The organism is Streptomyces sp. NBC_00984, from assembly GCF_045162475.1.
In the GTDB taxonomy this organism is placed as follows: Bacteria; Actinomycetota; Actinomycetes; order Streptomycetales; family Streptomycetaceae; genus Streptomyces.
Window position 1 is genome coordinate 2,291,619 of sequence record NZ_CP108734.1, and the last position, 115,343, is coordinate 2,406,961.

93 protein-coding genes and 1 riboswitch (1 of these 94 only partly in view) are annotated in these 115,343 nt (G+C 70.5%); of the genes, 31 read left to right on the forward strand and 62 right to left on the reverse strand.

The window, feature by feature from the left end:
- From OG520_RS09815 to OG520_RS09825, 3 genes are all read right to left on the reverse strand, one after another.
- Nucleotides 1–626, reverse strand: partial view of a M23 family metallopeptidase gene (locus tag OG520_RS09815; protein ID WP_406012914.1) — the 5' portion only. Its footprint begins 196 nt before the window's first position; 626 of the gene's 822 nt are visible here — the first part of the coding sequence; the start codon lies at nt 624–626; the stop codon falls past the left edge of the window.
- 12 nt (nt 627–638) lie between these two features.
- A riboswitch (cyclic di-AMP (ydaO/yuaA leader) is annotated at nt 639–806 on the reverse strand.
- 385 nt (nt 807–1,191) lie between these two features.
- Nucleotides 1,192–2,574 carry a M16 family metallopeptidase gene (locus OG520_RS09820; protein WP_385551048.1) on the reverse strand — a complete coding sequence of 461 codons (1,383 nt, stop codon included), beginning with the start codon at nt 2,572–2,574 and terminating at the stop codon, nt 1,192–1,194.
- Nucleotides 2,575–2,600: 26 nt separating this feature from the next.
- Nucleotides 2,601–3,974, reverse strand: a complete 1,374-nt coding sequence (locus OG520_RS09825) for a M16 family metallopeptidase (RefSeq protein WP_406012915.1) — start codon at nt 3,972–3,974, stop codon at nt 2,601–2,603.
- A gap of 270 nt (nt 3,975–4,244) precedes the next feature.
- Here OG520_RS09825 and OG520_RS09830 point away from each other — a divergent pair, with 270 nt between their 5' ends.
- The gene (locus OG520_RS09830; RefSeq protein ID WP_406012916.1) at nt 4,245–6,695 is read left to right on the forward strand and encodes a DNA topoisomerase (ATP-hydrolyzing) subunit A; all 2,451 of its coding nucleotides are present in this window, start codon (nt 4,245–4,247) and stop codon (nt 6,693–6,695) included.
- Between the two features lie 30 nt (nt 6,696–6,725).
- Here the strand turns inward: OG520_RS09830 and OG520_RS09835 are convergent, their stop codons facing one another.
- Nucleotides 6,726–7,841: a CobW family GTP-binding protein gene (locus OG520_RS09835; RefSeq protein WP_399330448.1), complete on the reverse strand. Its 1,116-nt coding sequence runs from the start codon at nt 7,839–7,841 to the stop codon at nt 6,726–6,728.
- Between the two features lie 21 nt (nt 7,842–7,862).
- Nucleotides 7,863–9,023 carry a citrate synthase/methylcitrate synthase gene (locus OG520_RS09840; protein WP_406012917.1) on the reverse strand — a complete coding sequence of 387 codons (1,161 nt, stop codon included), beginning with the start codon at nt 9,021–9,023 and terminating at the stop codon, nt 7,863–7,865.
- 109 nt (nt 9,024–9,132) lie between these two features.
- Here OG520_RS09840 and OG520_RS09845 point away from each other — a divergent pair, with 109 nt between their 5' ends.
- From OG520_RS09845 to OG520_RS09855, 3 genes are all read left to right on the forward strand, one after another.
- Entirely contained in the window at nt 9,133–10,449 is a 1,317-nt protein-coding gene (locus OG520_RS09845) for a citrate/2-methylcitrate synthase (protein WP_406012918.1), read from the forward strand.
- A gap of 122 nt (nt 10,450–10,571) precedes the next feature.
- Complete coding sequence (locus tag OG520_RS09850) at nt 10,572–12,293, forward strand: ATP-binding protein (protein ID WP_406012919.1); 1,722 nt, start codon at nt 10,572–10,574, stop codon at nt 12,291–12,293.
- Nucleotides 12,290–12,973, forward strand: coding sequence for a response regulator (locus tag OG520_RS09855; protein ID WP_399330440.1), 684 nt, complete (start codon nt 12,290–12,292; stop codon nt 12,971–12,973). Before OG520_RS09850 ends, OG520_RS09855 begins: the two co-directional genes overlap by 4 nt.
- A gap of 33 nt (nt 12,974–13,006) precedes the next feature.
- On the opposite strand, the gene OG520_RS09860 is transcribed toward OG520_RS09855, so the two are convergent.
- The 6 genes from OG520_RS09860 to OG520_RS09885 all read right to left on the reverse strand — a co-directional run bounded on the left by OG520_RS09860 (nt 13,007) and on the right by OG520_RS09885 (nt 19,771).
- Nucleotides 13,007–14,599 (reverse strand): cation acetate symporter, encoded by a 1,593-nt coding sequence (locus OG520_RS09860; protein ID WP_406012920.1) that lies wholly within the window; start codon nt 14,597–14,599, stop codon nt 13,007–13,009.
- Complete coding sequence (locus OG520_RS09865; RefSeq protein WP_406016453.1) at nt 14,596–15,039, reverse strand: DUF485 domain-containing protein; 444 nt, start codon at nt 15,037–15,039, stop codon at nt 14,596–14,598. The genes OG520_RS09860 and OG520_RS09865 overlap by 4 nt, the downstream gene beginning before the upstream one ends.
- Nucleotides 15,040–15,169: 130 nt before the next feature.
- Nucleotides 15,170–15,847, reverse strand: coding sequence for a response regulator (locus tag OG520_RS09870; protein ID WP_399330436.1), 678 nt, complete (start codon nt 15,845–15,847; stop codon nt 15,170–15,172).
- Nucleotides 15,844–17,007 (reverse strand): sensor histidine kinase, encoded by a 1,164-nt coding sequence (locus tag OG520_RS09875; RefSeq protein WP_406012921.1) that lies wholly within the window; start codon nt 17,005–17,007, stop codon nt 15,844–15,846. Before OG520_RS09875 ends, OG520_RS09870 begins: the two co-directional genes overlap by 4 nt.
- Nucleotides 17,004–17,522 carry a DUF1453 domain-containing protein gene (locus OG520_RS09880; protein WP_406012922.1) on the reverse strand — a complete coding sequence of 173 codons (519 nt, stop codon included), beginning with the start codon at nt 17,520–17,522 and terminating at the stop codon, nt 17,004–17,006. The genes OG520_RS09875 and OG520_RS09880 overlap by 4 nt, the downstream gene beginning before the upstream one ends.
- Before the next feature lie 128 nt (nt 17,523–17,650).
- Nucleotides 17,651–19,771 (reverse strand): type IIA DNA topoisomerase subunit B, encoded by a 2,121-nt coding sequence (locus OG520_RS09885; RefSeq protein ID WP_389981181.1) that lies wholly within the window; start codon nt 19,769–19,771, stop codon nt 17,651–17,653.
- 435 nt (nt 19,772–20,206) lie between these two features.
- Between OG520_RS09885 and OG520_RS09890 the strand changes: the two genes are divergently transcribed.
- A complete protein-coding gene (locus tag OG520_RS09890; RefSeq protein ID WP_024489001.1) occupies nt 20,207–20,440 on the forward strand; it encodes a hypothetical protein in 234 nt (77 codons plus the stop codon).
- A gap of 102 nt (nt 20,441–20,542) precedes the next feature.
- On the opposite strand, the gene OG520_RS09895 is transcribed toward OG520_RS09890, so the two are convergent.
- The 6 genes from OG520_RS09895 to OG520_RS09920 all read right to left on the reverse strand — a co-directional run bounded on the left by OG520_RS09895 (nt 20,543) and on the right by OG520_RS09920 (nt 28,755).
- A complete protein-coding gene (locus OG520_RS09895; RefSeq protein ID WP_406012923.1) occupies nt 20,543–21,373 on the reverse strand; it encodes a S1 family peptidase in 831 nt (276 codons plus the stop codon).
- A gap of 133 nt (nt 21,374–21,506) precedes the next feature.
- Complete coding sequence (locus tag OG520_RS09900) at nt 21,507–23,054, reverse strand: RNA polymerase sigma factor (protein ID WP_406012924.1); 1,548 nt, start codon at nt 23,052–23,054, stop codon at nt 21,507–21,509.
- 324 nt (nt 23,055–23,378) lie between these two features.
- Nucleotides 23,379–24,266 (reverse strand): FadR/GntR family transcriptional regulator, encoded by an 888-nt coding sequence (locus OG520_RS09905; RefSeq protein WP_389981187.1) that lies wholly within the window; start codon nt 24,264–24,266, stop codon nt 23,379–23,381.
- Between the two features lie 124 nt (nt 24,267–24,390).
- A complete protein-coding gene (locus OG520_RS09910) occupies nt 24,391–26,277 on the reverse strand; it encodes an ATP-binding cassette domain-containing protein (protein ID WP_406012925.1) in 1,887 nt (628 codons plus the stop codon).
- Between the two features lie 112 nt (nt 26,278–26,389).
- Entirely contained in the window at nt 26,390–27,154 is a 765-nt protein-coding gene (locus tag OG520_RS09915; RefSeq protein ID WP_406012926.1) for an NUDIX domain-containing protein, read from the reverse strand.
- Between the two features lie 302 nt (nt 27,155–27,456).
- Complete coding sequence (locus OG520_RS09920; RefSeq protein WP_406012927.1) at nt 27,457–28,755, reverse strand: DUF4192 domain-containing protein; 1,299 nt, start codon at nt 28,753–28,755, stop codon at nt 27,457–27,459.
- A 111-nt stretch (nt 28,756–28,866) separates the two neighbouring features.
- Here OG520_RS09920 and OG520_RS09925 point away from each other — a divergent pair, with 111 nt between their 5' ends.
- Entirely contained in the window at nt 28,867–29,091 is a 225-nt protein-coding gene (locus tag OG520_RS09925) for a hypothetical protein (RefSeq protein WP_406012928.1), read from the forward strand.
- A 266-nt stretch (nt 29,092–29,357) separates the two neighbouring features.
- On the opposite strand, the gene OG520_RS09930 is transcribed toward OG520_RS09925, so the two are convergent.
- The gene (locus OG520_RS09930) at nt 29,358–31,517 is read right to left on the reverse strand and encodes a RecQ family ATP-dependent DNA helicase (RefSeq protein ID WP_406012929.1); all 2,160 of its coding nucleotides are present in this window, start codon (nt 31,515–31,517) and stop codon (nt 29,358–29,360) included.
- 379 nt (nt 31,518–31,896) lie between these two features.
- On the opposite strand from OG520_RS09930, the gene OG520_RS09935 reads away from it, so the two are divergent.
- Nucleotides 31,897–32,526 (forward strand): hypothetical protein, encoded by a 630-nt coding sequence (locus OG520_RS09935; protein ID WP_399330415.1) that lies wholly within the window; start codon nt 31,897–31,899, stop codon nt 32,524–32,526.
- A 67-nt stretch (nt 32,527–32,593) separates the two neighbouring features.
- Here OG520_RS09935 and OG520_RS09940 read toward each other — a convergent pair whose 3' ends face one another.
- The 6 genes from OG520_RS09940 to OG520_RS09965 all read right to left on the reverse strand — a co-directional run bounded on the left by OG520_RS09940 (nt 32,594) and on the right by OG520_RS09965 (nt 39,263).
- A complete protein-coding gene (locus OG520_RS09940; RefSeq protein WP_406012930.1) occupies nt 32,594–33,208 on the reverse strand; it encodes a hypothetical protein in 615 nt (204 codons plus the stop codon).
- Between the two features lie 60 nt (nt 33,209–33,268).
- Nucleotides 33,269–33,979 (reverse strand): ribonuclease HII, encoded by a 711-nt coding sequence (locus OG520_RS09945; RefSeq protein WP_406012931.1) that lies wholly within the window; start codon nt 33,977–33,979, stop codon nt 33,269–33,271.
- A 111-nt stretch (nt 33,980–34,090) separates the two neighbouring features.
- On the reverse strand, nt 34,091–35,821 hold the full coding sequence (locus OG520_RS09950) for a DUF4153 domain-containing protein (protein WP_406012932.1): 1,731 nt from the start codon (nt 35,819–35,821) through the stop codon (nt 34,091–34,093).
- Nucleotides 35,822–36,052: 231 nt separating this feature from the next.
- Nucleotides 36,053–36,955, reverse strand: coding sequence for an ADP-ribosylglycohydrolase family protein (locus tag OG520_RS09955; protein WP_399330411.1), 903 nt, complete (start codon nt 36,953–36,955; stop codon nt 36,053–36,055).
- A 12-nt stretch (nt 36,956–36,967) separates the two neighbouring features.
- Nucleotides 36,968–37,627, reverse strand: a complete 660-nt coding sequence (locus tag OG520_RS09960) for a histidine phosphatase family protein (RefSeq protein ID WP_406012933.1) — start codon at nt 37,625–37,627, stop codon at nt 36,968–36,970.
- Between the two features lie 25 nt (nt 37,628–37,652).
- The gene (locus tag OG520_RS09965; RefSeq protein ID WP_406012934.1) at nt 37,653–39,263 is read right to left on the reverse strand and encodes an ABC-F family ATP-binding cassette domain-containing protein; all 1,611 of its coding nucleotides are present in this window, start codon (nt 39,261–39,263) and stop codon (nt 37,653–37,655) included.
- Between the two features lie 83 nt (nt 39,264–39,346).
- Here OG520_RS09965 and OG520_RS09970 point away from each other — a divergent pair, with 83 nt between their 5' ends.
- Nucleotides 39,347–40,006 carry a TetR/AcrR family transcriptional regulator C-terminal ligand-binding domain-containing protein gene (locus OG520_RS09970; RefSeq protein WP_399330405.1) on the forward strand — a complete coding sequence of 220 codons (660 nt, stop codon included), beginning with the start codon at nt 39,347–39,349 and terminating at the stop codon, nt 40,004–40,006.
- A 59-nt stretch (nt 40,007–40,065) separates the two neighbouring features.
- Here the strand turns inward: OG520_RS09970 and OG520_RS09975 are convergent, their stop codons facing one another.
- Nucleotides 40,066–40,671 carry a YdbC family protein gene (locus OG520_RS09975; protein ID WP_406012935.1) on the reverse strand — a complete coding sequence of 202 codons (606 nt, stop codon included), beginning with the start codon at nt 40,669–40,671 and terminating at the stop codon, nt 40,066–40,068.
- A gap of 68 nt (nt 40,672–40,739) precedes the next feature.
- On the opposite strand from OG520_RS09975, the gene OG520_RS09980 reads away from it, so the two are divergent.
- Nucleotides 40,740–41,717: a DUF1152 domain-containing protein gene (locus OG520_RS09980; protein ID WP_406012936.1), complete on the forward strand. Its 978-nt coding sequence runs from the start codon at nt 40,740–40,742 to the stop codon at nt 41,715–41,717.
- Nucleotides 41,718–41,879: 162 nt separating this feature from the next.
- Nucleotides 41,880–42,416, forward strand: a complete 537-nt coding sequence (locus OG520_RS09985) for a TerD family protein (RefSeq protein WP_406012937.1) — start codon at nt 41,880–41,882, stop codon at nt 42,414–42,416.
- Nucleotides 42,417–42,545: 129 nt separating this feature from the next.
- Here the strand turns inward: OG520_RS09985 and OG520_RS09990 are convergent, their stop codons facing one another.
- The 5 genes from OG520_RS09990 to nrdR form a co-directional block, all read right to left on the reverse strand.
- A complete protein-coding gene (locus tag OG520_RS09990) occupies nt 42,546–44,942 on the reverse strand; it encodes an ATP-binding cassette domain-containing protein (protein ID WP_406012938.1) in 2,397 nt (798 codons plus the stop codon).
- 139 nt (nt 44,943–45,081) lie between these two features.
- A complete protein-coding gene (locus tag OG520_RS09995) occupies nt 45,082–45,492 on the reverse strand; it encodes a VOC family protein (protein WP_389981217.1) in 411 nt (136 codons plus the stop codon).
- Between the two features lie 10 nt (nt 45,493–45,502).
- Nucleotides 45,503–45,946 (reverse strand): helix-turn-helix transcriptional regulator, encoded by a 444-nt coding sequence (locus OG520_RS10000; RefSeq protein ID WP_266427680.1) that lies wholly within the window; start codon nt 45,944–45,946, stop codon nt 45,503–45,505.
- A gap of 159 nt (nt 45,947–46,105) precedes the next feature.
- Nucleotides 46,106–49,000: a vitamin B12-dependent ribonucleotide reductase gene (locus OG520_RS10005; RefSeq protein WP_266427678.1), complete on the reverse strand. Its 2,895-nt coding sequence runs from the start codon at nt 48,998–49,000 to the stop codon at nt 46,106–46,108.
- A 160-nt stretch (nt 49,001–49,160) separates the two neighbouring features.
- Nucleotides 49,161–49,673, reverse strand: coding sequence for a transcriptional regulator NrdR (gene nrdR, locus OG520_RS10010; protein ID WP_093898913.1), 513 nt, complete (start codon nt 49,671–49,673; stop codon nt 49,161–49,163).
- A 521-nt stretch (nt 49,674–50,194) separates the two neighbouring features.
- On the opposite strand from nrdR, the gene lexA reads away from it, so the two are divergent.
- On the forward strand, nt 50,195–50,989 hold the full coding sequence (lexA, locus tag OG520_RS10015) for a transcriptional repressor LexA (protein ID WP_072488421.1): 795 nt from the start codon (nt 50,195–50,197) through the stop codon (nt 50,987–50,989).
- A gap of 82 nt (nt 50,990–51,071) precedes the next feature.
- On the opposite strand, the gene OG520_RS10020 is transcribed toward lexA, so the two are convergent.
- From OG520_RS10020 to OG520_RS10040, 5 genes are read right to left on the reverse strand one after another with little or no spacing between them, the layout of a single operon-like run.
- Complete coding sequence (locus OG520_RS10020; RefSeq protein ID WP_406012939.1) at nt 51,072–53,042, reverse strand: ATP-dependent DNA helicase; 1,971 nt, start codon at nt 53,040–53,042, stop codon at nt 51,072–51,074.
- A 38-nt stretch (nt 53,043–53,080) separates the two neighbouring features.
- A complete protein-coding gene (locus OG520_RS10025; RefSeq protein WP_406012940.1) occupies nt 53,081–54,994 on the reverse strand; it encodes an IucA/IucC family protein in 1,914 nt (637 codons plus the stop codon).
- A 60-nt stretch (nt 54,995–55,054) separates the two neighbouring features.
- Complete coding sequence (locus OG520_RS10030; protein ID WP_406012941.1) at nt 55,055–55,828, reverse strand: GNAT family N-acetyltransferase; 774 nt, start codon at nt 55,826–55,828, stop codon at nt 55,055–55,057.
- A 44-nt stretch (nt 55,829–55,872) separates the two neighbouring features.
- Complete coding sequence (locus OG520_RS10035; protein WP_406012942.1) at nt 55,873–57,762, reverse strand: IucA/IucC family protein; 1,890 nt, start codon at nt 57,760–57,762, stop codon at nt 55,873–55,875.
- A gap of 29 nt (nt 57,763–57,791) precedes the next feature.
- The gene (locus OG520_RS10040) at nt 57,792–59,171 is read right to left on the reverse strand and encodes a diaminobutyrate--2-oxoglutarate transaminase family protein (RefSeq protein ID WP_406012943.1); all 1,380 of its coding nucleotides are present in this window, start codon (nt 59,169–59,171) and stop codon (nt 57,792–57,794) included.
- Nucleotides 59,172–59,499: 328 nt separating this feature from the next.
- Here OG520_RS10040 and OG520_RS10045 point away from each other — a divergent pair, with 328 nt between their 5' ends.
- Both OG520_RS10045 and OG520_RS10050 read left to right on the forward strand, forming a co-directional pair.
- Nucleotides 59,500–60,720, forward strand: coding sequence for a trypsin-like serine peptidase (locus OG520_RS10045; protein ID WP_406012944.1), 1,221 nt, complete (start codon nt 59,500–59,502; stop codon nt 60,718–60,720).
- 262 nt (nt 60,721–60,982) lie between these two features.
- The gene (locus OG520_RS10050; protein WP_406012945.1) at nt 60,983–62,152 is read left to right on the forward strand and encodes a trypsin-like serine peptidase; all 1,170 of its coding nucleotides are present in this window, start codon (nt 60,983–60,985) and stop codon (nt 62,150–62,152) included.
- A gap of 87 nt (nt 62,153–62,239) precedes the next feature.
- Here the strand turns inward: OG520_RS10050 and hflX are convergent, their stop codons facing one another.
- The 6 genes from hflX to miaA all read right to left on the reverse strand — a co-directional run bounded on the left by hflX (nt 62,240) and on the right by miaA (nt 70,217).
- On the reverse strand, nt 62,240–63,760 hold the full coding sequence (hflX, locus tag OG520_RS10055; protein WP_385328724.1) for a GTPase HflX: 1,521 nt from the start codon (nt 63,758–63,760) through the stop codon (nt 62,240–62,242).
- Nucleotides 63,761–63,903: 143 nt separating this feature from the next.
- Nucleotides 63,904–65,358: a M1 family metallopeptidase gene (locus tag OG520_RS10060; RefSeq protein WP_406012946.1), complete on the reverse strand. Its 1,455-nt coding sequence runs from the start codon at nt 65,356–65,358 to the stop codon at nt 63,904–63,906.
- A gap of 96 nt (nt 65,359–65,454) precedes the next feature.
- Nucleotides 65,455–67,620 carry a RelA/SpoT family protein gene (locus tag OG520_RS10065; RefSeq protein WP_406012947.1) on the reverse strand — a complete coding sequence of 722 codons (2,166 nt, stop codon included), beginning with the start codon at nt 67,618–67,620 and terminating at the stop codon, nt 65,455–65,457.
- Between the two features lie 140 nt (nt 67,621–67,760).
- Nucleotides 67,761–68,633: a diaminopimelate epimerase gene (gene dapF / locus OG520_RS10070; protein WP_406012948.1), complete on the reverse strand. Its 873-nt coding sequence runs from the start codon at nt 68,631–68,633 to the stop codon at nt 67,761–67,763.
- A gap of 100 nt (nt 68,634–68,733) precedes the next feature.
- Nucleotides 68,734–69,171: a hypothetical protein gene (locus OG520_RS10075; protein ID WP_406012949.1), complete on the reverse strand. Its 438-nt coding sequence runs from the start codon at nt 69,169–69,171 to the stop codon at nt 68,734–68,736.
- 107 nt (nt 69,172–69,278) lie between these two features.
- A complete protein-coding gene (gene miaA, locus OG520_RS10080) occupies nt 69,279–70,217 on the reverse strand; it encodes a tRNA (adenosine(37)-N6)-dimethylallyltransferase MiaA (protein ID WP_385328728.1) in 939 nt (312 codons plus the stop codon).
- Nucleotides 70,218–70,426: 209 nt separating this feature from the next.
- On the opposite strand from miaA, the gene OG520_RS10085 reads away from it, so the two are divergent.
- Nucleotides 70,427–70,705, forward strand: a complete 279-nt coding sequence (locus OG520_RS10085) for an antitoxin (RefSeq protein ID WP_399330371.1) — start codon at nt 70,427–70,429, stop codon at nt 70,703–70,705.
- Between the two features lie 84 nt (nt 70,706–70,789).
- Here OG520_RS10085 and OG520_RS10090 read toward each other — a convergent pair whose 3' ends face one another.
- The 3 genes from OG520_RS10090 to zwf all read right to left on the reverse strand — a co-directional run bounded on the left by OG520_RS10090 (nt 70,790) and on the right by zwf (nt 74,755).
- Nucleotides 70,790–71,503, reverse strand: a complete 714-nt coding sequence (locus OG520_RS10090) for a class III extradiol dioxygenase subunit B-like domain-containing protein (protein ID WP_406012950.1) — start codon at nt 71,501–71,503, stop codon at nt 70,790–70,792.
- A 60-nt stretch (nt 71,504–71,563) separates the two neighbouring features.
- Nucleotides 71,564–73,093 (reverse strand): tRNA (N6-isopentenyl adenosine(37)-C2)-methylthiotransferase MiaB, encoded by a 1,530-nt coding sequence (gene miaB / locus OG520_RS10095; protein WP_406012951.1) that lies wholly within the window; start codon nt 73,091–73,093, stop codon nt 71,564–71,566.
- 237 nt (nt 73,094–73,330) lie between these two features.
- Nucleotides 73,331–74,755: a glucose-6-phosphate dehydrogenase gene (zwf, locus tag OG520_RS10100; RefSeq protein ID WP_399330365.1), complete on the reverse strand. Its 1,425-nt coding sequence runs from the start codon at nt 74,753–74,755 to the stop codon at nt 73,331–73,333.
- A gap of 108 nt (nt 74,756–74,863) precedes the next feature.
- On the opposite strand from zwf, the gene OG520_RS10105 reads away from it, so the two are divergent.
- Nucleotides 74,864–75,106 (forward strand): hypothetical protein, encoded by a 243-nt coding sequence (locus OG520_RS10105; RefSeq protein WP_406012952.1) that lies wholly within the window; start codon nt 74,864–74,866, stop codon nt 75,104–75,106.
- 290 nt (nt 75,107–75,396) lie between these two features.
- Nucleotides 75,397–76,395, forward strand: coding sequence for a TAXI family TRAP transporter solute-binding subunit (locus OG520_RS10110; RefSeq protein WP_406012953.1), 999 nt, complete (start codon nt 75,397–75,399; stop codon nt 76,393–76,395).
- Between the two features lie 24 nt (nt 76,396–76,419).
- On the opposite strand, the gene OG520_RS10115 is transcribed toward OG520_RS10110, so the two are convergent.
- Nucleotides 76,420–77,814, reverse strand: coding sequence for an ATP-binding protein (locus OG520_RS10115; RefSeq protein ID WP_406012954.1), 1,395 nt, complete (start codon nt 77,812–77,814; stop codon nt 76,420–76,422).
- Between the two features lie 15 nt (nt 77,815–77,829).
- Nucleotides 77,830–78,522: a response regulator transcription factor gene (locus OG520_RS10120; protein ID WP_406012955.1), complete on the reverse strand. Its 693-nt coding sequence runs from the start codon at nt 78,520–78,522 to the stop codon at nt 77,830–77,832.
- Nucleotides 78,523–78,901: 379 nt separating this feature from the next.
- Between OG520_RS10120 and OG520_RS10125 the strand changes: the two genes are divergently transcribed.
- From OG520_RS10125 to OG520_RS10160, 8 genes are all read left to right on the forward strand, one after another.
- On the forward strand, nt 78,902–79,687 hold the full coding sequence (locus OG520_RS10125; RefSeq protein WP_342281856.1) for an amino acid ABC transporter ATP-binding protein: 786 nt from the start codon (nt 78,902–78,904) through the stop codon (nt 79,685–79,687).
- A 69-nt stretch (nt 79,688–79,756) separates the two neighbouring features.
- A complete protein-coding gene (locus OG520_RS10130) occupies nt 79,757–80,602 on the forward strand; it encodes a glutamate ABC transporter substrate-binding protein (RefSeq protein ID WP_399330355.1) in 846 nt (281 codons plus the stop codon).
- A 75-nt stretch (nt 80,603–80,677) separates the two neighbouring features.
- Complete coding sequence (locus OG520_RS10135) at nt 80,678–81,343, forward strand: amino acid ABC transporter permease (protein ID WP_406012956.1); 666 nt, start codon at nt 80,678–80,680, stop codon at nt 81,341–81,343.
- On the forward strand, nt 81,340–82,239 hold the full coding sequence (locus OG520_RS10140; protein WP_399330351.1) for an amino acid ABC transporter permease: 900 nt from the start codon (nt 81,340–81,342) through the stop codon (nt 82,237–82,239). Before OG520_RS10135 ends, OG520_RS10140 begins: the two co-directional genes overlap by 4 nt.
- A 229-nt stretch (nt 82,240–82,468) precedes the next feature.
- Nucleotides 82,469–84,082 carry an FAD-dependent monooxygenase gene (locus OG520_RS10145; RefSeq protein WP_266427611.1) on the forward strand — a complete coding sequence of 538 codons (1,614 nt, stop codon included), beginning with the start codon at nt 82,469–82,471 and terminating at the stop codon, nt 84,080–84,082.
- Between the two features lie 47 nt (nt 84,083–84,129).
- The gene (locus tag OG520_RS10150; RefSeq protein WP_317852217.1) at nt 84,130–84,201 is read left to right on the forward strand and encodes a putative leader peptide; all 72 of its coding nucleotides are present in this window, start codon (nt 84,130–84,132) and stop codon (nt 84,199–84,201) included.
- Between the two features lie 73 nt (nt 84,202–84,274).
- Nucleotides 84,275–84,850 (forward strand): cysteine dioxygenase, encoded by a 576-nt coding sequence (locus OG520_RS10155; RefSeq protein WP_406012957.1) that lies wholly within the window; start codon nt 84,275–84,277, stop codon nt 84,848–84,850.
- Nucleotides 84,847–85,254: a rhodanese-like domain-containing protein gene (locus OG520_RS10160; protein WP_399330347.1), complete on the forward strand. Its 408-nt coding sequence runs from the start codon at nt 84,847–84,849 to the stop codon at nt 85,252–85,254. The genes OG520_RS10155 and OG520_RS10160 overlap by 4 nt, the downstream gene beginning before the upstream one ends.
- A gap of 154 nt (nt 85,255–85,408) precedes the next feature.
- Here OG520_RS10160 and OG520_RS10165 read toward each other — a convergent pair whose 3' ends face one another.
- Nucleotides 85,409–88,015, reverse strand: coding sequence for an FtsX-like permease family protein (locus tag OG520_RS10165; protein ID WP_406012958.1), 2,607 nt, complete (start codon nt 88,013–88,015; stop codon nt 85,409–85,411).
- 312 nt (nt 88,016–88,327) lie between these two features.
- Here OG520_RS10165 and OG520_RS10170 point away from each other — a divergent pair, with 312 nt between their 5' ends.
- Entirely contained in the window at nt 88,328–88,990 is a 663-nt protein-coding gene (locus OG520_RS10170; RefSeq protein ID WP_406012959.1) for a hypothetical protein, read from the forward strand.
- A gap of 177 nt (nt 88,991–89,167) precedes the next feature.
- Here the strand turns inward: OG520_RS10170 and recX are convergent, their stop codons facing one another.
- From recX to OG520_RS10190, 4 genes are all read right to left on the reverse strand, one after another.
- Nucleotides 89,168–89,899 (reverse strand): recombination regulator RecX, encoded by a 732-nt coding sequence (recX, locus tag OG520_RS10175; RefSeq protein ID WP_406012960.1) that lies wholly within the window; start codon nt 89,897–89,899, stop codon nt 89,168–89,170.
- Between the two features lie 3 nt (nt 89,900–89,902).
- On the reverse strand, nt 89,903–91,030 hold the full coding sequence (gene recA / locus OG520_RS10180) for a recombinase RecA (protein ID WP_406012961.1): 1,128 nt from the start codon (nt 91,028–91,030) through the stop codon (nt 89,903–89,905).
- Nucleotides 91,031–91,439: 409 nt separating this feature from the next.
- On the reverse strand, nt 91,440–92,612 hold the full coding sequence (locus OG520_RS10185) for an AI-2E family transporter (protein ID WP_399330597.1): 1,173 nt from the start codon (nt 92,610–92,612) through the stop codon (nt 91,440–91,442).
- A 262-nt stretch (nt 92,613–92,874) separates the two neighbouring features.
- On the reverse strand, nt 92,875–93,069 hold the full coding sequence (locus OG520_RS10190) for a DUF3046 domain-containing protein (RefSeq protein WP_114247022.1): 195 nt from the start codon (nt 93,067–93,069) through the stop codon (nt 92,875–92,877).
- 79 nt (nt 93,070–93,148) lie between these two features.
- Here OG520_RS10190 and OG520_RS10195 point away from each other — a divergent pair, with 79 nt between their 5' ends.
- On the forward strand, nt 93,149–94,063 hold the full coding sequence (locus OG520_RS10195; RefSeq protein WP_406012962.1) for a hypothetical protein: 915 nt from the start codon (nt 93,149–93,151) through the stop codon (nt 94,061–94,063).
- Between the two features lie 29 nt (nt 94,064–94,092).
- On the opposite strand, the gene OG520_RS10200 is transcribed toward OG520_RS10195, so the two are convergent.
- Complete coding sequence (locus OG520_RS10200) at nt 94,093–95,370, reverse strand: PucR family transcriptional regulator (protein WP_406012963.1); 1,278 nt, start codon at nt 95,368–95,370, stop codon at nt 94,093–94,095.
- A 151-nt stretch (nt 95,371–95,521) separates the two neighbouring features.
- Between OG520_RS10200 and OG520_RS10205 the strand changes: the two genes are divergently transcribed.
- Together OG520_RS10205 and OG520_RS10210 are read left to right on the forward strand one after the other, a co-directional pair.
- Nucleotides 95,522–96,919 carry an alkyl sulfatase dimerization domain-containing protein gene (locus tag OG520_RS10205; protein ID WP_406012964.1) on the forward strand — a complete coding sequence of 466 codons (1,398 nt, stop codon included), beginning with the start codon at nt 95,522–95,524 and terminating at the stop codon, nt 96,917–96,919.
- Nucleotides 96,920–96,921: 2 nt separating this feature from the next.
- On the forward strand, nt 96,922–98,268 hold the full coding sequence (locus OG520_RS10210; protein WP_406016454.1) for an MFS transporter: 1,347 nt from the start codon (nt 96,922–96,924) through the stop codon (nt 98,266–98,268).
- 179 nt (nt 98,269–98,447) lie between these two features.
- On the opposite strand, the gene OG520_RS10215 is transcribed toward OG520_RS10210, so the two are convergent.
- From OG520_RS10215 to OG520_RS10225, 3 genes are read right to left on the reverse strand one after another with little or no spacing between them, the layout of a single operon-like run.
- A complete protein-coding gene (locus OG520_RS10215; RefSeq protein ID WP_406012965.1) occupies nt 98,448–98,753 on the reverse strand; it encodes an AzlD domain-containing protein in 306 nt (101 codons plus the stop codon).
- On the reverse strand, nt 98,750–99,553 hold the full coding sequence (locus OG520_RS10220; RefSeq protein WP_406012966.1) for an AzlC family ABC transporter permease: 804 nt from the start codon (nt 99,551–99,553) through the stop codon (nt 98,750–98,752). The genes OG520_RS10215 and OG520_RS10220 overlap by 4 nt, the downstream gene beginning before the upstream one ends.
- Before the next feature lie 10 nt (nt 99,554–99,563).
- Entirely contained in the window at nt 99,564–100,433 is an 870-nt protein-coding gene (locus OG520_RS10225) for an AraC family transcriptional regulator (protein WP_406012967.1), read from the reverse strand.
- Between the two features lie 81 nt (nt 100,434–100,514).
- Between OG520_RS10225 and OG520_RS10230 the strand changes: the two genes are divergently transcribed.
- The 3 genes from OG520_RS10230 (at nt 100,515) to OG520_RS10240 (ending at nt 106,885) form a co-directional block, all read left to right on the forward strand.
- Nucleotides 100,515–105,182 carry a DEAD/DEAH box helicase gene (locus tag OG520_RS10230; protein WP_406012968.1) on the forward strand — a complete coding sequence of 1,556 codons (4,668 nt, stop codon included), beginning with the start codon at nt 100,515–100,517 and terminating at the stop codon, nt 105,180–105,182.
- A 95-nt stretch (nt 105,183–105,277) separates the two neighbouring features.
- Complete coding sequence (locus OG520_RS10235; protein ID WP_399330324.1) at nt 105,278–106,084, forward strand: DNA-formamidopyrimidine glycosylase family protein; 807 nt, start codon at nt 105,278–105,280, stop codon at nt 106,082–106,084.
- A 36-nt stretch (nt 106,085–106,120) separates the two neighbouring features.
- On the forward strand, nt 106,121–106,885 hold the full coding sequence (locus tag OG520_RS10240) for an SDR family NAD(P)-dependent oxidoreductase (RefSeq protein WP_406012969.1): 765 nt from the start codon (nt 106,121–106,123) through the stop codon (nt 106,883–106,885).
- Between the two features lie 696 nt (nt 106,886–107,581).
- On the opposite strand, the gene OG520_RS10245 is transcribed toward OG520_RS10240, so the two are convergent.
- The 7 genes from OG520_RS10245 to OG520_RS10275 form a co-directional block, all read right to left on the reverse strand.
- A complete protein-coding gene (locus OG520_RS10245; protein ID WP_389985548.1) occupies nt 107,582–107,776 on the reverse strand; it encodes a CsbD family protein in 195 nt (64 codons plus the stop codon).
- Nucleotides 107,777–108,031: 255 nt separating this feature from the next.
- The gene (locus OG520_RS10250; RefSeq protein ID WP_399330320.1) at nt 108,032–108,415 is read right to left on the reverse strand and encodes a helix-turn-helix domain-containing protein; all 384 of its coding nucleotides are present in this window, start codon (nt 108,413–108,415) and stop codon (nt 108,032–108,034) included.
- A gap of 109 nt (nt 108,416–108,524) precedes the next feature.
- A complete protein-coding gene (locus tag OG520_RS10255; protein ID WP_399330318.1) occupies nt 108,525–109,034 on the reverse strand; it encodes a CinA family protein in 510 nt (169 codons plus the stop codon).
- Nucleotides 109,031–109,747, reverse strand: coding sequence for a CDP-diacylglycerol--glycerol-3-phosphate 3-phosphatidyltransferase (gene pgsA / locus OG520_RS10260; protein ID WP_406012970.1), 717 nt, complete (start codon nt 109,745–109,747; stop codon nt 109,031–109,033). The genes OG520_RS10255 and pgsA overlap by 4 nt, the downstream gene beginning before the upstream one ends.
- A complete protein-coding gene (gene rimO, locus OG520_RS10265) occupies nt 109,744–111,219 on the reverse strand; it encodes a 30S ribosomal protein S12 methylthiotransferase RimO (RefSeq protein WP_406012971.1) in 1,476 nt (491 codons plus the stop codon). Before rimO ends, pgsA begins: the two co-directional genes overlap by 4 nt.
- 147 nt (nt 111,220–111,366) lie before the next feature.
- Nucleotides 111,367–112,167 (reverse strand): helix-turn-helix domain-containing protein, encoded by an 801-nt coding sequence (locus tag OG520_RS10270; RefSeq protein WP_385542659.1) that lies wholly within the window; start codon nt 112,165–112,167, stop codon nt 111,367–111,369.
- A gap of 204 nt (nt 112,168–112,371) precedes the next feature.
- The gene (locus tag OG520_RS10275; protein ID WP_406012972.1) at nt 112,372–115,140 is read right to left on the reverse strand and encodes a DNA translocase FtsK; all 2,769 of its coding nucleotides are present in this window, start codon (nt 115,138–115,140) and stop codon (nt 112,372–112,374) included.
- Nucleotides 115,141–115,343: the final 203 nt, after the last annotated feature.

Here is a 115,343-nt window from a genome sequence, read left to right on the forward strand (position 1 = left end):
TACGTGCCGTCCGTCATCCGGAGCACGATGTTGTTGCCGTACGCGCCGCCCCAGCCGGCCTCGACGACCGTACCGGCACCGACGGCGACGACGGAGCTGCCGGACGCGGCGTGGAAGTCGATGCCCGAGTGGCTGCCGGAGGACCAGAGCGAGCCGCTGGACTTGTAACCGGTGGTGACGTACGAACCGGCGACCGGGAGCTGGAAGGAGCCCAGCCGGGTGCGCTCGGCGGACCGGGCGGCGCGCGCCTTCTCGGCACGGGCCTCGGCGGCGCGCTTCGCGTCGGCCTTGGCCTTCGCCTCGGCCTTCTTCTTGGCCTCGGCCTTCCGCTGGGCCTCGGCCTTCCGCTGGGCCTCCGCCTTCGCCTTCGCCGCGACGTCGGCCTGGTGCTGCTGCGCGTCGGCCTGGGCGTCGATCCGGCCGGCGAGGGTCTTCTCGATGGCGATGACCTGGTTGAGGCCGGTGTCGCTCGCGGAGAGGGCCTCGGAGTCGGCGGCGAGGGCCGGAGCGGCCATGCCGCCGATGACGCCGGTGGTGGCCAGAGCCGCGACGCCGACGACCTTCGCGCTCCTGCGCGTCAGTCGGCTCGGGGCACGGTGCTTCCCGGTGGCACGGGTGAACGCCATGAAGTGGCTGATCCTTTCCTTCCTTCTCGCCTACCGGGTTAGCTGACGGGTTCGGAGCAGGAAGGTCTCCTACGGACGCCCCGGCCCCATCGAGGCTCAGGCTTCCGATTCACCCCAGGGACTACGTGGGTCCCCGGCTCCCCAGGCTCGCGCCTGACGGGGACTCGGCGATGACTGTCCGGTACGTCGCGGATGCGGCATACGAGTGACGGACAGTCGAGCCGACGCTAAGCGGGGTCGCTTTCATTCACCAAACGGACAGGACGTTTTGTAGCGCATCCCACAGGGCAGACAGGCAACCTCTCCACCAGAACGGACAAAAGGGAAGACTCCGGCGAGAACTTGCTCGCCGGGGTCTTCCCTCTGTCTCGATATGTGGCGATATACCGGATAGCCGGACTGGCCGTCCGACAGGGCGGCCACGGCGGGGCGGCCGACCAGGCAGGACGGCCACGGCGGGGCAGCCGATCCGGCAGCCGGTGCCCGCCGGGTCGGCCGTCAGCCGGGTCGGCCGTCAGCCGGGTCGGCCGTCAGCCGGGTCGGCCGTCAGCCGGGCGGGCGATCGTCAGCCGGTGACCACCGACACTTCTCCGATGCCCAGAGCCCGGACGGGCTCCTCGATCCGTGCCGCGTCGCCGACGAGGATCGTGACCAGCCGGTCACCCGGGAAGGCGTTGACGACCGCCGCGGTCGCCTCGACCGTGCCGGTCTCCGCGAGCCGGGCATACAGCTGCGCCTGGTAGTCGTCGGGGAGGTGCTGCTCCACCTGGTCGGCGAGGGTACCCGCGACGGAGGCCGCCGTCTCGAACTTCAGGGGTGCGACACCCACGAGGTTCTGCACGGCCGTTTCGCGCTCCTCGTCGGTCAGGCCCTCGGCCGCCAGCGTCCGCAGGACCGTCCACAGGTCCTTGAGCGCCGGTTCGGTGGACTCCGTGTCCACCGAGCCGCTGATGGCCAGCATCGCGGCGCCGGTCGCGCCCGAGGCGGAGTCCGGGGCCGACGACCGCAGCACCTGGGCGAAGGCCCGTACGCCGTACGTGTAGCCCTTCTCCTCGCGCAGCACACGGTCGAGACGGGAAGTGAGCGTGCCACCCAGGCAGTACGTACCGAGCACCTGGGCCGGCCACACGCTGTCGTGCCGGTCGGCGCCGATCCGGCCGATCAGCAGCTGCGTCTGCACCGCGCCCGGACGGTCGACGATCACCACCCGCCCGGTGTCGTCGGCGGTGATCGGCGGGGCGGGACGGGGCTCGGCGGCCTCTCCCGACCAGTCGCCGAGGGTGTCGGCGAGCAGGGCGTCCAGGTCGATGCCGGTGAGGTCGCCCACGACCACGGCGGTCGCCGCGGACGGCCGGACGTGGGCGTCGAAGAAGGCACGCACGGCCGCCGAGTCGATCCGCTCCACCGTCTCCTCGGTGCCCTGGCGCGGGCGCGACATGCGCGCCGCGGCCGGGAAGAGCTCCTTGGAGAGCTGCTTGGCGGCGCGCCGGGCCGGGTTGGCCTGCTCGTGCGGGATCTCGTCGAGCCGGTTGCGTACCAGCCGCTCGATCTCGCTGTCGGCGAAGGCGGGCGCCCGCAGCGCCTCGGCGACCAGCGCGAGCGCCTTGGCCAGCCGGGAGGCCGGGACCTCCAGGGAGACCCGGAGGCCGGGGTGGTCGGCGTGCGCGTCGAGGGTGGCGCCGCAGCGCTCCAGCTCGGCGGCGAACTCCTCCGCGGTGTGCTTGTCGGTGCCCTCCGACAGCGCCCGCGACATGATCGTGGCCACACCGTCGAGGCCCTCGGGCTCGGCGTCCAGCGGGGCGTCGAGGAAGATCTCGACCGCCACGACCTGCTGACCGGGGCGGTGGCAGCGCAGCACCGTGAGGCCGTTGGGCAGGGCGCCGCGCTCCGGCGCGGGGAAGGCCCAGGGGCGGGCGACGCCGGGGGCCGGCTGCGGGTGGTACTGCATCGAAACTCCAGTCGCGGCAGCGTCGGTCACTTGTCCGCTCCTTCGTGCGCGTCGGCGTCGGTCTCGTCGGTGTCCGCTGCGTCCGCGGGCTCGGCCGATTCGACCGGCTCGTAGACCAGCACCGCGCGGTTGTCGGGGCGCAGCTGGGCCTTGGCGGCCGCCTGGACCTCCTCCGCGGTGACGTCGAGCACCCGCTGCACGGCGGTCAGGGCGAGCTGCGGGTCGCCGAACAGCACGGCGAACCGGCACAGTTCGTCGGCGCGGCCGGCGACCGTGCCGAGCCGGTCCAGCCACTCACGCTCCAACTGGGCCTGCGCGCGCTCCATTTCCTCGGCCGTGGGGCCCTCGGCGGCGAACCGGGCGAGCTCCTCGTCGACCGCGGCCTCGATCTGCGGCACCTCGACGCCGCCGGACGTCTTGACGTCCAGCCAGCCGAGCGACGGCGCACCGGCCAGCCGCAGCAGCCCGAACCCGGCCGCCACGGCCGTACGGTCACGGCGGACCAGGCGGTTGTGCAGCCGCGACGACTCGCCGCCGCCGAGCACGGTCAACGCGAGGTCCGCCGCGTCGCACTCGCGGGTGCCGTCGTGCGGCAGCCGGTAGGCGGCCATCAGCGCCCGCGCCGGAACCTCCTCGTGCACCTCCTCGCGCAGCTGCTCGCCGATGATCCCGGGGAGCGCGCCGTCGCGCGGCGGCTGCTTGCCGTCGTGGGACGGGATGGAGCCGAAGTACTTCTCGATCCAGGCCAGGGTCTGCTCGGGGTCGATGTCGCCGACGACCGAGAGCACCGCGTTGTTGGGCGCGTAGTACGTACGGAAGAAGGTGCGGGCGTCATCGAGGGTCGCGGCGTCCAGATCGGCCATCGAGCCGATCGGGGTGTGGTGGTACGGGTGGCCCTCGGGGTAGGCCAGCGCCGTGAGCTTCTCGAACGCCGTGCCGTACGGGACGTTGTCGTAGCGCTGGCGGCGCTCGTTCTTGACGACGTCGCGCTGGTTCTCCATGGACTCTTCGTCGAGCGCAGCGAGCAGCGAGCCCATGCGGTCGGCCTCGAGCCACAGGGCCAGCTCAAGCTGGTGCGTGGGCATGGTCTCGAAGTAGTTGGTGCGCTCGAAGCTGGTGGTCCCGTTGAGCGAACCGCCGGCCCCCTGCACCAGCTCGAAGTGGCCGTTCCCCTTGACCTGGCCGGATCCCTGGAACATCAGGTGCTCGAAGAGGTGAGCCAGACCGGTGCGCCCCTCGACCTCGTGGCGCGAACCGACGTCGTACCAGAGGCAGACCGCGGCGACCGGGGTCAGATGGTCCTCGGAGAGCACCACGCGCAGGCCGTTGGCCAGGCGGTGCTCGGTCGCTGTCAAGCCGCCGGAGCCGGCCTGAGCGGTGGCCGTGTGACCCATGGGCATGTACGTCCCTTCGATCGCGATACTGGATTTCCTGCGAGACCTGCCACTTTAAGCAAGCGCACGGACCCCTGGCGAAGTTCCCATACCGCGGAAGTTCGCGTGAAAGAGGGGCGCATCCCCCGCGCGACGGGTCGAAAAACCGACCCGACCGGGGCCTGGGACGCCTCTTGGGACGGGTCGAGGTCGGCGATGTCAGTGCGGCGGTCCACAATGGTCCGCGTCAGAACCTGAGGTTGCCCGAACAGAATCCGTGAAGGAGTCGCAGCAGCGATGGCCCGCCGCAGCACGAAGACCCCGCCGCCGGACGACTTCGAGGAGAAGATCCTCGACATCGACGTCGTCGACGAAATGCAGGGCTCCTTCCTCGAGTACGCGTACTCGGTGATCTACTCACGGGCCCTGCCCGACGCCCGTGACGGCATGAAGCCGGTGCACCGCCGCATCGTCTACCAGATGAACGAGATGGGCCTGCGCCCCGATCGCGGCTTCGTGAAGTGTGCCCGCGTCGTCGGCGAGGTCATGGGTAAGTTGCACCCGCACGGGGACGCGTCGATCTACGACGCGCTGGTCCGTCTGGCGCAGCCGTTCTCGATGCGGCTCCCCCTGGTCGACGGCCACGGCAACTTCGGCTCGCTCGGAAACGACGACCCGCCGGCCGCCATGCGGTACACCGAATGCCGGATGGCCGACGCGACGTCACTGATGACGGAGTCGATCGACGAGGACACCGTCGCTTTCCAGTCGAATTACGACGGCCAGGAGACGGAGCCGACCGTTCTCCCCGCCGCGTACCCGAACCTCCTGGTCAACGGGTCGTCCGGGATCGCGGTCGGTATGGCGACCAACATGCCGCCGCACAACCTGGGCGAGGTCATCGCCGCCGCCCGCCATCTGATCAAGCATCCGGGCGCCGACCTGGAGACCCTGATGCGGTTCGTGCCGGGTCCCGATCTGCCCACCGGTGGCCGGATCGTGGGCCTGGGCGGCATCAAGGACGCGTACGCCCGCGGGCGCGGCACGTTCAAGATCCGTGCGACCGTCTCGGTGGAGAATGTGACGGCCCGCCGCAAGGGCCTGGTCGTCACCGAACTTCCCTTCTCCGTCGGCCCGGAGAAGGTGATCGCCAAGATCAAGGATCTGGTCTCGTCGAAGAAGCTCCAGGGCATCGCGGACGTGAAGGACCTGACCGACCGCGAGCACGGCCTGCGCCTGGTCATCGAGGTGAAGAACGGCTTCGTGCCGGAAGCCGTTCTGGAGCAGCTCTACAAACTGACGCCGATGGAGGAGTCCTTCGGCATCAACAACGTGGCGCTGGTCGACGGACAGCCGCTCACGCTGGGGCTCAAGGAGCTCCTGGAGGTCTATCTCGACCACCGCTTCGACGTGGTGCGCCGGCGCAGCGAGTTCCGCCGCGGCAAGCGCCGCGACCGGCTGCACCTGGTCGAGGGCCTGCTCGTCGCGCTGATCGACATCGACGAGGTCATCCGGATCATCCGGTCCAGTGACAATTCGGCGCAGGCGAAGGAGCGGCTCATCGAGCACTTCTCGCTGAGCGAGACCCAGACCCAGTACATCCTGGACACCCCGCTGCGTCGGCTGACCCGGTTCGACCGGATCGAGCTGGAGAGCGAGCGGGACCGGCTCAACAGCGAGATCGACGAGCTGACCGCCATCCTCGAATCGGACACCGAGCTGCGCAGGCTCGTCTCCACCGAACTGGCCGCGGTCGCCAAGAAGTTCGGCACCGACCGGCGTACGGTGCTGCTGGAGTCGGCCGGTTCGCAGGTCGCCTCGGTGCCGCTGGAGGTCGCGGACGACCCGTGCCGGGTGCTGCTGTCCTCGACCGGTCTGCTGGCCCGTACCGCCAACGACGAGCCGATCGTTCTCGCCGAGGACGCCAAGCGTTCCAAGCACGATGTGATCGTGTCGGCCGTGCCGGCGACGGCCCGTGGCGACGTGGGCGTGGTGACGTCGACCGGCCGGCTGCTGCGGCTCTCGGTGATCGATCTGCCTCAGCTGCCGGACACCCACGCGGCGCCCAGTCTTTCGGGCGGGGCGATGGTCGCCGAATTCCTCACCCTGGAGAACGACGAATCCGTCATCTGCCTCACCACGCTCGACGAGGCCTCCCCCGGCCTGGCGATCGGCACCCTTCAGGGAGTCGTCAAGCGGGTGGTGCCGGACTACCCGGCCAACAAGGACGAGCTGGAGGTCATCGCCCTCAAGGACGGTGACCGGATCGTCGGCGGCGCCGAGCTGCGGACCGGCGAGGAGGATCTGGTCTTCATCACGTCCGACGCGCAGCTGCTGCGCTACCCGGCGGCGCAGGTGCGGCCGCAGGGCCGGCCCGCCGGTGGCATGGCAGGGGTCAAGCTCACGGCGGACGCCGAGGTGATCTCGTTCACCGCGGTGGATCCGGCGGCGGACGCGGTGGTGTTCACGGTCGCGGGCTCGCACGGCACGCTGGACGACTCGGTGCTGACCTGCAAGCTCACCCCGTTCGACCAGTACCCGCGCAAGGGCCGGGCCACCGGTGGTGTGCGTTGTCAGCGGTTCCTCAAGGGGGAGGACGTCCTGGTGTTCGGCTGGGCGGGCGAGACGCCTGCCCGCGCCGCGCAGCAGAACGGCACGCCGAGCGAGCTGCCCGAGCCCGACCCCCGGCGCGACGGTTCGGGGACGCCGCTGGCCAAGCCGGTCGCGGTGATCGCCGGCCCGGTGTAGCAGGCCGGCCGGACGACGCGTGGCGCAGCGCTACGCGTCGTCGCCGGGCCTTTGTACGTACCGCAGGACGCCCCACATGCTTCGTTCATGTGCGGCGTCCTGCGTCGCGTCCGGGCCCGGCGCGGCGCTCTCCCGGCAGGCGGCCAGCTCCTTGTGCAGGGCCTCCGGGGCGATGCCCGAGCCGATCAGCACCAGCTGGGTCCGGCGCGGTTCGTCGCGCTTCCAGGGCTGCGGGTCGAACCGCAGGAACCTGCCGACCGCATGCAGGGCGTACTTGTTCGCCCGGTCGCCCACGCCGAAGTCGACGAACCCCTTGATCCGGTAGAGGCCCTGCGGCCGGGAGTCGAGAAACTCCATCAGGCGGCGGGGGTTCATGGGGACGTCCGCGACGAAGGACACGCTGTCGTACGCGGCGTGGAGGTGGTGCGCATGCCCGGCGCCGCCCTCTTCCCCGTCCCGCTCCGCCAGGAGCAGATCCTCGAAGGTGAGCTGACGCACCTTCTCCTCGCTGTCCGGCCGCAGCGCCGGGTCGAAGAGCAGCTCGGGGTCGACACGTCCGTACGTGGCGCAGATGACGGCTGCCGCGCCGCCGGCGGGTGCGCCTGCCGCGGCGACGGCGCCCCGGATGCGGGTCTGTTCCTCGCTCCCGACCCGGTCGGTCTTGTTCAGCACGACGAGGTCGGCGACGGCGAGGTGGCGGTCGATCTCCGGGTGGCGCTCCCGGGTGGCGTCGAACTCGGCGGCGTCGACGACCTCCACCAGTCCCCCGTACACGATGTGCGGATTGTCGCTGGCCAGGAGCATGCGCACGAGTTCCTGCGGCTCGGCCAGTCCGCTGGCCTCGATGACGATCACGTCGAGACGGGCGGCGGGCCCGGTCAGCGTCTCCAGGAAGGTGTCGAGTTCGCTCGCGTCGACCGCGCAGCACAGGCAGCCGTTGCCCAGCGAGACCGTGGAGCCGACCTGTCCCGAGACCGTCATGGCGTCGATCTCGATGGCGCCGAAGTCGTTGACGATCACGCCGATCCGGTTCCCCGCACGGTTGCGGAGGAGGTGGTTGAGCAGCGTCGTCTTGCCCGATCCCAGGAACCCCGCAAGGACGATGACCGGGATCTGCTGCTTGCGGGGCGGGGACGACGGGTTCAACGGGGACCTCTCTCGGGGACCTCAGGGCATGGGGACCGGCTGCGGCGGGGGCGTCCCGACGTAACGGGCCGCCGGGCGGATGATCTTCGAGTCCTCCGCCTGCTCCAGGATATTGGCGCTCCAGCCGACCACCCTCGCCGCGCAGAAGGTCGGTGTGAACATCTCGCGTGGCAGCCCGCACAGCTCCATGACGACCCCGGCGTAGAACTCCACGCTGGTGTGCAATTCCCGGCCCGGCTTGAGCTCGGCGAGGATCGCCTCGACCTGGCGCTCGACCTCGACGGCGAAGTCGACGAGCGGGCCGCCGAAGCCCTGGGCGATGCCCCGCAGCATCCGTGAGCGGGGGTCCTCGGTGCGGTAGACGGGGTGTCCGAAGCCCATGATCCGTTCGCCGGCGAGCACTCGTTCGCGGATCCAGCCGTCGATGCGGTCGGGGGTGCCGATGGCGTCCAGGGTGTCGAGCGCCCGGCTGGGCGCTCCGCCGTGCAGCGGTCCGGAGAGCGCGCCGACGGCCGCCACCAGGCAGGCCGCCATGTCGGCGCCCGTGGAGGCGACGACGCGGGCGGTGAACGTCGAGGCGTTGAAGCCGTGGTCGATGGTGGAGATCAGGTACTGCTCCACGGCCCTGACCCGCGCGGCGTCCGGAACGGAGCCGGTGAGCATGTAGAGGTAGTTGGCCGCATGGGGCAGGTCGTCGCGCGGCTCGACCGGTTCGAGCCCCTGACCGAGCCGGTGCAGGGCGGTGAGCACGGTGGGGACGGCGGCGCAGGCGGCCAGTGCGTCGGCGCGGCGCCGGTCGGCGGCGATGTCGTACACCGGCCGGAAGCCGGCGGAGGCGCCGAGGAGCGAGAGGGCGGTGCGCAGACCGGCCAGGGGCCCGGAGACGGCTCCCGCCCGCGCTATGGCGGGCAGCGCCTCGCGCACCTCGGCGGGCAGCCGGCGCAGGGAGGCGGTACGGGCGGCGAATTCGGCACGGGCCGCGGCGTCGGGCAGCGCGCCCTCGGACATCAGGTACCAGACGTCCTCGAAGCTGCGGGTCCGTGCCAGTTCGATCGCCGAGTACTGCCGGTAGTGGTAGAAGCCCTCGTGTCCTCGGACGTCCCCGAGGGCCGTGTCCGTGACGACGACGCCTGCGAGGCCTCGGGGTACGTCGAGCGGGGTTCCGCTGGTCATGGTCGGCATCTCTTCCTCCGTGAGCGTCCCGGCGGGTCTCATTGATATTGATTTCGACCATCTATGATTGATTCAATCCCGTCAACATTGATTGAATCAATATGGATACGGTTGCGACATGAAGGATCAAGCAACGCCCGGCGACGGTCCGGAGGCGACGGCTCCGCGGCGGCTCAGCACCCGGGAGGCGGCCGAGCGTCTCGGGGTGAAGCCCGAGACGGTGTACGCGTACGTCAGTCGTGGCCAGCTGAGCAGCAGGCGCGCTCCGGGCGGACGCGGCAGCACGTTCGACGCCGCGGAGGTCGACGCGCTGGTCCGGCGCACGGGCCGCAAGGCCCCCTCCCCCGCCACCGGTGATCTGGTCTTCCGTACCGGCATCACGCTGATCGAGGGCGACCGCTACTACTTCCGTGGCGTCGACGCGACCGAGCTGGCCCGGCGGTACGCCTACGAGGAAGTCGCCGAGTGGCTCTGGACCGGCGAGCTGCGGCCCGGCGTCCGCTTCACGGCACCGGCCGAGGCGCTGGCCGCGGCGCGCCGGGCGGTCGGCGCGCTGCCCGCGCACAGCGGCTCGACGGACCGGTTGCGCGTGGCGGTGGTCGCCGCGGCGACCGCCGATCCGCTCCGCTTCGACCTCTCGCGCGAGGCGGTGCTCGCCGCCGCGCGGAGCCTGGTTCCGACCCTGGTCGGTGCACTGCCCCTGGCCGCGGACACACCGTCGGCGGCCGAGGGAACCGAGGGACCCCCGGACCCGGGCGGCCCCGGACTGGCCCGGCAGCTGTGGTCGAAGCTCACCCCGCGGCCGGCCGACGAGCCGTCGGTCGCAGCGCTGGACGCCGCACTCGCCCTGCTGATCGACCACGACCTCGCGGCGTCGACACTGGCCGCCAGGGTCGCCGCATCCGCCCACGCCCATCCGTACGCGGTGGTCTCGGCGGGCCTCGGAGTCCTGGAGGGCCCGCTGCACGGGGCGGCGAGCGGGCTGGCACACCGGATGCTGGCCGAGGTCCTGGAGCGGGGGTCCGCGGCCCCGGTGGTCGCGGACCATCTCCGCACCGGACGCAGGGTGCCCGGACTCGGCCACCGTCTCTACACCTCCGAGGACCCGCGGGCGCGGGCGCTGTTCGCCCTGCTCGGCCGGGTGCCGGAGGCGGCCGGGGCGCTCGCCGCGGCACGCGACGTGGTCACCACGATGGCCCGGCACTCTCCTCTGCACGCCAATGTCGACCTGGCGCTCGCCGTGCTCTCGGTCTCCTGCGGCATGTCGGCGGAGGCCGGCGAGACGGTGTTCGCGGTGTCCCGCACGGCCGGCTGGATCGCCCATGCCCTGGAGGAGTACGGGGAGCGGCCCCTGCGAATGCGTCCCAGCGGCGAGTACGGCGGCCCTCGTCCGCCTCAGCCGCTGCCCGCCGCCACGGGTGGACCGCCGCGATAGACGGTTGTGGTGCGGCGCGATGCACGGCTGCCGTCCGGGCAGGGCCCGGCCTGGCCTGCTCAAGCGCCCGGCCGCGCGAGGGGATTTCGGAAAGCACCGGAATGCCCTTTACCGTTCATACGATGAGCGCCCCACCGCCCACCGCCAGGAGAGCACGCCGGCTCGGCTGGCCCCAGCGGGTCTTCTCCCAGGTCCTGCTGATGCAGCTGGCCATCGCGACCGGCGTCACCGTGCTCGCCACCGGCCTCTTCCTGGCACCGCTCAGTGCCCAGCTCGACGACCAGGCGATGCGCCGTGCCCTGGCCATCGCGCAGAGCACGGCGGCCCAGCCGGGGCTCACCGAGGAGCTGCTCGCCACGGACCCGTCGCCCACCGGACCCGTGCAGTCCGCGGCCGAGCGGGTCAGGCGTGCCACCGGCGCCGAGTACGTCGTCGTCATGGACCGGCGCGGGGTGCGCTGGTCGCACACCGACGCCGACGAGATCGGCAAGGTCGTCTCCACCGACCCGAGCGACGCGCTCGCGGGCCGGAACGTCATGGAGATCGACAGCGGGACGCTCGGCCGCTCGGCCCGCGGGAAGGTCCCGCTGCGCGACGAGGCGCAGCACATCGTGGGCGCCGTCTCCGTCGGGATCGCGTACGACAGTGTCCGCGCCCGGCTCCTCGCCGCGATCCCCGGGCTGTTCGCCTACGCGGGCGGTGCGCTCGCCGTCGGGGCGCTGGCCGCCTATCTGATCTCCCGGCGCCTCCAGCGGCAGACCCACGACCTCGCGTTCTCCGACATCTCCGCGCTGCTGACGGAGCGCGAGGCGATGCTGCACGGCATCAGGGAGGGGGTCGTCGCACTCGACCGGACGGGCAGGATACGGCTGCTGAACGACGAGGCGCAGCGGCTCCTCGGCCTCGGCCCCGACGCAGCGGGCCGCCCGCTGGACACCGTCCTCGGCGCGGGACGGACGGCCGATGTGCTGGCGGGCCGGGTGCTCGGCGACGATCTGCTGACGGTGCAGGGCGCCCGGGTCCTCCTCGCCAACCGGATGCCGACCGACGACGGCGGCGCCGTCGCCACCCTCCGCGACCGCACCGAACTCGAACACCTCGGCCGCGAACTCGACTCGACGCGCGGCCTGATCGACGCGTTGCGGGCCCAGGACCACGAGCACGCCAACCGGATGCACACGCTCCTGGGGCTGCTGGAACTGGACATGCACGAGGACGCCATGGAGTACGTCACCGAGATCGTGGGCGTCCACCGGGCGACCGCCGAGCAGGTCACCGAGAAGGTGCACGATCCGCTGCTGGCCGCGCTCCTGGTCGGCAAGGCGACCGTGGCGGCGGAGCGCGGTGTCGCGCTGCGCATGGCCCCGGGGACGCTGCTACCGGACCGGCTGGTGGACCCTCGCGGGCTGGTCACGGTCGTCGGCAACCTCGTGGACAACGCACTGGACGCGGCTGCCGGAGCGGACGGTGCCCTGGTCGAGGTGGGCCTGCGCGCCGAGGGCCGTACGGTGGTGCTGCGGGTCCGTGACAGCGGCCCCGGAGTTCCGCTCGGGCAGCGCGAATCGATCTTCACGGAGGGCTGGTCGACGAAGGAGGTCCCGGCGCACGGCAAGCGCGGCCTGGGCCTCGCCCTGGTGCGACGGCTGGCGGAACGGCAGGGTGGCGGCGTCACCGTCGACGGGGCCGTGGACGGCGGCGCCGAGTTCACCGTCGTACTGCCGGAGGCCCTTGCGGACCCGGATCTGACGAAACCGGAAGTGACTGGGTCCGAAGTGGCCCGGTCCGAAGTGGCTGGACCGGAAATGACCGAATCGAATACCGGCACCGCGGGAGAAACTCAGTGATCGAGGTCCTGGTGGTGGACGACGACATCCGGGTCGCGAAGGTCAACGCGGCCTACGTCTCCAGGGTGCCGGGTTTCCGGGTGACCGCCCAGGCGCACTCCGCCGCCGAAGCCCTCGCCACGATCGAGAGCCGACGCGTGGACCTGGTGCTGCTGGACCACTACATGCCCGACCGCAACGGTCTGGCCATGGTGCGGGAGCTGCGCACGCTCGGCCACCACACCGACGTGATCATGGTGACGGCGGCGCGCGATGTCGCCACCGTGCAGGAGGCCATGCGGCACGGTGCCCTGCAGTACCTGGTGAAGCCGTTCGCGTACTCGGGGCTGCGCACCAAGCTGGAGGCATACGCGGCGCTGCGCCACACGCTGGAACGCGGCGGCGAGGCCGAGCAGGACGAGGTGGACCGACTCTTCGGCGCCCTGTGGGCAGCGGGCGAGCCCGATCTGCCCAAGGGGCACTCGCCGACCACGGCGGAACTGGTCAGGCAGGCGCTCCGGAGCGCGGACGGGCCGCTCTCCGCGCAGGAGATCGCGGAGAGCGCCGGCATGAGCAGGCAGACCGCCCAGCGCTATCTGAAGCTGCTGGAAAGGACCGGCAGGGTGCGGCTGACACTGCGGTACGGCGAGACGGGCCGCCCGGAGCACCGCTACACCTGGTCCACCGGCGGGCAGGCCTGACCGGTCCCGTCCGTACGGTGCGGGGGCACCGGACTACACCGCACCCGCCCCGGTCAGTGCGCGGACCTCGGTCTCCGCGTGCTTGGCCTCGTCCGGCGGATCGGTGGAGGTGACCGTTCCGACCCAGCCGGCCAGGAAGCCCAGGGGGATGGAGACCAGCCCGGGGTTCTCCAGCGGGAAGAGCTGGAAGTCGACGCCCGGGAAGAGCGAGGCGGGGCTGCCGGAAACGACCGGGGAGAGCAGCACGAGCAGCACTGCGGGAATCAGCCCGCCGTAGACGGACCAGACCGCTCCCCGGGTGGTGAAGTTCCGCCAGAACAGGGAGTACAGGAGCACCGGAAGGTTGGCCGAGGCGGCGACGGCGAAGGCGAGCCCCACCAGGAACGCCACGTTCAGGTCCTGGGCGACCAGACCGAGTCCGATGGCGGCCACCCCGATCGCTGCCGCGGCCACCCTGGCCACGGCGACCTCGCTGTACTGCTTGGAGCCGGGGCGCCTGAGCGAGGCGTAGAGGTCATGGGCCACGGAGGCGGACGAGGCGAGCGTGATACCCGCGACGACGGCGAGAATGGTCGCGAAGGCGACTGCGGCCACCACGGCGAACAGGATCGTTCCGCCGGTGGACCCCTCGCCGCCGCCGAGCACCAGGGCCAGCAGCGGAACCGCCGTGTTCCCCGCGGGATTCGACGCCCGTACCTCGGCCGAGCCGACCAGGGCGGCCGCCCCGAATCCGAGCGCAATGGTCATCAGGTAGAAGCTGCCGATGAGCCCGATCGACCAGACGACCGAACAGCGGGCCGCACGGGCGGTGGGCACGGTGTAGAACCGCGACAGGATGTGCGGCAACCCGGCCGTACCGAGCACCAGGGCCAGCCCCAGGCTGATGAAGTCGATGCGCGCGGTCCATGTACCGCCGTACCGGAGACCCGGCGCGAGGAACCGGTTGCCGTGGCCACTCCGTTCGGCGGCGGAGTTGAGCAGGGCGTTGAAGTCGCCGTGGAAGCGGATCAGCACGAGAACGGTGAGCACGACTGCTCCCGCCATCAGGAGAACGGCCTTGACGATCTGGATCCAGGTGGTGGCGCGCATCCCGCCGAGCGACACGTAGATCACCATGAGCGCCCCGACGCCGATGACGGTCCAGGAGCGGGCGGCGCCGCTCGTTCCACCGAGAAGCAGCGCGACCAGACTGCCCGCGCCCACCATCTGTGCCACCAGATAGAGCACGGAGACGGTGACGGACGAAGTGCCCGCCGCGATCCGGACCGGGCGCTCCGCCATCCGCGCCGCCACCACATCGGCGAGCGTGAACCGGCCGCAGTTGCGCACCAGTTCGGCGACCAGCAGCAGGACGACCAGCCAGGCGACGAGGAAGCCGACCGAATAGAGCATGCCGTCGTAGCCGAAGAGGGCGATCAGACCGGAGATGCCGAGGAACGACGCGGCCGACATGTAGTCGCCCGCGATGGCGAAACCGTTCTCCATGGGGGAGAACAGACGGCCGCCCGCGTAGAACTCCTCAGCCGAGCCACGGCGGTTACGGCTCACCCAGGTGGTGATGGCGAGCGTCACTGCGATGAAGGCGCTGAACAGCAGGAGCGCCAGCGTCTGGTGGTTCCCGTTCAAAGCCCGGCCCCCCGCGTCATCTCCTGTGTCTCCCACCGCAGCTCGAGTGCGGCCCGGTCCCTGCGCAGCCGTGCGTGGCGCGCGTACGCCCCGGTGAGAAGGAAGGTCGTGAGGAACTGCCCGAGCCCCGCGACCATCGCGACATTGACCGCCCCCGCCACCGGGCGGGCCATCAGTCCGGGCGCGGTGATCGCGGCGACGACGTAGACGAGGTACCAGACGAGGAAGGCGATGCTGGCGGGGATGACGAACCGCCGGTACCGGCGTCGCACCTCCTGGAACGCCCCGCTGCGCTGCACCTCCAGATAGATGTCGGCCGCACTGTGGCCGCGCCGCGGATCCGGGGGCCCTGGTGGTCCCGTGGGAGCGAAACTCCCCGTACCGTCCAGCTCGCCCCATCCGGAGGCCAGCGCGTCGTACCACGGGTCGTCGAGTCGCATCGCTGCGGCCTCACGCCCTGCTTCCTTCTCCACGAACAACTCCCCTTGTCCACGGACCACTTCGGCCGTGTACCCAAGAATGGGCAGATCGGGAAGATCCCGGGCACTTCATTCGCCGGTCTTCACCTCTTCAGGTGACAGTCGATCCGGGCGGCTGTGCGAGGCCCCGAACGTACGCATAGCGAACGGCCTGTGCCCGGTCACGCACTCCGGCCTTGGCGAAGAGATTGTTGATGTGGCTCTTCACGGTGGCCTGCGAAATGTGCAGCCTGCGGGCGATCTCCAGATTGGACAGGCCTTCCGCGATCAGTACCAGCACTTCCAGTTCACGTGGCGTCAGGCCGTCGGGCAGCTGTTGCTCGGCCACCGGCGCCGGCAGCGGCGGGCTCGTGGTCACGCGCTCCAGCAGACGGCGCTGCACGCTCGGCGAGAGGCCGGCTTCTCCGGACAGCACGGCCTGGATGGCCCGCACGATCTCTTCGCCCCCGGCGTCCTTGGTGAGATAGCCGCGGGCTCCGGCCTGCAGTGCGGGGAAGAGCGAGTCGTCGTCCGCGAATGTCGTGAGCACCACCACCTGGGTCCCTGGATGGTCCTTGCGGATCCGCCGTGTCGCCTCCGCCCCGTCGCACCGGGGCATCCGCAGATCCATCAGCACGACATCGGGGGCCAGTTCGGCCACGAGCGCCACGGCCTCCTCACCGTCCTTCGCCGCTCCGACCACCTCGATTCCGGGCAGCAGCCCCAGCAGCATCACGATCCCTTCACGCACCACCGACTGGTCGTCGGCAACCACGACCCGCGCGTTCACGCGGGCACCCGCAGACTCACCACGAAACCCTCCTCACCGGGGCCGGCCTCCAGCGTCCCGCCCATCAGCTCGGCCCGTTCCCTCATCCCCAGCAGACCGTATCCGGAGCCGCTGCCGGACAGCTCGTCCTCGGGTCTGTGTCCACCCGAATCCCTGACCTCCAGGGCGACTTCGTCCGGCAGATACTCCAGCCGCACGAGAACCCTGGCCCCCGGTGCGTGCTTGCGCACATTGGTCAGGGCCTCCTGCGCCACCCTCCGGACCGTCTGCGACGCCTCGGCGGTCAGCGTCCGCCGCTCCCCCGCCACGCTGACCTGCGCCGGTTCGGCAGCCACCAGCTGCTGCAGGAAGTCCTCCACCGGAGAGACCTCGCCCCGGAGCGCGGAGAGAGCCTGGCGGGTCTCCGCGAGCCCCTCACGCGCCATGGAACGCGCAGCCACGACCCGCTCCAGCACCCGGTCCCGGAACTCCCCCGCCGGCTCCCGCTCGATCAGCAGCCGCGCCGCCTCCAGATGCACCAGCTGAGCCGAGAGGCTGTGGGCGAGGACGTCGTGAATCTCCCGCGCGATCCTGGCCCGCTCGTCCAGCGCGGCCGTCTCGGCCTCCGCCTCGCGGGCCGCCCGCTCCTGCACGAGGAGCCTCTGGGCACTGCCCCGTGCCTCGGCATCCAGTCGGAGCACATAGCCCGCCAGTGAGAGACCCGCTGTGGACATGGCGGTGGAGAGCCAGCCATCGGTGTTGACGACGGCGTACGCGCCGAGGGCGACGGCCGTCGCCGGGAGGCCTGCCGTGAGCGGCAACCGCTCCAGTGCGGTGACCGCGCAGCCGCACCACAGGATCAGCGCGGGCAGATCGGCACCGGCCTGTTGCGCCCCGAACGCCGTCAGCATCAACAGCGCCAGCAGTCCGAGCGACGGCCACAGCCGGTGCTCCAGGCTGGTCCGGAAGAACGCCCATGCGGCGAACGCGCAGCCCAGCACGCCCACCAGCCCGAGCACGATCTCCCAGGGCCCGAACTGTCCGCCGCTGAATGTGCCCCAGAGCATGGCGGTGAGCAGCCCCACCCGGACGGACCAGGTGATCACCGATCGCGGACGGGTGCGGCTCGTGCCTGACAGGGCTTCCCAGGTAGGCCAGCTGGTCCAGGTCGTACGCGTCACACGCGGTCCTTCCACGCCGACCGCCCCATCATCCCGCCGACGGAGCCACCGTACGCCGGACCCATCTGCCGTGCCCGCCACATCAGCACACCACCGCGCGCCGCCAGCGTCACCGCGAGGGCCGACAGAAGGGCCGCGGTGCCCTGGTGTATACCCATCAGCGCGGCAGCCCCGTAAAGGGCCGCCCGCAGCGCCAGTCCCCCGGTCCAGACGAAGACGGTGGCCCTGGTGCCCTTGCTCCAGAGCGAGCCGTCCGACTCGCGCCACAGGCGGGTGGTCCAGCCCCAGCCGGCGCCCGTCACGAGCCCCACCGCCAGCTCCACGCCCAGGACCGCCATGGACAGCGCCGTGTGACGCGGATCCACCAGTCCGGACTCGCGCACCGACAGGACGAGGAGAACGCCCGGCAGGACCCACCAGCGCCGGTCGTCCGTGATCTGCCGTGCCGAGCACTGGCGCACGACGACGACGGCGATCACTGCGCCGATCACCAGAACATTGACGAGCCCTGACATGGCAGCCTCCGATGTGCGGGAAGGTTGAACGCCTTCGACGCTACGGAAACGGCCGGGTCAGGGCATCGGCTCAGGGGTTGATCGCAGGTGGAGAAGCCGTCTCCACCCACGGGTGGAGACGGCTTCTCTCAGACGTCGATGCGCGAGCGGTCCAGGGTGGCGGCAGAGCTCGTGATGAACTCCTTGCGCGGCGCCACCTCATTGCCCATCAGCAGATCGAAGACCTGCTCGGACGCTTCCAGATCGCCGATGTTGATCCTCCGCAGGGTACGGTGGCGCGGATCCATCGTGGTCTCGGCCAACTGGTCGGCATCCATCTCGCCCAGGCCCTTGTAGCGCTGGATCGAGTCCTTGTACCGGACGTTCTTCCGCTGGAGCTCCAGCAGCCGCTGGCGCAGCTCGTTGTCCGAGTACGTGTAGATGTACTTGTCCTGGCCCTTCTTCGGCTGGACCAGCTCGATCCGGTGAAGCGGAGGCACCGCGGCGAAGACCCGTCCCGCCTCGACCATGGGTCGCATGTACCGCTGGAACAGCGTCAGCAGCAAGATGCGGATGTGCGCGCCATCGACATCGGCGTCCACCAGCAGGACGATCTTCCCGTAGCGAGCGGCGTCGATGTCGAAGGTCCGTCCGGACCCGGCTCCTATGACCTGGATAATCGCGCCGCACTCGGCGTTCTTCAGCATGTCCGAGACGGACGCCTTCTGGACGTTGAGGATCTTGCCCCGGATCGGCAGCAGTGCCTGGAACTCACTGTTCCGGGCGAGCTTCGCCGTACCGAGCGCGGAGTCGCCCTCGACGATGAAGAGTTCACTGCGGTCCACGTCGTCGCTGCGGCAGTCGGCGAGCTTCGCAGGGAGCGAGGAGGACTCCAACGCCGTCTTGCGACGCTGAGCGTCCTTGTGCTGGCGGGCCGCGATGCGGGTCCGCGCGGCCGCGACGGCCTTGTCCAGAACCGCCCTGGCCTGGGCCTTCGCGTCGCGCTTCGTCGAGGTCAGGAATGCCTTGAGCTCCTTGGCCACGACGTTGGCGACGATCCGGTTGGCCGCCGAGGTGCCAAGCACCTCCTTGGTCTGGCCCTCGAACTGCGGCTCGGCCAGCCGCACGGTGACCACCGCGGTGAGGCCTTCCAGCGCGTCGTCCTTGACGATGTCGTCCTCGGCGACGCGGAGCAGCTTGGCCGAGCGCAACGCCTCGTTGACCGTCTTGGTCACGGAGCGTTCGAATCCGGTCACATGCGTGCCACCCTTGGGGGTGGCGATGATGTTGACGAAGGACTTGAGGTTGGTGTCGTATCCGGTGCCCCAGCGCAGGGCGATGTCGACCACGAGCTCACGCGTGACCTCGGTCGCCGTCATGTGGCCGCGCTCGTCCAGGACCGGCACGGTCTCCTTGAAGGTGCCCTGCCCGGTCAGGCGCAGGACGTCGCAGACCGCCTTGTCCTGGGCGAGGTACTCGCAGAATTCGCTGATCCCGCCGTCGAAGCGGAAGGTCTCCTCGGTCTTGCCCTCGCCGTCGAGCCCGCGTTCGTCACGGACGACGATCGTGAGGCCGGGGACAAGAAAAGCAGTCTGCCGTGCCCGCTGATGGAGCGTCTCCAGGTTGAGCTTGGCGTCCTTGAGGAAGATCTGCCGGTCGGCCCAGTAGCGCACCCTGGTGCCGGTGCGCGCCTTCGGGACCCGCTTGCCCTTGAGCAGGCCGTTGGCCGGGTCGAACGGGCTGTCCGGCCCCTGCTCGGTGAAGATCCCCGGGACCCCGCGCCGGAAGCTGATCGAGTGCGTCGCGCTGTTGCGGTCGACCTCGACGTCGAGCCGGGCGGAGAGCGCGTTGACGACGGAGGCGCCGACGCCGTGCAGGCCGCCCGACGCGGCGTACGAGCCGCCGCCGAACTTTCCGCCGGCGTGCAGCTTGGTCATCACGACCTCGACGCCGGACAGGCCCGTCTTGGGCTCGACGTCGACGGGGATGCCCCGACCGTTGTCCCGGACCTCCACGGAGTTGTCGTCGTGGAGGATGACCTCGATGTGATCGCAGTAACCGCCCAGGGCCTCATCGACGGAGTTGTCGATGATCTCCCAGAGGCAGTGCATGAGGCCGCGGCTGTCGGTGGACCCGATGTACATCCCGGGGCGCTTGCGAACCGCTTCGAGCCCCTCGAGTACGAGCAGATGCCGCGCGGTGTAGTTGGAACCGTCTCGGTCTGCTCCGGTCAGCAGCGCAGTGGACGGCACGGACGTATCGGCGGTCACGCGGTTCGCTCCTCGCTGAATTTCATTTGGGGCCCAGTGGGTAACGGGCTCGGCTTCGGTCGCCGCTGAGAGGGTACCGAGGCCTGGTAGAGCGGTTGTAACGCCACCCTTCGACAACCCTCACACTAGTCCAGCCTCGCATACACGTTCGATCCCTCGTAGGAGTGACGCGAACATCACGTTCCCTTCCAGGCATGAACCATTTAGGCTCCGGGCACGTCCTCATGAACGAACCGGCAAGCCAGCCGGGAGGATCCCACCAAGACAAGCAACGCGAAACCGTAGCGCTACGCAATACGGCACATTCGCCGCCAACCGGCAACAAACAACCATCTCGAGAAGAAGTTTCGAAGAAAAGCCACGAGCGGGAACGTTTTCGGCCTGGTTGGATGTTGACCCTGGTACGACAGCTCGTCGAGCTAGAGAAGAGGCGACGTGACTACTGTTCTGACCCCCGCGAGCCCGCTGACCGCAGCAGACCGCTGTGACCGTTGCGGCGCCCAGGCATATCTGCGCGTCGTCCTGATCAGCGGCGGTGAACTGCTCTTCTGCGCCCACCACGGTCGCAAGTTCGAGCCGGAACTCAAGAAGATCGCCGCGGAAATACAGGATGAGACGGACCGGCTCACGGCTGTACAGGCCCAAGCCGCCGAAGAGGAACAACACTGACACCTCGCATCCACGACGAGCACGGGCCAGGTCCCGGACCGGCCGACGGGCGGCTCCCCGAAAGGGGAGCCGCCTGTTCTCGTACCTGCGCGGTGATGTCGTTCAGTCGACTTTCGGCATCCAGCCGATCGCGGCGGAAATCCGTGTGTACACGCCGGGGCTCCCCGCCCGAGCACAGCCGTTCCCCCAGGACACCAGCCCGATGAGCCGCCCACGGGCCACCAGCGGCCCGCCGCTGTCGCCCTGGCATGCGTCGTACCCGCCCAGGAGTTCGCCCGCGCAGAGCATCGCTGAGGCGTCATACGTGCCGTTCCTGCCACCCGGGTAGGCCTGCGCGCACGCCGTGTCCGGCAGAACGCTCACTTTCGCGGACCGCAGCGACGACGCGTAGTCGCTGTTGCCCGTCGTGTCACCCCACCCGTAGACGTCCGCCTCGGTGCCCGGTACGTACGCCGTGTCACCGGATCCGGCCATCGGGATCGCACTCTTCCCGGGGAGCGCGTCGGCGAGGGTGAGCACGGCCAGGTCCCCCGCGTTCGTGGCGGGGTCGAACTCGGGATTGGTCCACGTCCCCTTCACCCGTATCTCCTGACCTCCGGTCCCGAGCAGGGCGTCGCGGCCCGCGATGATCCGCAGATCGCGCACGCTGCCGACATCCATGCCGAGCGCCTCCCGGCTCAGACAGTGCGCAGCGGTCAGCACCTTCTTCGGCGCCACCACGACACCACCGCAGAACTGGCCGGCGCGCGCCGCTCCGAACCGGTCGCGGCTGGACAGTGCCACAACCCAGGGGCTGTCCTTGACATGTGCGGGCTGACCACCGATGACGATGCCGTCCTCGGCCGCCCGGGCGGAAGATCCGAGCGGTATCAGGGCTGTGGCGGCGACCAGGGCGAACGCCCCGGTCAGGGCGCGGAAGACGGTACGGGACATGCGCACTCCTGACTCTGTGGTGAACCAATCCCACCCAGAGTCATCCCGCCCGTCGCCGACCGCACGCGTTGATAGGCCGAGGGCCCGGCTCCCCCACGGGGATCCGGGCCCTCGGCCCGTGTACTCCTGCGACCTAGTCGAGGTAGTCGCGCAGCACCTGCGAACGCGACGGGTGACGCAGCTTCGACATGGTCTTCGACTCGATCTGACGGATGCGCTCACGCGTCACGCCGTAGACCTTGCCGATCTCGTCCAGGGTCTTCGGCTGGCCGTCGGTGAGCCCGAAGCGCATCGAGACCACGCCCGCCTCACGCTCGGAGAGCGTGTCGAGCACCGAGTGCAGCTGCTCCTGGAGGAGCGTGAAGCTGACCGCGTCGGCCGGGACGACCGCCTCGGAGTCCTCGATCAGGTCACCGAACTCGCTGTCCCCGTCCTCACCCAGCGGGGTGTGGAGGGAGATCGGCTCACGACCGTACTTCTGGACCTCGATGACCTTCTCGGGGGTCATGTCGAGTTCCTTGGCCAGCTCCTCCGGCGTGGGCTCACGACCCAGGTCCTGGAGCATCTGGCGCTGCACACGGGCGAGCTTGTTGATGACCTCGACCATGTGCACCGGGATACGGATGGTGCGGGCCTGGTCGGCCATGGCGCGGGTGATTGCCTGACGGATCCACCAGGTGGCGTACGTGGAGAACTTGTAGCCCTTGGTGTAGTCAAATTTCTCGACCGCGCGGATCAGACCGAGGTTGCCTTCCTGGATGAGGTCCAGGAAGAGCATGCCGCGGCCCGTGTAGCGCTTGGCCAGCGACACCACGAGACGGAGGTTGGCCTCCAGCAGGTGGTTCTTGGCGCGGCGGCCGTCCTCGGCGATGATCTCCAGCTCGCGCTTGAGCTTCGGAGCGAGCTTGTCGGAGTTCGCCAGCTTGTCCTCGGCGAACAGACCGGCCTCGATCCGCTTGGCGAGCTCGACCTCCTGCTCGGCATTGAGGAGGGGAACCTTGCCGATCTGCTTCAGGTAGTCCTTGACCGGGTCGGCGGTGGCGCCGGCGACGGCGACCTGCTGCGCAGGTGCGTCGTCCTCGTCGTCGTCGGAGAGGACGAAGCCCTTGTTCTCGCCCTCGCCCTCCTCTTCCTCGCCCTTGCCGGCCTTTACTTCCTCGGCCGCCTCGTCGCCGTCGAGGAGCTCGTCGTCCTGCTTTCCGGACTTCTTCGTTGCTGTCTTCTTGGCCACCGTCTTCTTCACGGCGGTCTTCTTGGCAGCCGTCTTCTTGGCTGCTGCCTTCTTCGCAGGGCCGGCCGCGGCAGCGTCGTCAGCCACCACGTCCACGGTCTCTGCCGACGGGGCGGCAGTGGCCGCGACCGTCCTGGTCACGGTTGTCTTGGCCGCGACAGTCTTGGTGGCGGTGCGCTTGACCGGGCTCTTTGCTGCGACGCTCTTGCGGGCACGTTTGGACGGCTCCGCGGCACTGACCATCAGCGTCACACCCTCTTCCTCGAGGATCTGGTTGAGGCTGCGCAGAACATTCTTCCACTGGGTTGGCGGAATCTGGTCAGCCTCGAAGGCCCGACGCACGTCATCGCCGGCGATCTGCCCATCAGCCTTTCCCCGCTCGATGAGCGCCATCACAGACTCGGACTCGGCGATCTCCGGCGGGAGCGTACGGGATGTGCTGGCCGACACGAACAACCTCTCGGAACGATGGAAACGGCTTCCGGCCCGGCCCGAAAAGGGCTTGAGCCGACGACCACCGGGCTGGGAATGTACCGGCGGCGCGGGTTTGGCCTCAGAACTGCACAGCGCACTGAATGGCTGCTGTATTCCTTCCGCGGCGGTCACCTCTTAAGTCATCGCACTGTTTCGAGGAGTGTTACGCCCAATCCGCGTGGCCCGAGTCACACCTCATTTGCGATGAACGCGACCAAGGGCGCAAAAACCCCGCAAACTGCGCCGCCGGACCGTGGCGGCCCGGCGACACGCGGTTCACACGCCCCAGCCGTGCTGTGCTCAGTGCTCGCGGGGCGCGGGCACCACACGCTCCACCTCGGGGTGGACGACGAGCAGTTGACGCATGGCCGCTTCGGCGCCCGCCGCATCACCGGACGCGAGGGCATCGACGATCCGGGCGTGGTGGCCGAGGGATGCCTCACTGGGGCGGTCACAGCCCGTGACCGGGCCGCCCGAGACCTGCAGCGCCGCGGAAACGATGCCGGAGAGGTGCTCCAGCATGCGATTGCCCGCCGCCTGGATGAGCAGGGAGTGGAACTCCGCATCGGCCCGGGAGCAGGTGATCGCATCCCCCTGCCCGACCGCGTGCCCCATGATCTCCACCATGTCACCGAGACGCTGCTGGATGTCCTCGCGGCCATGGCCCGCAGCGAGGCGCGCGGCGAGAGGCTCGATCGTCCACCGGAGCTCCCCGAGCTCGCGACGCTGGTCCTCGCGCTGAGGACCGAAGGCACGCCATTCGATGATGTCGGGATCCAGCAGGTTCCAGTCGCTGACGGGGCGGACCCGGGTGCCGACATTGGGCCGGGCGCTGACCAGGCCTTTGGCCTCGAGAACACGCAGTGATTCGCGTACTACGGTGCGGGAGACCTCGAAACGCTGACCAATCTCCTCCGGCACCAGAGGACGGTCGGCGCCCAGGTCACCGGAAACGATCATCTGACCCAGCTGCTGAACGAGTTGGCCGTGGAGGCCGCGGCCCCGGCTGGCCGAGCCCCGTCGGCTCACCCGGCCGAGGTCGACGTCGGGGCCGTCCCAGGAACGAAGAGCGGCACGCTCGCCGGCCGGCGCCTCCGCGTACGGGTAGCGATCGAGTTCACCCGGGCCGGCGAGGCCGGAATCGGCGGAGCGGGCGGCGGTCATCATGGTGTGCGCAAGGGTACTCACGCATCCTTTGTCGGCGCAGCTCACCCGGCTCTTGAGGTCTTTGGTGAAAAGCACACGAAAGGGTGATCGGCACCCGCCCCCCAATTGACGCTTTACTGGTATAAACCGGGCATCTTCGTGGAGGTTACGAGGCCTGACCCGATCCGGCGGCACTCTGAGACCGCCAGCGAGCCCTGCCATGAAGGCTGGTGAACAGATAGGCGAAGACCAGGGCCGAGAGCGACAACACCAATGCGGCCCCCACCGGATGTGCCAGGACGCCCACGACGACTGCCACCCATCGGTCCGTCTCATGCGGCCAGCGCGGCCACATCAGCTCGCGGAATCGGGCCGTAAGTCCGGCGACCGGACGGGATCCCGGCACCATCAGCACCTTCTGGACAAGCGGTACGACAAGTACAGGAACGGCAAGCACCGCGGCGACGCCGGCCGTCGTCACCCTGAAGACTCCGGCGGCCAAGAGGCCCGCCCAGGCACAGCCCACGGTCAGCGCCACCCAACTCGCACCGAGGGAAACCGGATTCGGCGGGACATGGACCCAACTGTGGCCGTACACGAGGCGAAGGGTTTCGGCGGAGACCAGTGCGACGGCCAGAGCGAGCACCACGGCGACGCCCGCGGACACCACCAGTTTGGCCAGAAGCAGCCCCAGGCGGCGGGGGACGGTGCCTCGACCCGCGGCAAGCGCGGGGTAGCGGAATTCGTCACCGAACGAGAGGGCGCCGAGCAGCCCGGCCCCGACCGCCGCGGGCGGCAGCGGCAGCAGCGACGGCCAGGCCGCCAGCACTTTCGGCAACGGAGCATGGCCGGTGCGGGCGAGGAGCACGGATAGTCCGACGGAGACGACCAGGACAGCGGTCATGATCAAGGTTGTTGTTCTGACGCCGAGCAGACGGCGCAGTTCGTAGCGCAGCGGATGAAGCGGACCACGGGCCGGGCGACGCCGGATGGGTGGTGCCGGATCCGGACCCGACGCCTTCGCGACCGGTCGCGGATCGCGTGAGCCTGCGCCGCCATCAGGCCTTGCGAGGGCTGCGCGATTTGCTGGATCTCCGGGATTCGCTGGATCTGCCGGGTCTGCGCGTTCCGTGGAGCCCGCGGGCTCTGCGGGGCTCGTGCCGCCCCGGGGCACGATGGAGCCGGGATCGTCGATCTCGTCGGCCAGTTGGTGCACCGGGAGCCCGTGGCGGAACGCAGTGTCACCGATTTCCGCGCAGGTGGAGCCGTACACGGCGAGGCGGCCACCGGCTTCGGTGACCACCTCGACCGAGCGCCGGGACGCTCGGGCCTCTCGGCTGACGACCGCCGCGAGGCGGGCCGCGTGCGGGGTCCGGACCGCGACCCGGGGGCGGAGGCGGGTCCGCGAGAAGTCCCCGGCGTCCTGGTCGGCGACAAGGCGGCCTCCGTCGACGACGACCACATGGTCGGCGGCCCGCGCGGCCTCCTTGGGGTCCGTCGTGGTGTACAGAACGGTCCCGCCCCGGGCCGCATGGGCCTGCAACAGCCCGTGCAGCCAACAACCCTCGCGCGGAGTGAGGCCTTCCGCCGGATCGTCGAGGACGAGCGTATGCGGATCACCAAGCAGTGCTGAGGCGAGGGCGAGGCGTCGGTCCATGCCGAGCGAGAGCGTGCCGATGCGCTGGTCCCCGAGTCCGGCAAGACCTACGAGCTCGAGCAGTTCATCGGCCCGCGTTGCAGGTACACCCGCAGCGGCGCAGAGCATCCGGAGCTGACCGCGAGCGGTACGGGCGGGGTGACCCGGCACGTCCCCGAGCAGCACGCCCACCTCACTCGCGGGGTGCGGGATCCGGTGCATCGGTCTGCCCCGGAAGTAGGTGACCCCCCGCCCCGGGTCGAGCTCGAGCATGAGGCGGAGAGCTGAGGTCTTGCCCGAGCCGGGGGCGCCCAGAAGCGCGGTGACGCGGCCGGGCCGGGCTTCGAAGGTGAGATCGTCCACGGCGGCCGGAATGCCGCGGCGGGGGGTGCTGGTGAGTCCGATGGCCTGGAGCATCGCTTCTCTCGCGGAAGGTGAGACCGCTCGGCGGCAGGGCGGGTACCGCAGAAAGATAACGCGACATATCCGACTTTTCGCGCAGCACCAATCCTGTGGGCGTTCCGCGAGGTCAGACTTCCGGCCTCAGCATCGGAGGGTTGAGCACGGTGGCCGCACCGGCCCGGAAGAGCTGGGCCGGGCGTCCGCCCTGGCGAGTGGTCGTCCCGCCGGTGGGCATCAGGAAGCCGGGGGTGCCCGTCACCTTGCGATGGAAGTTCCGCGGGTCGAGGACCACCCCCCACACCGCCTCGTACACCCTCCGGAGCTCGCCGACCGTGAACGCCGGCGGGCAGAAGGCGGTGGCCAGGGAGGAGTATTCGATCTTGGAGCGGGCGCGTTCGACACCGTCGGCAAGGATCTGTGCATGGTCGAAGGCCAGCGGGGCCTGGTTCTCGCCCTCGTGCCCGAAGCTCCCCTCCGCTCCGAGCAGATCGTCGACAGGTGCCCATCGTGCGCTGTTCGCATCGCCGCCCGCCCGTGGGGCCGGCAGATCGGGGGCCAGGGCGAGATGGGCGACGCTGACGACTCGCATCCGGGGGTCACGAGCGGGGTCGCCGTAGGTGGCGAGCTGTTCGAGGTGGGCGCCGTTCCCGATCGCCGGAGCTGCCGGGTCCTGGGCGCACAGGCCGGTCTCCTCGACGAGTTCGCGCGCTGCTGCGGCTCCGAGATCCTCATCGGCTCTGACGAACCCGCCGGGCAGTGCCCATCGTCCCTGGAACGGTGGCTCACCACGGCGTACCACCAGCGCGCAGAGCGCGTGGCGGCGCACCGTGAGCACGACCAGGTCGACGGTGACAGCGAAGGGCGGGAAGGTCGACGGGTCGTAGGGCGGCATGCGGTGATCATAGTCGTCTGCCTGACGATAAACACTCCCTTCGCGGTGCTCTTCGAGGCGCTCTTCGTCGTCCTTCCGCATGTCGTGTCTCCCGCCCTCCCCATGCCATCTCTCCCGTCATCGTGATCTCCGTCCGTCATGGCGCGTCCTGGCAGAACGCCAGAACGCTTGTCATCACGGCACCGTCGTCTCCGGCAGCCTCCGGTGCGACGTCGCGTTCCGCACACCGGCGGCGGAGGTCCGGTCGAGGACCTCGATACACGGAGGTGCCGCGAGGTGCCGCGGGCGACGGGGCATACGGGTCAGCCCTCGCCACCGGATACGCGCCGGGTGGGGGTCGCTCGCCCGGACCGACGCCGGATGGCCGCCGATTCGGGACGGGCGGAGCCGGACGGGGCCTTCTTCCGGCGGGTGGCGGCCGGCCGCGCCGCGCGGGGTCGCGCGCTCCGGTCCGTCCGCCGCCGGTGCCGCCCCGTTCGCGCACTGCGCTCCCCGCGCAGGCATCGGCGCAGGGTCTCCGGGTCGAGGCCCTGGTTGCACGCCTCGTGAAGAAGCTGGGCAAAGGTGTACGCGGGATCCATCCGCAGGGCGAGGCCCAAAGCGACTCGCGCGCCCGGTTCATCGCCCGTCGACCACGAGACCCATCCAGCCAGGGTCAGTGGCGCCGCGGCATGCTCCTCGTACGGTGCCACGCACCGACGGGACAGTGCGCGCCAGAGCCGCAACGCCGAATCGGCTTCCGGACCTTCCATCCATTCCGCGGCCCTGTCGCGGGTTTCCCGGTCCTGCAGGCCGAGAATCACTGCGGCTGCCTCGTCATGGCTGATCAGCCGGTCGTCATCGATGTCCGAGGCGGAGGGCGCCGCCACCGGGGCCTCCCTGAGACGTTTCATGAGCTGCCGGGCAAGGCCCAGGGTCTCCCGGGCCACCTCCTCGCGTCCCGCTTCGTCGAGGAGCCTGGGCATCAACTCGGCACCCGCAGAGTCGAGTGCGCGTTGCTGGCCTGCCGCCGCCGAGGTCTCCAGCGGTACGAGCCTCGCCTCCATCTCCCGCAACGATCCGCGTACTTGGATGCCCGCGTAGGCGGCAGCGGCGGCCATCACCGAAGTGCCCGGCATGGCCATCCGGTTCCCCTCCGTCGGGCAGCAGCGCTCGTCCGGACAGCAGTAGGACCAGTACCGGCCGTCAGAGATACAGAGCGCTTCGAGCACCGGTACGTCCAGCGTGCCGCAGGCAGTACGCAGACGCTGGGCGAGAGGCCGCAGCCGCTCCATGATCTGGCTGCCGGACTCGCCCTCGGCGGGATCCTGGCAGAGGAAGATGACGATCGCGTCGGGGCGCTCCCCACGCCGCTCGCTCCCCTTGATCAAGCACTCGGCAAGCTGCTCGGCGACGGGCGCCCATTCCTGGGGCGACTGCGGGATGCCGAGCCTGAGCCGGCCGCCGAAGCGGCCCCTGCCGCCGTGCAGAGCGACCATGATCACGCTGTCGTTCGGATGGAACCCCATGAGATAGGGGAGGGCATCGGCGAGCTCGGCAGGTCCTCGCAGGGTGATCTGCTGCTCATCGGCCGGACCGGTGGATTCGTGGTGCTGGTTCATGGCATGACCGTCCCGCGGGCAGCCGGATTCCGCGACCCCTGTGGATAACTTTGTCCACAGGGGGGCGGAGTCGTTCGCCATGTGTCGTAGCCGTCTGGTTGCATGGGAGCCATGACCTTCGTCGACAAGCACCTGGCCGTCGACCGGCCCGAGGCCACGAACCTGCTGCGGCGGGCGGCTGAACTGGCCCGCGAGGCCGAGGAGCTGCCACTGCGCGCGGCGAGCCTGTCCCGGCGCGCCGTCGCGCCGGGACACAGCAGGAATTCCGGGCCGCCACCTCCTCGCCCGGGGCCGGCGATCGCTCCCGGGAGTACGGCATCGCACGCAACGGGCTGAGCGGCACGGCATCGGCGCCGCCCGGAGTCGGCATCCGATCCGGGAATCCGGTAGTCGGTCGGAGAACTGCCGGTGCCTCACCGGCCACTACGTCGGACGACGATTCGGTCCGCCCGTCTCCCTGACGTCGTCCACTTCCCGTACGCCTGCTTCGGGCGCGCCCGGTGACGCCGCGTCGCAACCGGGCCGCTCGCCCTCTACGAACAACCGCACCCCGTCCACGCCAAAGGCGCGAGTAGGCCACCGTGGCACGGCCACGGAAGATCTCAGCCCGCCGCGGCCAGGACCAGGGGAAGTACCTGTTCGCTGCCTGCCTGCCGGAGCAGGCGGGCAGCGACGGCGAGGGTCCAGCCGGAGTCGGTGCAGTCGTCCACGAGCAGGACGGGGCCAGGGGTGCGGGCCAGGGAGGCGGCCAGCTCCCCGGGGACGGCGAACGCGCCGGAGAGCGCCCTGAGGCGTTGGGCCGAATTGCTGCGGCGTGCCGTGTGCGCACCGCTCGGCCCGGTGTACGTGAGGGTGCCGAGGAAGGGAAGACGGCCGATGGCCGCGATTCCCTGGGCGAGGGAAGCGACCAGTTGCGGGCGGCTCAGGGACGGTACGGCGACGACTCCCACCGGCCGGGCGGAGGCGTCCGGGACGTTCGGCGCCCAGCCGCCCGAGGAGCGCGCCCAGTCGGCGAGGACCGCCACCGCGGCCTGCAGGACGTCGTCCGGGACCGGCCCATCGGGCGTGTTCTCGGCCAGCAGCGGGCGCAGCCGGTTGCCCCAGCCGATGTCCGAGAGCCGCCCCAGGGCACGCCCGGTGGAGCACTGCTCCCTGGCCGGGATACGGCCCTTGAGGTCGATGCCCAGTGCGGGCATCCCCGTGGGCCACATGCGGCGCGGCTCGACCTCCACCCCCGGGCGGTCCAGCTCCTTCGCCGCGCCCGTCAAGGTCTCAGCCGAAACGGCTGTATCGGCCCAGGCCCCCGCGCAGTTGTCGCAACGGCCGCACGGGGCCGCTCCCTCGTCGTCCAGCTGCCGGCGCAGGAACTCCATCCGGCACTGGGACGTGCTCGCGTAATCGCGCATGGCCTGCTGCTCGGCTGCCCGCTGCCGCGCCACCCACGCGTAGCGTTCGGCCTCGTACACCCACTCGGCCCCCGTGGCCGTCCAGCCACCCTTCACCCGCTTGACCGCGCCGTCGACATCCAGCACCTTCAGCATCGACTCCAGACGGGTGCGCCGAAGATCCACCGCCGCTTCCAGGGCCGGCACGGACAGGGGGCGTCCCGCAGCCGCGAGGGCCGAGAGGGTCTGCCGGACCTGCGCCTCGGGCGGGAAGGCGGTATCGGCGAAGTAGCGCCAGATGGCCTCGTCCTCCTTGCCCGGCAGCAGCAGCACATCGGCGTGGGCCACCCCGCGCCCCGCACGCCCCACCTGCTGGTAGTAGGCGATCGGCGAGGACGGCGAGCCGAGATGGACCACGAACCCCAGGTCCGGCTTGTCGAAGCCCATGCCCAGGGCCGAAGTCGCGACCAGGGCCTTGACCCGGTTCTCCTGCAGGTCGACCTCGGCCTGCAGCCGGTCGGCGTTCTCTGTCCTTCCGGTGTACGAGGCGACGCGGAAGCCGCGCTGCCGCAGAAAGGCGGTGGCCTCCTCGGCCGCGGCGACGGTGAGCGTGTAGATGATCCCGGAGCCCGGCAGCTCGTCCAGATGCTCGGCGAGCCAGGCCAGCCGGTGCGGGGCGTCCGGTAGCTGGACGACGCCCAGCCGCAGGCTCTCCCGATCGAGCGGGCCGCGCAGCACCAGGGCTTCACCGGCACCGGTACCCAGCTGATCGGCCACGTCCGCGGTGACCCGCGCGTTCGCGGTCGCGGTGGTGGCCAGCACCGGCACGCCGGGAGCGAGCTCGGCGAGCATCGACCGCAACCGGCGGTAGTCGGGCCGGAAGTCATGCCCCCAGTCGGAGATGCAGTGCGCCTCGTCCACCACCAGCAGACCGGTGGTGGCCGCGAGCTTGGGCAGCACCTGATCACGGAAATCAACAGAGTTGAGACGTTCCGGACTTACGAGGAGAACGTCCGTGTCGCCGCGCTCGACCTCCTCATAGATGGTGTCCCACTCCTCCGGGTTGGCCGAGTTGATGGTGCGCGCCCGGATACCGGCCCGCGCCGCCGACTCGACCTGGTTACGCATCAGCGCCAGCAGCGGCGAGACGATCACCGTGGGCCCGGAGCCACGGCGGCGCAGCAGCGCGGTGGCGACGAAGTACACCGCCGACTTGCCCCACCCCGTGCGCTGCACCACCAGCGCACGCCTGCGCTCCTCCACCAGAGCCGCCACCGCCTGCCACTGGTCCTCCCGCAGCCGCGCCGAACCCCCCGGGTCGCCGACGAGCTCGGCGAGGATGGCATCGGCTTCGGCGCGGAGCTCCAGGTTGTCCATGCCTCCATGCAACCCGATGGCACCGACAATCCGCGAATCCACCCCACATGACACCCGGATGATCTCCCGGGCGCCCGCCGGACGCCGAGCGTGGCAGCGGGGCTGTCGCCGGGGCGGGGGCGGAGTGGGTGTTTCCGCTGGTCCTCGCCATTCAGGCGTGACGGGAGGCGTCATCCGGGCATGGCGTGGGCAGGGATATCAGAGTCATTCCGGCTGATTCCCGTCACCTGTGCCAATTGCTCGTTGCCGCCTGCCGATACGCCAGGAAGAATTGGACTCGCTCCCCGCACAGTCCCTTTCGCGGCCCGGAAGGGCTGTGCCGCGGTGCGCCCTCACTCGACCCTGCCCGCACCATGGGCGCGTATGCGAAGGGAGGATCGTGACCTTCGGATTCGCTCCGTCCGCAGCCACTTCGATGTCGGCGTCCGCCGACTCCGCCAACCGTCTTGCCAGGATGCTCGAACCGGCCGAGTGGGCCGAAGCGGGCATACCGTTGCTGCGCAGTCCCCGCGAGGTCGTCAGCGGCCTGCACGCCCGGCACAGGCCGACCCCGACGACCGCTGTGGTCGCCGTACTCGACCATGAGGAACGCCTCACGGCCAGCGCTTCGTTCGCCCGCCGCTCCTCGGCCGCGGACGGCTGGGAGTTCCGCAACGCGCTGCTGGCGCACCTGCGCCGGGTCATCCCGCACGATCTTCGCCGCCGCACGCCCGTCCGTACCGCAGTGCTCCTCTACTGCCGTGAGGGCGACGAGCGTTGGACAGAGGAGGACGGGGCGTGGATGTGGGGTCTGCGGGACGCCTGCACGCTGCACGGCCTGCGGTGCGGCGCGTACATCACGCTGACCCAGGCCGGTTGGCAGGTGCTGGGCGAGGGCCGTGGCGGGCGCCGCCCCAGCTCCACCTTGCAGCCGTCCGCTCTCGCCGACACCTCGCTCGGCCGGGATCCGGCTCCGCTGCGCACCGGTGGCGGTACGGCGCAGGCGCTGCGGCGCACCGCGGCCCGATGACCCGTGGCCGCGGGCCCGGCCGCCCTGTCGGGCAGCCGGGCCACCGCGGCCCGGTGTGTCCCGCGGATCAGACTCCGACGCCGAGCACCGTGTTGATCCGCTGCGGCTCCCCGCACACGATCAGCAGTGCTCCGGCACGTTCCTGCGCTCCGGTCAGCGCGCCGTCGACGGCGTCACCGCCGTTGACGGCGACGATCACCACCGGACGCGTCTTCACCCGGTCCGCGGCTGCGGCACCGGCGAAGAAGACATCGTCACCGGCCTCGTGCTGCGCCCAGTAGGCGGCTTCTCCGAAGGAGAGTTCGTGCGCGGCCCACGGGTGCTGCTCGCCGGTGGTGAGCACCAGGATGTCGCCCGGTGCGCGGCCGGAGTCGAGCAGCAGATCCACGGCTTCGTCGGCGGCGTCGAGTGCGCCGTCCGCCGAGGCGGGGATCAGCTGGATCTGCGGTGCGGAACGATTCTCCGGCCGGTCCGTCCGGGGACGGTCGGAGGTGGGGTGCGGGCGCTGCGCCGGGGGCGCGGGCCTCGCGGGGCCGGGCCCGGGACGACCGGGACGCGGCGTGGCCGCTGAACGCGGACCGGGTACAGGACGGGGGGTCGACGCGGTGCGGCCTGCGGCCGGAGTGACGCGGGGACCCTGGGCGCTCTCGTGAATCTGAGGCTCCTCGGGGATGAGAGGCATGGGTGGTTGTCTATCAAACGCCGACGCACAGGGCGTCGGCGGGTGGGTACATGTGCGCGATCAGAAGTCGAAGCCGAGCTGGCCCCCGCTTTCCAGTGCAGCCGCCTCGGCGGAGAAGCGGACCTTCTTGAGGTGCTGCCACCTGGGCAGCGCGTCGAGATAGGACCACGAAAGCCGGTGATGGGGTGTCGGCCCCCACTCCTCCAGCGCGGCCCTGTGTACAGGCGACGGGTAACCGGCGTTGGCCCCGAAGGCGAAGTCGGCGTACTCGCCGGAATCCGCGCCCAGTTCGGCCATCATCGCGTCCCGGCGGACCTTCGCGATCACCGAGGCGGCCGCGACTGCGATACAGGACTGATCGCCCTTGATCACGGTGCGGACCCGCCAGGGCTGTCCCAGATAGTCGTGCTTGCCGTCGAGGATCACCGCGTCCGGCCGCACCGGCAGGGCTTCGAGGGCGCGTACGGCGGCGAGACGCAACGCAGCCGTCATCCCGAGCTCGTCGACCTCCTGCGGAGAGGCATCGCCGAGACCGAACGCGGTGACCCAGCGCTCCAGCAAAGGCGCCAGCTCCGCACGGCGCTTGGGGCTGATCAGCTTGGAGTCGGTGAGTCCGGCGGGAGGTCTGCGGAGGCCGGTGACGGCCGCACACACGGTGACCGGTCCCGCCCACGCTCCGCGTCCGACCTCGTCGACACCGGCGACGGTCTTGGCACCAGTGGTAGCGCGCAGCGAGCGCTCGACGGTGTGCGTGGGTGGTTCGTACGGCATGGCGCCTGTCAGCGTACGCCGATGGGGGCGCCGACAACACCCCGGGGCGCCTGTCGGCCTTCCCGGACTCGTTCTTGGCCCCGCGCTCCGTACGCACCCGGCTCGGACCGGTCAGTACGGGTCGTACGGATCGCTCTCGTCGCCGCCGCGATCACTGCCCCCGACACCCGTACGCGATCCGTCGCAGGACTGCGTCGGATCGTCCGGACTCCGCTTCCTCAGGATGTCCCGGGCCCGTGCCTCGCCCCAGCTGGTGGCGTACCAGGGAGCGTCGTCGGAACGCAGCGACCGTTCGATGTCCCTGAGGGCGCAGGAGCGCAGCGGCTCGGGCAGTGTGTCCAGGGCCGGTACGGCGTCGGCCGAGAGGTCCCGGAGGTAGGCGATGTCGATCGAATGATCGTCGCGGTACCGCTGGACGTTCTGCTCCGCGATCAGCCCGTCCGGCGAGATCACTCCGAACGCGAGGACGCCGACGGCCGCGCTCGCGGCGACGGCACGCGGCAGCAGGCGGGCACCGAACACTCCGGCGGCCATGATCAGGACGAGCACCACGCCCAGCCAGAGTTCCACCGCGGCCACGGATATCCGCAGCCGGGTCAGACCGTAGGCGTCGACGTAGAGGTCCATCCGCCGCAATGCGGAGGCCACGACGATCAGGGTGAGCAGGCACAGCACGCCGAGCACGGTTCGGACGAGAGTGCGGTCGCGCCCCCGCCCGCGAGGGGCCCAGCGCAGGGCGAGTGCGATCACCAGCAACGTGAGCAGGGTGGCCCAGAGAAGCTGCCAGAAGCCCTGTCGGGCGTACTCGGAGTAGCTGAGATCGGTCTCGGCCATCACCTTGTCGTATCCGCCGAGCAGCACGGTGAGCTGGACGGCGATGAAGACGGCGAACAGCATGTTCAGCACGATGAGCGGCAGGGCCCACTCCAGTCGCCCGCGTGCCTTTCCCCGACGGACGGTGATGCCGTCCCAGCGCACCGGAGCGGCTGCGGCGTAAGCGGCGGCGAGCGCACCGACCAGGCCGACCACGAAGAGGAGGAACCGCCACGGGCTGCTGCTGACCGACACGTCCGGCATCAGGCTGCCGAGCACGTCGGCGAAGGCGGCATCGGCGCTCGCGAACAGCGCCCCGAACACGATGAGCAGGACGACCGCCACCGCGACGCTGCGGAGAACGGCCCCCAACCGCCTGCGGGAACCCGTCATCCGCGCCCGCACGCCCCGCCCGCCCCAGGCGAGGCCGTCGGCGATGGAGCTGAACAGGCCCAGCGACCCCAGGAACACCCCGAGCCAGCTGCGACTGCCGTGCAGGGCGAGCGAGCCGAGCGCGACAGCCGACACGACGGCCAGGAAGACGGGCCATCCGGCGTCCCGAAGGGCCGGGACGGCGAGGAGCGCCAGTCCGCCGACCGCCCAGAAGGCCGTCCACGGGCGGAGGCGACGGCCGGCGGTCCGCGCGGCGAAGAAGGCCCCGAGCGTCGCGGGGACCGCGACGATCAGCGCGTTCAGGCCGAGACCGTCGCCCAGCAGCAGGGCACTCAGCATCGCCGTGGCAATGACGCAACAGAGCGTCACGCCGCGGATGGCGGCGGGCTCGGCCGGGCGCAATGTCGACAGCGCGGAGGGCTGGGGGCTGCTCGGCCGCCAGGGGTTGGGCGGATGCTGTTGCCCGCCCTGTTGTGCGTATCCCGGCACTTTCGGCGGCTCGGAAGCGGTGCCACGGGGCTCCGGCAGCGGAGCCTTCGACAACGCTGCCTGCTCGGACGTTCCGGCCTGCCCCGACGGGTCGGACGGCTCGGGGGCTTCGGCCGGCCGGGGCGTTTCTGACGTGTGATCGGACATGGGACCCCTCCCCCACCGAGGTCCGCGCACACCGCCCGCAGGGCAGTGGCTGGGGCACCCCGGCGTCTCATTTTCGACGCACGCCCGCCCGGATGATCATCGACGGCGCCGTGGCCGAGAGATTAGCTTCCCCTCACTGATCCTCGCCGTGCGAGGAGAAGCTGTGGCAGTACCGTGACAGTCGGGGTCCCGGCCGGTGCTCCGTTCGTCGGCGGTGCGGTTGGTGCCGCCCTACCGAGGGAGCCAGCCCGGCAGCTCCTCCGTCCGTGCCGTCCAGTCGGCCGGCGGTGCGCCTGCCTTGCTCGCTGCGACGACCCCGCCGGCGATCGCGCAGGTGGTGTCGACGTCTCCGCCGGCCTGGGCGGTCACCCAGAAGGTCTGCTCGAAATCGCCGAGATTCCGCGCCGCCGACCAGAGGGCGAACGGAACGGTGTCGTGTGCGCTGGTACGCCGGCCGTTGCCGAGGACCGCCGCGACCGTACCGGCGTCGTCGTAGTCGAGCATGTCGCGTGCCCGTCGCAGTCCGGCACCGACGGCGCTGCGCGGCACGAGCGCGATGACGCCGTCGAGCAGGTCCGCCGGGGTGGGCGGCCCGGCCGTCGCCGCCGCCAGTGCGGCAGCCGCCGCGACGGCCATCGCGCCCACGACCGCCTCGCGGTGCTGGTGCGTGGTGTACGAGGAGATCTCGGCCTGGTGTGTGGCCTGCTCCGGGTCGTCCGCGTACCAGGCACCGAGTGGGGCGATGCGCATCGCCGAGCCGTTGCCCCAGGAGCCCTGGCCGTTGAACAGGGCCGACGCCAGCTCCCGCCAGTCAGCGCCTTCGCGGACCAGCCTGAGCAGGCGGTTCACAGCGGGGCCGTATCCCCGGTCGAAGTCATGGTGGTCGGCGAAGGAGCGGGCGAGCGCGTCCTGGTCGATCCGTTCGTGCTCCAACAGCACGGCCAGCACCGAACACGCCATCTCGGTGTCGTCCGTCCACTGCCAGGAACCCGGTGGAAGTGCGCGCTGTTTCAGGAGCGGATAGTTGACGGGCACAAAGAACTGGGAGCCCAGTGCGTCTCCCACGGAGAGCCCGCGCAGGCTGGCAAGGGCACGTTCGAAACGTTGGCCGGAGGCAGAGTCAGCGGTTGTCATCGCCCCTCCACTCTATCCGGTGATGCCGTACGGCTCTGGGGTACGCCAGCGCTCGAACGGCCGGTCAAGGGTGTAGCGCCCGTCCTCTCCGAGTATCAGCGCCCTGGTCTCCCCGTTGCCCGGATTGGACAGCGACTCGAACTCGGCAACCGACCAGTGGAACCAGCGCATGCAGAACAAACGCATGGTCAGTCCGTGCGTGACCAGCAGAACGTTCTTCGGATGGTCGGGCGCCTCGAAACTCCGGTACAGGCTCTCCAGGAAGGCCCCGACCCTGTCGTACACATCGGCTCCGGACTCCCCCTGCGCGAAGCGGTAGAAGAAGTGGCCGTACGCGTCCCGGTACGCCTTCTGCAGCCGCACGTCGTCGCGGTCCTGCCAGTTTCCCCAGTCCTGCTCCCGCAGCCGCGGCTCCTCCCTCACCCGCACCCGCTCCAGGTCCAGGCCGAGAGATCTGAATGTCTCGTGGGTACGGCGGTAGGGCGAGACGTACACGCTGACCCGCTCGCCGTCGAACAACGCGCGCAGCCGCGCTCCCGCCTCCCTGGCCTGTCTCAGCCCTGTCGAGGTGAGCCTCAGCGCATGGTCCGGCTCACGTTCGTACACCGTGTCGTCGGCGTTGCCCTCGGACTCCCCGTGCCGGACGAGGACAATGCGTTGCGGTCGTGCCATGTACCGACCCTAGATCGACCTTGGCTCATTCGAGCAGTTGTCCGGAATCCATCCGCCGGATGTCGCCGTCGAAGCGGCTGCGCAGCAGCCGGTCGTGCGAGACCACGACCAGCGCACCCGGCCAGTGGGCCAGCGCTTCCTCCAGCTCCTGCACGAGTCCGAGGGCCAGGTGGTTGGCTGGTTCGTCGAGCAGCAGCAGATCCGCGGGCCGGGCCAGGAGACGGGCGAGGGCGAGCCGTCTGCGCTGCCCCGCCGAAAGCGATCCGACCGGCACCCGGAGGTCCCGGGAGCGGAACAGCCCGTACGAGAGCAGCAGTTCCGCCTGCTCGTCATCGGTGAGCGGCAGTCCGCGGCCGAATGCCGTGAGCACGGACTCCGCCGGGCGGTGCGCCGGTATCTCCTGCGCGAGGTAGCCGATCCCGCCCCGCCGGACCACGCGGCCCGCGTCCGGTTCGAGCAAGCCCGCCATGACTCGGAGCAGGGTGGACTTCCCCGCCCCGTTTCCGCCGTGGATCAGCAGTCTGCCGGCCGCCGCCACGGAGAGCCGGTCGACCGCGAGTCTGCCACCGACCCGTATGTCCGTCAGGGAGACCAGCTTCCCCTCGGCCGCGCCGGCCGTGGGCAGGGCGGCGAAGCGCAGGGGGTCCGGCGGCCTGGGGACGGGCCGTGCCCTCAGCCGTTCCAGTCGCTTGCGTGCGTTGCGGACCCGGCCGGACACGGAGGCCTGGACCCGGCCCGCAGCCCGGTCGTACGCCATTTTGTTGTTGTCCTTGATGGCGCGGCCGGTGGCGACGCCATGGGCGGTGGTCGCCGCGTACTCCTCCAGTTGCCCGGTTTCCTCGCACCACTGGGCGTAGGACTGCTCCCAGCGTTGCCGTGCGGCATGCTGCTCGGCCAGGAATCCCGCGTAGCCACCGCCGTGGCGCACGACCGTCCGCCGGTCGGTGTCGACCTCCAGCACCGCGGTGGCGACCTGCTCCAGGAAGATCCGGTCGTGGGACACGGCGATCACCGTGCCGGGATGGGACCGCAACGCACCCTCCAGCCAGTCGAGCGCGGTTCCGTCCAGGTGGTTGGTGGGTTCGTCGAGCAGCATCACCTCGGGGCACGCCGCGATCAGGCAGGCAAGACCCAGTCTCGCCTGCTCGCCGCCGGAGAGGCTGCCCAGCTTTCTGGCCGGTCCCGTGTGCGCGAGACCGAGGCCGTGCATCGCCTTGTCGACGCGTGCGTCCGCTTCGTATCCCCCGCGCGACTCGAACTCGGTGAGAAGGTCTCCGTAGGCGGCGAGCGCGGCATCGTCGGCCCCAGCGAGGTCCGCCTCGGCCACCCGCAACTCCCGCTCCACCGCGCGCAGTTCCGCCAGCGCGTCGTCGATCGCGTCCTGGACCGTGCTTTCGGGCGGCAGCCGCGGGGTCTGGGGCAACAGACCGGTGCCGCGGTCGGCGACCGCGAACACGCTCCCGGAATCGGGCTGTTCGAGCCCCGCGAGGAGCCGGAGCAGGGTCGTCTTCCCCGCGCCGTTCTCCCCCACGATCCCGATGCGTTCACCCGGGCGCACGGTCAGCGAGACATCGTCGAGCAACAGCCTGTCCCCACGGGACATGGTCACGCCGCGCAGCGAGATCTGTGTGGACAAGGACACCTCCGAGCTAACGCAATCGTTGTCGCATTAAGACGAGTGTGGCACACTGGGACTCACTAATGCAACTGGAGTAGCAATTGACTGGACAGCGAGCCACCCAGGAGACCGGCCTGCCGACGCCCCCGCTCGCCCCCGGCACCAGCCGTCCGGGCGGCAGAACCGCCCGTACCCGCGCGGCGGTCCGTGATGCCGTCCTCACCGGCCTGGTGGAGCACGGCTACCCGGGCCTCACCGTCGAGTACGTCGCCGAGCACTCCGGCATCCACAAGACGACCCTCTACCGCCGCTGGGAAAACCTCGAAGGGCTCGTCGTGGACGCCCTGGACCTCGCCGGGGAGGACAGCTGGACCCCGCCCGACACCGGAAGCCTGGAAGGAGATCTGCGCGCTCTGGCGCAGACGACGGCCGCTTCCTTCGAGGACCCCGCCGCAGCGGCCGCACCGACCGCGTTCGTCGCCGCGGCCTTCCAGTCCGAGCGTGCCGCGGACGCGCTGAACGCCTTCTACGCGCAGCGGTTCGCCCGCTGCGAGGTCATCGTCGCGCGCGCCGTCTCCCGGCACGAGCTGGACCGGCGCACGGACGCGGGAGCGCTCGTCAGGGCCGTGATCTCGCCCCTGTTCCTCAGACTGTTCATCACCCGCGAGCCCGTCGACGGGACACTGGCCGACCAGTCCGCCGACGCGGCTCTGGCAGCCGCCCGCGCCGGAGTCTTCAACTCCCCTGCCGAATCCACCTGATGGGCCGCCCGGAGCGCCCCCGGCTCATCGCCTGGGCCGTACCCGTCCGGCCGTACCGGTCACACCGTCCACGACGGCTCCAACCGCACGACGTCTCCCGCCAGCTCCGCCACGTCGTCCTCGGTCTGCGCCCGTTGCGACAGCCGCTCGATGCTCCCCGCCCGGTACTTGCCGCGCTCGGCGCTCGACTGCCACATCGACAACACGAGGAACTCCTGCCCCGGCGCCTCCCCGAACACCCCCCGCAGCATGCCGGGCGAACCGGCCATCGCCGGATTCCACACCCTCTCCTGCATCAACGCGAAGTGTTCCACCCGGTCCTCGCGCACCTTGCTGTGCGCCACCCGGACCACATCCGCATCGGTGAAGCGCGGCTCGAAGCCCGTCTTCACATCGAAGCGGTGCTCGAAGAGCTTGACCTGGAGACCGCTGTACGTACCGGACTGCGCGGCAGCCAGGCCGTCGTGCGCGCGCGCCATGAACGAGTCGTAGAAGACGCGGTTCTCCCAGAAGGTGAAGACGTGCGCCACGTCCGGACGCCCTCGGCTCCACCCACCGCCCTGTCCCCTGAACCCGGGCTCGCCCAGCAGCCCCGCCCACTTCCGCTGCCCCCGCTCAAAACCTCGACGGTCCACCACGGTGCAACGAATCCACTTGACCAGCACCGCGCCATCGTACGGTGCCGGGCGTGTCACGGGTCACGCTCGGGCAGAGTAGGCCCTAAGTGACCGCCATGAAACGCAGAATGGCCTCCACGGTCTCGCTGCACACCAACCCCCTGTTCACCCGGCTCGAATCCGCGGAACGTGTCCTCGTCGCAGGGGCCGGCGGCGGCTTCGACATCTACGCGGGACTCCCCATCGCGCTCTCCCTGTTCCACCAGGGCAAGCACGTACAGCTCGCCAATCTGTCGTTCAGCGCTCTCGAAGGGCTGCCCCTCGATTCCTGGCTCGCGCCGGACGTCGCCGCCATCACCCCCGAAACGGCCCTCCACCAGGCGTACTTCCCGGAACGGACACTCGCCCAGTGGCTCGATCTGCACGGCTATCCGCACACGGTCCACGCCTTCTCCCGGGTGGGCGTACAACCGCTGCGCGCTGCCTACCGGGCATTGATCGAGAAGTACGACATCGACGCGGTGGTCCTGGTCGACGGCGGTACGGACATCCTGATGCGCGGCGACGAATCCGGCCTCGGCACACCGGAGGAGGATCTGACCAGCGTCGCCGCGCTCGCCGCGATCGACGTACCGGAACGCCTCGTCGTGTCCATCGGCTTCGGCATCGACGCGTATCACGGGGTGAGCCACGGCCTCGTACTGGAGAACATCGCCGCACTCGAACGCGACGGTTCCTGTCTCGGCGCGTTCTCCGTATCCCGTACGACGCGTGAGGGCGCGCTCTTCGTCGACGCCGTGGCACACGCCCAGCACCACACGCCCGACCACCCCAGCATCGTGAACGGGTCGATCGCCGCCGCCGTCCAGGGGGACTTCGGGGACGTCAGGTTCACCTCGCGCACCCGTGGCAGCGAGCTGTTCATCAACCCTCTGATGACGCTCTGCTTCGCCTTCGAGCTGGACGGCGTGGCTCGCAACTGCCTCTATCTCGACCGCATCGAGCACACCCATCTCATCCGTCAGGTCAGCAGCGCCATCAAGCTCTTCCGGGACGAGGTCCGGCAGCGACCGCCGCGCCGCATACCCCACTGAACCGAAGCGGCCACGAGGCCACGGAGCCGTGCGGCCGCGGGACACCGATGGCCCGATTCCATCGCCGAAATCCAAGCCGGTTGGATCCACGGTCGGTTACAGACATGATCGGGTGATGTGAACGGCCCGACGGCCCAGCGGAAAGCCAGGGAGGCAAGTCCGATGAGCACGCCCAACAAGGACATAGACAAGGTCGAAGTCAGACTCAAATGGGATCCCAGCCCTCATGGCGCACCGGCCCATGACCTCGACATCATCGCGGCGACCTACCTCGCCGAGGCGCCGTACGGCAGCCCCGCGTACCTCGTGCACTTCGACAGCCGCTCGCCGGACGGCACCATCACCCTCAACCGCGACAGCAGGACCGGCCAGGGCCTCGGCTTCGACGAGGAGATGACTCTGGAACTGAGCCGGTTGTCGACCGCGTACACCCGGGTCGTCGTCGGGGTCGCCATCCAGCAGCGCGACGGCCGCAGGACGTTCGCCGAGATAGCGAACACCGCTGTTCAGGTCCGGGAGGGCTACACGAACCTGGCGGAGGACGACTTCTCGGCGGTCGGCGCGGCCACTGCGGCAACCGTGGCCGAGTTCGTCCGGGGCGCCTCCGGGGCCTGGGAGTTCCACGGTACGGTCCGGGGCTTCGACGGCGACCCCGATTCGTTCGCCGCGACGATGGGAAGCCGTACGCCCGGCATGTGACTGGCACGTCGCGGCACGCGGCCCCGGCCCGGACCGCGGAGCCGCGGCACGGCGGACACGACGAAGGGGACCGGCCCGCGGTCGGTCCCCTTCGGGTCGGCCTGCGGCGGAGGATCGCGCAGGCCCGGGTCAGGCCCCGACGTACTCCGCGAGGTGCTCGCCGGTGAGGGTGGAGCGGGCGGCGACGAGGTCGGCGGGGGTGCCCTCGAAGACGATCCTGCCGCCGTCGTGACCGGCGCCCGGACCCAGGTCGATGATCCAGTCGGCATGCGCCATGACCGCCTGGTGGTGCTCGACGACGATGACCGACTTGCCGGAGTCGACGAGCCGGTCCAGCAGGCCCAGCAGTTGCTCGACATCGGCGAGGTGGAGTCCGGTGGTCGGCTCGTCGAGGACGTACACACCGCCCTTCTCGGCCATGTGCGTCGCCAGCTTGAGCCGCTGCCGCTCGCCGCCGGACAGCGTGGTGAGCGGCTGGCCGAGGCTGAGGTAGCCGAGCCCGACGTCGGCGAGCCGCTCCAGGATCTTGTGCGCGGCCGGTGTGCGCGCCTCGCCGGCGCCGAAGAACTCCTCGGCCTCGGTCACCGACATCGCGAGCACCTCGCTGATGTCGCGGCCGCCGAGGTGGTAGTCGAGCACCGATGCCTCGAACCGCTTCCCCTCGCACTCCTCGCAGGTGGTGGCGACGCCGGCCATCATCGCCAGATCGGTGTAGATGACGCCGGCTCCGTTGCACGTCGGGCAGGCGCCCTCGGAGTTGGGGCTGAACAGCGCCGGCTTCACGCCGTTGGCCTTCGCGAACGCCTTGCGGATCGGGTCGAGCAGTCCGGTGTACGTCGCCGGATTGCTCCGTCGCGACCCGCGGATGGCCCCTTGGTCGACCGAGACCACGTCCGCGCCCGCGGGGATCGACCCGTGCACGAGCGAGCTCTTGCCGGACCCCGCGACACCGGTGACGACGGTCAGCACGCCGAGCGGGACGTCGACGTCGACGCCCTGCAGGTTGTGTGCCGTCGCGCCGCGGATCTCCAGCGCCCCGGTGGGCTCGCGCACCGTCTCCTTGACGACCGCCCGGTCGTCGAGATGGCGGCCGGTGACGGTGCCGCCGGCCCGCAGCCCCTCGACGGTGCCCTCGAAGCAGACGGCGCCGCCCGTCGTACCCGCGCCGGGGCCGAGGTCGACGACATGGTCGGCGATGGCGATCGTCTGCGGCTTGTGCTCCACGACGAGCACCGTGTTGCCCTTGTCCCGCAGCCGCAGCAGCAGGTCGTTCATCCGCTGGATGTCATGGGGGTGCAGACCGATGGTGGGCTCGTCGAAGACATAGGTGACGTCGGTGAGCGAGGAGCCGAGGTGGCGGATCATCTTGACGCGCTGCGCCTCGCCGCCCGACAGCGTGCCCGACGGCCGGTCGAGCGAGAGGTAGCCGAGACCGATCTCCACGAACGAGTCGAGGGTCCGCTGCAGCGCGGCGAGCAGCGGAGCCACCGACGGATCGTCGAGGCCGCGCACCCACTCGGCCAGGTCGCTGATCTGCATCGCACAGGCGTCGGCGATGCTCAGCTTGTTGATCTTCGACGAGCGGGCTTCCTCGCTCAGTCGGCTGCCGTCGCACTCGGGGCAGGTGGTGAAGGTGACCGCCCGCTCCACGAACTCCCGGATGTGCGGCTGCAACGCCTCCTTGTCCTTGGACAGGAACGACTTCTGGATCTTGGGAATCAGCCCCTCGTAGGTGAGGTTGACACCCTCGACCTTCACCTTGGTCGGCTCCCGGTAGAGGAAGTCCTGCATCTCCTTCTTGGTGAACTTGCGGATCGGCTTGTCCGGGTCCAGGAGGCCGGACTCGGCGTAGACGCGCACGGTCCAGAAGCTGTCCGACTTCCAGCCGGGGATGGTGAACGCGCCCTCGGCGATCGACTTGGAGTCGTCGTAGAGCTGGGTGAGGTCGATGTCGGAGACCGTGCCCCGGCCTTCGCAGCGGGTACACATGCCGCCGGTGCGGGTGAAGGTCCGCTTGACGGTCTTGGTCCGGTCGGCACCGCGGTCGACCTTGAACGCACCGCTCGCCTGGACCGAGGCGACGTTGAAGGAGAACGCCTGGGGCGAGCCGATGTGCGGCTTGCCCAGCCGGCTGAAGAGAATGCGCAGCATCGCGTTGGCGTCGGTGGCGGTGCCGACCGTGGAGCGGGGATCGGCACCGAGGCGCTGCTGGTCGACGGTGATCACGGTCGTCAGGCCGTCGAGTACGTCTACCTCGGGCCGCGCGAGGGTCGGCATGAAACCCTGCACGAAGGCACTGTACGTCTCGTTGATCAGCCGCTGCGACTCCGCGGCGATGGTGCCGAACACCAGCGAGCTCTTGCCCGAACCGGAGACGCCGGTGAACACCGTCAGCCGGCGCTTCGGGATCTCGATGCTGACGTCCTTGAGGTTGTTCACGCGCGCGCCGTGCACACGGATCAGGTCGTGGCTGTCGGCAGTGTGCGGCGCAGACGACCGCGTGTCCGTCCTCTTGGCCATGCTCATCGTGTCTCCATCTGTTGGGCGGAGCCGCCTTCGCGGTCCCCGTCGCCGTCTGCGTCGCCCGGCTCGGCATCTCGGGCGCCGAACGGTACGTCCGGTTCTGCTTCGTCGGTGCGGCTCGTGGCCGCGGTCGCCGGACGGTTCAGCGCACCTCGTTGATGCGGATGAGATTGCCGGCGGGATCGCGGAAGGCGCAGTCGCGAATCCCGTACGGCTGCTCGGTCGGCTCCTGGACGACTTCGGCACCGCCGGCCTGGAGGCGGTCGAAGGTGCCGTCGAGGTCGGCGGTGGCCAGGGTGATGATGGCGTAGGTGCCCTTGGCCATCATCTCGGTGATGGTGCGCCGCTCCTCCTCCGTGACGCCGGGATCCGCGGCCGGCGGATGCAGGACGATGGACGTGCCGGGCCGGCCGGCGGGGCCGACCGTGATCCAGCGCAGCCCGCCGAACCCGACGTCGTTGCGGATCTCGAAGCCCAGGATGTCGCGGTAGAAGGCCAGAGAGGCGTCCGGGTCCTCGTGCGGAAGGAAGCTCGAGTGAATCGTGATGTCCATGGCCGTCACGCTAATCCTGGCCCTGTGACCGCGCTTCTCGATTCCTGATCGGTCTGGTCACCTGTTTCGCCACGCACGACGGCATCCCCACCGTGGCGCGCGCGGCCTCGCGCCGGTAGGCGCTGGGCGGCATGCCCACCAGCTCGGTGAAGCGGGTACTGAAGGTGCCCAGCGAGGAGCAACCGACCGTGAAACAGACCTCGGTGACGCTGAGATCACCACGCCGCAACAGCGCCATCGCCCGCTCGATGCGCCGCGTCATCAGGTATCCGTACGGCGACTCGCCGTACGCCAGCCGGAACGCGCGGCTCAGGTGCCCTGCCGACATGTGCACACCACGGGCGAGCGCCTCGACATCCAGTGGCTGCGCGAACTCCCGGTCGATCCGGTCACGGACACGACGCAACCGCGCAAGGTCGCGCAGGCGCTGAGCCTCATCGGGTCTGCTGGTCACCTGCGAGATCGTGCCACACCGCGAGGGACGTCGCGCGCCGGCCCGGGACCGTACGACCGCGGAGGGCGCCGACCGGAAGTCGACGCCCTCCTTGAGCTGCGGTTCAGCTACCCGGGCACATCATGCGGGACCTTGCGTCCCACGCGATCGGGCAGCCTGTCAGCTGCAACCGCTGGTCGAGCCGCAGCCCTCGCAGATGTAGCAGGAGCCGGCGCGCTGCATCTTCGTACCGCAGGAGAAGCAGAGCGGCGCGTCCGCGCTGATGCCCAGCTGCATCTCGACGAGCTCCGCCGAGGTGTGCGCGGTCTTCGGGGCGGGCTTCTCCGCCTCCTGCACCGCGGCCACCGCCTTCAGCGGCTCCGTCCGCACCGGGGCGGACTGGGCCAGGCTCTCGATGTCCAGCTCCTCGTCCTCGATGGAGGGCTCGTACGAACCCGTGTCGAGGTGGCGCTGGCGCTCCTCGGCCGAGTGGATGCCGAGTGCCGAGCGGGTCTCGAAGGGCAGGAAGTCCAGCGCGAGGCGGCGGAAGATGTAGTCGACGATCGACTGTGCCATCCGCACGTCCGGGTCGTCCGTCATGCCGGCCGGCTCGAAGCGCATGTTGGTGAACTTCGAGACGTACGTCTCCAGCGGGACGCCGTACTGCAGGCCGACCGAGACGGCGATGGAGAAGGCGTCCATCATGCCCGCGAGGGTGGAGCCCTGCTTCGACATCTTCAGGAAGACCTCACCGAGACCGTCGTCCGGGTAGGAGTTGGCGGTCATGTAGCCCTCGGCGCCGCCCACCGTGAAGGAGGTGGTGATGCCGGGACGGCCCTTGGGGAGACGCTTGCGGACCGGGCGGTACTCGACGACCTTCTCGACCGCGGTACGGATGGTCTCCTCGGCCTTGGCGGTGACCGCCTCCTTCTCCTTCTCCTTGGTCTTCGCGGAGAGGGGCTGGCCGACCTTGCAGTTGTCGCGGTAGATCGCGAGCGCCTTGACGCCCATCTTCCACGCCTCGAAGTAGACCTCTTCGACGTCCTCGACGGTGGCCGTCTCCGGCAGGTTCACCGTCTTGGAGAGCGCGCCGGAGATCCACGGCTGGATCGCGGCCATCATGCGCACGTGACCCATCGCGGAAATGGAACGCTCGCCCATCGCGCAGTCGAAGACCTCGTAGTGCTCGGTCTTCAGACCGGGGGCGTCGATCACATTGCCGTGCTCGGCGATGTGGGCGACGACCGCCTCGATCTGCTCCTCCTGGTAGCCCAGGCGGCGCAGGGCCTGCGGGACGGTGCCGTTGACGATCTGCATCGAGCCGCCGCCGACCAGCTTCTTGAACTTGACCAGGGCGAGGTCGGGCTCAAGACCGGTGGTGTCGCAGGACATCGCGAGGCCGATGGTGCCGGTGGGCGCGATGACCGAGGCCTGCGCGTTGCGGAAACCGTTCTTCGCGCCGAGGCGGATGACGTCCTGCCAGGCCTCCGTCGCGGCGGCCCAGATCGGGTTGTCCAGGTCGTCCATGTGGACGGCCGCGGCGTTGGCGTCGGAGTGCTGCTTCATGACGCGCTGGTGCGGCTCGGCGTTGCGGGCGTAGCCGTCGTACGGGCCGACGACCGCGGCGAGCTCGGCGGAGCGCTTGTACGAGGTGCCGGTCATCAGCGAGGTGATGGCGCCGGCGAGGGCGCGGCCGCCGTCGCTGTCGTAGGCGTGGCCGGTCGCCATCAGCAGGGCGCCGAGGTTGGCGTAGCCGATGCCGAGCTGGCGGAAGGCGCGGGTGTTCTCGCCGATCTTCTGCGTCGGGAAGTCCGCGAAGCAGATCGAGATGTCCATCGCGGTGATGACCAGCTCGACGACCTTGGCGAAGCGCTCGGACTCGAAGGACTGGTTGCCCTTGCCGTCGTCCTTGAGGAACTTCATGAGGTTCAGCGAGGCGAGGTTGCACGAGGTGTTGTCCAGGTGCATGTACTCGGAGCAGGGGTTCGAGCCGTTGATCCGGCCGGACTCCGGGCAGGTGTGCCAGGCGTTGATGGTGTCGTCGTACTGGATGCCCGGGTCGGCGCACGCCCAGGCGGCCTCGGCCATCTTGCGGAAGAGGGACTTGGCCTCGACCTCTTCGATGACGTCGCCGGTCATGCGGGCACGCAGCCCGAACTTGCCGCCGGACTCGACGGCCTTCATGAACTCGTCGTTCACACGCACCGAGTTGTTGGCGTTCTGGTACTGGACGGACGTGATGTCGTCGCCGCCCAGGTCCATGTCGAAGCCCGCGTCGCGCAGGGCGCGGATCTTCTCCTCTTCCTTCACCTTGGTCTCGATGAAGTTCTCGATGTCGGGGTGGTCGACGTCGAGGATGACCATCTTGGCCGCGCGCCGGGTGGCGCCACCGGACTTGATCGTTCCGGCGGAGGCGTCGGCACCGCGCATGAAGGACACCGGGCCGGAGGCGTTGCCGCCGGAGGACAGCAGTTCCTTGGAGGAGCGGATGCGGGAGAGGTTCAGGCCGGCGCCGGAGCCGCCCTTGAAGATCATGCCCTCTTCCTTGTACCAGTCGAGGATCGACTCCATGGAGTCGTCGACGGCCAGGATGAAGCAGGCGGAGACCTGCTGCGGCTGGGGCGTTCCGACGTTGAACCAGACCGGCGAGTTGAAGCTGAAGATCTGGTGCAGGAGGGCGTACGCCAGCTCGTGCTCGAAGATCTCGGCATCCGCGGGAGAGGCGAAGTAGCCGTGGTCCTCGCCGGCCTTGCGGTACGTCTTCACGATCCGGTCGATGAGCTGTCGCAGACCGGTCTCGCGCTGCGGGGTGCCGACGGCCCCGCGGAAGTACTTGCTGGTGACGATGTTGACCGCGTTCACCGACCAGAAGTCGGGGAACTCGACGCCACGCTGCTCGAAGTTGATCGAACCGTCGCGCCAGTTGGTCATGACGACGTCACGGCGCTCCCACGCCACCTCGTCGTACGGATGCACGCCGGGGGTGGTGTGGATGCGCTCGATACGCAGACCCTTGCTCGACTTGGCTCCCTTGGTTCGGGAACCTCGTGCCGGGCCGCTCGCCGTCTCTGTCATGCCGCCTCCCATATGTGGGCAAAAACACCCTGAAGTGCCCAGAACTTCCCGGGGCACAGTCTGTCTCTGATGCCTCGGACGCCACGCAGAGCGCCCGGAGCAGGTCTATGAAGCCGCCTTGCCGCCGATCCACGGAACCGTGTCGACCGGCCGGCGCCGATCAGTCGGCGGCGACGGCGGGAACGGGGACCTCAAGGGTCTCGCCCCTCCCGCGTTCCTCCACGGGAGGCCGCCGCTCACGGAGTTCCGCGATGGCGGCCTCGAAGTCTTCGAGTGTGTCGAACGCCCGGTACACGGACGCGAACCGCAGGTACGCGACGAGGTCGAGTTCCTGCAGGGGGCCGAGGATGGCCAGACCCACGTCATGGGTGGTCAGCTCGGCACTGCCGGTGGCACGCACCGCCTCCTCGACCCGCTGGCCGAGCTTGGCGAGGGCGTCCTCGGTGACCGGCCGGCCCTGGCACGCCTTGCGCACGCCGGAGATGACCTTGGTACGGCTGAAGGGTTCGGTCACGCCGCTGCGCTTCACCACCATCAGCGAGCAGGTCTCCACCGTCGTGAAACGGCGGGAGCAGTCGGGGCACTGGCGACGGCGTCGGATCGACGTGCCGTCGTCGGTGGTGCGACTGTCGACGACCCGGCTGTCGGGGTGCCTGCAGAAGGGGCAGTGCATGGCTCCCAACCCTCCTTCACAGCACGACTGAATAGCCTCTTCAGGGCCCGTCGGGGCTCCTGGAAGCTGTCACAAGCATAGGCGATGGCCACACCCTCGGCGGACCGGGGACCACAACTTCTGGGTGGCTGGAACAATCCAACCACTAGATCTTGGGTTTGGCCGCGCATTCGGCCCTACCGCGTGTCGCGCATCACGAGCGACCGGCAGGCAGCCTAAGGCCGCGTACGAGGTTACGGGAACCGTGCGGCGGCCAGGATTGCGGGGCTCCCGCTGTCGGACCCGGACAACGGCCCGACGGCCACCCCGCGTGGCGGCGCCGCACCGGTGGCCGCTACCGTAATAGCCCGAATTGCGGGTCGGCCCGCAAGGGGGCCCTGGCCTCTCGGTCATCGCACATACACCTGACAGAGAACACACGGCAGACTTTTATTCGTTTTTCACTCGAACGTGTGTTTGGCGCAACCTTTCGAAAGCTACTACCGTTGTCCAGCTAGGGAGACCATTCGAGAGGGGCCGACGTGACCACCACCGCAGACAGTGCCACCATCACTGCCCAGGACCGCTCCCAGAGCCGATTCGAGCCGGTGCATGCCATGAATGACTCAGTCACGAACATGGAGGGGCCAGAGCCCGCGCGCCCGGCGCGCTCATTGCCCGGCCGACCTCCTGGAATCCGGGCGGACAGCTCGGGGCTCACGGACCGGCAGCGGCGCGTGATCGAGGTGATCCGGGATTCCGTGCAGCGGCGTGGTTACCCGCCCTCGATGCGGGAGATCGGTCAGGCGGTCGGCCTGTCCAGCACGTCCTCCGTCGCCCATCAGCTGATGGCCCTGGAGCGGAAGGGTTTCCTGCGCCGCGACCCCCACCGCCCGCGGGCGTACGAGGTCCGTGGTTCGGACCAGCCCAGTTCGCAGCCCACCGATACGACCGGCAAGCCCGCGGCGTCGTATGTTCCGCTGGTCGGCCGGATCGCGGCCGGTGGCCCGATCCTCGCCGAGGAGTCGGTCGAGGACGTCTTCCCCCTCCCCCGCCAGCTCGTCGGTGACGGCGAGCTGTTCGTGCTCAAGGTCGTCGGTGACTCGATGATCGAGGCGGCGATCTGCGACGGCGACTGGGTCACCGTGCGCCGCCAGCCCGTCGCGGAGAACGGCGACATCGTGGCAGCCATGCTGGACGGCGAGGCAACGGTCAAGCGCTTCAAGCGGGAGGACGGCCATGTGTGGCTCCTCCCGCACAACTCCGCGTACCAGCCGATCCCGGGCGACGAGGCGACGATCCTCGGCAAGGTGGTGGCAGTACTGCGGCGGGTGTGAAGCTCGCCGGTTCCGACCGGGCCCCGGGATCCACTGCGCCGATCCCGGGGCCCTGCCCATGCCGCCGGGCACCCGAAGCGGACTACTTGCCGTCGGCCTTGGCCGTCGCGTCGATCGCCGCGAGCGAGCGGCGCGCCTGGTTACGGTCGGTGGTGTACCAGAAGTCGGGCAGCGAGGCCCGCAGATAGCTGCCGTACCGGGCGTTGGCCAGGCGCGGATCGAGTACCGCGACCACGCCCTTGTCGCCCGTGGCCCGGACGAGCCGGCCGGCCCCCTGGGCCATCAGCAGCGCGGCATGCGTCGCCGCGACGGCCATGAACCCATTGCCTCCCGCCTCCTCGACCGCCTTCTGGCGCGCGCTCATCAGCGGATCGTCGGGACGCGGGAACGGGATGCGGTCCATGACCACCAGCTGACAGCTGGCCCCCGGCACATCGACGCCCTGCCAGAGCGACAGCGTGCCGAAGAGGCAGGTCTCGGGATCGGCCGCGAAATTCTTGATCAGCTCGCCGAGCGTCTCCTCGCCCTGCAGCAGGATCGGCTTGTCCAGCCGGCCCCGCAGCTCCTCCGCGGCGGCCTGGGCCGCCCGCATGGAAGAGAACAACCCAAGGGTGCGCCCGCCCGCCGCCTCCATCAGTTCGGCGAGCTCGTCCAGCATGTCGGTGCGGGAACTCTCCCGCCCCGGTGTGGCCAGATGCCGGGCGACATACAGGATGCCCTGCTTCGGGTAGTCGAACGGCGAGCCGACGTCGAGTCCCTTCCAGTGCGGGATGTCGTCGCCCGCGGTGCCTTCGGGAGCCAGGCCGAGCGAGGCCCCCACCCCGTTGAAGTCCCCGCCGAGCTTGAGCGTGGCCGAGGTCAGGACTACGGACCGCTCGGTGAAGAGCTTCTCGCGCAGCAGCCCCGAGACGGAGAGCGGTGCGACCCGTACGGACGCGCCGAAACGGTCATGGCGCTCGTACCAGACGACGTCGTACTCCGAGCCCTGGGTAATGCGTTCGGCGACGCCGTGGATCGTCTCCACCGACGCCAGGGCCTGCTTGCGGACGGCGTCCTCGTCCTGGACGGACTTGTCCCGGGTGGCTCCCAGGGCCGAGATCACCGTGCGCGCGGCGTCGCGCAGCGCCAGCAGCGCGTAGCCGAGGTCCTCGGGAACCTCTTCCATGCGGCCGGGAAGCGCCAGCTCCATGACGCGCTCGAACCCCTCCGACGCGGTCTGCAGTGCGTCGGCGGCCTTCTCGTTGACCAGCTTCGCCGCGCGGCGCACCGCGCGGTTGACCTGGCCGGGGGTGAGCTCGCCGGTGGCCACCCCGGTGACCCTGGAGACCAGCTCATGGGCCTCGTCGACGATCAGCACCTCGTGCTGCGGGAGCACCGGGGCGCCCTCGATGGCGTCGATGGCGAGGAGGGCGTGATTGGTGACGACGACATCGGCGAGCTTGGCCCGCTCACGTGCCAGCTCGGCGAAGCATTCCGCGCCGTACGCGCACTTGCTGGCGCCCAGGCATTCGCGGGACGAGACGGAGACCTGCGCCCAGGCACGGTCGGAGACCCCCGGGGTGAGGTCGTCGCGATCACCGGACTCGGTCTCGTCGGACCAGTCCCGGAGCCGGAGCAGATCCTGGCCGAGCTTGCTCGACGGAGCGGCGGCCTCGAACTGGTCGAAGAGCCCCTCCTCCTCTTCCTGCGGCACTCCCTCATGGAGCCGGTGCAGACAGAGGTAGTTCGACCGGCCCTTGAGCATGGCGAACTGGGGGCGCCGGCGCAGCAGCGGGTGCAGGGCGTCGACGGTGCGCGGAAGGTCGCGCTCCACCAGCTGGCGCTGCAGCGCCAGCGTCGCCGTGGCCACCACGACCCGCTCCCCGTGCGCCAGCGCGGGCACCAGGTAGCCGAGGGACTTGCCCGTGCCGGTACCGGCCTGGACGAGCAGATGGGAATTGTCGTCGACGGCCTCGGCGACGGCCCCGGCCATGGCGGCCTGGCCGGGTCGTTCCGTACCGCCGACGGCGGTCACGGCGGCGTGCAGGAGCTCGGGAAGGGATGGCTTCGTCATAGCTTGACCAGCGTACGGGTCGCCACTGACAACACCGGTCACTCCCGGACTCCGGCTGAGGGGTGGAGCGGGTTGGGAACGGTCCCGTGGATGGCCGCGTGCGGGCGCTGGGGGCGGTCCCGGTATCCGTCGACATGCAGGCGGTTGCGGTTCAGACAGAGGCGTTCGATGCGGGGCGTCAGCAGGTCGAACATCTCGAACCGCTCCTTGAGCTCCGGAAAGCGGGCGTGGTGGCGCAGGATCTCGGCCCGCACGAGTGACCAGAAATCGGCCTCCGGAACGCCCAGCTGTTCCTCGCACAGCGGGGACAGGAAGCGGAACACGCCGATGAACAGTCCGGAGTGGATGAACTGGGTGAGGAAGGAGGGTTCCTCTGTGAGCAGGGTGCGGCGTACGTCCTCGGGCATCGACTCGTGCTCCGGCAGCGGCCGGGCGCTGATGTTCACGTCGTCGACGAAGTCCTTGATCGCCAGTCGCACCGGTACGTCCTGGTCGTCGAAGACCACGATGGCGTTCTCGCCGTGCGGGGAGAACACCGTGCCGTAGCGGTAGAGGAAGTGCAGCAGCGGCGGCAGCAGGGCGGCGAAGAGGCGGGTCAGCCAGGCGGTGGGCGTCAGCCCGGAGCGGGCGACGAGCTCGGCGGTGAAGGCGCGGCCCTGCAGATCGGTGTGGAGCAGCGAGGCGAGGGTCCGGGCCCGCTCGCCGGGCGCGAGCCGGGGCTGGAGGGGCTCGCGCCAGATCGCACCGAGGATCTCCTTGAACTGGTACGGGGCCTCGGGAAGGCGGTCGTAGAGCGGGTGCTCGACCGCCACCGAGGCCACCTCGCCGAGCAGGATGACCCCGCAGGTGTCACGCAGAAAGGCGTCCCCGTCGCGCAGGCCGTGGACCCAGGTGGTGACGGCCGGGGCCGCGAGGGTGCGTTCGGTCGGCAGTCCTCGCCAGACCAGTGTGTTGAGGATCGACAGGGGCAGTTTGACGGTGTGCCGGTCGGGGCGGGCCACGTTGCTGAAGGTGCGGATGGACTGCTGAGCCAGCCTGAGGTCCGCGTCGGCGTGCAGCGGAACGATGTCACCGGCGGCGATGGCGGGGGCGAAGACCGGAACGATCCATTCGTCCCACTGCCAGGGGTGTACGGGAAGGAAGAGGTAGCTGTCGGCATCGAGGCCGCGGGTACGGAGCACGGCGGCGAAGGAATCACGGACCGACGGGTCGAGTTCCTGTGCGTACAGCTGCTCCGGTCCGGCCAGGCCGGCCACTCCGCGGTAGGCGGCGATCCTCGTGGAGACCGCGATCCACGGCAGCGTGAGGGGCGTGCGGGCCTCGGGGGTGTAGCGCGAGGCGTCGGTGGCGGAGAAGCCGAGGCGGCCCTTGTTGGCGACGAGCCAGGGGTGGCCGGTCTGGTGCCCTTCCAGCTCGGCGTAGTCGAGGTCGGCCAGTCGGGCCGCGGTGAGGGCGGTGTGGTCGAGCCGGGCGTCGGCGGTGAGGGTGGTGGTGATCTCGCGGATGAGGTGGCCGAGGGTGGCGCCGTCGATGTCGAGGAGCCGGCGGGCGCGCACGAGGAACTGGAGCGGATCGCGGAAGGGGACGGGGCCGGTGCTCCGGTCGCCGGGCTGCTCGGTGGCGGGGCCCCGGTCGCCGTCGGGCCCCGCGCCGGCCGGCGTCCCGGGAGTGTTCCCGGGCGTCTCCAGGATCGAGTCCGGGGCGATGTGCCAGCTTCCGTACACGCCCCGCCGGGCCCTGAAGCCGAGGGTTCCGCCGTCGTCGAGGCCGAGGGTGTACGTATCGCCGCCTGCCTGCGCGGCCGGCTCGATGACTTTCTCGTAGGCGAATTGACCGAGCATCTTCGCGAGCAGTCGGGCGGCGGCTCCGTCCCAGACCGTCCGGTTCAGTTCTGGCGTGCTGAGCAGCTCGGCGGACTGCGCCGAATCATGGCTCGCGGGATATTTCGGCACGGGGACTCCTCGGGACGGAACCGATGGGTTTCGAGCGGTGTGAGTTGTGCAGCGGTTCGTTCACAGCTGGGCACGATGAGTTCGGTCGCGGATCATCAGGGCGGCTCGTTTGTCGGGGAGTTCGAGTTCCGCGGAGAAGCGGAAGCCGGCACTCAGAAAGGCGGAGACGGACGGAGTGTTACGCAGATCGGGTTCCGCGACCACCCGCGCGCACCGGGGGCGGTTGTCGAGTACGAGATCGGCGACGGCCCGCAGCAGAGTGGTTCCGACGCCGCGCCCGCGGTTGTTCACACCACCGATGAGCAGGTGGATACCGGTGTCGTGCGGACGGGCCGGGTAGTGGCGTGCCAGCGGGTCGAGGTCCGCGCGGTAGATCTCCCAGTAGCTCATGGGAATGCCCGCCAGCACGCCGAGGCAGGGGACGCTGCGTCCGTCGCCGTCGAGTTGACTACGCAGATGGGCGGCTGTGACCGCTTCGGGTCCGGCGAGTTCCCAGAAGGCCGCGACGGCGGGGTCGTTCATCCAGCGGCTCAGTACGGCGAGATCGCGTTCCAGCCGCACGGGGACGAGTTGGAGGACTCCGGCCGGGGTGGTGACCGGTCCCCAGTCGGCCGGATGGTCGAGCAGGTCGGAGGAGGCCGCCCTGCTCGCCGTCGGCTGCGTACCCGCTGCCCGGCCCGCGTCGCCCGTGATGCCCGTGGTGCCCGGGGGGTCTTCCCCGAACAGGGCGAGGAGTTCCTCGGAGAGCTCCAGGTCCAGGGTGTCCTCGGCACCTGTGTCGGCCGGTGGGGCAGGACCGGTAACGGCGTCGGTGTGCGCATCGGCTGGAGCCACGATGTCGCTCTCCTCTCGGCGGTTCAGGCGGTGGTGATGTTCCCTCAGGCGTACAGGGGGTTGGCGATGGTGACGTAGACGGACTGGGTGTCGACGGGGCCGACGAGTTCGTCCAGGCCGTGCATCCGGGTCAGCAGGTTGGCCTTGCACCGCAGCTCGGGCTTTTCCAGCAGGTGTGCGGGGAGCGGGGAGCCCAGGGCGGCGGCCGAGCCGAGGAATCGGCGGAAGGCCGCGATGAGTACGCGTTCGTCGGCGAGACGCTGGGCGCCGAACGCCCCGATCAGGCCGAACACATGGTTGATGCCGAGGTAGTAGGCGAAGCGTTCGTCGGTGACCGCGTCGGAGACGAAGGTGTCGCTGGCCGATCCGATGCCGGGGAGCCTGCGCTCCAGCGCCGCGCGGTGGGACTCGCGGAAGTAGTAGCCCTGGTTGTCGCGGTATCGGCCGCCGACCGGCCATCCCTGGGGGTCGAGCAGCACCAGGGTGTTCTGCTGGTGTGCTTCGAGGGCCACGCCTGCGTGGCCGTCGAGCCAGAGCACCGGGCCCACGACGCGGTGCAGGTAGCGCAGGAACCACTCGGCGGCGACCGCGCGCACGGTTCGTCCGGTGACGGCGGCCAGGGAGTGGACGATCTCGGCGAGGCGCGAGTGCATGCCCGTTCTGCCCGGCCATGGGCGCGGGGCGGTCAGGGCCGCGATGCAGACCGCGTCGTCGTGCGGCCCGAACGGGTTGTGGCGAAGCATCACGTCGAGGCCCTGGACGGGTTCGCCGTCCGGGCCGTCCACGGCGAGCCAGGCGGGGTCGCGGACGATGTCGAAGCCCGGATGGGCGGCGTGCCACTGTGTGGCGAGCCCGCTGCGGAGCAAGCGGTGGACCTCCACTCCGCGGTGCAGTTCCTTGCGGAGGTTCTCCCGGCGGGAGTTGGTGATGCGTACGCCGAGGGAGAGCTTGAGCATGACCTCGGCACCGGGCCGGTGCACGGTACGGACGGAGGAGGTGGGGTGCCAGCGCCTGCCGTGCGGTCCCAGGTCGTGGAGGAGCCCGGCGTCGAGCAGGGCGGCCACCTCGGGGCGGTGGGCGAGTTCGCGGGCCTGCCAGGGGTGGAGCGGAATCGGTGCGGTGTTGTCGGGGAGGCTCAGCCCCTCGGCATGGCGGGTGACCAGCTCCGTGGCCGGCACGGGACGGCCTCCGTCGGTCCAGGCGGAGTCGGTGGCCAGTACGGACCGGTCGACGGCCATCCAGTGCAGCGGGAAGGAGCCGTGCGACTCGGGCGAGTAGAGGCGGGATTCGGCGTCGGAGAGCCCTTCTCGGCTCTTGGGGGTGGGGTGGAGCGGGTGCCCGAGCAGAAGCGACTGCTCCGCGGTGAGGAAGAGATCCGCCTCGGCCGGGGCGTGGGGGGTGCGGCGCCGCTCGGCGATGAAGTCGGCGGTTCGCCGTACCGAGTCGGCCACCCGGGCCACCATGTCGGCCCCCGGGTCGCGGTCGGTCTCGCGGCCCAGGAGAGCGGCGATCGTGACGGCGTCGGCGGGGGGTGCTCCTTCGGGTGCCCCCTCCAGGGCGGGCGGGCCGAAACGGTGCCAGCCGGTGGCCGACCAGTGGAGGACGGGGACGAGCAGGGCCGTTCCGCTGGCGGGGAGGGGGACGCGGAGTGTGTGCCCGTCCGGCTCGGGCAGGTCGGTTTCCCGGACCCAGCAGCGCAGCAGATTCTCCGCGCCCGCCGTGTCGGCGGCCCGCAGCGGGTCCGGGTGGTCGAGCGGGTCGGCCAGTGCCCCGGTGGTGAGCGCGGACTTCGGGGTGCACCACTCGTCGGGCGGTGCCGTCATCTGGCGCGGCACGGTGGACTGCTCGGCGACGAGGTGGCCGGTGAGCCCGGCCTGTCCTCGCTGCTGGGTGGGGGGAGAGCCGTCGGCCTGGGGCGCGGGGGTGGGGTTCACGGCGGTCTTTCTCGTGAGGGTGTCCGGGGTCAGCGGATCGACCCGGTCGTGATCCGGCGGTGCGGCAGCCGCTCGGCGGCTGCCAGGGCGTCGGCGAGGCGGTCCACGACCGCTGTCGCCTGTTCGTCGGTGAGTGTGAGGGGAGGGAGGAGGCGTACGACGGTGGAGTGGCGTCCGCCGAGTTCGACGATGAGCCCGCGGCGCAGGCACTCCTGCTGGACGGCTGCGGCGAGGGCGGGGGCGGGCGGCGGCTCGGGGCTGTCGCCGGGCGGGGCGGCTTCCGGGTCGACCAGCTCGACCCCGATCATCAGGCCGCGTCCGCGTACGTCACCGATGGTGGGGTGGTCGGTGGCCAGCGCCTGGAGGCGGGCGAGCATGCGGGCGCCGAGGGTCGCGGCGCGCTCGGCGAGGCGGTTCTCCCGCACGAAGGCGAGGGTGGCCGTGCCCGCCGCCATCGCGAGCTGGTTGCCCCGGAAGGTGCCGGCGTGGGCGCCCGGCTGCCAGGTGTCGAGTTCGGAGCGGTAGACGATCACGGCGAGTGGGAGGGAGCCGCCGATCGCCTTGGAGAGCACCATCACATCGGGCACGATCCCGCTGTGTTCGACTGCCCAGAAGGCACCGGTGCGACCGACGCCCGTCTGGACCTCGTCGGCGATCAGGGGGACGGAGCGGGCCTCGGTGATCTCGCGCATCCGGCGCATCCAGCCGTCGGGAGCGGGGTTCACACCGCCCTCCCCCTGCACCGGTTCGAGGATCATCCCGGCCGGCGCGGGTGTGCCCCCCTTGGGATCGTCCAGGAGGTTCTCGGTCCACCGGGCGGCGATCTCCGCGCCGCGCTCACCGCCGACGCCGAAGGGGCAGCGGTAGTTCCGCGGGAAGGGCAGCCTGGTCACCCGTACGTCCTCGGCGCCGCCGGAGGCGGCGAGGGCTCCGGCGGTCATCCCGTGGTAGGCGCCGGTGAAGGCGAGGAGGCCGCTGCGGCCGGTCGCGCCGCGGACCAGCTTGAACGCCGCCTCGACCGCGTCCGTGCCCGCCGGGCCGCAGAACTGGATCCGGGCGTTGTCGGCGAACTGCCGCGGCAGGGTGGCGAACAGCTCCGTGGTGAAGGCGTCCTTGACCGGGGTGGCGAGGTCGAGCACATGCAGCGGCGCACCCGAGTCGAGGACCTTCTTGATCGCCTCCAGGACGACCGGGTGGTTGTGTCCGAGCGCCAGGGTGCCGGCTCCGGAGAGGCAGTCGAGATACCGCCGTCCGTCCGCGCCCTCGATGGTCAGCCCACGGGCCCGGACCGGCACGATCGGCAGTGAACGCGCGTAGGTACGGGCGGCGGATTCGCGCAGGGACTGGCGGCGCAGGATCCCCTCGTGCACCGTCGGTGCTGCCACCGGGGCTGGTTCGGTCACGGCCACGGCTGTTGGTCCTCCCGCTGTAACGGTTGCGTTGCACATCAGTACGTCGACGCACGGACGGAGTACGGGGACGAACGCTTTCCCCGGGTCCCACGCACGTACCAACGACGCCGGGAGCGACGGATCACGGGTAAATCGGAAGATCCTTGCGGAGGCGGAACCACGGCCCTGCCGCTCACCGTCCCCATCGGCACCGGCATAGTGGGGGCCGCACAGGATCCAGGACGGTTGTCCGACAGTCCGCAGGGTGTTCGGAGCAGGTGGCTCGGAGCAGTACCGCAGTGCAGTACAGAAGTGTTGAGTTACGAAGTCCCAGGGGGATCACCACATGCGACTCATTCGACCGGTTCTCGCCGCACGTCAGGGGAGGGGACGCCGCCGGCCCTCGTCGGTGCTCGCGGTGGCCGCGGTCACCGCGGTGCTCGCGCTCGGCGCCACCGCCTGCGGGCCCGAGGAGGACAACGCGAGTGACAAGCCGAACGTTCCCGCCGGCCAGTCCTCGGACGGCAAGATCACGATTCCTGACGATCTGAAGGACCGGCTCAAGGCACATGGGATCGACCTCGACCAGTGGAAGAACGGCGAGTGGAAGAACTGGGACAAGGACAAGTGGCTGCGCGAGGCCAAGGACTTCGTCAACCCGATCATCGAGGACCTCTGGAACCCGGACCGGATGCGGGATGCCGACAAGTCGCCCGAGAAGCCGGTCGACAACGACATCTCGGGTGACGTGGGCGTGACGGACCCGACGCCCGCGCCGGTCCAGGCCGCGGGCGTCCGGACGCCGTACCACGCCAACGCCGCGGAGTCCGGGAAGCTGCTCTTCGACAGCCCCGAGGGCTCCATGGTCTGTTCCGCGACCGTGGTCAAGGACCCGGCGCACCCCGGGAAGTCCAACCTGGTGTGGACCGCCGGGCACTGTGTGCACGCGGGCAAGAAGGGCGGCTGGTACCGCAACATCGCCTTTGTGCCCTCGTACAACAACCAGGGCCTTTCCCTGGCCGCGCTGAAGAAGGCGACCAAGCAGGAGATCGCCCCCTACGGCGTGTGGTGGGGCACTTGGGCGCAGACGTCCGACCAGTGGATCTCGCAGGGTTCCTCGATGGGCGGACTGGGCGCGCCCTACGACTTCGCGGTGCTGCACGTGACGCCGGAGAAGGGCTCGACGGGCAAGTCCCTGGAGGAGACGGTCGGTTCCGCGCTGCCCGTCGAGTTCAACGCCCCGGCCGTGCCGAAGATCGACAGCATGACGGCGACCGGCTTCCCGGCCGCTCCTCCGTACGACGGCCAGAAGGCGTTCCAGTGCGCGGACAAGCCGGGCCGGCTCTCGCTGACCGCGCAGGACCCGACGATGTACCGCATCGGCTGCACCATGACCGGCGGTGCCTCGGGCGGTGGCTGGGTCGCGGCGGGACAGGACGGCAAGCCCGCGCTGGTCTCGAACACCTCCATCGGGCCGGTGACCGCGGGCTGGCTGGCCGGGCCGCGGTTCGGCAAGGAGGCCAAGGGCGTCTACGAGTCGGTCAGCAAGAAGTACGCGGGACAGTGACGACGGACCGTCACCCGGCCCGGTACCGGTGGCGGTGACGGCACATCAGGGGCCCCTGGCGCGGCAGTTGCGCGCCGGGGGCCCTTTCCGTCGCGCCGCGCCGCCAGCCGTCCGCGTCCCGTGCGGGCCGTGCCGCCGCGGCGGGAAGCGCGCTCCGGACCGTCATAGGGTGGGGCCCTGCATCTTCGGTGGCCGCCGGTCCGGCCAACGAACCGCATGACACGTTCATGGCAATTTCGGAATTTTCGGGGGGACCTTCTCCATGCGATCCATACGTCCGCTGCTCGCCGCGACCGGGCTCGTCGCCGCGCTCGCGCTGACGGCCACGGCCTGTGGTCCGAGCGAGGACAACGCGACCGGCAAGCCCGCCGCCGACTCCGCGGGCGGCCAGGACGCCGGCGGCTCCCTGCCCGACGGTCTGGCCGAGACGCTGAGGAAGCACGGCGTCGACCCGGAGAAGTGGAAGAACGGCGAGTGGAAGAACTGGAACAAGGACAAGTGGCTGCGTGAGGCCAAGGACTTCGTCAACCCGGTCATCGAGGGACTGTGGAAGCCCGACCGGATGAAGTCGGCCAAGGACCCGGCGAAGACCATGGCGGCCGGCGACGTCTCCGGCGACCGGGCAGCCACCGACCCGGAGCCCGCTCCGGTGCGGGCCGAGCGCGAGAAGACTCCGTACCACAGCTACGCGGCCCCGGTCGGCAAGGTGTTCTTCGACTCCCCCGAGGGCTCGATGGTCTGCTCGGGCACCGTCGTCAAGGATCCGGGGAATCCGGGCCGGTCCAACCTGGTGTGGACCGCAGGCCACTGCGTGCACGCCGGTTCGAAGGGCGGCTGGTACCGCAACATCGTCTTCGTGCCCGCGTACAACGACAAGGGCAAGTCCGCCGCGGCCCTGGAGAACGCGCAGCCCCAGGAGATCGCCCCGTACGGCGCGTACTGGGCGGACTGGGCGACGACGTCCGGGGAGTGGCTCGCCGACGGCGGCCCCACCGGGGGCGAGGGCGCTCCCTATGACTACGCGGTGCTGCACGTGAAGCCGGAGAAGGGCACCAAGTCCCTGGAGGAGACCGTGGGCAATGCCCTGTCGGTCGACTTCGACGCTCCCGAGATCTCACGGATCGACGCCATGGGCGCCTGGGGATACCCCGCCGCTCCCCCGTACGACGGTCTGATCATGCACAAGTGTGTCGATCGCGCCGGGCGGCTGTCCATCAGCCCGAGCACTCCGGCGATGTACCGCATCGGCTGCACCATGACCGGTGGGTCGTCCGGCGGTGGATGGTTCAGGAAGGGCAGCGACGGCAAGTCCGTGCTGGTCTCCAACACCTCCATCGGACCGGTGACTTCGGGCTGGCTCGCCGGTCCCCACCTGGGTCCGGGCGCGAAGGACGTCTTCACCGCCATGAGCGAGAAGTTCGCCGGCCACTGACGGCCACCGGCACCCGCTGACGACCCGAAGGCCCGCCCCTGGTCGGGGCGGGCCTTCGGGTCGTTGCCGGGCCGTATCGCGTCGCGGTCAGTGCGCCACGGGGACGAACGAGGAGAGCTCGGCCGCCAGCTCCTCGTGCACCCGCGCCTTGAGCAGGGTGCCCTCCGGCGTGTGCTCCTCGGAGATCACCTCACCCTCGGCATGCACCCGGGAGACGAGTCCACCCTGGATGTACGGCACGAGCGCCTCGATCTCGACCGACGGCCGCGGCAGTTCGGTGTCGATGAGCGCGAGCAGCTCCTCGATACCGGCGCCGGTGCGCGCCGAGACGGCAATCGCGTGCTTCTCGATGCGCAGCAGTCGCTGGAGCACCAGCGGATCGGCCGCGTCCGCCTTGTTGATCACCACGATCTCGGGCACGTTCACCGCACCCACTTCGCGGATCACCTCGCGCACCGCGGCGAGCTGCTCCTCCGGCACCGGGTGGGAGCCGTCCACCACGTGCAGGATCAGGTCGGATTCGCCGACCTCCTCCATGGTGGAGCGGAACGCCTCGACGAGGTGGTGCGGCAGATGCCGTACGAACCCGACGGTGTCGGCCAGCGTGTAGAGCCGACCGCTCGGCGTCTCGGCCCGGCGCACGGTCGGGTCCAGGGTGGCGAACAGCGCGTTCTCCACCAGGACGCCTGCTCCGGTGAGCCGGTTGAGCAGCGAGGACTTGCCCGCGTTGGTGTAGCCGGCGATGGCGACCGACGGCACCTTGTTGCGCTTGCGCTCCTGGCGCTTGATCTCGCGGCCCGTCTTCATCTCCGCGATTTCCCGGCGCATCTTCGCCATCTTCTCGCGGATCCGGCGCCGGTCCGTCTCGATCTTGGTCTCACCGGGACCACGGGTGGCCATGCCGCCACCGCCGCTGGAACCGCCGCCGCCCATCTGACGGGAGAGCGACTGACCCCAGCCGCGCAGCCGCGGCAGCATGTACTGCATCTGTGCCAGCGAGACCTGCGCCTTGCCCTCTCGGGACTTGGCGTGCTGGGCGAAGATGTCGAGGATCAGGGCGGTCCGGTCGACCACCTTGACCTTGACGACGTCTTCCAGGTGGATCAGCTGGCCGGGGCTGAGCTCACCGTCGCAGACGACGGTGTCGGCCCCTGATTCGAGGACGATGTCGCGCAGCTCCAGCGCCTTGCCCGAACCGATGTAGGTGGCCGGGTCCGGCTTGTCGCGGCGCTGGAAGACCGCGTCGAGCACCTGGGCGCCCGCCGTCTCCGCCAGCGCGGCCAGCTCCGCGAGGGAATTCTCCGCGTCACGCACGGTCCCCGACGTCCAGACACCGACCAGCACCACGCGCTCCAGGCGCAGCTGTCGGTACTCGACCTCGGTGACATCTTCGAGCTCGGTGGAGAGTCCGGCCACACGCCTCAGTGCGGCGCGCTCGGAGCGGTCGAGCTGCTCGCCGTCCCGTTCTCCGTCGATCTCGTGGCTCCAGGCGACGTCCTCTTCCATCAGGGCGTCGGCCCGAAGGCTCTCGGTGAGGCTTTCGGTGACATTCTCCGTAGCGCTCTGCGCATCCTGCGCGTCCTGGGGAAGGGAAGAAGAGGAGGTCATTGGATCCTTACGTCGTTGGAAGTCCGTTGCATCAGTCACAACGCGTGACCCCTTCCGATGATTCCCGCTGTCGGGAATCTCCGGTCCGGCCGCCGCGGCGACTCGTCGATAGTGGCATGGTCCGCCGCACCAGTCACCCGGGTTTACCGCTGTCCGGCGGGCGCGGTGCTGTGCCAGTCCGGGTGCCCCGGCATCGGCGGGGTCTTCTCCCCGTACAGCCAGCCGTCGAGGAACGAGGTCAGGTCGCGGCCCGCGGTCCGGGACGCCAGCCGGACGAAGTCCTCGGTGGTGGCGTTGGAGTCCCGGTGCTTCCGCACCCAGCTCCGCTCCAGCCGGTCGAACGCGCTCGCGCCGATCTCCTGGCGCAGCGCGTAGAGGATCAGTGCGCTGCCGTCATACACCACCGGCCGGAACAGGCTGATCTTCTGTCCGGGCGCCGGGGCGTCCGGGTGGGCCGGGGGGCCGCCCGCGGCGCGCCAGCCGTCGGACCTGGTGTAGGCCTCGCGCATCCGGCGTTCCAGGGACTTGCCGGCGTGCTCCTCGGCGTAGCGGGCCTCGTACCAGGTGGCGTGTCCCTCGTTGAGCCACAGGTCGGACCAGCTCTGCGGGGAGACACTGTCGCCGAACCACTGGTGGGCGAGCTCGTGCACCATGATCGAGTCGAGGTACCACTCGGGATAGCCGGTCCTGGTGAACAGGGACCGTTCGAAGAGCGAGAGCGTCTGGGTCTCCAGCTCGAAGCCGGTTTCGGTGGCGGCGACGAGCAGTCCGTACGTCTCGAAGGGGTAGCGGCCGACCTGCTGTTCCATCCACTCCAGCTGGGCGGGGGTCTTGCTCAGCCAGGGTTCGAGGCGTTTGCGGTCGGCGCCGGGCACCACGTGGCGTACCGGCAGTCCGTGCGGGCCGGTCCGGCGCAGGACGGCGGAGCGCCCGATCGAGACCTGGGCCAGTTCGGTGGCCATGGGGTGTTCGGTCCGGTAGGTCCAGGTGGTGTCGGCGCCGTGCCGGGCCGTGCCGGTGGGCAGTCCGTTGGCCACCACGGTCAGGTCCTTGGGCGCGGTGACCCGGAAGGTGAAGTACGCCTTGTCGGAGGGGTGGTCGTTGCTCGGGAAGATCCGGTGCCCGGCATCGGCCTGATTGGCCATGGCCAGGCCGTCGGCGGTACGCAGCCAGCCGCCGCTGTCCTGGTCGCCGCCGGGATCGCTGGTGTGCCAGACGGTGATGCGCAGCGGTACCCCGGCGGGGAGCCGCCCCAGTGGCTTGATGACCAGGTCCTCGTCCGCGACGGCGAAGTCGGCGCGCAATCCGTTGACTTCGACGCTGCGGACCGTGCCCCGGGTGAAGTCGAGGTTGATCCGGTCGAGCGGTTCGGTGGTCCGCGCGTCGATCCTGGTGACGGCGTCCAGCGGCTTGCTGTTGTCGCCGTGGTAGGTCAGTCCGATGTCGTAGGCGCGGACGTCGTACCCGGGGTTGCCGAGATGAGGGAAGAGCGGATCGCCGATGCCGAGCGGCACGGGTGAGGGGAGGGTGGCTGCGACGAGAGTGGCTGACGCGGTGGCCAGCAGAGCGGCCCGCAGACGGCGGGAGATGAACGGCATGAACTACCGCTACCAGCGACTTCCCGCTGGACAGGTGCGGCGCGCGCCGCACCACCCGAATGAGAGCGCTGTGGCGGATGGCTCCGACCGGAGGAGTCAGACGGTGGCCACGGGGTGCTGGGCGCGGCTCACGTCGTACACCCCGGGCACGTCACGCATGGCGCGCATCAGGGCCGGCAGTCCGGCCGCGTCGGGGAGCTGGAGGGTGTAGGTGTGCCGGACCCGCTGTTCGCTGGGCGGTTCGACGGTGGCGGAGATGATCGCCGCGTCCGCCGTCGCGATCGCCTCGGTGAGATCGGCGAGCAGCCGGGGGCGCCCGAAGGACTCGGCGACCAGCGTGAACCGGCAGTCGGTGGCATCCTCCCAGCTCACCCCGACCGGCGCCCGGCCGACGGACCGCATCCGGGCGACGGCGGGACACTCCAGCCGGTGCACGGTGACGGCGCCGCCGCGCACGACGAATCCGGTGACGGCGTCGGGTGGCACGGGGGTGCAGCAACCCGCGAGCCGTACGGTGGCGTCCGGCCGGGCCACCACGGCGGTCGCGGCGGGACCGGCGCCGGAGGGTTCCGGTGGCTGCGGTCCGGGCCTGGAGTGGCCCTGCGACGGCTGCTCGGGCCCGGTTTCCGCGGGCCGGCCGCCGTGCGGGCTCCGGATGTCCTCCGGGTGGGCGTCCAGCCAGCCGGTGATGGCGATGCGGGCGGCGGGGGTCCTGGCGTGGTCGAGCCAGTCGGGCGAGGGGCCGGAGGCGGCGTCCTCGGCGAGCAGCAGCTGCACGGTGTCGCCGTCGCTGAGCACGGTGCCGAGGGTGGCCAGCCGGCCGTTGACCCGGGCGCCGATGCAGTTGTGCGCTTCGTTCCCGTACTGCGCGTAGGCGGCGTCGACGCAGCTGGCTCCGGCGGGCAGCCCGAGCGTGCCGCCGTCGGTCCGGAAGACCGTGATCTCCCGGTCCTGGGCCAGGTCGGCGCGGAGCGTGGTCCAGAAGGTGTCGGGGTCCGGGGCGGACTGCTGCCAGGCGAGGAGCCGGGAGAGCCAGCCGGGCCGGGTGGGGTCGGCGCGCTCTCCGTCCGCGGGTTCGGCGGCCTGGGGGCCGGCGCCGCCGTCCGCGGCGTACGGATTGCCGAGGGCGATGACTCCGGCCTCGGCGACCTTGTGCATCCGGTGGGTACGGACGAGGACTTCGGCGACCGCCCCGTCCTCGCCCACGACGGCGGTGTGCAGTGACTGGTACAGGTTGAATTTGGGTGCGGCGATGAAGTCCTTGAACTCGGAGATCACCGGGGTGAAGCAGGTGTGCAGTTCGCCGAGCACGGCGTAGCAGTCGGCGTCCTCGCCGACGAGCACCAGCAGCCGGCCGAAGTCGGTGCCGCGCAGCTCGCCGCGTTTGACGCCGACCCGGTGCACGGAGACGAAGTGGCGCGGCCTGATGAGGACTTCGGCGGGGATTCCGGCCTCCCGCAGCACCGTCGTGACGTTCTCGGCGATGGCCGCGAGCGGGTCCTGAGGGGCGGCGCCGGAGCCGTCCGACCGCGCCGAGGCGGCGGCGATCAGCGCGCGGGTCCGTTCGTACTCCTCGGGGTGGAGGATCGCGAAGACGAGGTCCTCCAGCTCGGTCTTGAGGGCCTGCACGCCGAGCCGTTCGGCAAGCGGGATCAGCACGTCGCGGGTGACCTTGGCGATCCTGGCCTGTTTCTCGGGCCGCATCACGCCGAGGGTGCGCATGTTGTGCAGCCGGTCGGCGAGCTTGATCGACATGACCCGGACGTCGTCCCCGGTGGCGACCAGCATCTTGCGGAAGGTCTCCGGCTCGGCGGCTGCTCCGTAGTCGACCTTTTCGAGCTTGGTGACGCCGTCGACGAGATAGCAGACCTCTTTGCCGAACTGGTCCCGTACCTGATCGAGGGTCACATCGGTGTCCTCGACGGTGTCGTGGAGCAGCGACGCGGTGAGCGTCGTCGTCTCGGCGCCGAGCTGGGCGAGGATCAGCGTGACCGCGAGCGGGTGCGTGATGTACGGCTCGCCGCTCTTGCGCATCTGGCCGCGGTGCGAGGACTCCGCGAGCACATAGGCCCGGTGCAGGATCGAGAGGTCGGCATCCGGATGGTGGGCCCGGTGGGCCTCGGCGACATGGCCGATGGCATCGGGCAGCCGGTCGCGGGGGACGGGACCGAGCAGCGCGACACGGCCGAGCCTGCGCAGATCGATCCGGGGACGGCCCCGTCGGCGGATGGGGGCACCTGGGCTGGTGGCCTCTGCACTCATGGGGCACCTCCGGCGACGTCGACCGGCGGTGGGGAGGTGCGGTCGCGCCTCCGGGCCGGTGCTTGATGCTACCGAGCCCACCACGTGGCGGAGTCCGGCTCTCGCCCAGCGTGAAAGGGATCACCCATTCGAGCGAAGCTCTAAGGCCTTTCCGTTTCGAGCCAGGCGGAGTCGATCAGGCCCTCGGCGACGATCACGGCCGGTCCGGTCATCTCGATCTCGCCGTCCGGCCGCTCGGTGATCACGAGGGTGCCGCCGGGCAGATCGACCGTGTACGTGACGGGGGTGCCGGTCTCCGCGGGGTCCGCGCCGTCCCTGCGGGCCGCGGCGACGGCCACGGCGCAGGCGCCCGTGCCGCAGGAGCGGGTCTCGCCGGAGCCGCGCTCATGGACCCGCATGGCGACATGGCGCGGTCCGCGGTCCACGACGAATTCGATGTTGACGCCGTCGGGGTAGACGGCTGCGGGGCTGTAGGGCGGCACGGAGAACAGGTCGCCGGCGTGTGCCAGGTCGTCGACGAAGGCGACCGCGTGGGGATTGCCCATGTTCACATTGCGGGCGTCCCAGCTGCGACCGCCGAGGCTAACCGTGACGCCGTCCTCGGGAAGGAGCGCGCGACCCATGGAGACCGTGATGGCGCCGTCCTTGGCGATGTGGACCTTCTTCACGCCGCCCCGGGTCGCGACGGCGAGGTCGCCCTCCTCGACGTGTCCGGCGCGCTGCAGGAACCCGGCGAAGACCCGCACCCCGTTGCCGCACATCTCGGCGATCGAACCGTCCGCGTTGCGGTAGTCCATGAACCACTCGGCCTCGCCCGCCATGGCCCGCGCCTCGGGGTGCGCGGCGGAGCGTACGGCGTGCAGCAGCCCGTCACCGCCGATACCGGCCCGGCGGTCGCAGAGCCGGGCGACGACGGACGCGGGCAGGTCGATGGCGTTGTCCGGGTCGGGAACGATCACGAAGTCGTTCTCGGTGCCGTGACCCTTGAGGAAGGCGATCTGCGAGGTGCTCACAGGGCAACTGTACGAAACAGCGCCGACAACCGACCGCCCCGGGCCGCCCCGCCGCCTCCCGCGCGAGGGCAGGACCTGCGGAAAGGGCCCGCTCCGGCCGTCAGCGGAGCCGTGCCACGCGCCAGACGGCCAGGGCGACCAGCGCGCCGCCGACGACGACGTACAGGGCGATCACCCGCCAGTCGGACCGCTCGCCCGAACCCCGCTGTGGCAGGCCGGGCCAGGTGTATCCCACCCGGCGGGCGGCCATCATGCCCCAGCCGGCCGCGCAGCAGCTGATCAGCAGGCCCAGCATGGCCACGACGGCGCCACCGTCGCCGAACTCGAAGGCCAGCGGGAAGGCGAACATCAGCGATCCCACCGCGGCGAGCATGACGATCGGTGCCAGCTGCCAGATCCGCAGCCTGCGCGCGGGCCGCAGCTCGACCTCGACCTCGGGGGTCGCTTCGAGCTCGTCCGGCCCGTCGGGGCTCAGACTGCCTGTCCCGTGCAGCGCGTCCGGTGCGTCTTGTTCAGTGTCGCGAGGGCTGGCCTCCATCGCCACGCGCCCTCCCAACTCGGACTCCACTGGTCGATCGATGCTCGATGATGGCACGCTCCAGGTCGCCGAATTGACGGGCAGGGCTTCCCGATGCCATCACGTGATCAGGCTGTAACCGCTCGTTCGACCAACGCCAGCGCCTGGCGCGGGAGTTCCCCGCGGTGCTCCGCGGCGCCGCTCAGCCAGTGGACCCGCGGGTCGCGGCGGAACCACGAGTCCTGACGGCGTGCGAATCGCTTGGTGGCGCGAACGGTCTCGGCCCGTGCCTCGTCCTCGGTGCATTCCTGGGCCAGCGCGGCAAGCACCTGCTGGTAGCCGAGCGCCCGGGACGCGGTGCGGCCCTCCCGCAGACCCTGCGCCTCCAGGGCGCGCACCTCGTCGACGAGTCCGGCCGCCCACATCCGGTCGACCCTCAGGGCGATGCGTTCGTCGAGCTCGGGGCGGGCCACGTCGACACCGATCTGGACGGTGTCGTACACCGCATCGTTACCCGGGAGGTTGGCGGTGAAGGGCTTGCCGGTGATCTCGATGACTTCGAGGGCCCTGACGATCCGGCGCCCGTTGCTCGGCAGGATGGCCCGGCCCGCTCCGGGGTCGGCGGCGGCGAGCCGGGCGTGCAGCGCTCCGGAGCCGCGCTCGACCAGTTCCTCCTCCAGCCTGGCCCGTACGTCCGGATCCGTGCCGGGAAACTCCAGGGCGTCGATGGCGCCCTTCACGTAGAGCCCGGAGCCGCCGACCAGGACGGGGGTGCGACCGGCGGCGAGCAGCCGGTCGATCTCGGCGCGGGCCAGCCGCTGGTACTCGGCGACGCTGGCGGCCTCGGTGACGTCCCAGATGTCCAGCAGGTGGTGCGGGACGGAGCCGCGTTCGGCGAGCGTCAGCTTCGCGGTACCGATGTCCATTCCCCGGTAGAGCTGCATGGAGTCGGCGTTGACCACTTCGCCGTCGAGCTGCTGAGCAAGGAATACCCCCAGATCGGACTTTCCGGCTGCAGTGGGACCGACAACGGTGATGACCCGCGGTGCGGGAGCTGAACTTCTCACTGCCACAGTCTCGCAAACCTCCGCGGGTCTTCCCGAACGGGTGAGCCTGCCCCCCATCGAAAAGACGCCGAGTGCCGCGCCGCGCCGACCACGGGGCCCCGGACAGCGCGGATCTTCTCGCGCGCCAGTAGAATCCGAAGTAAATATGGGCGTTTTTTCACGTTTTGAAGAAGTGCCCGACCGTAGTCCCCCAGCAGGGAAGGTGCCCGATGGGCTTCCTGGACAATTTGAAGGCCAAGCTGAGCCCCGCCAAGGACAAGGTCGGCGAACTCGCGCATCAGCACGGGGACAAGATCGACCAAGGGCTCGACAAGGCCGCACGGACGGTCGACCAAAAGACCAAGGGCAAGTACAGCGACAAGATCGAGTCCGGCGCGAGGAAGGCCAAGGACGCGGTCGAGCGCCTGTCCCACAAGGACGAGGGCGCTGCACCCAAGAACGAGGGCGGTACGCCCAAGAACGAGGGTGGTACGCCGCCCGCCTCCTGACCATGAACTGAACAAGTCCGACGGACGGCCGTGGAGCGAGGACGCTGCACGGCCGTCGCCCGTAGGTCTCCGGGCGGCAGGGGCTCAGGACCAGGTGGCGACCAGGTATCCGACGCCGTACGGAGCGTCCTCGTACAGCAGCTGCCCGGCCAGTCCCGCCCCTTGCGCCGCGCCCGCGAGTACCTGCCAGGGCGCCCGGCCCGCCGCCTTCAGTTCGTACGCCAGTGACGCGTCCAGCGCGATCAGCGCGCCGGGGTCCGCCGTGCCCAGCGCACGGGCGGCCGCCGCGTCGAACCCCTCGGCGCGTTCGTCCAGATAGCCCGGGGCCTTGAGCGTGCGGCAGGCGCTGCCGTCGCCCATCACGAGCAGCGCCACCCGGTCCGCCCCGGCGGCCAGGTCCCGTCCGGCGCTCGTACAGCGGTCGGTTTCGAGCGGCTCTCCCACGCCCAGCCCCTCGACCGGCGCACCGGCCCATTCCGCGCGGGCCAGCAGCCAGGCGCCGACGGAGAGGGACGGCGGAAGCGAGTCGTCCGCCACCGGTCCGCGGTCGCGCCCGAGCCGTACGCCGAGGTCGACGCCGAAGCCCTTGAAGGTGCCGGTGGCCCCCTCGGGGTGCGGGCCACGCCCCGGCAGGTCCGCGGGTCCGACCACGATCAGCAGATCGGGGCGCGCGGCGGCGAGCACACCGAGGGCCTCGGCGCAGGCGTCCCGCACGGCGTCGAGCTCGGGCGCGGCACCGGCGGCGACCTCCGGTACCAGCAGGGGTGGGCAGGGGCAGACAGCGGCGGCGACAAGCATGGTGGGCAGCGTACTGCTTGGACCCGGCACGCCCGTCGGCCGCCGTCGGGCTCCCCGGTGTCAGTCGCAGCCGCAGCCGGGGGCCGCCGCGGCCGGCAGCGGCGCCGGGGCTCCGATGCCCGGCAGTCCCAGCATCACCCCGGCCGGCTTGGCCGCCTCGGCGGCGGTGCGCTTCTCCCAGGCGTCCCCGGCCCGGGTCCGCCGCACGGCCACCGGTGCGCCCTCGGCAAGGAGGTGGTGCGGGGCCGCGTAGGTGATCTCGACGGTCACCACGTCGCCCGGTCGCACGTCCTGGTCCGGCTTGGTGAAGTGGACCAGGCGGTTGTCGGGGGCGCGGCCGGAGAGACGGTGGGTGGCGCCGTCCTTGCGGCCCTCCCCCTCCGCGACCATGATCTCCAGCGTCCGGCCGACCTGCTTCTTGTTCTCCTCCCAGGAGATCTCCTCCTGGAGGACCGAAAGGCGCATGTACCGCTCCTGGACGACCTCCTTGGGGATCTGCCCCTCCATCTCGGCGGCGGGGGTCCCGGGGCGCTTGGAGTACTGGAAGGTGAAGGCGTTGGCGAAGCGCGCCTCGCGGACCGCGTGCATGGTCTGCTCGAAGTCCTCCTCGGTCTCACCGGGGAAGCCCACGATGATGTCGGTGGAGATCGCGGCGTCCGGCATCGCAGCGCGCACCTTCTCGATGATTCCGAGGAAACGCTCCTGCCGGTACGAGCGCCGCATCGCCTTGAGGATCGTGTCGGAGCCCGACTGCATCGGCATGTGGAGCTGGGGCATCACATTGGGCGTCTCGGCCATCGCCGCGATCACGTCGTCCGTGAAGTCGCGGGGGTGCGGCGAGGTGAAACGGACCCGCTCCAGCCCTTCGATCTTCCCGCAGGCGCGCAGCAGCTTGGAGAAGGCCTCGCGGTCGCCGATGTCGGAGCCGTACGCGTTCACGTTCTGGCCGAGCAGGGTGATCTCCGAGACGCCCTCGGCGACCAGGGCCTCGATCTCGGCGAGGATGTCGCCGGTGCGGCGGTCCTTCTCCTTGCCGCGCAGCGCCGGGACGATACAGAAGGTGCAGGTGTTGTTGCAGCCGACCGAGATCGAGACCCAAGCCGCGTAGGCGGACTCGCGCCGGGTGGGGAGCGTGGAGGGGAAGGCCTCCAGGGATTCGGCGATCTCGATCTGCGCCTCCTCCTGGATACGGGCGCGCTCCAGCAGCACGGGCAGCTTGCCGATGTTGTGCGTACCGAAGACGACGTCCACCCAGGGGGCCCGCTCGACGATGGTGTCGCGGTCCTTCTGCGCCAGACAGCCGCCGACAGCGATCTGCATGCCGGGCCGCTTGGTCTTCATCGGGGCGAGCCGGCCGAGGTTGCCGTAGAGCTTGTTGTCGGCGTTCTCCCGCACCGCGCAGGTATTGAAGACGACGACGTCGGCGTCGCCGTCGGAACCCTCGTCCGCACGGATGTACCCCGCGCCCTCCAGCAGCCCCGACAGCCGCTCGGAGTCGTGGACGTTCATCTGGCACCCATAGGTGCGGACTTCGTAGGTCTTGGGTCCCTCGACGCTCACTGCGGGGCTCCGGTCGCTGCTGCTGGTCATGCCCTCAAGGGTATGTGGTCCGGGAGACGGCCCCCGCTGCCTCGGGCCCGGGACGCCGGCGGGGCCCGTGCCGGGGCGGCGGAGGGTCTCCTCTTCGGCCTTCGTCTTCGGCCTTCGCCGGGACGCCAGGAGTGTCGGCCTTGTCCGGCTGGTCCTTCTTCGGCTGGTCCTTCTTCGGCTGGTCCTTCTTCGGCCGGTCCCTCTTCCTTGGGCCACTCCCTCTCCTGTCCGTTCCCTTCAGTCGGTCCCGAAGAGACGCCGTCCCGGCTGGTGCCAGTGCTTCAGGCCGGGGAGCCCGTCTCCCGCCTCCGGGCCCCAGCTTCCCGGCGCGTACGGGAGGGGTGGCCCGGCGGGGTCCAGCACGGGCTGGACGATCCGCCAGCACTCCAGGATCGCGGGGAAGAAGGCGAAGTACTCGGGGTCGCCCTCGACGGCTCCGCGGAGGATGTTCTCGTACGGAAGTTCCTGCCGCCCCAGTGCCTGCGCGAAGTCGACGCCGACGGGGACGGTCACCGGCTCCTCGCCCTTCCCGGACTTGCGCAGCATCAGATCGGCCCTGATTCCGGTGTCGCCGGCGATGCGGAAGCGGATGAGGTTGGACGTCGTCTCCGTCGTGTTCCCGCCGAAGAGCTCCAGCGGCGGCTTGCGCAGTTCGACCACGACCTCCGTGGCGGTCACGGCCAGCGCCTTGCCGCTGCGGAGGTAGAAGGGCACCCCTGCCCAGCGCCAGTTGTCGATGAACAGACGGGTCGCGAAGTACGTCTCGGTGGTGGACTCCGGTGCGACGCCTTCGACGTCCAGGTAGCCCCGGTACTGGCCGCGCACGGTGTCGGCGGGGTCGATCGTGCGGGTCGCGTGCAGCACCCGCCACTTCTCCAGCCCCTGGGCGCGGGCATTGGTGACGCTCGGCGGGTCCATCGCCAGGAAGGCGAGGACCTGGAGCATGTGGTTCTGGACCACGTCTCGCAGGCAGCCCACCCCGTCGTAGAAGGATCCCCGGTCGGCGACGTCGAAGTCCTCGACGAGGGAGATCTGGACGTTGTCCACGTAGGAGCGGTGCCAGATCGGTGCCAGCAGGGTGTTGGCGAAGCGGGAGACCATCAGGCCCTCCACCGCGTCGGAGCCCAGGAAGTGATCGACCCTGAGCAGGTGGTGCTCGTCGAAGTGGGCGCCCAGCGCGTCCTGCAGTTCCCGCGCCGAGTCGAGATCGTGCCCGAACGGCTTCTCCACCACCAGCCGGGCGTCACGGTTCAGGCCCGCCTCGCCCAGGCCCGCCGCGACGGCGGTGAACAGCGACGGGGGGATCGCCAGATAGTGGGTCACGAACCCGAACCCGGCCACGGCCTCGCGCAGTCTGTCGAAGGTGGAGCTGTCGGCGAAGTCACCGGTGACGATGGACAGGCGCGCCGCGAGCCGGCCGAAGACCGCCTCGTCGATGTCGGTGCAGGCGGCTGCGACCGCCTCCCGTGCGTGCCTGCGGAGCGCGTCGTCGTCCCAGTCGGTGGCGGCCACACCGATGACGGGGACGTTGAGTCGGCCGTTCTCGGTGAGGCGGTACAGCGCGGGGAGCAGCATTTTCTTGGCCAGGTCGCCGGAGATACCGAAGAGCACCAGGGCGTCGGAGTGTTCGAGGTCGGTGGAGGTGAGGAGCGTGTCGCTCATCGCGAGCGTCCTTTCAGGGGTGAGGCTCCGCGGGTCGGGGGAAGCGTGGTGCCGGACCGGCGCCGGTGCGGGATCTCAGACGGTCTTGACGGGCTGCCGAGCCGGCTCGTGTCCGAAGCGGGCCCGCAGGGCCTCCTCGATCTGCTCGGGATCGCGGTTGCGGGTCTCGGGCAGGTGGCGACCGACGAAGAGACGGGCCAAGGACGCAGATCAGACGAGGCCGACGAGGCCGACGAGGCCGACGAGGCCGACGAGGCCGACGAGGCCGACGAGAGAGTGATCTTGCGGACCCCCTTCGGCGAAACCTCGGTCAGAGGCCCCTCGGTGCCCGGCTCCCTGGAGAAACCCTGAACCATGTCATGTCCCCGTCTCTCGGCACCCCCTCGTCCCTCGACACCCCCTTCGCCCATCCTCGGCACCCGGCAGGAGACCTGGGTACTTGGACGGGCAGTCGGGTGAACCCCGCACGACCGGGCGTGACGGGGACGTGCGAGGCCGGTGAGGGCGGGCGTGACGGGGATCCGCGCGGAGCAGATGAGACCGGGCTTCCGGAGCCGAAAGACGGGACGGGACCGGGCCCGGGGCGGGGGCCGTGAGGCCGGCCCTGGTCATCGCCGGAGCGGACTGGCAGGATCGCCGCCATGCTCCAGGCACTCTCCCGTATCGGCAGGCGACGCGTTCTTCAGGCGTGTGCCGCCGTCGCCGTCGTGCTCGGGCTGCTGCTGTGGTGGCTGCTGCCGCTCGGGCAGCCGGCACCGACGGGCACGCTGACCTTCAGCACCGGTGTGCGCAGCGGGGTCTACCAGCGCTACGGCGAGCGCCTCAAGGGGGACCTGGCCAGGGATCTGCCCGAGGTGTCGATACGGCTGCAGACCAGCGAGGGCTCGCAGCAGAACATCGCACGGGTGGCGACCGGGAAGGCCGACTTCACCATCGCCACCGCCGATGCCCTCGCCACCTATCTGCACAGCGGCAAGCCGGGCGCCGACCGGCTGCGGGGCTGTGTGCGGCTGTACGACGACTACATCCAGCTCGTCGTGCCACGCGACTCGGAGGTACGGAAGGTCTCGGATCTGCTCGGCAAGCGCGTCGGGGTGGGGCAGCGCGGTTCGGGGGTGCGGCTGGTCGCCGACCGGCTGATGACCGCCGCGGGGCTCGATCCCGAGAACGACGTGACACCGGTTTCCGCCGGTATCGACACCATGCCGAAGCAGTTGGAGGACGACCGGCTCGATGCCTTCTTCTGGTCCGGCGGACTGCCCACGTCCGCCGTGCAGGAATTGTCGGACCGGTTCGCGATCCGGCTGGTGCCGCTGGAGGCCCCGCTGGTCAAGGAGCTCCAGGCGGTGGGCGGGTCCGCCCGCTACTACCGTTCGGCCATGATGCCCGCCGACGCCTACCGCAACGCGCAGCAGGATCAGGCGGTGCCGACGGTCGCGGTCGCCAATGTGCTGGTTACCACGGACCGTTCGGATCCGGCGCTGACGGAGGCGTTCACCCGGACCGTGATCGACAGCCGGGACCGGATCGGGCGCGAGGTGCACGCGGCCCAGCTGGTGGATCTTCGTACGGCGATCTACACCGATCCGCTGCCGCTGCACGAAGGGGCCAGCCGCTACTACCGCTCGGTCAAGCCCTGACCGTTCTCCTCGGTCCCGTCGCGTTCAGCCCTGCGGGCCGTTGCGCGGCACCGAGACCGTCACCCGCAGCCCGTGCGGCTCATGGGCCGCGTAGCGCAGGGAGCCGCCGCCGGCTGCGAGGAGCGCCTGCGAGATGGAGAGCCCGAGGCCGGAGCCCCGGATGTTCTGATGCTGGGTGCTGCGCCAGAAACGGTCGCCGATGCGTTCCATCTCCTGCGCGGTGAGGCCCGGCCCGCGGTCGGCGACGACGACCGTGACGTCCTCGCGGCCGGAAGCGACCGTGACGACGACCTCTTCCCCGGCGGGGGTGAACTTCAGGGCGTTGTCGATGATCGCGTCGAGGGCGCTCGACAGTGCGATGGGGTCCGCCCAGGCGGTCACCGCGGACGAGCCGTCCGCCCTGAGCCGCACCCCCTTCTCCTCGGCGAGCGGCCGCCAGGACGCGACCCGCTCCGCGGTCAGCGCGCCGATGTCCGTGAGTCGCAGATCGGCCGCGGCGTGCTCGGCCAGCGCCAGGTCGAGCAGGTCGTCCAGGACCTGCCCGAGGCGCTTGCCCTCCGTGCGCACGGAGGCGATCTCCTCGTTGCCCTCGGGGAGTTCGAGCGCGAGGAGCTCGATCCGCAGCAGCAGCGCGGCGAGGGGGTTGCGCAGCTGGTGCGAGGCGTCGGCGACGAAGGCGCGCTGCTGCTCCAGCACGTCCTCGACGTTGTCGGCCATCTCGTTGAACGACCGGGCCAGGCGCCTCAGTTCCGGCGGTCCACCGGAAGCCGCGACCCGGGACCGCATCCGCCCGCTGGCGATGTCGTGGGTGGCCGCGTCCAGGGTGCGTACGGGCAGCAGCACCCAGCCGGTGAGGCGGATCGCGGCGCCGACCGCCACCAGCATCGCGACCGCTTCGCCGGCCGCGATCAGCAACCAGCCACGCAGCGTGCGCGAGCGCATCTCCTCGGTGGGCGAGTCGAGCACCACGACGGCGACCACATCGCCGTCCCGTACGACGGGCGAGGCGACGACGACCCTGCCGTCCTGCCACGGCCAGACCTGCGGCGGATCGTGGCTGCGCCGGCCCAGCAGGGCCTCCTTGAACGCCTCGCGCCCCTCTCCCTCGATCGGGAGCTGCCAGGCGGCTGGGGCCTTCGCCATGGCGCTGTCGTCGCGGTAGAAGACACCGGCGCGGATGCCGTACACCGATGCGTAGGTGTCGAGTTCGCTCCGCAGGGTGCGCCGCCGCTCGTCGTAGCCGGCTGCCCGCTCGGTGATGAACTGCGCGAGTGCGGCGAAGCGTGCCGTGTCGTCGATGCGGTCGATGACGACGCGTTGCTGCTGGGCCGCCGCCACGCTGACGGCCAGCGGGAAGCCGAGGGCGAGCAGCACGCCCGCCATGAGCACGATGAGCAGGGGAAGCAGCCTGGTACGCACCTGGGACGTACGCCTCTACGCGGACGGGGCGACGAGGCGGTAGCCGACCCCGCGCACCGTCTCGATCAGTGTGGGCAGCCGCAGCTTGGAACGCAGGGACGCGACATGCACTTCGAGCGTGCGCCCCGTGCCCTCCCAGCTCGTGCGCCACACCTCGCTGATGATCTGCTCCCGGCGGAACACCACGCCCGGACGCTGGGCGAGCAGCGCGAGCAGGTCGAACTCCTTGCGGGTGAGCTGGACTTCCGACCCGTCGACGCTGACCCGGCGGGTCGGCAGCTCGATGTGCACGTGTCCGAGACGCAGCGCGGCGACGGGCGTGGGCACGGTGTCCTCGCCGGACGCGTTGCGCCGGCTGACGGCGTGGATACGGGCGAGGAGTTCGCCGGTGTCGTACGGCTTGACCACGTAGTCGTCGGCGCCGAGATTGAGGCCGTGGATCCGCGACCGGACGTCTGCGCGCGCGGTCACCATGATCACCGGGGTGGAGGTGCGCTTGCGGATCTTCCCGCACACCTCGTAGCCGTCCTGGTCGGGCAGGCCGAGGTCGAGGAGCACGACACCGAACGGCTCCGTATCCGTGGGCAGCAACGCCTGCAAGGCCTCCTCGCCGCTGCGCGCGTGCACGACCCGGAAGCCGTGCCGGGCCAGGATCGCGGAGAGGGCGGCCGCGACATGGTTGTCGTCCTCGACGAGCAGCAGTCTCATGGCCTCCCTTTCCGGATTCCCAATGGCTCAGATGGCGCGGTGCCGGTACGTGTCGATGTCGATGTCGATGTCGATGTCGACAGGTATCGGTGCGGCCTCTCGTACGCTCCTCGTCACTTGCCCGTACCGAGGCGTTTCACGTCATGACGTACGAGGGCATCCACTCCGATGAGAGGCAGGTCAGTCAAGGCCCGCCCGCCGCATCCGGCCATCTGTTATCCACCCGGTACGCCACGTGCGTCACACCCCGCACCCCGTTCACACGGAGTGTCCGGTTGCCGCCGGATCGTTATCCTCAATTTCCGCTCAGATGTAATGACGCTGGTAGCACCGCGTCACTAGGGTCCTTCCCAACCGAGGAGGACGGAGCAAGAAGCCGATGAGCGGAGTTTCAGTGACCAAGGGCGCCGAGGACGCCGCGCCTGCGGCGAACGACCTTGTCGTACTGAGCAACGTCAACAAGCACTTCGGCGCGCTGCATGTGCTCCAGGACATCGACCTGACCATCGCCCGTGGCGAGGTCGTGGTCGTCATCGGGCCCTCCGGGTCCGGGAAGTCCACGCTGTGCCGCACGATCAACCGCTTGGAGACGATCGACTCGGGCGCCATCTCGATCGACGGCAAGCCGCTGCCCCAGGAGGGCAGGGAGCTGGCCAGGCTGCGTGCCGACGTCGGCATGGTCTTCCAGTCGTTCAATCTCTTCGCGCACAAGACGGTGCTCGAGAACGTGATGCTGGGCCAGATCAAGGTCCGCAGGACGGACAAGAAGGCGGCCGAGGACAAGGCCCGTTCACTGCTCGACCGGGTGGGTGTGGCGACACAGGCCGACAAGTACCCTGCCCAGCTCTCCGGCGGTCAGCAGCAACGCGTGGCCATTGCACGGGCGTTGGCGATGGACCCGAAGGTGATCCTCTTCGACGAGCCGACATCGGCGCTCGACCCCGAGATGATCAACGAGGTGCTGGAGGTCATGCAGCAGCTCGCCCGGGACGGCATGACGATGGTCGTCGTCACCCATGAGATGGGCTTCGCGCGCTCGGCCGCGAACCGGGTCGTCTTCATGGCCGACGGAAAGATCGTCGAAGAGGCCACGCCCGACCAGTTCTTCAGCAACCCGCGCAGCGACCGGGCCAAGGACTTCCTGTCGAAGATCCTTCACCACTGATTGATCCTGCGCCACCGGGCCCCGGACCGGCTGATCACTCACATCGCGTCAACTCTAGGGAAAACCACCATGCAGCTTCGTAAGGTCACCGCCGCCTCGGCCGCCGTGCTCGCCCTCGCCCTCACCGCCACTGCCTGTGGATCCGACAACAAGGACGGCAGCTCGGGCAGTTCGGGTAACGGCAAGAAGATCACGATCGGCATCAAGATCGACCAGCCGGGCATCGGCCTGAAGACCCCGGACGGCAAGTACACCGGCTTCGACGTCGATGTCGCCACGTACGTGGCCAAGGAACTCGGCTACGACGCCAAGGACATCGTCTTCAAGGAGACCAAGAGCGCCGACCGCGAGACGGCGATCGAGCGCGGTGACGTGAAGTTCATCGCCGCCTCCTACTCGATCAACGACGAGCGGCTGCAGAAGGTCGACTTCGCGGGTCCGTACCTGCTGGCGCACCAGGACATCCTCGTCCGCGCCGACGACGACTCGATCAAGTCCCCGGCCGACCTGAACAACAAGAAGCTGTGTTCGGTCGCCGGCTCGACCTCGGCGAAGAACGTCAAGGACAAGCTGGCTCCGAAGGCCGACCTCCAGACGTACGGCGGCTACTCGGAGTGCCTGACCGGCCTGGAGAACAAGGTCATCGACGCGCTGACCACCGATGACAGCATCCTGGCGGGCTACGCCTCGCAGCAGAACTTCCAGGGCAAGTTCAAGCTGGCCGGCTTCAAGATGACCAACGAGAACTACGGCATCGGCCTGAAGAAGGGCGACGCCGACCTCAAGAAGAAGATCAACGACGCGCTCACCAAGATGGTCTCGGACGGTGCCTGGGACAAGGCCGTGAAGGACAACTTCGGCCCGGCGAACTACAAGAACGACCCCGCCCCGAAGATCGGCAACATCGTCAAGTGAAGCAGGGCTGACCGGGCGCGCCGTCCGTGAACGGCGGCGCGCCGTGCCCTCCTACACGCGGAAGCGCGGGAGATCGTGTTCGACTTTCTTGAAGGTTACGACCTGCTGGGGGCCTTCTGGGTGACGGTGCAGCTCACCGTCTACTCCGCCCTCGGCTCCCTCATATGGGGAACGCTGCTGGCCGGCATGAAGGTCAGCCCGGTCCCCCTGATGCGCGGCTTCGCCACCGCGTACGTGAACGTGGTCCGGAACATTCCGCTGACCGTGATCATCGTGTTCTCGTCGCTGGGTCTGTACCAGACGCTGGGCATCGCGCTCGGTGCCGATGCCACCGAAGACATCAACTTCCGGCTGGCCGTGCTCGCCCTGGCCGCCTACACGGCCGCCTTCGTCTGCGAAGCGCTGCGCTCCGGCATCAACACGGTGCCGGTCGGCCAGGCCGAGGCAGCGCGCGCACTCGGGCTGAGCTTCACGCAGGTACTGCGGCTGATCATCCTTCCTCAGGCGTTCCGCGCGGTGGTCAACCCGTTGTCCAACGTGCTGATCGCACTGACGAAGAACACCACGGTCGCCTCCGCGATCGGCGTCGTCGAGGCCTCCTACCTGATGAAGGACATGATCGAGGCCGAGGCCCAGCTGATCCTGATCGCGCTGGTCTTCGCGTTCGGCTTCATCGTTCTGACCCTCCCGACCGGCCTGATCCTCGGCTGGGTGAGCAAGAAGGTGGCGGTGAAGCGATGAGTTCCGTCCTCTACGACGCCCAGGGACCCCGCGCCAAGCAGCGCAACATCCTCTACACGGTGCTGTTCGTGCTGTGCGCCGCGGCCGTGGTGTGGTGGGTGTACGACGGCCTGGCGGAGAAGCACCAGCTCGACTGGATCAAGTGGAAGCCCTTCTTCACCAGTCCCCAGCCGTGGGAGACGTACATCTGGCCGGGCCTCCAGAACACGCTCAAGGCGGCGTTCTTCGCCCTGATCATCGCGCTGCCGCTGGGCGCCCTGTTCGGGATCGGCAGGCTCTCGGACCACCGCTGGGTACGGATGCCGGCCGGCTTCGTCGTGGAGCTCTTCCGCGCCATCCCGGTGCTGATCCTGATGATCATCGCGAACGCGGTGTACGCGGAGTACACCACTATCGATACCGATGTGCGTCCGCTGTACGCCGTGGTGACCGGACTCGTGCTGTACAACTTCTCGGTCCTCGCCGAGATCGTGCGGGCCGGAATCGAGACCCTTCCGAAGGGCCAGGCGGAGGCGGCCAAGGCGCTCGGCATGCGCAAGAGCCAGATCATGCTGTCCGTGCTGCTGCCGCAGGCGGTGACGGCCATGCTGCCGGCGATCGTCAGCCAGCTCGTCGTCATCGTGAAGGACACCGCGCTCGGCGGCGCCATGATGACCTTCCCCGAACTGCTGGCGTCGGTCCGCCCGATGAGCGCGAACTACGGCGCGAACACGATCGCGTGCTTCACGATCGTGGCCCTGATCTACATTGCCGTGAACTTCGCCCTCACGTCCTTCGCCAGGTGGCTGGAGCAGTGGCTCCGGCGCAACAAGAAGGCGAAGGGCACCGCGCCCGGGGGCGCACCCGAGACCATCGGTACGCCGTCGCTCGTCGTCGATGACGGGCGCGCCGTCTGACGGCTCGTCGCACGGTGTTCCGAGGGGCGGTGGCGGATGAGCCACCGCCCCTCGCCGCCATCCGGTGTCGCTTGACGCGGGCACCGGCAGTAGGTTGCATACGTTCTGTGATCGCGCCCCCTGCCCCCGCCGCCACACTCCCTCCGCCGCCGCCCAGCCCCGTTCCGAGCCGCGCGCTCGTTCCGTCCGCGTCCTCGGCACCGTCCGCACGGATTCGAGGAGCTGCCCCGTGGACCCGGTGATCGTCATCGGCGCCGGGCCCGTCGGTCTGGTGCTGTCGCTCGCCCTCGCGGCACAAGGCGTTCCCTCCGTCCTTCTCGACGAGGATCCGGGCAAGGACGAGACACGCCCCGCCCGCACCGTGGTGCTGCGCGAGGACACCGCGGCCCTGGTGGAGCGGCTGGGCTGCAAGGCGCTCCGGCACGAGGGGGTGCGGTGGTCCGGGTGGCGGTCGATGCGGCGCAGACAGCTGGTGCGCGAGCTGTCGCTCGGCGAGGACTCCCCCGAGGGTGATCCTTCGCCGGCCCCCGTCCATCTGCCGCAGCACGTACTGACGCGCGGGCTGCGGGACGCGGTGGCCGCGCAGGAGCTGGTGCAGGTGGCCCCGTACGGCCGGATCGACACGCTGGAGCAGGACCCGGCCGGGGTCACGGTGCACACCAGGGAGCCGAACGCGACCTGGTGGCGAGGGAGTTATCTGGTGGGCTGCGACGGCGCCAGGTCCACCGTGCGCAAGCTGCTCGACATCCGGTTCCCCGGTCGTACCGCCGTGGAGCGGCATGCCGTCGCGGCGCTGCGCACCGAGCTTCCCTGGCCCGGACAGGCCGTGCTGCACCGGCTGCCGCCGTGGCGCACCGGCGGCGCCGAGGTGACGGCACGGCCACTGCCGGACGGCGTCTGGCGGCTGGACTGGCTGCTGCCGCCGCGCGGCGAGCTCGTCACCCCGGACGCCCTGATCACGCGGGTCCGGGACACCCTGGCCGGCTGGTGCGGCGAGACACCACCGTACGAACTGCTGGACACCGGCGTGTACACGCTGCACCACCGGCTCGCCCTGCGCTGGCGGGTCGACCGGGCCTTCCTGGCCGGGGACGCCGCCCATCTGCTGGGGGCGCTGGGCACCCAGGGACTCGACGAGGGGCTGCGGGACGCCGAGAACCTGGCCTGGAAGCTGGCCCAGGCCTGGCACCACGGCGCCTCCGACGTACTGCTCGACAGCTACCAGGCCGAGCGCCGGGCAGCGGTCGCCTCGCGGCTGCGCGCCGCTGACCAGTCACTGCCGATACTGCGTGGCGGCGGAGGGCTGCGGACCCTGGTACCGGGGAGCGCACGGGGGCACGACTCGCTGCTCACCGACGGGCATCTGGGATGCGGCCCCCTCGGTGCGCCCCCTTCGTACTCGCATTCGCCCCTTGCGCCCCCGCGCGCCGAGGCGCACACATCTGTGGGTACGCCCCCCGGTGCGCCGGTGGCCGATGTGCGAGTGACGGCGCCCGACGGCACGACCGTGCGGCTTCGGGAACGGCTGGGACAGGGGCATCTGCTGGTGCTCCTGGTGGCGCCCGGCACCGGGGTGTGGGACCGGCGTCACTGGATGACCGCCGGCGTCATGCCCCGCCTCGCGGCGGCCGTCGACGCGCTGCCGGTGAAGGGCGAGCTGCTGGTGACCGAGAGCTATCCGGGGGCGTCGGCCCACACCGTGCTGCTGATCAGGCCGGACGGTCATCTCGTGGCGTCGTTCGGCGGGGTACGGCCCCGGGAGCTCTTCGCGGCGGCGGACGCGGTGCGTGGCGGGGCGGCGCGCGCCTCCGTACGTTCCGACCAGACTGCGGGCATCAATTGACCGCTGCGGACGTACATGGTGTACTCCGAAACGTGACCGACACCGATGTGCGCCTGTGGCGGAGGGTCCATATGGACCTCGTCCGCTATGCGGGCTGCATGTGTCGGCCGTCCTGCTGAATCGCCTTCCCCTGCCCCGCCGTGCGTGCTGCCGCACGGGCGGGCATCCGCGCGAACCCTCAGGACGGTCCCTGTGTCTGCCCCCGCCTCACCCCCTGTAAGCACGCCTGCGCCCGCGTCCGGACCCGCATCCGCGTCCGCGTCCGTCGATGGTTCCGGTCCGACGGCTGCGGAGCTGCTCGATTTCGTCCGCCGTGTCGCCGCCGACGCCGCTATCGTCGCCTCGCTCCCGCTCGATCCCGAAGGCCGCACCTGGGTCCAGCTCGAAGGCCCCGGCGGCAGCGAGGCCTGGCTGATCGGCTGGCCGCCGGGGACCGGCACCGGTTGGCACGACCACGCCGACTCGATCGGCGCCTTCACCACCGCGGCCGGCACCCTCAAGGAGCTGTCGCTGGCCGCCCGGCTGCCCACCGACGGCTGGAAGACCCTCGAACTCACCGAAGGAATCGACCGGTCCCGGGAGTTGGCCACCGGCCAGGGCCGGGCGTTCGGCCGCCACCACGTCCACGAGGTGCTGAACGAGTCCGCCGCGGAACACGCCGTCTCCGTCCACGCGTACTACCCGCCGCTGCCGCGGATCCGGCGTTACAGCCGCACGGGCGACCTGCTCCGCCTGGAGCAGGTCGAACGGCCGGAGGACTGGCAGTGAGCGACGACCGTCGGGGTGGTACGGAGCCGACCGGGATCGACGAGCTGCTGGAACGGGTCCGGGCGGGGTTCGTCAGGGTCGGTCCGCAGGAGGCGGTCGCCGCCGCTGCGGACGGGGCGCTGCTCGTGGACATCCGCTACGCGGAGCTGCGGGAACGGGACGGGCTGATTCCGGGGGCGCTGGTCATCGAGCGCAACGAACTGGAGTGGCGGCTCGATCCGCAGGGAAGTCACCGGGCCCCGCAGGCGGTGAGCCACGATCTCCGGATCGTGGTGGTCTGCAACGAGGGTTATGCGTCGAGCCTCGCCGTCGCGTCCCTGCGACAGCTGGGGCTGCACCGGGCGACGGATCTGATCGGCGGGTTCCAGGCATGGCGTGCCGCGGGACTGCCGGTCGAGACGTGACGGACAGGGTTCGGGGTGACGATCGCGGTTCGGAGTGACGGGTCGGGCTCGGAGTGACAGGTCGGGCTCGGAGTGACAGGTCAGGCTCGGGGTCCCGCTGAGGAACCCCGACGCCGGACGCGTCGGGGGTCACCGCCGGGGGTCGCCGTCGAGGTCACTGCCTGGCCGTGGCCGCCTCCACCGGCCGGACCCTGAGTGCGAGTCGGCCGGGCAGCGCGGTGGCGGCCAGTGCCAGCAGTGCGGCGGCGCCCACCACCGTCGCGTACAGCAGCGGCAGGACGGTGGGCGCCGCGCTGCCGGTCATGCCGATACTGAAGGCGGTCAGCACGGCCAGTGCGATCCCGCTGCCGAGGGCTGCGGCGATCAGCAGCACCGACAGGGCCTCGACGCGGAGCATCCGCAGAACCTGACGCCGGGTCGCGCCGGCCAGTCTGAGCATGGCGAACTCCCTGATGCGCTCGGACACGGACATGGCAAGGGTGTTGACGACGGCGATGGCGGTGAAGGCCAGGATCAGGCCCATGGCGAGGTGGTTGACCGCCGCGTTCTCCTGCTGCCGGTCCGCCTGGAGCCGATCGGCGGTTTCCGGTGACATGACGGAGACACCGGGAAACTGCTTGAGCACGGCGGCGAGTTCGTCACGACTGCCGTGACCGGCGACCAGAACGGTGGCGGCGAGCGGATTGTCCATGTGGCGGGCGAGCAGGTCATGAGGCAGCGTCAGGTCGCCGAAGCCCAGCCCGCGACTGTAGACGGCGGCGACGGTGAGAGTCGCGGGGGTGCCGTCGCCGAGGTGGAGGCTCAGCTCGCTGCCGGGGCGGAGGCCGAGCCGGTCGGCGGCGAGTTCGCTGATCGCGGCGGCGTCGTGGCCGCGGGTGAACGCGGTGAGCGATCCGCTCGTGACGTCCGGGTTCCAGGTGCGGGTGAGACCGGCCTGGGTGACGCCCTGGGCCTGGTACTTGTCGAGGCCGACGCGCACGGTGGTCCGCACGACCTCCGTGGCAGCCGTGACGCCCGGCGCCCCGCGGACCGTCCCGGCAGCCTCGGACGGGACACCCGGCCCCCGCGCGGCCAGCACCCAGGTGGCGCGGACGCCGTCGCGGGCCTGGGCACGGGCGGCGTCCCCGAGGGTCGGCTGAACGAAGAGAACCGTGCAGGTCATCCCGATGAGCAGGGTGAGCGGGGTGACGACGGAAGCCATCCGGGCGGAGTTCCCGCGGATGTTGGCGGTCGCGAGAGGTCCCCCCGGACCCGCCAGTCGGAGCGGCCCCGCGAGCAGTGCGGACGCGAACCTCACCAGGTACGGCCCCAGCAGTGACACGGCCGTGGCCGATACGACGACGGCGAGGAATGTGACGGGGGTCGCGGCGGCCTCGGTACGCAGCACGCTCAGTACGCCGACGAGAACGGCTCCGCCCGTGAGCAGCACCAGCCCCGCCACAATCCGGCCCCGGGCCGGACCACGCTCGACGGCGGACTCGGCCATGGCCTCGGCGGGCCGGATACGGGCGATGCGGCGGCCGGAGATCCTCGCCGCCGCCCAGGCACCGACAAGGGTGACGGCGAGCGCCGCGCAGGCCGGGAAGATGCCTGCGGTGCGTTCCAGAGTGACCGGAATTGCGCCCATGTCGACAAATCGACCGTGCAACCAGCCGGCGAGGGGCAGCCCGGCGAGCGCGCCGAGCACACCGGCTGCGGCTCCGACGGCCAGGGCCTCGCGGCCGAGGAGGCGTCGGATCTGGCGCGGGGTCGCGGCGATGGCGCGGAGCAGGGCCAATTCACGGTGGCGTTGCTGGATGGAGAGCGCGAAGGTCCCGACCACGACGAGGACCGCGACCAGGAGGGACGTGCCGCCCATGGCGCCTCCCATGGAGACCAGCTTGATACGGGCGCCCGCGGCGTCCAGGAATTCGACGGGGCCCCGGGCCTCACCGGTGGCGACCTGGGCGGAGGTTCCCTTGAGCGCCTGCTCGACCTGCTGCTTCAGCCGCGCGAGGTCGGTTCCGGACGCGGGCGTCACGCCGAGAGCGGCGATCCGGCCGGGGCGGGCGGCGAGGCGCTCCGCCTCGGCGGAGGAGAAGAAGAGCGAGGTCTGCTGCCGGAGGTCGCTCCGCCCGGCCGGGGCCGCGATCCCACTGATGCGGTACGGGCGGGGAGCGCTGGTGGACTGGACCGTGAGCCGGTCCCCGGTCTTCAGGCCGTTCCGTTCGGCGAGGGCGCGGTCGATCACCACGTCGTCATCGGCGGAGGGAGCACGGCCCGCGACGAGACGGAAGGGCGTCAGCGGGGCGGAGGCCCAGGAGTGGCCGTAGGAGGGACGAGCGGAGAGGTGGGCCAAGGGGTGGGGCTCGGACTGGGCCACGCGTTTGCTCATGGACCGGCTGCTCATGGACCGGCTGCTCATGGGCTGAGCCATGAAGGTCAGCTCGGGTACGGCCTTGTCCACGCCTTCCAGGGCGCTGACCCGGTCGACGACGTCTGCGGGGAGCCAGGCACGCTCGGCAACCGGCTTCGCCTTGTGCTTGACCTTGGTCTTTCCATTGCCCTTGTGCTTGACCGTGGTGCGGTGGACGTTCTGGTCGGCGGAGACCACGAGCGGCGCGGCCGCGTAGCGCTCGGTGGCGATCCTTCCGCGCAGGCCGGTCTCCAGCAGCGTGCCGCAGGCGGTGATCAGAGCGGCGGCGCACAGGAGAGCCAGGAAGGCACCGAGGAACCCGCCTTTGCGGTCCCGGATCGTCTGTAAGGCATAGCGCAGCATCATCGTGCGTCCGTCTTTCTTCCGTTGTCGTGCTCCTGGGTCACGGCCGACGGCGGTGCCGGGGTCCCGGCCGGGGCCGGGACCCCGGCGGTGTGCGGCTTCTCCGTCATGCGTCACACAGTGCTCCGTGAACGGATGCCTGCGCACTGGAGCGTGCCCGTGTGTTCGTGCGGGGGGCTGCCCCCCGTATGCCGCCGGCCGTTCCCCCGAATCCGCCCCGACACACCCGAATGCCACGCTCCGGTGGAGCGATCCCCGTACCTGACGGACATTCACCTCAACGCCAAGGACCGACGTGACGGAGGCCTCGCACTCATGCCGACCCCCACCCTCACCGCCGAACAGCTGGACGCTCAGGCCGCTCGCCTCCATGACACCGAGGCATGGCAGCAGATCATCACCGGCTGGGACACCACGGCCCCCGCCCCCGTGCGGCCGTCCGTCCCGGCCCCTGTACGGCCGCCCTCCCCCGACGCCGCGGAACAGCCGCCGGACCGTCGGCCGGCCGACTGGCGCGACCTGCTGTCCGTACCGGTCGACCAGCTCATCGCCGACTCCGTCCGCGCCCTGCCGGCGACGGCCCCGCGCGAACGGCCGCTTCCCGGACGTCTGGGCGCGGTCCTCCCCGACCGGCTCCACTCCTGGCGCCGCATCGGCCAGCCCGAGGTACGGCCCTCCACGCATCTCGCCTACGCAAGGCAGATCCTGGCCGAATGGGGCTGGCAGAACACCCCGTACCGGCTCCGCAACGCCCGCGGCGCACGGTGCATCTGCGGCGCCCTCCTCACTGCGCACCGCCTGGGCTACGGCTCCCTCGACACCGTGGACCGGGCCGGTGCCTGGCTCGTCGCCGAGCTCCGCTCCCAGGGCTGGACCGGGCTGATCGGGCCCTGGAACCGCTGCCCCGGCCGCACCGCCGCAGATGCGCTCGCCCTGATCGACGCCACCATCACGCGCGCCGCCCGCGCCGGGCAGTGATCACCGCATCACCGCGTCTCCCCCGCAGTCCGCCTGGCGGGCCCTATCCGAGGCGCTCCCCTCGCCCCACGGCTCCCCCAGCTCCGATGTCCCACCGTCCCGGATCGCGCCCCGTGTTCCTCGCGCGCCCCGTTGTTTTCTCGGACACCCGCATACCCCTGCCCGGTCCGAACCCGGTCAGAAGGGCTCGTCCAGACCCTCCGTGTCCTCGCCCTCTTCCTCCAGCGCCTGCCGCACGACGCGCAGGGCCATGCCCTCCCCGTACCCCTTGCGCGCGAGCATGCCCGCAAGGCGGCGCAACCGCTTGTCGCGGTCCAGGCCACGAGTGGAGCGCAGCTTGCGCGCGACCAGCTCGTGGGCGGTCGTCTCCTCCTGCTCCGAGTCGAGCTGTCCGACCGCCTCGTCGATCACTGCCGAGTCCACGCCCTTGGTGCGCAGCTCACGGACGAGGGCGCGGCGGGCCAGTCCGCGTCCGTGATGCCGGGACTCCACCCAGGCGTCCGCGAACGCCGCATCGTCGATCAACCCGACATCCTCGAAGCGCGAAAGCACTTCTTCGGCCGCCTCGTCCGGAATCTCGCGTTTGCGCAGCGCGTCGGCAAGCTGCTTCCGGGTACGCGGGGTCCCGGTGAGCAGACGCAGGCAGATGTTGCGCGCCTGCTCGACCGGGTCTCGCGGCTCCCCCTCCTCGGCCCTCGACGAGGAGGGGGAGCCGCTGCTCCTGGTGCGGGAGCGGGCACGACGGCCCGCCCCCTCGCCGAATCCGGCGCCCGAGCCCGTGCCGCGACCGCGACCGGCCTCCGGCTCGTACGCATCCTCTGACTCGGTCATGTGCCCGGCGGCGAATGCGTGGCCGGGACCGGCGTGCTGGTCAGTGGCGCCGACCGGCCACTCCGTGCGACGCGTCACGGTCTAGCTCTTGGCCGCCGCGGTCTTGGCCGGCTTGGTCTTGCCGGCCGTAGCGGGCACCGACTTCGCGCTGTCGGCCGGGGTCGTGGCACCGCCCGCCGCGTCCGCACCGGACTCGGCGGCGCTGTCGTCGGGCCTGACGCCGATACCCAGCTTCTCGAGGATCTTCTTCTCGATCTCGTTGGCGAGATCGGGGTTGTCCTTGAGGAAGTTGCGTGCGTTCTCCTTGCCCTGGCCGAGCTGGTCGCCCTCGTAGGTGTACCAGGCGCCCGCCTTGCGGACGAAACCGTGCTCCACGCCCATGTCGATCAGGCCGCCCTCGCGGCTGATGCCCTGGCCGTAGAGGATGTCGAACTCGGCCTGCTTGAACGGCGGCGCGACCTTGTTCTTGACGACCTTGACGCGGGTGCGGTTGCCGACGGCGTCGGTGCCGTCCTTCAGCGTCTCGATCCGGCGGATGTCGAGGCGCACCGAGGCGTAGAACTTGAGCGCCCGGCCACCGGTCGTGGTCTCCGGCGAGCCGAACATCACACCGATCTTCTCGCGGAGCTGGTTGATGAAGATCGCCGTGGTCTTCGACTGGTTGAGCGCGCTGGTGATCTTGCGGAGCGCCTGGCTCATCAGACGCGCCTGCAGACCCACGTGCGAGTCACCCATCTCGCCCTCGATCTCCGCACGCGGCACGAGCGCCGCGACGGAGTCGATGACGATCAGGTCGAGGGCGCCGGAGCGGACCAGCATGTCCACGATCTCGAGGGCCTGCTCGCCGTTGTCCGGCTGGGACAGGATGAGGCTGTCGATGTCGACGCCGAGCTTCTTCGCGTACTCGGGGTCGAGGGCGTGCTCCGCGTCGATGAAGGCGACCGAGCCGCCGAGCTTCTGCGCGTTCGCCACCGCGTGCAGTGTCAGCGTCGTCTTGCCGGAGGACTCCGGTCCGTACACCTCCACCACACGGCCGCGCGGCAGGCCGCCGACGCCGAGGGCCACGTCGAGGGCGGTCGACCCGGTGGGGATAACTTCGATGGGCTCGTTCGGCCGCTCGCCGAGGCGCATCACCGCGCCCTTGCCGAATTGCCGTTCAATCTGTGCGAGTGCGGCGTCCAGCGCCTTCTCGCGGTCGGTTCCTGCCATGGGTTCCACCCGATTTGCTTGAGTCGATCGCTTCACGTCAAAGACGCTAACCCCTGCCACTGACAATGGGCCTCGACGTCCTCCCGGCCTGTGGACAACTCCACGGTCGGGCCCGGGAAAACCCGGCCGGAATCCCATGAGAATGGATGTTCGATTTTGGTGTCAAGCACACCACTCCGGACCGGCCTGCACCCAGAGTAGCCCCCAAGCACCTCGCTTTCGGGCAGTCAAGAACAAGTGATCGACATCATGCCGAATTCCCTCCTCATGGGTACAAAACCGGCAGGAGATGTGGTCTTGGCCGCCCGGACGACACGGGCGCGGGCCGACCCGTCGACGTAACGAACCACCGCTGAGAAGCGGAGCCCGAGAGACCCGAAAGAGCCGGAAAGCCCTGCCGGCGAGAAGGTCAGGCGCGCTCCGGGGCCTCCCGCACCCCGGCACCGCCCTCTCCACCCTCGCCCCCGTCGCTCCCGGAGGCCCGCCAGGAACGGCGCAGCCGTGTGAGCACCGGCTCGCCGCGCCGTAGGCTCCGGCCGTGCATCCGCGGGTCGTCCGTCACGTCGTACCGCTTCACGTACGCGCCGAGGAACGCCTGGAGGGTGGCGACGGCCGGGATCGCGATCAGCGCGCCCACGGCGCCCATCAGGGCCGTGCCCGCGATGACCGATCCGAAGGCGACCGCCGGGTGGATGTCGACGGTCCTGGAGGTGAGCTTGGGCTGCAGGGCGTAGTTCTCGAACTGCTGGTAGACCACGACGAAGCCGAGCACCCACACCGCGTACCAGGGGTCGACGGTGAACGCGATCAGCATCGGCAGAGCGCCTGCCAGATACGTACCGATCGTGGGGATGAACTGGGAGACCAGCCCGACCCAGACGGCGAGCGCGGGCGCGTACGGAACCCCGAGGATCACCAGCAGGATGTAGTGCGCGATTCCGGAGATGAGGGCCATCAGACCGCGCGAGTAGAGGTATCCGCCGGTCTTGTCGACCGCGATCTCCCAGGCCCGCAGGACCTCTGCCTGTCTGGCGGGCGGCAGCACGGAGCACAGGGCGCGCCGCAGCCTGGGGCCGTCGGCCGCGAAGTAGAACGAGAACAGGAAGATCGTCAGCAGACGGAACAGCCCACCGAGCACGGTGGTGGAGATGTCGAGCACTCCGGTCGCGCTGTTCTGGACGTACTTCTGCAGCCAGTCGGAGTGGAGCAGGCTGTCCTGGACCTCGACCCTGGAAAGTTCGGTGTGGAAGGTCTGGTTGACCCAGTTGATCACCGAGTCCAGATACTTCGGGAACTCCTCGACCATGTCGACGATCTGGCCCGCGAGCATCGAGCCGAGCAGTAGGACGAAGCCCACCCCGGCGATCAGCACCATGAGAAAGACCAGGAAGGTGGCGAGGCCGCGGCGCATACCGCGCGCCGACATCCGGCTCACCGCCGGCTCGATGGCAAGCGCCAGGAAGAACGCGATCAGAATGTTGATCAGCAACCCGATGAGCTGGTCGAACGCCCAGCTGCCGAGCCGGAAACAGGCGTAGAGCGCCAGGGCCAGCACCATGGCGCGTGGCAGCCACGCGGGCATGCGTACCGGCCCGTTGCCGGCGGGCGCGGCGGGTGGCGCGGCCGGCGGGACGGGCGGTGCGGAAGGCGGCTGGGTCTGTGCTGTCTCGTCTGTCGGTGCCACGGCTCCAGTCTCGCCTACGACTGTGGCGAGCAACCGCCCGCCCCGGACAACAGCACGGGTCCGGCGGCCGACGGGCCGGGAATCGGTGCAGGTCCGGCCGCTGACGGGCCGGAAATCTGTGCAGGTGGGCCGTGGGCGAACCGGGGATACGAACCTGGAGTCAGCGCTTGTCCGCGGGGATGCCGACCGCCGTGCAGACACCGCGCCAGACGTCCTTGGTTTCCCAGCCCGCGGCCAGCGCCTGGTGCACGGTCTGCCCGCCGAGCTCGGCCATCACATGATCGCGCGCGAAGGAGTCGGCGTACCCCGCACCGAAGTGGTCTGCCATCCGTTCCCAGAAAATCGTCAACCGCATGACCTCAGTATCCCGCTCCTGAGAGTGCAGCCGGGCCGCTACGTCTTGTTGAGAGCGCTTACCGGCCTACGGTCGGTCCATGGCTGGAACCGGAACAAGTCCCCTCAACCGTGCCGAGCAGTTCATCTGGCTCACGGCCCGTGTCCTGGAACAGCGGCGGTTCGCCCATCACTTCCTGGAAGGAAGTGCGGACGCCGTGGAAACCGCACTCGCCGCCTATCTGAACGAGGACAGCGGCTACGGGAACGCGCTCGAACCCGATCTGCGCGGCCCCGTCAGTCAGCCACTGCACACCGCGCACGCGCTCAATGTGCTGGACTCCATCGGGCGCTGCGACGGGCTGCGGGTGGAGCGGATCTGCCGCTTCCTCACCGAGGTGTCGACCAAGGAGGGCGCGCTGCCCGCCCTCCTGCCGACGCAGCGCGGCTATCCCGCCGCGCCGTTCATCCCGATCGTCGACGATCCTCCCGCGGAACTGTTGGCCACCGGACCCGTCGTCGGGCTCCTGCACCGCAACGCGGTGTGGCACGCCTGGCTGTTTCGGGCCACCGACTTCTGCTGGGCCGCGGTGGACGCCCTGGACCGGTCGCACCCGTACGAGATCGAGGCGGCGCTCGCCTTTCTGGACGGCGCCCCGGACCGGGCACGGGCAGAGGCGGCGGCCGACCGGCTCGGGCGGCTGGTGCGGGATCAGCGGCTCGCCGTACTGGATCCGGAGCGGCGCGCCGAGTACCCCGTCGCCACCGGATACGCGCCGGGTGAGCAGCACTTTCCGTACGACTACGCCCGTACACCCGAGTCGCTCGCCCGTCACTGGTTCACCGACGAGGAGCTGTCCCGTTCGCTCGACCATCTCGCGGCCGAGCAGCAGGCGGACGGCGGCTGGCCGGTCAACTGGCGGCAGTGGGCTCCGGGGACGGCTCTGGAGGGACGGCCCATCGTGACGCTCAAGGCGCTTCTGACACTGCGCGCCCATGGACGCAGCCTCGACTGAGGCCCGGTTGTCGGTGCGGGTGCCGGCGGTCAGCCGGCTGCGGAAGCTCCGTCGGGCCCGGCAGTGGTGTCGCGCAGCAGCAGGGCCGCGATGGCGAGCGCGGCGCCGCGTGGCGACGAGGGATCCAGGCCGGTCAGCTCGGTGAGCCTGGCCAGGCGGTTGTCGACGGTGTTGGGGTGCAGCCCCAGCTGAGCCGCCGTGAGGCGTCGGTCCTGGTGCTGCGCCAGGTGGGTGCGGAGGGTCCGCAGCAGTTCGGGGCGGCCGGCGACGGGGTCCAGCAGAGCGGCGATGCGGTGGCTGCTGGGGCCGGGGCGGGACAGATGGAATTCGAGGAGCACGTCGTCCAGGACGTGCAGTCCGGGCGGCAGCCCGCAGGTGCGGGCGACCCGGAGGATCTCCACGGCCGTCCGGGACGCCTCGGGGACCGCCTCCGGCGTCGCCGCCGCGACGGCGGTGATCCGGACTTCGGCCCCGCAGGCGCGCGTCAGCCGCTCGGCCAGGTCACCCGGTGGCTCACCTCCGCGTGGTACGACGGCCCGCCCGGCCCCCGCGTCGAAGAGGAAGAGCAGCTCCGCGCCGAATGCCTGGTCGAGCACGGTCTGGACGCGCCGCATCCGGCGCCGTACGGTCACCGCGTTCCCCGGTTGCGGACCGCCCGGTTCCGGACCGCGCGGACCAGCGCCGCCCGAGGCCTCACCCCCCGAGGCCTCACCGGCGTCGGCCGAGGGTTCCAGCGCGACGGCGAGCACGAGCGCGGGCCCGTCGAGGCCGAGCTGCTCCAGCAGGGCGCGGCCGGGTTCCAGCGTTCCGTCGAGAAATCCGCGTACCAGGGAGCGACGCCGCTCGCGCTGTTCCGCCTCCAGCGCGGACCGTTCGTCCATATAGGTCTCGGCCACCGCACCGACCAGGGAGTGGTGCGACCGGAGCAGCAGATCGACCAGTTCGATCAGCGCGTCCTCCTCGCCGGGCTCCGCCGTCTCCCGCAGCAACTGCCACAGGACGTAGACGCCGAGCGCGTGGCTGCGCAGCAGCAGATGCAGCGGCATCCCCTCCTCCGCGCGCTGCGCCGCCCGCTCACGGAAGAGGCGGAGCCCGCCCGGACCGGGGTGCGGTTCGGTGACGCGGCGGAGAAAGAGGCGTACGCCGTACCGGACGGTCGCGGCGATCTCCAGGTCCTTCACATCGTCCGGGAGCCCCGCGTACCCGGGGAGCTGCTCGAAGGACTCACGGGCCATGTGCCGCGCCAGCTCATTGACCCTGGGCTCGCAGCGCAGAGCGAGGACCCTGGCCCTGTCGGACAGCGTCACGTCGGTGCTCCTTCTCCTTGAAGGGTTCCTGTGACGCGTCACAGTACGCAGCCCGTCGAGGTGTGACGAGGACGGGTGTCGCAGGTCACCTCCGGGGCCGACACTCGGGTTCCGGGCCATCCGCCCGCACAGCACCGAAGGAGCCGCAGGTATGACCGAGCACAAGCCGACGGACTATCTCAGCTATATCGACCGGGTCTGGCACGGCGAGGACACACTGCTGGCGCACCTGTCCGGGGCGTACTCCGGCGCGGAGCTGGTATCCGTGCGCGAGCGGGTCGGCTTCCTGCCCGCCTTCGCCAATGTGGCGGTGTTCGACACCGGCGACGGACTGGTGCTGGTGGACTCCGGCGACGTACGGACGGCGGCTCCGCTGCACGAGGCGGTCCGCGCCTTCAGTGAACAGCCGGTCGGTACCGTCGTCTATACGCACGGTCATGTCGACCATGTCTTCGGTGTCGCGCCCTTCGACGAGCAGGCCGACAGCGAGGGTCGCCCCCGTCCCGAGGTGATCGCGCACGAGGCGGTCACGGCCCGCTTCGACCGGTACGTCAGCACTGCGGGCTACAACACCTGGATCAACCGCAGGCAGTTCGGCGTACCGTCGCTGAACTGGCCGTCCACCTACCGCTACCCCGACACCACCTACCGCGACCGGATGACCGTCGTGCGCGGCGATCTGACCTTCGAGCTGGTGCACGCCAAGGGCGAGACCGACGACAGCACCTATGTGTGGGTCCCCGAGCTCAAGACGCTGTGCACCGGTGACCTCTTCATCTGGAACACCCCCAACGCGGGCAATCCGCAGAAGGTGCAGCGGTATCCGGAGGACTGGGCGCGTGCGCTGCGTGCCATGCAGGAGCTCGGCGCCGAACTGCTGCTGCCCGGCCACGGTGTGCCGATCGTCGGCAGGGAGCGGGTGCACCAGGCGCTCGACGACACGGCCCGTCTCCTGGAGTCGCTCTGCGAGCAGACCCGGGACCTGATGAACGCCGGGCACCGGCTCGATGCCGTGCTGCACGGCGTACGGGTGCCCCAGGAACTGCTGCGGAAGCCCTATCTGCATCCCGCCTACGACGAGCCGGAGTTCGTCGTACGCAATCTGTGGCGGCTGTGGGGCGGCTGGTACGACCAGAATCCGGCGCACCTCAAGCCGGCCCCGGACGCCGCGGTCGCCACCGAGTTCGCGAACGCCGCGGGCGGCGCGTCCGTGCTGGCGCAGCGGGCGCTGAAGCTGCTGGAGGAGGGTGAGCCGAGGCTCGCCTCGCATCTGGCGGAGACCGCCGCGCTGGCGGCGCCGGCCGATGTGGAGGTGGCACGGATACGCGCACGGGTCTACGGGCAGCGGGCGGCGTCCGAGACGTCGACCATGGCGCGGGGGGTGTTCAACTGGGCGGCGGCTGAGTCGGCCGCGGTGGCGGAGGGAACCGATCTGGAGACCGAGCTGACCCGCTCCGCCGACGGCAGGAAGCGGGCCGCCGGAATGATCAGCGTGAGTGTCGCGGACGAGGACGGGTGCGGCTGCGGAGCATCCGGGGAGGACGGGTGACCATGCCCGCCGGGGCCGTCGGCCGGCTCCGGGCGGGCGGCGCAACCGCGGTGGAGGAGCGGGCGCACAAGGGCGCCTGGGGCACCACCTGGCTGCTGCTCGCCTTCATGCTGGTCAATTTCGCCGACAAGACCGTCATGGGCCTGGCCGCCGGCCCGATCCGCGACGAGCTGGGGCTGACCCGGGGTGAGTTCGGCACCGCGCAGTCCTCGTTCTTCGCCCTGTTCAGCCTGGCCGCACTGGGGGTGTCGTTCCTGACCCGCCGGGTCCGCACCACCGTGCTGCTGCTCGGCATGGCGCTGCTGTGGTCGGTGGCGCAATTGCCGATGCTGCTCGGCGCCGCCGGTTTCGGGACGCTGGTGGCGACCCGGGTACTGCTCGGTGCGGCCGAAGGACCGGCCGCACCGGTGGCGGTGCACCACCTTCACGGCTGGTTCGGGCAGAAGGAACGGACCCTGCCGACCGCCGTACTGATGGTCGGCGCGGCGGGCGGGGTGGCGCTGTCCGCCCCGCTGCTGACGCTGGTGATCGATGCGTGGGGATGGCGCTGGGCCTTCGGCGTCGTCGGGCTGGCCGGACTGGTGTGGGCGGTGTGCTGGTACGCACGGGGCGAGGAGGGGCCGCTCGCACCGCCACCGGGAACGGCCGACTCCGCCGGCTCCGAGGGGACCGGCCGGGCCGTTCCGTATCTCGGACTGCTGCTCTCCGGCACCTGGCTGACGGCGGCCTTCGGCGCGTTCGCCGCCTACTGGATGCTCTCGGCGGGACTGACCTGGGCGCCCGACTATCTGCACGAGGTTTCTGGGCTGACTGCGAAGCAGTCGGGAGCAGTGGTGACGGCCACCGCCGTCGGCAACGCCGCGGTGCTGCTGACGCACGGGTTGCTGGCACGGCGGGCTTCCCGGAGGGGGACCGCGCCCCGGCTTCCGGCCGGACTCGGCGGTGGTCTCCTGATGTGCGTGGCTTCCCTGTCGATCGCGGTGTTCGCCGAGGTGGACTCCGTGGGTGTGAAGATCGCGCTGATGGTCGGTCCGATGGCGCTGACGAATGTGATCCTCACCGTCTCGCAGACGGCCGTCGCCAGGATCACGCCCGCCGGGCAGCGCGGGGTGGTGCTGGGTGCCCTGGCCTTCGTCTACGCACTCGCCGGAATCCTCTCCCCGCTGGTCACGGGCCGGATGGTGGATGGTGCCGTATCCGTGCCCACGGGCTATCACTCGGCGTATGTGCTGATGGCCGGGCTCGTGGCGGTGGCCGGAGTGCTCGCCGTGTGCTTCCTGCGGCCGGAGAGGGACGCGGCACGGCTGGGCGTGACGGAGACCCCGCCGGCAGGTCCGGCGGCGCACTGAGACCGGCCGTCCACGGGCGCGTGTGTAAGGGGCTCGGGCCAATGGACCGAGCCCCTTACCGAACGCATGCCCCTACCGGAGTCCTACCCCGTACAGGAGGCCTGTACGGGAGGTTTGTACGGGAGGTTTGCATGGCAGGTCCGTACGGGCGACCCGCACGGCAGGCCCCCACGTCGGGTCTAACCGAGGGCACGTACTCCCGCTGTGACCACCACGGCAGAGCCCACAACCACGAGGAAGGGCGCACGCAGGACCAGCGCGAGCGCCGCCGCGGCGAGCCCGGCACCCCTGGCGTCCAGCGCCAGGTGCCGCCCGTCGCCGAACGTCTGCTGCGCGGTGAGGGCTGCCAGCAGTGCCACGGGCAGGAGCGCGGCGAGACGCTGGGCGAGCGGGCGTTCCAGCACACCGGCGGGCACCAGCAGTCCGAGCAGTTTGGCGAGGTAGCAGCCGACTGCGGTCAGCGCGATGGCGATCCAGACGTTCATCGGTTCTCCTCCGTGGCGGCCGTTTCCCGGCTCGTGCCCTTGCGGCGTCCGCTCAGGAAGAGGACGGCGGGGGCGGCGAGCGCCGACAGCAGGACGGGGACGCCCGCGGGCAGCACGGGCAGCAGGCCGAGCGCGAGCAGGACCGCGAGCGCGGCGGTGACGCGTTCTGTGGTGCTCTTCAGCATCGGCGCGAGCAGGGCGAGGAAGACCGCGGGTGAGGCCGCGTCCAGCCCCCAGGTGTCGGTGTCGCCGAGCGCCTCGGCGCCGAGGGCTCCCAGCAGCGTGGTCAGGTTCCACAGCACGTACAGGGTCAGCCCGGTGACGGTGAAGCCGATCCGTGCCGCCCGCCGGGTCGGCTGCGGCAGTGTCACGGCGGTCGTCTCGTCGATGACCCACTGGGCGGCGAAGGGGCGGAGCGCCCGCGGGAGCGCCAGCAGCTGCGACAGCCGCAGACCGTAGAACGAGTTGCGCACGCCGAGGAAGAAGGCTCCGGCAGCCGCGGTATAGGGGTTGCCACCCGCGGCGAGGGCGCCGACGAGGGCGAACTGCGAGGCGCCGGTGAAGACGGCGAGGCTGAGCGCGCAGGTCTGCAGCAGGCTCAGTCCGGAACCGGCCGAGGTCACGCCGAAGGCGAAGCCGGAGAGTCCGACGGCTATGCCGACACCGAGCGCATCGCGTACGACGGCCGTGTCCGGCTTCGCCCCGGCCGCGTCCGGCTGCGCTCCGGGGCCGGAGGCGTTGCCGTGGGGTGCGTCGGCCGATGCGCCGACGCCCTCTGGGAGTGTTGTCTGTTCTGCCACGACCGGAACGCTACGTGGGCAGATCGGGACCGGTCTTGTACGTTCTTGCACGTTCGCGCTGGTACGCGCCGGGCGGTACTCCCACGATCCGGGTGAAGTGTCGGTTGAGATGCGGCTGATCGGTGAAGCCGACCTCGGCGGCCGCCCGCGCGGGCGCCGTCCCCGCGTCGAGCATCCGGCGCGCCGCCCGCACCCGGGCATCGGTGAGCCAGGCGTGCGGCGGCATCCCGTACTGCTTCTTGAAGGCCCTCAGCAGCGCGAACGGACTGGTGCCCAGCTCCGCCGCCAGCGCCTCCAGGGTGGGCGGCGCCGCCATCCTGCCCTCCAGCACCGCACGTGCCCGCGCCGCGTCGCGCGCGCCCGCCGAGCGGGGCGCGCGGGCGGGCAGCACGCTGCCGTGCCGGCTGAGCAGCAGTGTGACCATGACCCGCAGCACCGTGTCGGCGGCGAGCGCGTTTCCCTCCTCGGCCGCCCGGTGGACCTCGCCGATCAGCCGGGCCACATACGGGTCCACGACGCTGGTCTCGCTGAATCCGACCGTGCCGCGCAGGCTCGTCGTGTCGGCCGCGATGTCGTTGACCACCTGCGAGGACGGGTACAGCGTGGCGTACACCCAGCCCTCGGGCACACCCGCGCGGGCGGTGTGCGGAACCTCCGGGTTGATCATGACCACGGTGCCGGGGCCGGCATGGACGGCGCCGCCCGGCAGCCCGACGTCCTCCACCCCGCGGCTGATGGTGCCGAAGACATAGCCCTCGTGGCTGTGGCGCGGGAAGGTGTGGCGCACATACCGGGCGCGCAGCAGATCGAGGTCGGGCAGTTCCGCGTACTGCCAGTACCGCGCCCACTCCCCCGATCCCGACTCCGGTATCACCGCCATGAACGAATTCTCGCAGTTCCGGGGCGGGGCCGCCGAGGGTGGTCGGGGCCGTTGTCAGTGGCGGGGTGCACGATGGGGGACATGGTCGGCTCTGCGCTCGATTCGTTCTCACCCGCGACCCGCGGCTGGTTCGCGGGTGCCTTCAGCGCGCCCACCGCGGCGCAGGAGGGTGCCTGGCGCGCGATCGGCGAGGGTTCGGACGTGCTCGTCGTCGCACCGACCGGTTCCGGCAAGACCCTCGCCGCGTTTCTCGCCGCGCTGGACACCCTGGCATCCGTCCCGCCGCCCGCCGAGGCGAAGAAGCGCTGCCGCGTGCTGTACGTGTCGCCCCTCAAGGCACTCGCGGTCGATGTCGAGCGCAACCTCCGCTCCCCGCTGACCGGCATCCGCCAGGAGTCGGTGCGCCTGGGACTGCCCGAGCCCGAGGTCCGGGTGGGAATCCGTTCCGGCGACACCCCGCCCGCCGAGCGCCGCTCGATGGCGACCCGGCCGCCGGACATCCTGATCACCACGCCCGAATCACTGTTCCTGATGCTGACGTCCTCCACCCGGGAGGCGCTGTCCGGTGTCGAGACGGTGATCCTCGACGAGGTCCACGCCGTCGCGGGCACGAAGCGGGGCGCCCATCTCGCCGTGTCGCTGGAGCGTCTCGACGAGCTGCTGCCGCGTCCCGCACGGCGGATCGGCCTGTCGGCGACGGTCCGTCCGGTCGACGAGGTGGCGCGCTTCCTCTCGCCCCGGCGCAAGGTGGAGATCGTCCAGCCGCCGTCCACCAAGCGGTTCGACCTGTCGGTGGTCATGCCGGTCGAGGATCTGGGTGAGCTCGGCGGCTCCCCCGCCACCGACACCGACCAGGCCGGCCAGGCGGACAAGCCGTCGATCTGGCCCCACGTCGAGGAGCGGATCGTCGACCTCGTCCAGCAGCATCGCTCCACCATCGTCTTCGCCAATTCCCGCCGCCTCGCCGAGCGGCTGTGCAACCGCCTCAACGAGATCGCGTACGAGCGGCTCACCGGCGAGACGATCGCCGAGTCCCACTCCCCCGCCGAGATCATGGCCGAGTCCGGTGCGGCGAAGGGTGCCCCCGCGCTGCTCGCCCGCGCCCACCACGGTTCGGTCTCCAAGGAACAGCGCTCCCAGGTGGAGGAGGACCTCAAGGCGGGCCGACTGCCGGCCGTCGTCGCCACCTCCAGTCTGGAGCTGGGCATCGACATGGGAGCGGTCGACCTCGTGATCCAGGTGGAGTCACCGCCGTCGGTCGCCTCCGGCCTGCAACGGGTCGGCCGGGCCGGACACCAGGTCGGCGCGGTCTCCACCGGAGTGGTCTTCCCCAAGTACCGGGGCGATCTGGTGCAGGCTGCCGTGGTCACCGAGCGGATGCGCGAGGGGTCCATCGAGGCGCTCCGGGTCCCGTCCAACCCGCTGGACGTGCTGGCCCAGCAGTTGGTCGCCATGGTCGCTCTGGACAGCTGGCAGGTGGACGACCTGCTGGCGGTGTTCCGCCGCGCCGCGCCCTTCGCCTCCCTGCCCGAGTCCGCGTTCACCGCCGTGCTGGACATGCTCGCCGGCCGCTACCCCTCCGACGCCTTCGCCGAGCTGCGCCCGCGTGTGGTCTGGGACCGGGTGGCCGGTACGGTCACCGGCCGCCCGGGGGCACAGCGGCTCGCCGTCACCTCCGGGGGAACGATCCCCGACCGGGGGCTCTTCGGAGTCTTCCTCGCGGGAGCCGACCCCAAGAAGGGCGGCGGCCGGGTCGGTGAGCTCGACGAGGAGATGGTGTACGAGTCCCGGGTCGGCGATGTCTTCACGCTCGGCACCACGTCCTGGCGGATCGAGGACATCACCCGCGACCGGGTCCTGGTTTCGCCCGCCCCCGGCGTTCCCGGTCGGCTGCCGTTCTGGAAGGGCGACCAACTGGGCCGCCCGCTGGAGCTGGGGCGCGCGCTCGGGGCCTTTCTCCGCGAGATCGGCGGGCTGTCGCCGCAGGACGCCCGGGAGCGCCTGCTCGCCGCCGGTCTCGACACCTGGGCCGCCGACAACACCCTGTCGTACATCGACGAACAGCGCCGCGCCTGCGGCCATGTGCCGGACGACCGGACCATCCTCGTCGAACGTTTCCGTGACGAGCTGGGTGACTGGCGGGTCGTGGTCCACTCCCCGTTCGGCGCGCAGGTGCACGCGCCGTGGGCGCTGGCGCTGAGCGCCCGCCTCTCCGAGCGGTACGGCATGGACGCCCAGGTGATGCATGCCGACGACGGCATCGTGCTGCGGCTGCCCGACGCCGACCTGATGGGTCTGGACCTCCTGGACTTCGATCCCGCGCAGGACCTCGCCCGTACCCCGGCCCAGGACCCGGTACCGCTGCCCGGCCCCTCGCACGACAGCGAACAACCACCCGTCGGCGCGGCGGACGTGACGTTCGATCAGGGCGAGATCGGCCAGATCGTCACCGACCAGGTCGGCGGTTCGGCGCTGTTCGCCTCCCGGTTCCGCGAGTGCGCGGCCCGCGCCCTGCTGCTCCCGCGTCGCAGCCCCGGCAAGCGCACCCCGCTGTGGCAGCAGCGCCAGCGTGCCGCGCAGCTCCTCCAGGTCGCGTCGGAGTTCGGCTCCTTCCCGATCGTCCTGGAAGCGGTCCGCGAATGTCTCCAGGACGTCTTCGACGTCCCCGGGCTCACGGAGCTCATGGGCGATCTCGAAGCACGCCGTGTCCGGCTGGTCGAGGTGACCACCCCCGAGCCCTCGCCCTTCGCGCGCTCGCTCCTGTTCGGCTACGTCGCCCAGTTCCTGTACGAGGGCGACTCACCCCTGGCCGAACGGCGGGCCGCCGCCCTCTCCCTCGACTCCCATCTGCTGGCGGAGCTCCTCGGCCAGGCGGAGCTGCGCGAGCTGCTCGACGCCGGTGTCCTGACCGAGCTGGAGCAGGAGCTCCAATGGCTGACCGAGGACCGCCGGATCAAGGACGTCGAAGGCGTCGCCGACCTCCTGCGGGTCCTCGGCCCGCTCACCGACGAGGAGCTGGCGGAGCGCGGCGCCCGCCCGTCATGGGCGCCGGAGCTGTCCGCGGCCCGCCGGGCCATCCGGGTCCGGATCGGCGGCGCCGACCACTGGGCCGCGATCGAGGACGCGGGCCGCCTGCGGGACGCCTTGGGCACCGCCCTCCCGGTCGGCGTCCCCGAGGCGTTCACCGAGCCGGTGAAGGACCCCCTGGGCGATCTCCTCGGCCGGTACGCCCGTACGCACGGCCCGTTCACCTCCACCGAGGCCGCCACCCGCTTCGGCCTCGGCACCGCTGTCACGGACGGGGCGCTGCAACGGCTCTCCGCGTCCGGCCGGACCGTCCAGGGCGAGTTCCATCCCGCCGGTATCGGCCAGGAGTGGTGCGACGCCACCGTGTTGCGCCGGCTGCGCCGCCGTTCGCTCGCCGCGCTCCGCCACGAGCTGGAGCCGGTCCCGCCCGCCGCGCTCGCCGGCTTCCTCCCCCAGTGGCAGCACCTGGGCAACAACAGCCTGCGCGGAATCGACGGACTGGCCCGCGCCATCGAGCAGTTGCAGGGCGCGCCCGTCCCGGCGTCGGCGCTGGAGAAGCTGATCCTGCCGGGCCGGGTCACGGGCTACACCCCCGCGCTGCTCGACGAGCTGACCACCACCGGCGAGGTCGTCTGGGCCGGCGCCGGCGCCCTCCCGGGCAAGGACGGCTGGTTGTCCCTCTATCTCGCCGACAGCGCACCCCTGCTCCTCCCGCCTCCGCACCCGCTGGAGCTCAGCGCGTTGCACGAATCCGTCCTGACCACCCTGAGCGGCGGGTACGGGCTGTTCTTCCGGCAGATCGCCGATCAGGTCCGCGCCACCACACATCCGGACTGCACCGATCCGCAACTGGCCGATGCCGTCTGGGGGCTGGCCTGGTCGGGCCGGCTCACCAATGACACGCTCGCCCCGCTGCGCTCGCTCCTCGGCTCCGGTCGTACGGCGGGGTCGACCGCCCACCGCGCCAGACGCAGTGTCCCGCGCGGGCGTTACGGCTCGCTCACCGCCGCCGCCCGGCCCGCGTCCCGCACCGGCCCGCCCACCGTCTCGGGCCGCTGGTCCCTGCTGCCCGCCACCGAACCCGACCCCACACACCGTGCCCATGCCCTGGCCCGCACACTCCTCGACCGCCACGGAGTGGTGACCCGCGGCGCGGTCCAGGCCGAGGGCGTCGAAGGCGGCTTCTCCGCCACGTACCGCATCCTGTCCGCCTTCGAGGACAACGGGCAGGCCCGGCGCGGCTACGTGGTCGAAGGGCTGGGGGCGGCACAGTTCGCGATGGACGGCGCGGTGGACCGGCTGCGTGCCACATCCACCGCCCGCGACCGTGCGGAGCCGGGCGCAGCGCCCCGTGCTCTGCTCCTCGCCGCGGCGGACCCGGCCAATGCCTACGGCGCGGCCCTGCCCTGGCCCGAGCCGCCGGACGGGGCCGGGCACAAACCCGGCCGCAAGGCGGGCGCCCTGGTGGTGCTGGTCGACGGCGAGCTGGCGATGTACATGGAGCGCGGCGGCAAGACGCTGCTGGCCTGGCCCACCGACCCGGACGACCCCGCTCTCCTCGCGGCAGCGGGAGCACTGGCGGCGGCCGCCCGCGCGGGGGCGCTCGGCACGGTCACGGTGGAGCGCACCAACGGCGCACCGTCCCTGACCTCCCCGCTCGGCCGCACGCTGGAGGCGGCCGGCTTCCTCGCCACCCCGAGGGGGCTCCGCCTGCGCGCCTGAACCACCGGCGCACCCCACTCCTCGTACACCGCACCGCGCACCCCCACACCACGCACACCAGCCCACACCCCCTCCCCGCCCCGCATCATGGAGGCATGCCCGAAGGAGACACCGTCCTGCAGACGGCCAAACGTCTGCACACCGCACTCGCCGGTCAGGTCCTCACCCGCTCCGACCTGCGCGTGCCCCGGTTCGCCACCGCCGACCTCACCGGCCGGACGGTTCTGGACGTCATCTCGCGCGGCAAGCATCTCCTCACCCGTATCGAGGGCGGCCTCACCCTTCACAGCCACCTCCGGATGGACGGTGCCTGGTGCGTCTACGCCGCGGGCGAGCGCTGGCGCGGTGGCCCCGCCCACCAGATCCGTGCCGTCCTCGCCAACGCGGAGCACACCGCCGTCGGCTACCGGCTGCCGGTCCTCGAACTCCTCCGCACCCGGGACGAGGTGAAGGCGGTCGGTCATCTCGGCCCCGATCTGCTGGGCCCGGACTGGGACCCCGACACCGCTCTGCACAATCTGCTCGCCGCCCCCGACCGCCCCCTCGGCGAAGCCCTGCTGGACCAGCGCAACCTGGCCGGAATCGGCAACATCTACAAGGCCGAGCTCTGCTTCCTGGCCCGCGCCACCCCCTGGCTCCCCGTCGGCGACCTGGCCGCCCCCACTGCCGCCCGCCTGGTCACGACAGCCAAACAGCTGCTCGAAGCCAACCGCGACCGCCCGATGCGCACGACCACGACCACGAGCACGGCCCCACGTGGATACGGCCCGAAAGAACGGCTCTGGGTCTACGGCAGGGCCAACCGCCCCTGCCTGCGCTGCGGCACGCCCATCCGCTCGGCAGATCAGGACACCCGCCCCACCTACTGGTGTCCGCGCTGCCAGTCAGGCCCCACACACTAGTTGACGATCCGTCAGATCCAGTCGTACCGTCCGGTCATGTCCCTCACCGCGTACGACCTCACGGGCCGCTCCGCGTTCGTCACCGGCGCGGCAGGCGGCATCGGCCGAGCCTGCGCCATGCTGCTCGCGGCCGCGGGCGCCACCGTGCACTGCGCCGACCTGGACGAGAAGGGCCTGCTGGAAACCCGGGAGCTGATCACCGAGGCGGGTGGCGCATCCCACATCCACGGCCTCGATGTCACCGACCACAGTCGGGTCGAGGCCGCGGTGGCCGCCGCCGGCGACCTCGACATCCTGGCCGCCGTCGCCGGAATCATGCATTCGAGCAGCGTCCTGGAGACCACGGACGAGGATCTCGACCGCGTTCTCGCGGTCAATTTCAAGGGCGTGCTGTACGCCTGTCAGGAAGTGGCCCGCAGCATGATCGCGCGCGGCGCCCCCGGCTCACTGATCACCATGGCCTCGGGAGCGGTCGACTCCGCCGGCCCGGGACTGCTCTGCTACAGCGCGGCCAAGGCCGCGGTCGTCCAGCTGACGAAGACGCTGGCGACCGAACTGGGGCCGCACGCCATCCGCGTCAACGCCGTCGCCCCGGGCTGGATCCGCACACCCATGACCGCCCGCCACGACGCGGACCGGCAGCACCGGGTGGAGGCGACGATGGCGCGGATCTCCCCGCTCGGGCGAGTGGGCGAACCCGAGGACGTGGCCCACACCGTGCTCCATCTCGCCTCCGACGCGTCGGCCTTCATGACCGGCCAGATCCTCCGCCCGAACGGCGGCGTAGCCATGCCCTGGTAGCCCGCCACCCCCGCTCCACCCACCGGGCTCCGACATCGAACCAGCGGACCGCCCACCGGGCTCCGACATCGAACTGGCGGCCCGCCCACCGGGCTCCGGCATCGAACCGGCGGCCCGCCCACCGCTCCCCGACAGCCGACCACCGGGCCGCGCCCGCTCGCACACCCCATCCGCCCGTCTTCGCACCGCGACCGCCCGCCCCCGCCGACCCGGCGGTCGCCGCCACATGGACGGGCAGCAGGCTCAGCCCCCATCCACCCGCCGCCACCGCGCCCTCGACAAATCCGGCATGAGCCGGCTCCAGCACGAGCCGCAGCACGGCCCACCACCACACCCCGCCGAGAACGAGCGCCGGCACCCATCGCCGTACCATGGCTGCCTCCTCCGGCCGAACCTAGTGCGGCGCGCTCGCCCGGCGGGAGGGCGCATCGGCGCACCACCGGCGCGATGTGCACAGCCGCGGACCATTGCGCGCTCTCGCCCGGAACTCCCGGGCACGACGTGCCGGACCGTGACCCCGCTCCGGCCGGAGGCTCTCCGGCGCGGGACCGGAGTGCGCGATCACGACGCGATCCCACCGGCCGACGTTCCGCTCTTCGCAGTCTCGCCCGGCTGGGCTCGGGCCGCATCCAGAACGGACGGTACCGCGGCACCACCGAGCCCCCACCGTTTCGGGTGGGGGCTCGGTGTACGCGGTCAGCGCTCGTCGTCGGGGCGCAGAGAGTCCTTCATGCCCTCCGCGCGCTCCTGGGCGCCGCTCATGGTGCCCTTGGCCCGGCCCTTGGCCTGGTCCATCTTGCCCTCGGCCTCCTTGCGCCGGTCGCCGGTCATCTTGCCCATGGCTTCCTTGGCCTTGCCCTTGATCTTGTCCTTGGCGCCTTCGTCAACCACTGTGACTCCTTCGGGTAGGGGAACAACTCTCCCGTTCGGCACCACCCACCATGGCACAAACCGCATAAAACGGTCATTCGAGAACCATCCGAGCCACCGCCCGAGCAGGCCGCCTCAACCCGCCCCTCTGACTGCTGCCCGAGCCCGCCGCCGGAACACCCCGTCCCGTCCACCCCTCCCCCGGCCCATGCAGAAGCCCCGACCGCCCCCTCAAGAGGGACGACCGGGGCTCGGTTTCACACCGGACCACGCGGGTCAGGCGGCGACGACATCCACCGCTTCCGCGGGCGCCTTGATGGTCACCCGTCCCGTCGGCACACCTGCCACCGACGTCACGGAGACGGAATTGAGCATTGGCCGGACCGGTACAGGCACCGCATCACTGGCTGCTGCCGACTCGGCCAGTTCGGCCAGCGACAGCTCATCGCTCACTTCACGCATGAGCTCGGACATCCGTACGTCAAGCGCGTCGCAAATGGCGGAGAGCAGCTCGGAGGATGCCTCCTTCTGCCCCCGCTCCACCTCGGAGAGATAGCCGAGCGAGACTCGGGCGGACGAGGAGACTTCGCGCAGAGTACGGCCTTGGCGCTGGCGCTGCCGACGCAGCACGTCACCAAGCAGGCGACGGAGCAGAATCATCGGTGGCTCCCTCCTCGGACCGCGTAGCCGCATCCTTCACGCCCCACCGTACCGCCTTGCGCCGCGGCCGTGCGGGGAGCGATGTCGTGTTCACTCAGGGCTGCAAACATCAATTCCCCCCGTTCTGTTCCGTATCCTGTGCCCTTGCATTCTTGCCGAGTTCGGCGGAGAGCAGCTCGAGCACGCTCCGTACGCTCTCTCTACGGATGTCCGCCCGTCCGCCGTTCAACCTCAGCTCGGCCATATTCTCCACGCCGTCCGGTCCGGCGACCGCGACGTAGACCGTGCCCACGGCCTTGCCGTCCTGCGGTTCGGGACCCGCGACCCCGGTGGTGGCCATGCCCCAGTCCGCCCCGAGAACGCGGCGCACACCGGCTGCCATCTGCCGCGCCACCTCCGGGTCGACCGCACCGCGCTGCGTCAGCAGAACGCCGTCCACACCCAGGACATCCCGCTTCAGGGGCGTCGCGTACGCCGTCACGGAGCCCCGGAAGGACTGCGAGGCACCCGGCACGGAAGTCAGCTCCGCCGCGACCAGACCGCCGGTCAGCGACTCGGCGACGGCAAGGGTCTCCCTCCGCTCCACGAGCAGCTCCAGCACCCTGGCCGCGGCGGTCACCGCTCGGCCTCCGCCGAATCACGGCTTCCCGTGGTGCCCGGGACCGGTCCTGTGCCCCTTGCGGCGGCCCGTTCGGCCGCGAGCCCCTTGCGACGCAGTACGACGGCCTGACGCACATAGTCGAGCCCGGTGACGACCGTCAGCACGACGGCCACCGCCATCACCCAGAAGCGCAGGGTGGCCAGCGGACCGGTCAGCGCCAGGACGTACATCCCGACGGCCGTACCCTGCGCCAGAGTCTTCATCTTCCCGCCACGACTGGCCGGAATCACCGCATGCCGTATCACCCAGAAGCGCATCAGCGTGATGCCGATCTCGCGGAAGAGGATCACGCCCGTGACCCACCAGGGCAGATCGCCGAGATACGAGAGACAGATCAGCGCCGCGCCCATGATCGCCTTGTCCGCGATCGGGTCGGCGATCTTCCCGAAGTCGGTGACCAGGTCGTAGGTGCGCGCCAGATGACCGTCGAACAGATCGGTGATCATGGCGACGGCGAAGGCCGCCCAGGCGAACGACCGCCAGACCGGGTCGTACCCGCCGTTGTGCAGCAGCAGCAGCACGAAGCCGGGCACCAGCACCAGCCGCAGCATGGTGAGCAGATTGGCGATGTTCCACAGGCTGGCCTGATTGACGGCCGCAGTGCCCAGCTTGCCGCCGCGGACCGGCTTCGCGCCGGAGCCGCCTGCCGCGGATGCCGGGACTCCCGTCATCTGGCCGCCTCCACGAGTTCGGAACACTCGGCCACCAGATCCACTCCTTCGGTGCCCACGACCTTTGCCTCGACCATAAGGCCGGGTACGAGGCCCTCGCGTGTGGTGAACAGCACCTGGCCGTCCGTTTCGGGTGCCTGGTGCGCCGCACGCCCCACCGCGCCGTCCTCGTCGTCCACGGACTCGACGAGCACCTGGAGCGACTCGCCCAGGCGCTCCTCGGCACGCTGCGAGGTCAGCTCCTCGGCCAGCTGCGAGATGTGCGCGAGCCGCTCGGCGATGACGTCGGCGTCCAGCTTGTTCTCGTAGCCGACGGCCTCGGTGCCCTCCTCGTCGGAGTAGCCGAAGACGCCGATGGCGTCGAGCCGGGCGCCGGTGAGGAAGCGTTCCAGCTCCGCGAGGTCGGCCTCGGTCTCACCGGGGAAGCCCACGATGAAGTTGGAGCGGGCACCGGCCTGCGGCGCCTTGCTGCGGATGGTGTCCAGCAGCTCCAGGAAGCGGTCGGTGTCGCCGAAGCGGCGCATTGCCCGCAGCACGCCGGGTGCCGAGTGCTGGAAGGACAGGTCGAAGTACGGCGCGACCTTCGGCGTCGAGGTCAGTACGTCGATGAGGCCGGGCCGCATTTCGGCCGGCTGGAGGTAGCTGACCCGGATCCGCTCGATGCCCTCGACGTCGGCGAGCTCCGGCAGCAGCGTCTCCAGCAGCCGGATGTCGCCCAGGTCCTTGCCGTACGAGGTGTTGTTCTCGGAGACCAGCATGACCTCCTTGACGCCCTGCTCGGCCAGCCAGCGGGTCTCCTGCAGCACGTCCGAGGGGCGCCGCGAGATGAAGGATCCGCGGAAGGACGGGATGGCGCAGAAGGAACAGCGGCGGTCGCAGCCGGAGGCGAGCTTCACCGAGGCGACGGGGCTGGTGCCCAGCCGCCGGCGCAGCGGCGCCCGCGGCCCGGAGACCGGGGCGACACCGTCGGGGAGGTCCTCGGGCGCGGGGGCCGGCTCGGCCTCCTGGGCGTGCCCCGGCAGGGAAACGGCCGCGTCCTGCCGCTCGGCCGGGCTGATCGGCAGCAGCTTGCGCCGGTCGCGCGGGGTGTGGGAGGCGTGGATGCCGCCGTTGAGGATGGTCTGGAGGCGGTCGGAGATATCGGCGTAGTCGTCGAAGCCGAGGACACCGTCCGCCTCGGGCAGGGCCTCGGCGAGGTCCTTGCCGTAGCGCTCGGCCATGCAGCCGACGGCGACCACGGCCTGGGTCCGGCCGTGGTCCTTCAGGTCATTGGCTTCGAGCAGGGCGTCGACGGAGTCCTTCTTGGCGGCCTCGACGAATCCACAGGTGTTGACGACGGCGACATCCGCGTCGGAGGCGTCCTGGACGAGCTCCCAGCCGTCCGCTGCCAAGCGGCCTGCGAGCTCCTCCGAGTCCACCTCGTTACGGGCGCAGCCAAGAGTGACAAGGGCGACGGTACGGCGTTCGGGCATGGGCTCAAGACTACTTTGTCCCGGCACTCGCCCTGCCGCGCAGGGTTCCACCGTTACACCGAGTAACAAATGGGGCGAGCGCCCGGCGGAGTTGCCGGGCGCTCGCCATGTCGTCGATGCCGCCTGGGCAGACGGTGCGTGTATGGATCAGCCGACCGCCGGGTCGCCCTTCGTGTACGAGAGCCGCTCGACCTGGCCGGGCTGGAACTTGTCCTCGACCTTCTTGCCGTTCACGAAGAGCTCGATTGAGCCGGCGTCCCCGAGGACGAGGTCGACCCGCTCCTGGTCCTGGAAGGTCTTGGTCTGACCCTGCAGCAGCAGACCGTCGAAGAGCAGACGACCGTTGTGGTCCTTGGCGGAGATCCAGCTCTTGCCCTGGTTGGCGTTGAGCCGCACCGTCACCTTGTCCCTGGGCGCCGCGGCGATGGCACTGTCGGAGGGCGCCGGCTTGGGATCGACGGGCTTGACGGGCTTCGGCTTGGGGCTCTTCGTGTTGGGTGCCGAGCCCTCCGCGAGCTGGGTGGCCGTGGGGGTGTCGTCGCCGCCCTTGACGAAGGTGAAGCCGACGAAACCGACGACGGCGACGATCGCCGCGACCATGGCCGCCGTCCAGTTGGGCCGACGGGGTTCGGAACGGATTCTCTCGGCCTCGAACAGTGGTGCCGCGGGCGTGGGCGCGGGACGGCCGCCGTGCTCCGCGTCGTACTGCGAAACCAGCCGTTCCGGATCGAGCCCGACGGCACGCGCCAACGTACGGATATGGCCGCGCGCGTACACGTCGCCGCCGCAGCGGGAGAAATCGTCCTCTTCGATCGCGTGCACGATAGGGATGCGCACCCGGGTGGACGAACTGATCTCTTCGACCGTGAGACCTGCGGCGATGCGAGCCTGCTGGAGCGCTCGACCGATCGAAGGCCGGTCGTCTTCGGGGGAGTTGCCGATGGACACGGGGGCGCCTTTCGAGCGTGAGCCACCTGCTGGGTGTTCAGTCTAGGGGGGGTACGAAAGGGTGGGGCAACCGGGAGGAAGGACTTTGCCCTCCATCGGACTCGAACGCCGTCCGATTCCCCGGACCGTCCCGGGAAGGACAATTCTGCCGCCCCTCCCTCCAAGTTGACGTACGACCCGGCCAAACGGTTGCCCGTACTTCACCTACGGAGCGGATTCCCCACGGATCAGTGCCAACACCTCGTCCAACTCCTCGGGTTTCACCATGACGTCGCGGGCCTTGGATCCCTCGCTGGGCCCGACGATGTTCCTCGACTCCATCAGGTCCATCAGCCGGCCGGCCTTGGCGAAGCCGACCCTGAGCTTGCGCTGAAGCATCGAGGTGGACCCGAACTGGGTGGAGACGACCAGTTCGGCGGCCTGGCAGAGCAGATCCAGGTCGTCGCCGATGTCCTCGTCGATCTCCTTCTTCTTGGCGGTGCCGACCACCACGTCCTCGCGGAAGACCGGCGCCATCTGATCCTTGCAGTGCTGGACGACGGCCGCGACCTCGTCCTCGGTGACGAAGGCGCCCTGCATACGGGTGGGCTTGTTCGCCCCCATCGGCAGGAACAGACCGTCACCCTTTCCGATGAGCTTCTCGGCGCCGGGCTGGTCGAGGATGACCCGGCTGTCGGCCAGCGACGAGGTCGCGAAGGCGAGCCGGGAGGGCACGTTCGCCTTGATCAGACCGGTGACGACATCGACCGAGGGCCGCTGGGTCGCGAGCACCAGGTGAATACCGGCGGCACGGGCCAGCTGGGTGATCCGGACGATGGCGTCCTCCACATCGCGCGGAGCGACCATCATCAGGTCGGCGAGCTCGTCGACGATCACCAGCAGATACGGGTAGGGCGAGAGCTCGCGCTCGCTGCCCTCCGGCGGCTTGACCTTGCCGTTGCGGACGGCCTGGTTGAAGTCGTCGATGTGCCGGTACCCGAACGCGGCGAGGTCGTCGTACCGCAGGTCCATCTCCCGTACGACCCACTGGAGTGCCTCGGCGGCGCGCTTCGGGTTGGTGATGATCGGCGTGATCAGGTGCGGGATGCCCTCGTACGCGGTCAGCTCGACGCGCTTCGGGTCGACCAGCACCATCCGGACGTCGTCCGGGGTCGCCCGCACCATGACCGAGGTGATCAGGCAGTTGATGCACGACGACTTGCCGGAACCGGTCGCACCGGCCACCAGCACGTGCGGCATCTTCGCCAGGTTGGCCATCACGTAGCCGCCCTCGACGTCCTTGCCGAGCGCGACCAGCATCGGGTGGTCGTCCTCGGCGGCGTCCGCGAGGCGCAGCACGTCGCCGAGGTTGACCATCTCGCGGTCGGTGTTGGGGATCTCGATGCCGACGGCGGACTTGCCCGGGATCGGGGAGATGATCCGGACGTCGGGACTGGCGACGGCGTAGGCGATGTTCTTGGCGAGCGCGGTGATCCGCTCGACCTTCACCGCAGGGCCGAGCTCGACCTCGTACCGCGTGACCGTCGGTCCGCGGGTGAAGCCGGTGACGGCGGCGTCCACCTTGAATTCGGTGAAGACGTTCGTCAGCGCGGCGACGATCGCGTCGTTGGCCGCGCTACGGGTCTTGCCGGGGCCACCGCGCTCCAGCAGGTCGAGCGAGGGCAGCGAGTAGGTGATGTCGCCGGAGAGCTGGAGCTGTTCGGCGCGGGCCGGCAGCGGCTGGGACTGCGAGTCGGGCACGGGCTTCGTCAGATCGGGTACGCCGCCCGAGGGTGCGGGCCGCTTCCCTGCTCCGGAGGAGGCTTCGCCCTCCCGGGCGCCGGGGACCGGCGTGCCCGGACGCTCGCGCTCGGCGGAGACGCCCTGGGTGAGGTCGGCGACGACCGGCGAGGGCGGCATGCCGTTGAGCACGGCTCCGTCGAGGGCTGCGGCCGCGGCGGCCGCCACGTCCACCGCGTCCATGGTGCGGTTCATCGCGGGCTGCACGGAAGGCCTGCGCGGCCTGCGGCGCTTGGAGAGCGCATCGACCTCGGCCTGCTCGGGGTCGTACTCGGCGGGCGCTTCGGAACGGCGTGCCGGGGAGCGGCGGGAGCCGGCGGGAAGCTGCTCGCGCCACTGCTCGTCGTAGCGCTCGTCGTCGTTCTCCTCGTCCGCCTCGGGGTCGTACTCCGGGTGGAGAAGGCCCAGCTTGGTGCCGAGCAGCCGCAGCCGTTGCGGGATGGCGTTCACCGGGGTGGCGGTGACGACCAGCAGCCCGAAGACGGTGAGCAGCAACAGCAGCGGTACGGCGAGGACCTCGCCCATGGTGTAGATCAACGGCTTGGAGGCCGCCCAGCCGATGAGCCCGCCCGCGTTCTGCATCGCCGTGGTGCCGTCCCCCCGGCCGGGCGATCCGCACGCGATGTGGACCTGCCCGAGCACCCCGACGACGAGGGCGGAGAGCCCGATGACGATGCGGCCGTTGGCCTCGGGCTTCTCCGGGTAGCGGATCAGCCGTACGGCGATGGCGCCGAGCAGTATCGGTACGAGCAGATCGAGCCGCCCGAAGGCCCCGGTGACGAGCATCTCCACCAGGTCGCCGACGGGTCCGCGCAGATTCGACCAGGTGCCCGCGGCGACGACCAGCGCGAGCCCGAGCAGCAGCAGCGCGACGCCGTCCTTGCGGTGTGCGGGGTCGAGCCCCTTGGCACCACGCCCTACGCCGCGGAACATCGCTCCGACGGCGTGGGCCGCACCGAGCCAGACGGCGCGCGCCAGGCGGTACACACCGCCGGTGGGCGACGGGGCGGGTTGGGGCGGGGCCGCCTTCTTCGCCGCCGCCTTCTTGGCGGGGGCCTTCTTCTTGGCGGCGGTCTTCTTCGCGGCGGTCTTCTTCGCGGGCGCGGCTTTCTTGACCGGCCCCGCGGTACGGCCGACGCGCTTCGCGGTGCCCGCCGTGCCCTGGGAACCCTTGCCGGACGTACGTGAGGCCATGGTGCTGAGGTTACCGGTGTCGACGGCCGTGAACACGTGCGACTGCCGCTTCACCCGACCGTGTCGCTGCACAGGGGCCGCAAACTGACGCGACCTCACCGCCGAACGCCCTGCTCCCGGGCCGTCGAGCGCCGGAACGGAAGGGGCAGTTGGGCCGGCGCTCAGGACAACCGCCCGCCCCCGGCCGGAAGTCGAGCCGCCGG

Bases quoted from the DNA above. Each gene is read 5' to 3' on its own strand.
- OG520_RS09820 (WP_385551048.1), bottom strand. From the start codon at position 2,574: ATGCAGTACCACCCGCAGCCGGCCCCCGGCGTCGCCCGCCCCTGGGCC.
- OG520_RS09825 (WP_406012915.1), bottom strand. From the start codon at position 3,974: ATGCCCATGGGTCACACGGCCACCGCTCAGGCCGGCTCCGGCGGCTTG.
- OG520_RS09830 (WP_406012916.1), top strand. From the start codon at position 4,245: ATGGCCCGCCGCAGCACGAAGACCCCGCCGCCGGACGACTTCGAGGAG.
- OG520_RS09840 (WP_406012917.1), bottom strand. From the start codon at position 9,023: ATGCCGACCATGACCAGCGGAACCCCGCTCGACGTACCCCGAGGCCTC.
- OG520_RS09845 (WP_406012918.1), top strand. From the start codon at position 9,133: ATGAAGGATCAAGCAACGCCCGGCGACGGTCCGGAGGCGACGGCTCCG.
- OG520_RS09850 (WP_406012919.1), top strand. From the start codon at position 10,572: ATGAGCGCCCCACCGCCCACCGCCAGGAGAGCACGCCGGCTCGGCTGG.
- OG520_RS09865 (WP_406016453.1), bottom strand. From the start codon at position 15,039: ATGCGACTCGACGACCCGTGGTACGACGCGCTGGCCTCCGGATGGGGC.
- OG520_RS09880 (WP_406012922.1), bottom strand. From the start codon at position 17,522: ATGTCAGGGCTCGTCAATGTTCTGGTGATCGGCGCAGTGATCGCCGTC.
- OG520_RS09895 (WP_406012923.1), bottom strand. From the start codon at position 21,373: ATGTCCCGTACCGTCTTCCGCGCCCTGACCGGGGCGTTCGCCCTGGTC.
- OG520_RS09910 (WP_406012925.1), bottom strand. From the start codon at position 26,277: ATGCTCCAGGCCATCGGACTCACCAGCACCCCCCGCCGCGGCATTCCG.
- OG520_RS09915 (WP_406012926.1), bottom strand. From the start codon at position 27,154: ATGCCGCCCTACGACCCGTCGACCTTCCCGCCCTTCGCTGTCACCGTC.
- OG520_RS09920 (WP_406012927.1), bottom strand. From the start codon at position 28,755: ATGAACCAGCACCACGAATCCACCGGTCCGGCCGATGAGCAGCAGATC.
- OG520_RS09925 (WP_406012928.1), top strand. From the start codon at position 28,867: ATGACCTTCGTCGACAAGCACCTGGCCGTCGACCGGCCCGAGGCCACG.
- OG520_RS09930 (WP_406012929.1), bottom strand. From the start codon at position 31,517: ATGGACAACCTGGAGCTCCGCGCCGAAGCCGATGCCATCCTCGCCGAG.
- OG520_RS09940 (WP_406012930.1), bottom strand. From the start codon at position 33,208: ATGCCTCTCATCCCCGAGGAGCCTCAGATTCACGAGAGCGCCCAGGGT.
- OG520_RS09945 (WP_406012931.1), bottom strand. From the start codon at position 33,979: ATGCCGTACGAACCACCCACGCACACCGTCGAGCGCTCGCTGCGCGCT.
- OG520_RS09950 (WP_406012932.1), bottom strand. From the start codon at position 35,821: ATGTCCGATCACACGTCAGAAACGCCCCGGCCGGCCGAAGCCCCCGAG.
- OG520_RS09955 (WP_399330411.1), bottom strand. From the start codon at position 36,955: ATGACAACCGCTGACTCTGCCTCCGGCCAACGTTTCGAACGTGCCCTT.
- OG520_RS09960 (WP_406012933.1), bottom strand. From the start codon at position 37,627: ATGGCACGACCGCAACGCATTGTCCTCGTCCGGCACGGGGAGTCCGAG.
- OG520_RS09980 (WP_406012936.1), top strand. From the start codon at position 40,740: ATGAAACGCAGAATGGCCTCCACGGTCTCGCTGCACACCAACCCCCTG.
- OG520_RS09985 (WP_406012937.1), top strand. From the start codon at position 41,880: ATGAGCACGCCCAACAAGGACATAGACAAGGTCGAAGTCAGACTCAAA.
- OG520_RS09990 (WP_406012938.1), bottom strand. From the start codon at position 44,942: ATGAGCATGGCCAAGAGGACGGACACGCGGTCGTCTGCGCCGCACACT.
- OG520_RS09995 (WP_389981217.1), bottom strand. From the start codon at position 45,492: ATGGACATCACGATTCACTCGAGCTTCCTTCCGCACGAGGACCCGGAC.
- OG520_RS10005 (WP_266427678.1), bottom strand. From the start codon at position 49,000: ATGACAGAGACGGCGAGCGGCCCGGCACGAGGTTCCCGAACCAAGGGA.
- nrdR (WP_093898913.1), bottom strand. From the start codon at position 49,673: ATGCACTGCCCCTTCTGCAGGCACCCCGACAGCCGGGTCGTCGACAGT.
- OG520_RS10020 (WP_406012939.1), bottom strand. From the start codon at position 53,042: ATGACGAAGCCATCCCTTCCCGAGCTCCTGCACGCCGCCGTGACCGCC.
- OG520_RS10045 (WP_406012944.1), top strand. From the start codon at position 59,500: ATGCGACTCATTCGACCGGTTCTCGCCGCACGTCAGGGGAGGGGACGC.
- OG520_RS10050 (WP_406012945.1), top strand. From the start codon at position 60,983: ATGCGATCCATACGTCCGCTGCTCGCCGCGACCGGGCTCGTCGCCGCG.
- hflX (WP_385328724.1), bottom strand. From the start codon at position 63,760: ATGACCTCCTCTTCTTCCCTTCCCCAGGACGCGCAGGATGCGCAGAGC.
- OG520_RS10060 (WP_406012946.1), bottom strand. From the start codon at position 65,358: ATGCCGTTCATCTCCCGCCGTCTGCGGGCCGCTCTGCTGGCCACCGCG.
- OG520_RS10065 (WP_406012947.1), bottom strand. From the start codon at position 67,620: ATGAGTGCAGAGGCCACCAGCCCAGGTGCCCCCATCCGCCGACGGGGC.
- OG520_RS10075 (WP_406012949.1), bottom strand. From the start codon at position 69,171: ATGGAGGCCAGCCCTCGCGACACTGAACAAGACGCACCGGACGCGCTG.
- OG520_RS10085 (WP_399330371.1), top strand. From the start codon at position 70,427: ATGGGCTTCCTGGACAATTTGAAGGCCAAGCTGAGCCCCGCCAAGGAC.
- OG520_RS10090 (WP_406012950.1), bottom strand. From the start codon at position 71,503: ATGCTTGTCGCCGCCGCTGTCTGCCCCTGCCCACCCCTGCTGGTACCG.
- miaB (WP_406012951.1), bottom strand. From the start codon at position 73,093: ATGACCAGCAGCAGCGACCGGAGCCCCGCAGTGAGCGTCGAGGGACCC.
- zwf (WP_399330365.1), bottom strand. From the start codon at position 74,755: ATGAGCGACACGCTCCTCACCTCCACCGACCTCGAACACTCCGACGCC.
- OG520_RS10110 (WP_406012953.1), top strand. From the start codon at position 75,397: ATGCTCCAGGCACTCTCCCGTATCGGCAGGCGACGCGTTCTTCAGGCG.
- OG520_RS10120 (WP_406012955.1), bottom strand. From the start codon at position 78,522: ATGAGACTGCTGCTCGTCGAGGACGACAACCATGTCGCGGCCGCCCTC.
- OG520_RS10125 (WP_342281856.1), top strand. From the start codon at position 78,902: ATGAGCGGAGTTTCAGTGACCAAGGGCGCCGAGGACGCCGCGCCTGCG.
- OG520_RS10130 (WP_399330355.1), top strand. From the start codon at position 79,757: ATGCAGCTTCGTAAGGTCACCGCCGCCTCGGCCGCCGTGCTCGCCCTC.
- OG520_RS10140 (WP_399330351.1), top strand. From the start codon at position 81,340: ATGAGTTCCGTCCTCTACGACGCCCAGGGACCCCGCGCCAAGCAGCGC.
- OG520_RS10165 (WP_406012958.1), bottom strand. From the start codon at position 88,015: ATGATGCTGCGCTATGCCTTACAGACGATCCGGGACCGCAAAGGCGGG.
- OG520_RS10170 (WP_406012959.1), top strand. From the start codon at position 88,328: ATGCCGACCCCCACCCTCACCGCCGAACAGCTGGACGCTCAGGCCGCT.
- recA (WP_406012961.1), bottom strand. From the start codon at position 91,030: ATGGCAGGAACCGACCGCGAGAAGGCGCTGGACGCCGCACTCGCACAG.
- OG520_RS10185 (WP_399330597.1), bottom strand. From the start codon at position 92,612: ATGCCCGCGTGGCTGCCACGCGCCATGGTGCTGGCCCTGGCGCTCTAC.
- OG520_RS10190 (WP_114247022.1), bottom strand. From the start codon at position 93,069: ATGCGGTTGACGATTTTCTGGGAACGGATGGCAGACCACTTCGGTGCG.
- OG520_RS10195 (WP_406012962.1), top strand. From the start codon at position 93,149: ATGGCTGGAACCGGAACAAGTCCCCTCAACCGTGCCGAGCAGTTCATC.
- OG520_RS10205 (WP_406012964.1), top strand. From the start codon at position 95,522: ATGACCGAGCACAAGCCGACGGACTATCTCAGCTATATCGACCGGGTC.
- OG520_RS10210 (WP_406016454.1), top strand. From the start codon at position 96,922: ATGCCCGCCGGGGCCGTCGGCCGGCTCCGGGCGGGCGGCGCAACCGCG.
- OG520_RS10215 (WP_406012965.1), bottom strand. From the start codon at position 98,753: ATGAACGTCTGGATCGCCATCGCGCTGACCGCAGTCGGCTGCTACCTC.
- OG520_RS10225 (WP_406012967.1), bottom strand. From the start codon at position 100,433: ATGGCGGTGATACCGGAGTCGGGATCGGGGGAGTGGGCGCGGTACTGG.
- OG520_RS10230 (WP_406012968.1), top strand. From the start codon at position 100,515: ATGGTCGGCTCTGCGCTCGATTCGTTCTCACCCGCGACCCGCGGCTGG.
- OG520_RS10235 (WP_399330324.1), top strand. From the start codon at position 105,278: ATGCCCGAAGGAGACACCGTCCTGCAGACGGCCAAACGTCTGCACACC.
- OG520_RS10240 (WP_406012969.1), top strand. From the start codon at position 106,121: ATGTCCCTCACCGCGTACGACCTCACGGGCCGCTCCGCGTTCGTCACC.
- OG520_RS10250 (WP_399330320.1), bottom strand. From the start codon at position 108,415: ATGATTCTGCTCCGTCGCCTGCTTGGTGACGTGCTGCGTCGGCAGCGC.
- pgsA (WP_406012970.1), bottom strand. From the start codon at position 109,747: ATGACGGGAGTCCCGGCATCCGCGGCAGGCGGCTCCGGCGCGAAGCCG.
- rimO (WP_406012971.1), bottom strand. From the start codon at position 111,219: ATGCCCGAACGCCGTACCGTCGCCCTTGTCACTCTTGGCTGCGCCCGT.
- OG520_RS10275 (WP_406012972.1), bottom strand. From the start codon at position 115,140: ATGGCCTCACGTACGTCCGGCAAGGGTTCCCAGGGCACGGCGGGCACC.